Source organism: Vibrio ponticus, from assembly GCF_009938225.1.
GTDB lineage: Bacteria > Pseudomonadota > Gammaproteobacteria > Enterobacterales > Vibrionaceae > Vibrio > Vibrio ponticus.
In genome coordinates this window covers 1,211,104-1,326,446 of the sequence record NZ_AP019657.1, presented here as the reverse complement: position 1 = coordinate 1,326,446, position 115,343 = coordinate 1,211,104, and the positions used below count along the sequence as shown (strand labels likewise).

Annotated in this window: 94 protein-coding genes and 1 pseudogene (2 of these 95 only partly in view); 47 read left to right on the top strand and 48 right to left on the bottom strand. The window is 43.8% G+C overall.

What is annotated here, in order from left to right; translation table 11 throughout:
• Positions 1-580, bottom strand: partial view of an ABC transporter permease gene (locus GZN30_RS05810; protein WP_075647921.1) — the 5' portion only. The gene continues 119 nt to the left of window position 1, outside the view; 580 of the gene's 699 nt are visible here — the first part of the coding sequence; its start codon is at positions 578-580; its stop codon lies off the left edge, out of view.
• A gap of 6 nt (positions 581-586) precedes the next feature.
• On the bottom strand, positions 587-1,405 hold the full coding sequence (locus tag GZN30_RS05805; RefSeq protein WP_075647966.1) for a substrate-binding domain-containing protein: 819 nt from the start codon (positions 1,403-1,405) through the stop codon (positions 587-589).
• A 271-nt stretch (positions 1,406-1,676) separates the two neighbouring features.
• Between GZN30_RS05805 and GZN30_RS05800 the strand changes: the two genes are divergently transcribed.
• Together GZN30_RS05800 and GZN30_RS05795 are read left to right on the top strand one after the other, a co-directional pair.
• Entirely contained in the window at positions 1,677-3,128 is a 1,452-nt protein-coding gene (locus GZN30_RS05800; protein WP_075647922.1) for a sigma-54-dependent transcriptional regulator, read from the top strand.
• The gene (locus GZN30_RS05795; protein WP_075647923.1) at positions 3,118-5,163 is read left to right on the top strand and encodes a sensor histidine kinase; all 2,046 of its coding nucleotides are present in this window, start codon (positions 3,118-3,120) and stop codon (positions 5,161-5,163) included. The genes GZN30_RS05800 and GZN30_RS05795 overlap by 11 nt, the downstream gene beginning before the upstream one ends.
• A 95-nt stretch (positions 5,164-5,258) precedes the next feature.
• On the opposite strand, the gene GZN30_RS05790 is transcribed toward GZN30_RS05795, so the two are convergent.
• Positions 5,259-6,137, bottom strand: a complete 879-nt coding sequence (locus tag GZN30_RS05790; protein WP_075647924.1) for a mechanosensitive ion channel family protein — start codon at positions 6,135-6,137, stop codon at positions 5,259-5,261.
• A gap of 1 nt (position 6,138) precedes the next feature.
• A complete protein-coding gene (locus GZN30_RS05785) occupies positions 6,139-8,496 on the bottom strand; it encodes an ATP-binding protein (protein WP_075647925.1) in 2,358 nt (785 codons plus the stop codon).
• Between the two features lie 361 nt (positions 8,497-8,857).
• Here GZN30_RS05785 and GZN30_RS05780 point away from each other — a divergent pair, with 361 nt between their 5' ends.
• Positions 8,858-10,450, top strand: coding sequence for an ABC-F family ATPase (locus tag GZN30_RS05780; protein ID WP_075647926.1), 1,593 nt, complete (start codon positions 8,858-8,860; stop codon positions 10,448-10,450).
• A gap of 120 nt (positions 10,451-10,570) precedes the next feature.
• Here GZN30_RS05780 and GZN30_RS05775 read toward each other — a convergent pair whose 3' ends face one another.
• Positions 10,571-12,490, bottom strand: coding sequence for a methyl-accepting chemotaxis protein (locus GZN30_RS05775; protein ID WP_075647927.1), 1,920 nt, complete (start codon positions 12,488-12,490; stop codon positions 10,571-10,573).
• A gap of 140 nt (positions 12,491-12,630) precedes the next feature.
• On the bottom strand, positions 12,631-13,461 hold the full coding sequence (locus GZN30_RS05770) for a formate dehydrogenase accessory sulfurtransferase FdhD (protein ID WP_075647928.1): 831 nt from the start codon (positions 13,459-13,461) through the stop codon (positions 12,631-12,633).
• A gap of 210 nt (positions 13,462-13,671) precedes the next feature.
• On the opposite strand from GZN30_RS05770, the gene GZN30_RS05765 reads away from it, so the two are divergent.
• From GZN30_RS05765 to cobB, 11 genes are all read left to right on the top strand, one after another.
• Positions 13,672-14,121: a DUF3305 domain-containing protein gene (locus GZN30_RS05765; RefSeq protein WP_075647929.1), complete on the top strand. Its 450-nt coding sequence runs from the start codon at positions 13,672-13,674 to the stop codon at positions 14,119-14,121.
• Positions 14,111-14,758 carry a DUF3306 domain-containing protein gene (locus tag GZN30_RS05760; protein ID WP_139312174.1) on the top strand — a complete coding sequence of 216 codons (648 nt, stop codon included), beginning with the start codon at positions 14,111-14,113 and terminating at the stop codon, positions 14,756-14,758. Before GZN30_RS05765 ends, GZN30_RS05760 begins: the two co-directional genes overlap by 11 nt.
• A gap of 183 nt (positions 14,759-14,941) precedes the next feature.
• On the top strand, positions 14,942-16,603 hold the full coding sequence (locus GZN30_RS05755; protein WP_075647930.1) for a 4Fe-4S binding protein: 1,662 nt from the start codon (positions 14,942-14,944) through the stop codon (positions 16,601-16,603).
• A gap of 9 nt (positions 16,604-16,612) precedes the next feature.
• Complete coding sequence (locus GZN30_RS05750; RefSeq protein WP_075647931.1) at positions 16,613-17,239, top strand: TorD/DmsD family molecular chaperone; 627 nt, start codon at positions 16,613-16,615, stop codon at positions 17,237-17,239.
• A gap of 63 nt (positions 17,240-17,302) precedes the next feature.
• Positions 17,303-17,500, top strand: a complete 198-nt coding sequence (locus GZN30_RS05745; protein WP_075647932.1) for a twin-arginine translocation signal domain-containing protein — start codon at positions 17,303-17,305, stop codon at positions 17,498-17,500.
• Between the two features lie 15 nt (positions 17,501-17,515).
• Positions 17,516-20,371 carry a formate dehydrogenase subunit alpha gene (locus tag GZN30_RS05740; protein WP_075647933.1) on the top strand — a complete coding sequence of 952 codons (2,856 nt, stop codon included), beginning with the start codon at positions 17,516-17,518 and terminating at the stop codon, positions 20,369-20,371.
• Positions 20,372-20,382: 11 nt separating this feature from the next.
• Positions 20,383-20,991, top strand: coding sequence for a formate dehydrogenase FDH3 subunit beta (fdh3B, locus tag GZN30_RS05735; protein WP_075647934.1), 609 nt, complete (start codon positions 20,383-20,385; stop codon positions 20,989-20,991).
• A gap of 15 nt (positions 20,992-21,006) precedes the next feature.
• Entirely contained in the window at positions 21,007-22,056 is a 1,050-nt protein-coding gene (locus GZN30_RS05730) for a formate dehydrogenase subunit gamma (RefSeq protein ID WP_075647935.1), read from the top strand.
• On the top strand, positions 22,040-22,456 hold the full coding sequence (locus tag GZN30_RS05725; protein WP_075647936.1) for a hypothetical protein: 417 nt from the start codon (positions 22,040-22,042) through the stop codon (positions 22,454-22,456). The genes GZN30_RS05730 and GZN30_RS05725 overlap by 17 nt, the downstream gene beginning before the upstream one ends.
• 320 nt (positions 22,457-22,776) lie before the next feature.
• On the top strand, positions 22,777-23,997 hold the full coding sequence (locus tag GZN30_RS05720; RefSeq protein WP_075647937.1) for an ammonium transporter: 1,221 nt from the start codon (positions 22,777-22,779) through the stop codon (positions 23,995-23,997).
• Between the two features lie 147 nt (positions 23,998-24,144).
• Positions 24,145-24,876: a Sir2 family NAD+-dependent deacetylase gene (gene cobB / locus GZN30_RS05715; RefSeq protein WP_075647938.1), complete on the top strand. Its 732-nt coding sequence runs from the start codon at positions 24,145-24,147 to the stop codon at positions 24,874-24,876.
• A 73-nt stretch (positions 24,877-24,949) separates the two neighbouring features.
• Here the strand turns inward: cobB and GZN30_RS05710 are convergent, their stop codons facing one another.
• The 5 genes from GZN30_RS05710 to potA form a co-directional block, all read right to left on the bottom strand.
• A complete protein-coding gene (locus tag GZN30_RS05710) occupies positions 24,950-25,984 on the bottom strand; it encodes an extracellular solute-binding protein (RefSeq protein ID WP_075647939.1) in 1,035 nt (344 codons plus the stop codon).
• A gap of 184 nt (positions 25,985-26,168) precedes the next feature.
• Positions 26,169-27,203, bottom strand: coding sequence for an extracellular solute-binding protein (locus GZN30_RS05705; RefSeq protein ID WP_075647940.1), 1,035 nt, complete (start codon positions 27,201-27,203; stop codon positions 26,169-26,171).
• A gap of 105 nt (positions 27,204-27,308) precedes the next feature.
• Positions 27,309-28,079, bottom strand: a complete 771-nt coding sequence (gene potC / locus GZN30_RS05700) for a spermidine/putrescine ABC transporter permease PotC (RefSeq protein WP_075647941.1) — start codon at positions 28,077-28,079, stop codon at positions 27,309-27,311.
• Positions 28,079-28,936 carry a spermidine/putrescine ABC transporter permease PotB gene (gene potB, locus GZN30_RS05695; RefSeq protein WP_171972050.1) on the bottom strand — a complete coding sequence of 286 codons (858 nt, stop codon included), beginning with the start codon at positions 28,934-28,936 and terminating at the stop codon, positions 28,079-28,081. The genes potC and potB overlap by 1 nt, the downstream gene beginning before the upstream one ends.
• Positions 28,920-30,050: a spermidine/putrescine ABC transporter ATP-binding protein PotA gene (potA, locus tag GZN30_RS05690; RefSeq protein WP_075647967.1), complete on the bottom strand. Its 1,131-nt coding sequence runs from the start codon at positions 30,048-30,050 to the stop codon at positions 28,920-28,922. Before potA ends, potB begins: the two co-directional genes overlap by 17 nt.
• Before the next feature lie 458 nt (positions 30,051-30,508).
• Here potA and GZN30_RS05685 point away from each other — a divergent pair, with 458 nt between their 5' ends.
• The 3 genes from GZN30_RS05685 to GZN30_RS05675 are packed head-to-tail and all read left to right on the top strand — an operon-like array spanning position 30,509 to position 32,785.
• Positions 30,509-31,306 carry a hypothetical protein gene (locus GZN30_RS05685; protein ID WP_075647968.1) on the top strand — a complete coding sequence of 266 codons (798 nt, stop codon included), beginning with the start codon at positions 30,509-30,511 and terminating at the stop codon, positions 31,304-31,306.
• Positions 31,299-32,126, top strand: coding sequence for a glucosaminidase domain-containing protein (locus GZN30_RS05680; protein ID WP_075647943.1), 828 nt, complete (start codon positions 31,299-31,301; stop codon positions 32,124-32,126). Before GZN30_RS05685 ends, GZN30_RS05680 begins: the two co-directional genes overlap by 8 nt.
• A complete protein-coding gene (locus tag GZN30_RS05675) occupies positions 32,126-32,785 on the top strand; it encodes a DUF2987 domain-containing protein (protein ID WP_075647944.1) in 660 nt (219 codons plus the stop codon). The genes GZN30_RS05680 and GZN30_RS05675 overlap by 1 nt, the downstream gene beginning before the upstream one ends.
• A gap of 77 nt (positions 32,786-32,862) precedes the next feature.
• Here the strand turns inward: GZN30_RS05675 and ttcA are convergent, their stop codons facing one another.
• From ttcA to ccoN, 11 genes are all read right to left on the bottom strand, one after another.
• On the bottom strand, positions 32,863-33,795 hold the full coding sequence (gene ttcA, locus GZN30_RS05670) for a tRNA 2-thiocytidine(32) synthetase TtcA (RefSeq protein ID WP_075647945.1): 933 nt from the start codon (positions 33,793-33,795) through the stop codon (positions 32,863-32,865).
• 174 nt (positions 33,796-33,969) lie between these two features.
• Entirely contained in the window at positions 33,970-34,917 is a 948-nt protein-coding gene (gene uspE, locus GZN30_RS05665; protein ID WP_075647946.1) for a universal stress protein UspE, read from the bottom strand.
• Between the two features lie 185 nt (positions 34,918-35,102).
• Positions 35,103-35,849, bottom strand: a complete 747-nt coding sequence (locus GZN30_RS05660) for an FNR family transcription factor (protein ID WP_075647947.1) — start codon at positions 35,847-35,849, stop codon at positions 35,103-35,105.
• Positions 35,850-35,940: 91 nt separating this feature from the next.
• A complete protein-coding gene (locus GZN30_RS05655; RefSeq protein ID WP_075647948.1) occupies positions 35,941-36,612 on the bottom strand; it encodes a sulfite exporter TauE/SafE family protein in 672 nt (223 codons plus the stop codon).
• Positions 36,609-36,770: a cbb3-type cytochrome oxidase assembly protein CcoS gene (gene ccoS / locus GZN30_RS05650; protein WP_075647949.1), complete on the bottom strand. Its 162-nt coding sequence runs from the start codon at positions 36,768-36,770 to the stop codon at positions 36,609-36,611. Before ccoS ends, GZN30_RS05655 begins: the two co-directional genes overlap by 4 nt.
• Positions 36,771-36,772: 2 nt before the next feature.
• Positions 36,773-39,145, bottom strand: a complete 2,373-nt coding sequence (locus tag GZN30_RS05645; protein ID WP_075647950.1) for a heavy metal translocating P-type ATPase — start codon at positions 39,143-39,145, stop codon at positions 36,773-36,775.
• A gap of 7 nt (positions 39,146-39,152) precedes the next feature.
• Positions 39,153-39,632, bottom strand: coding sequence for a FixH family protein (locus GZN30_RS05640; protein ID WP_075647951.1), 480 nt, complete (start codon positions 39,630-39,632; stop codon positions 39,153-39,155).
• Between the two features lie 84 nt (positions 39,633-39,716).
• Positions 39,717-40,694, bottom strand: a complete 978-nt coding sequence (gene ccoP / locus GZN30_RS05635) for a cytochrome-c oxidase, cbb3-type subunit III (RefSeq protein WP_075647952.1) — start codon at positions 40,692-40,694, stop codon at positions 39,717-39,719.
• Positions 40,694-40,867: a cbb3-type cytochrome oxidase subunit 3 gene (locus GZN30_RS05630; RefSeq protein ID WP_075647953.1), complete on the bottom strand. Its 174-nt coding sequence runs from the start codon at positions 40,865-40,867 to the stop codon at positions 40,694-40,696. The genes ccoP and GZN30_RS05630 overlap by 1 nt, the downstream gene beginning before the upstream one ends.
• A gap of 10 nt (positions 40,868-40,877) precedes the next feature.
• Positions 40,878-41,498, bottom strand: a complete 621-nt coding sequence (gene ccoO, locus GZN30_RS05625) for a cytochrome-c oxidase, cbb3-type subunit II (protein WP_075647954.1) — start codon at positions 41,496-41,498, stop codon at positions 40,878-40,880.
• A 12-nt stretch (positions 41,499-41,510) separates the two neighbouring features.
• On the bottom strand, positions 41,511-42,938 hold the full coding sequence (ccoN, locus tag GZN30_RS05620; protein ID WP_075647955.1) for a cytochrome-c oxidase, cbb3-type subunit I: 1,428 nt from the start codon (positions 42,936-42,938) through the stop codon (positions 41,511-41,513).
• A gap of 259 nt (positions 42,939-43,197) precedes the next feature.
• On the opposite strand from ccoN, the gene GZN30_RS05615 reads away from it, so the two are divergent.
• Positions 43,198-43,548: a hypothetical protein gene (locus GZN30_RS05615; protein WP_075647956.1), complete on the top strand. Its 351-nt coding sequence runs from the start codon at positions 43,198-43,200 to the stop codon at positions 43,546-43,548.
• A gap of 82 nt (positions 43,549-43,630) precedes the next feature.
• Here GZN30_RS05615 and GZN30_RS05610 read toward each other — a convergent pair whose 3' ends face one another.
• Positions 43,631-46,720, bottom strand: coding sequence for a beta-galactosidase (locus tag GZN30_RS05610; RefSeq protein WP_075647957.1), 3,090 nt, complete (start codon positions 46,718-46,720; stop codon positions 43,631-43,633).
• Between the two features lie 655 nt (positions 46,721-47,375).
• Here GZN30_RS05610 and mglB point away from each other — a divergent pair.
• The 7 genes from mglB to galM all read left to right on the top strand — a co-directional run bounded on the left by mglB (position 47,376) and on the right by galM (position 55,606).
• Positions 47,376-48,350: a galactose/glucose ABC transporter substrate-binding protein MglB gene (gene mglB / locus GZN30_RS05605; protein WP_075647958.1), complete on the top strand. Its 975-nt coding sequence runs from the start codon at positions 47,376-47,378 to the stop codon at positions 48,348-48,350.
• A gap of 139 nt (positions 48,351-48,489) precedes the next feature.
• Positions 48,490-49,998 carry a galactose/methyl galactoside ABC transporter ATP-binding protein MglA gene (mglA, locus tag GZN30_RS05600; RefSeq protein WP_075647959.1) on the top strand — a complete coding sequence of 503 codons (1,509 nt, stop codon included), beginning with the start codon at positions 48,490-48,492 and terminating at the stop codon, positions 49,996-49,998.
• Between the two features lie 11 nt (positions 49,999-50,009).
• Positions 50,010-51,017 (top strand): galactose/methyl galactoside ABC transporter permease MglC, encoded by a 1,008-nt coding sequence (gene mglC / locus GZN30_RS05595; protein WP_075647960.1) that lies wholly within the window; start codon positions 50,010-50,012, stop codon positions 51,015-51,017.
• Between the two features lie 231 nt (positions 51,018-51,248).
• Positions 51,249-52,280: a UDP-glucose 4-epimerase GalE gene (galE, locus tag GZN30_RS05590; protein ID WP_075647961.1), complete on the top strand. Its 1,032-nt coding sequence runs from the start codon at positions 51,249-51,251 to the stop codon at positions 52,278-52,280.
• Complete coding sequence (locus tag GZN30_RS05585; protein WP_075647962.1) at positions 52,280-53,341, top strand: UDP-glucose--hexose-1-phosphate uridylyltransferase; 1,062 nt, start codon at positions 52,280-52,282, stop codon at positions 53,339-53,341. The genes galE and GZN30_RS05585 overlap by 1 nt, the downstream gene beginning before the upstream one ends.
• Before the next feature lie 32 nt (positions 53,342-53,373).
• Entirely contained in the window at positions 53,374-54,525 is a 1,152-nt protein-coding gene (gene galK / locus GZN30_RS05580; protein ID WP_075647963.1) for a galactokinase, read from the top strand.
• A 16-nt stretch (positions 54,526-54,541) separates the two neighbouring features.
• Positions 54,542-55,606, top strand: a complete 1,065-nt coding sequence (gene galM / locus GZN30_RS05575) for a galactose-1-epimerase (RefSeq protein ID WP_075647964.1) — start codon at positions 54,542-54,544, stop codon at positions 55,604-55,606.
• Positions 55,607-55,666: 60 nt separating this feature from the next.
• On the opposite strand, the gene GZN30_RS05570 is transcribed toward galM, so the two are convergent.
• From GZN30_RS05570 to matP, 3 genes are all read right to left on the bottom strand, one after another.
• The gene (locus GZN30_RS05570; protein WP_075647965.1) at positions 55,667-56,671 is read right to left on the bottom strand and encodes a substrate-binding domain-containing protein; all 1,005 of its coding nucleotides are present in this window, start codon (positions 56,669-56,671) and stop codon (positions 55,667-55,669) included.
• 1,780 nt (positions 56,672-58,451) lie between these two features.
• The gene (locus GZN30_RS05565; protein WP_075651939.1) at positions 58,452-58,763 is read right to left on the bottom strand and encodes a DUF3634 family protein; all 312 of its coding nucleotides are present in this window, start codon (positions 58,761-58,763) and stop codon (positions 58,452-58,454) included.
• 10 nt (positions 58,764-58,773) lie between these two features.
• Positions 58,774-59,223, bottom strand: a complete 450-nt coding sequence (gene matP / locus GZN30_RS05560; protein WP_075651972.1) for a macrodomain Ter protein MatP — start codon at positions 59,221-59,223, stop codon at positions 58,774-58,776.
• A gap of 192 nt (positions 59,224-59,415) precedes the next feature.
• Here matP and GZN30_RS05555 point away from each other — a divergent pair, with 192 nt between their 5' ends.
• Both GZN30_RS05555 and fabA read left to right on the top strand, forming a co-directional pair.
• Complete coding sequence (locus tag GZN30_RS05555; protein WP_075651941.1) at positions 59,416-61,059, top strand: S16 family serine protease; 1,644 nt, start codon at positions 59,416-59,418, stop codon at positions 61,057-61,059.
• A 70-nt stretch (positions 61,060-61,129) separates the two neighbouring features.
• On the top strand, positions 61,130-61,648 hold the full coding sequence (gene fabA / locus GZN30_RS05550; RefSeq protein WP_075651943.1) for a bifunctional 3-hydroxydecanoyl-ACP dehydratase/trans-2-decenoyl-ACP isomerase: 519 nt from the start codon (positions 61,130-61,132) through the stop codon (positions 61,646-61,648).
• 133 nt (positions 61,649-61,781) lie between these two features.
• Here fabA and rmf read toward each other — a convergent pair whose 3' ends face one another.
• From rmf to GZN30_RS05490, 12 genes are all read right to left on the bottom strand, one after another.
• Positions 61,782-61,955, bottom strand: a complete 174-nt coding sequence (gene rmf / locus GZN30_RS05545; protein ID WP_075651945.1) for a ribosome modulation factor — start codon at positions 61,953-61,955, stop codon at positions 61,782-61,784.
• 166 nt (positions 61,956-62,121) lie between these two features.
• Positions 62,122-63,741, bottom strand: coding sequence for a DUF3466 family protein (locus tag GZN30_RS05540; RefSeq protein ID WP_075651947.1), 1,620 nt, complete (start codon positions 63,739-63,741; stop codon positions 62,122-62,124).
• 7 nt (positions 63,742-63,748) lie between these two features.
• Positions 63,749-65,665, bottom strand: coding sequence for an ABC transporter ATP-binding protein (locus GZN30_RS05535; RefSeq protein ID WP_075651949.1), 1,917 nt, complete (start codon positions 65,663-65,665; stop codon positions 63,749-63,751).
• Positions 65,643-65,885 carry a glutaredoxin family protein gene (locus GZN30_RS05530; protein ID WP_075651951.1) on the bottom strand — a complete coding sequence of 81 codons (243 nt, stop codon included), beginning with the start codon at positions 65,883-65,885 and terminating at the stop codon, positions 65,643-65,645. Before GZN30_RS05530 ends, GZN30_RS05535 begins: the two co-directional genes overlap by 23 nt.
• Positions 65,886-65,896: 11 nt before the next feature.
• Positions 65,897-68,020: a bifunctional 23S rRNA (guanine(2069)-N(7))-methyltransferase RlmK/23S rRNA (guanine(2445)-N(2))-methyltransferase RlmL gene (rlmKL, locus tag GZN30_RS05525; RefSeq protein WP_075651954.1), complete on the bottom strand. Its 2,124-nt coding sequence runs from the start codon at positions 68,018-68,020 to the stop codon at positions 65,897-65,899.
• 458 nt (positions 68,021-68,478) lie between these two features.
• Entirely contained in the window at positions 68,479-69,024 is a 546-nt protein-coding gene (locus GZN30_RS05520; RefSeq protein WP_075651956.1) for a cell division protein ZapC, read from the bottom strand.
• Between the two features lie 184 nt (positions 69,025-69,208).
• Complete coding sequence (pyrD, locus tag GZN30_RS05515) at positions 69,209-70,219, bottom strand: quinone-dependent dihydroorotate dehydrogenase (protein WP_075651958.1); 1,011 nt, start codon at positions 70,217-70,219, stop codon at positions 69,209-69,211.
• 46 nt (positions 70,220-70,265) lie between these two features.
• Complete coding sequence (locus tag GZN30_RS05510; RefSeq protein ID WP_075651959.1) at positions 70,266-75,107, bottom strand: NAD-glutamate dehydrogenase; 4,842 nt, start codon at positions 75,105-75,107, stop codon at positions 70,266-70,268.
• A 204-nt stretch (positions 75,108-75,311) separates the two neighbouring features.
• Positions 75,312-75,530: a DUF2835 domain-containing protein gene (locus GZN30_RS05505; RefSeq protein WP_075651961.1), complete on the bottom strand. Its 219-nt coding sequence runs from the start codon at positions 75,528-75,530 to the stop codon at positions 75,312-75,314.
• Between the two features lie 236 nt (positions 75,531-75,766).
• The gene (locus GZN30_RS05500) at positions 75,767-77,047 is read right to left on the bottom strand and encodes a D-amino acid dehydrogenase (RefSeq protein ID WP_075651964.1); all 1,281 of its coding nucleotides are present in this window, start codon (positions 77,045-77,047) and stop codon (positions 75,767-75,769) included.
• 237 nt (positions 77,048-77,284) lie between these two features.
• Entirely contained in the window at positions 77,285-77,596 is a 312-nt protein-coding gene (locus tag GZN30_RS05495; protein ID WP_075651966.1) for an antibiotic biosynthesis monooxygenase family protein, read from the bottom strand.
• 315 nt (positions 77,597-77,911) lie between these two features.
• Positions 77,912-78,451 carry a GNAT family N-acetyltransferase gene (locus GZN30_RS05490; RefSeq protein WP_075648885.1) on the bottom strand — a complete coding sequence of 180 codons (540 nt, stop codon included), beginning with the start codon at positions 78,449-78,451 and terminating at the stop codon, positions 77,912-77,914.
• 365 nt (positions 78,452-78,816) lie between these two features.
• Between GZN30_RS05490 and GZN30_RS05485 the strand changes: the two genes are divergently transcribed.
• Both GZN30_RS05485 and GZN30_RS05480 read left to right on the top strand, forming a co-directional pair.
• Positions 78,817-79,065, top strand: coding sequence for a type II toxin-antitoxin system Phd/YefM family antitoxin (locus GZN30_RS05485; RefSeq protein ID WP_075648886.1), 249 nt, complete (start codon positions 78,817-78,819; stop codon positions 79,063-79,065).
• The gene (locus GZN30_RS05480) at positions 79,055-79,345 is read left to right on the top strand and encodes a type II toxin-antitoxin system RelE family toxin (RefSeq protein ID WP_075648887.1); all 291 of its coding nucleotides are present in this window, start codon (positions 79,055-79,057) and stop codon (positions 79,343-79,345) included. The genes GZN30_RS05485 and GZN30_RS05480 overlap by 11 nt, the downstream gene beginning before the upstream one ends.
• 673 nt (positions 79,346-80,018) lie before the next feature.
• On the opposite strand, the gene pepN is transcribed toward GZN30_RS05480, so the two are convergent.
• The 5 genes from pepN to GZN30_RS05455 all read right to left on the bottom strand — a co-directional run bounded on the left by pepN (position 80,019) and on the right by GZN30_RS05455 (position 86,916).
• Positions 80,019-82,625: an aminopeptidase N gene (pepN, locus tag GZN30_RS05475; RefSeq protein WP_075648888.1), complete on the bottom strand. Its 2,607-nt coding sequence runs from the start codon at positions 82,623-82,625 to the stop codon at positions 80,019-80,021.
• 268 nt (positions 82,626-82,893) lie between these two features.
• The gene (locus tag GZN30_RS05470) at positions 82,894-83,565 is read right to left on the bottom strand and encodes a hypothetical protein (RefSeq protein ID WP_075648889.1); all 672 of its coding nucleotides are present in this window, start codon (positions 83,563-83,565) and stop codon (positions 82,894-82,896) included.
• A 134-nt stretch (positions 83,566-83,699) separates the two neighbouring features.
• Positions 83,700-85,694: a carboxy terminal-processing peptidase gene (prc, locus tag GZN30_RS05465; protein WP_075648890.1), complete on the bottom strand. Its 1,995-nt coding sequence runs from the start codon at positions 85,692-85,694 to the stop codon at positions 83,700-83,702.
• Positions 85,695-85,711: 17 nt separating this feature from the next.
• Positions 85,712-86,344 (bottom strand): RNA chaperone ProQ, encoded by a 633-nt coding sequence (proQ, locus tag GZN30_RS05460; RefSeq protein WP_075648891.1) that lies wholly within the window; start codon positions 86,342-86,344, stop codon positions 85,712-85,714.
• A 98-nt stretch (positions 86,345-86,442) separates the two neighbouring features.
• Positions 86,443-86,916 carry a GAF domain-containing protein gene (locus GZN30_RS05455; protein WP_075648892.1) on the bottom strand — a complete coding sequence of 158 codons (474 nt, stop codon included), beginning with the start codon at positions 86,914-86,916 and terminating at the stop codon, positions 86,443-86,445.
• Between the two features lie 106 nt (positions 86,917-87,022).
• On the opposite strand from GZN30_RS05455, the pseudogene GZN30_RS05450 reads away from it, so the two are divergent.
• The 4 genes and pseudogenes from GZN30_RS05450 to rsmF all read left to right on the top strand — a co-directional run bounded on the left by GZN30_RS05450 (position 87,023) and on the right by rsmF (position 94,482).
• A pseudogene (locus tag GZN30_RS05450) lies at positions 87,023-88,819 on the top strand (ABC transporter ATP-binding protein).
• A gap of 45 nt (positions 88,820-88,864) precedes the next feature.
• Positions 88,865-90,133: a paraquat-inducible protein A gene (locus tag GZN30_RS05445; protein WP_075648934.1), complete on the top strand. Its 1,269-nt coding sequence runs from the start codon at positions 88,865-88,867 to the stop codon at positions 90,131-90,133.
• Positions 90,126-92,759 (top strand): MlaD family protein, encoded by a 2,634-nt coding sequence (locus GZN30_RS05440; protein WP_075648893.1) that lies wholly within the window; start codon positions 90,126-90,128, stop codon positions 92,757-92,759. The genes GZN30_RS05445 and GZN30_RS05440 overlap by 8 nt, the downstream gene beginning before the upstream one ends.
• A 289-nt stretch (positions 92,760-93,048) precedes the next feature.
• Positions 93,049-94,482 carry a 16S rRNA (cytosine(1407)-C(5))-methyltransferase RsmF gene (gene rsmF, locus GZN30_RS05435; RefSeq protein ID WP_075648895.1) on the top strand — a complete coding sequence of 478 codons (1,434 nt, stop codon included), beginning with the start codon at positions 93,049-93,051 and terminating at the stop codon, positions 94,480-94,482.
• A gap of 202 nt (positions 94,483-94,684) precedes the next feature.
• Here rsmF and GZN30_RS05430 read toward each other — a convergent pair whose 3' ends face one another.
• The gene (locus GZN30_RS05430) at positions 94,685-95,518 is read right to left on the bottom strand and encodes a CvfB family protein (protein ID WP_075648896.1); all 834 of its coding nucleotides are present in this window, start codon (positions 95,516-95,518) and stop codon (positions 94,685-94,687) included.
• A 101-nt stretch (positions 95,519-95,619) separates the two neighbouring features.
• Here GZN30_RS05430 and GZN30_RS05425 point away from each other — a divergent pair, with 101 nt between their 5' ends.
• Entirely contained in the window at positions 95,620-96,990 is a 1,371-nt protein-coding gene (locus tag GZN30_RS05425; protein ID WP_075648897.1) for a hypothetical protein, read from the top strand.
• 7 nt (positions 96,991-96,997) lie between these two features.
• On the opposite strand, the gene GZN30_RS05420 is transcribed toward GZN30_RS05425, so the two are convergent.
• Positions 96,998-97,480 (bottom strand): PaaI family thioesterase, encoded by a 483-nt coding sequence (locus GZN30_RS05420; protein WP_075648898.1) that lies wholly within the window; start codon positions 97,478-97,480, stop codon positions 96,998-97,000.
• 248 nt (positions 97,481-97,728) lie between these two features.
• Between GZN30_RS05420 and GZN30_RS05415 the strand changes: the two genes are divergently transcribed.
• Positions 97,729-98,781 carry a 3-deoxy-7-phosphoheptulonate synthase gene (locus GZN30_RS05415; RefSeq protein ID WP_075648899.1) on the top strand — a complete coding sequence of 351 codons (1,053 nt, stop codon included), beginning with the start codon at positions 97,729-97,731 and terminating at the stop codon, positions 98,779-98,781.
• 16 nt (positions 98,782-98,797) lie between these two features.
• The gene (locus GZN30_RS05410) at positions 98,798-99,283 is read left to right on the top strand and encodes a YajQ family cyclic di-GMP-binding protein (RefSeq protein ID WP_075648900.1); all 486 of its coding nucleotides are present in this window, start codon (positions 98,798-98,800) and stop codon (positions 99,281-99,283) included.
• Positions 99,284-99,351: 68 nt separating this feature from the next.
• On the opposite strand, the gene GZN30_RS05405 is transcribed toward GZN30_RS05410, so the two are convergent.
• Complete coding sequence (locus tag GZN30_RS05405; protein WP_075648901.1) at positions 99,352-100,287, bottom strand: precorrin-2 dehydrogenase/sirohydrochlorin ferrochelatase family protein; 936 nt, start codon at positions 100,285-100,287, stop codon at positions 99,352-99,354.
• A 404-nt stretch (positions 100,288-100,691) separates the two neighbouring features.
• On the opposite strand from GZN30_RS05405, the gene GZN30_RS05400 reads away from it, so the two are divergent.
• The 6 genes from GZN30_RS05400 (at position 100,692) to GZN30_RS05375 (ending at position 106,282) form a co-directional block, all read left to right on the top strand.
• Entirely contained in the window at positions 100,692-101,720 is a 1,029-nt protein-coding gene (locus GZN30_RS05400) for an amino acid ABC transporter substrate-binding protein (protein WP_075648902.1), read from the top strand.
• 84 nt (positions 101,721-101,804) lie between these two features.
• Positions 101,805-103,001, top strand: coding sequence for an amino acid ABC transporter permease (locus GZN30_RS05395; RefSeq protein ID WP_075648903.1), 1,197 nt, complete (start codon positions 101,805-101,807; stop codon positions 102,999-103,001).
• Between the two features lies 1 nt (position 103,002).
• Positions 103,003-104,100, top strand: a complete 1,098-nt coding sequence (locus GZN30_RS05390; RefSeq protein WP_075648904.1) for an amino acid ABC transporter permease — start codon at positions 103,003-103,005, stop codon at positions 104,098-104,100.
• Positions 104,101-104,122: 22 nt separating this feature from the next.
• Positions 104,123-104,872, top strand: coding sequence for an amino acid ABC transporter ATP-binding protein (locus tag GZN30_RS05385; protein ID WP_075648905.1), 750 nt, complete (start codon positions 104,123-104,125; stop codon positions 104,870-104,872).
• A 276-nt stretch (positions 104,873-105,148) separates the two neighbouring features.
• Positions 105,149-105,817, top strand: coding sequence for a Bax inhibitor-1/YccA family protein (locus tag GZN30_RS05380; protein WP_075648906.1), 669 nt, complete (start codon positions 105,149-105,151; stop codon positions 105,815-105,817).
• A 135-nt stretch (positions 105,818-105,952) separates the two neighbouring features.
• Entirely contained in the window at positions 105,953-106,282 is a 330-nt protein-coding gene (locus GZN30_RS05375; protein ID WP_075648907.1) for a TusE/DsrC/DsvC family sulfur relay protein, read from the top strand.
• A 28-nt stretch (positions 106,283-106,310) separates the two neighbouring features.
• Here GZN30_RS05375 and yccX read toward each other — a convergent pair whose 3' ends face one another.
• Positions 106,311-106,583: an acylphosphatase gene (gene yccX / locus GZN30_RS05370; protein ID WP_075648935.1), complete on the bottom strand. Its 273-nt coding sequence runs from the start codon at positions 106,581-106,583 to the stop codon at positions 106,311-106,313.
• A gap of 88 nt (positions 106,584-106,671) precedes the next feature.
• On the opposite strand from yccX, the gene GZN30_RS05365 reads away from it, so the two are divergent.
• Both GZN30_RS05365 and GZN30_RS05360 read left to right on the top strand, forming a co-directional pair.
• On the top strand, positions 106,672-108,075 hold the full coding sequence (locus GZN30_RS05365; protein WP_075648908.1) for a methyl-accepting chemotaxis protein: 1,404 nt from the start codon (positions 106,672-106,674) through the stop codon (positions 108,073-108,075).
• A gap of 133 nt (positions 108,076-108,208) precedes the next feature.
• On the top strand, positions 108,209-109,402 hold the full coding sequence (locus GZN30_RS05360) for a class I SAM-dependent methyltransferase (RefSeq protein WP_075648909.1): 1,194 nt from the start codon (positions 108,209-108,211) through the stop codon (positions 109,400-109,402).
• Positions 109,403-109,484: 82 nt separating this feature from the next.
• Here the strand turns inward: GZN30_RS05360 and GZN30_RS05355 are convergent, their stop codons facing one another.
• Complete coding sequence (locus GZN30_RS05355; RefSeq protein ID WP_139312225.1) at positions 109,485-112,688, bottom strand: Ig-like domain-containing protein; 3,204 nt, start codon at positions 112,686-112,688, stop codon at positions 109,485-109,487.
• Between the two features lie 406 nt (positions 112,689-113,094).
• On the opposite strand from GZN30_RS05355, the gene GZN30_RS05350 reads away from it, so the two are divergent.
• From GZN30_RS05350 to GZN30_RS05340, 3 genes are all read left to right on the top strand, one after another.
• Positions 113,095-114,399, top strand: a complete 1,305-nt coding sequence (locus GZN30_RS05350) for a TolC family outer membrane protein (protein ID WP_075648911.1) — start codon at positions 113,095-113,097, stop codon at positions 114,397-114,399.
• Position 114,400: 1 nt separating this feature from the next.
• Positions 114,401-115,012 (top strand): OmpA family protein, encoded by a 612-nt coding sequence (locus tag GZN30_RS05345; RefSeq protein WP_075648912.1) that lies wholly within the window; start codon positions 114,401-114,403, stop codon positions 115,010-115,012.
• A gap of 102 nt (positions 115,013-115,114) precedes the next feature.
• Positions 115,115-115,343 carry the 5' portion of a DUF2750 domain-containing protein gene (locus GZN30_RS05340; protein ID WP_075648913.1) on the top strand. The gene runs 122 nt beyond the window's last position, so the window shows 229 of its 351 coding nt (coding positions 1-229); its start codon is at positions 115,115-115,117; the stop codon falls past the right edge of the window.

Here is a 115,343-nt window from a genome sequence, read left to right as displayed (position 1 = left end):
CCATTGAAATTGCAGTTGGTATATTACGAGTTAAACCCATAATGTTTCCGCCGACCATCATTGAACAACCTACTTCTGTGACGATACGTGAAAAGGCAGTAATCGCGGCAGCAAGTAATGGAAAACGCGTCTCCCAAATCATGGTAGCGGCAAGGCGGGGCATCGAAGCGCCTAATGTAATTGCGGTTTCGACAGCACGTCGATCGCTTGATTGAAGTGCGCCATGCATCATTGCTACCAAAACAGGGAAGCAAATTAGCATTTGTCCTAATACCATTGCCTTTTGGGTGAACAGCATTTGCCAATCACCCAAAGGACCTGCACGAGACAGTAGCATGTAGAGCAACAAGCCGATAACCACAGTAGGTACGGCCTGGAGCGTATTAATAATGGATAAAAACATCCACTTGCCACGAAAATCTGTGTAGGCAAGTATGAACGAAAATAGAATCGCTGGCAGCAACACCAGAGAAATCGCGGTTAAAGAAACGCTAAACGACACACCGACAATAGCCAATAAGTCGGGGTCTAATGCTACTAATAATGCTAGTGCTTCTAATGTTGTCTGCCAGAGGCTCATGGGCGATTATTTCTCGTTCGCGTTGGCAACAAACAGTTGTTGACCATTTAGTTTAAAGCTGTTGATCAGTTCTTGCCCGCGAGGGTTTACTAGCCAGTCACTAAATACTTTTGCACCTTGGTAGTTGATTGTTGGGTAACGCTCAGGGTTAACCAAAATCACTTGGTACGGGTTAAATAGGTTTTTGTCGCCTTGTAGAAGAATCTTAAGATCAAGTTTGTTGTTGTACGCCAACCAAGTACCACGGTCAGTCAAGGTGTAACCTTGCATTTCAGACGCCATATTAAGCGTTGGACCCATGCCTTGACCTACAGAGCGGTAGCCAGTGAAGTTTGGCTCCATCTTAGTTTGAGCCCAGATACCCAATTCTTTTTTGTGCGTACCAGAATCATCACCGCGTGAGATAAATGTTGCGTTAACACCTGCGATATCCTTAAACGCTTCTGCGACAGTTTTGTCGTCTGAAACTGTTGCTGGGTCAGCTTGTGGACCAACAAGAACAAAGTCATTGTACATCAGTTTGCGTGGTAGAACGCCGTAACCTTTTTCAACGAAATTTGCTTCTGCTTTTGGTGCGTGAGTCATCACCAAATCAACGTCACCGTTTTCACCCATTTTAAGTGATTTGCCGGTACCTGCTGCAATAACGTCAACTTTGTAACCAGTGTCTTTTTCAAATTCTGGTAAAAGGTAATCAAGTAGGCCTGAGTGGTAAGTACTGGTTGTAGTAGCAAGACGAACGCGAGATTGATCTTCCGCGTGAGCTGAATAGCTGAACAGCGCAATAGACGCTGCTGCAATAGTGTAACTAACCGTTGCTTTCATAGTAAATGATGCTTTCATTGTTATAGTTTCCATAAAGTGGGCCAAAAGGCATTTTAATTCATTGCCTAGTAGGGAATGGCATGAACCAAAAAAATGGTCTGTTGCCATTAGCAAACTAAATGCCAACTTTTTAGTCTAAATATCAAGCAATTCAGTGCAAAATTGTGGACAAAAAGGGGCTTTGCGACAATTTGTCGCACTAGTGCTCGATCCCAATGAGCAAACCTTGGTACACTCTGACCCAATAACTGAAAATCGACTGAGAAATGATATGTCTTCATCTTTAGACGCCAGCAAATTACTTCAATACCAAGCATTTTCCGTCCTCGTGGTAGACGATGAGGCGGGGATGCAGGCAATTTTGCAAAAAGCGCTAAGCAAATGGTTCTCAAAAGTAGATACCGCAGGCAGCATTGAGCAAGCAGAAACACTGCGCCTCGCCAATCACTATGACCTTATAATTTTAGACATTAACTTGCCGGGGCGCTCAGGTATTGAGTGGGAAGAAGCATTCAATGATGAAGAACGCAAAGCGGATGTAATTTTTATGACCGGCTATGCGGATCTTGAAACAGCGATATCGGCACTTAAGCTTGGTGCGACGGACTTTATCCTTAAACCATTTAATCTCAGTCAAATGTTGCAGTCGGTGCAACGTTGTATGGACAAACGTCTCAATGAACGTCTGCAGTTTGCCCTGCGCCGCGATGTTAAGCGACATATTGTCACAGAAATAGCCGGCAGCTCAGACAAAACTCAGCAGTTACGTCATCTCATTAGCCAATTTGCGCCATCGCGTGCGTCAGTGCTTATTGAAGGCGAGTCAGGCACTGGTAAAGAGCTCGTTGCTCGCGGTGTACATGAAGCCAGCGGTCGTAGTGGCCCATTTATTCCGGTTAACTGTGGAGCTATTGCTCCTGAGCTTTTAGAGAGTGAATTATTCGGTCACACCTCTGGCGCATTTACTGGTGCGAAGAAAGGAAGAGAAGGTCTATTTCGCGTCGCTAACGGCGGCACACTGTTTCTTGATGAAATCGGTGAGATGCCTCTTTCGATGCAATCAGCTCTGCTGCGCGTACTAGAGCAGCGAGCGATTCGCCCGGTAGGCAGCGAAAAAGAGATCAGTGTTGATGTTCGTGTAGTTGCGGCGACTAACCGTAATCTGCAACAAGAAGTTGGCAAGGGCAATTTCCGTGAAGATTTGTTCTATCGTTTAAATGTACTCAAAATTGATGTTGCTCCACTACGTGAACGTAAGGCAGACCTCAATGAGTTGGTTCCATTTTTTACAAAAATGCTCTCTGCTGAGCTTGGCGTTGCCGATCCTAACTGGGCACATGAAGACATAGAAGCGCTGAATAACTATGACTGGCCGGGTAATATTCGCGAGCTGAAAAACTTGATTGAGCGTTGCATCCTATTAGGTAAACCACCAGCACATTACTGGCGTGAGCTGAACATCAATCAGCCGCAGCAGAATATTTCTATGACAGTCACGACAGGATCTCAATTGATCGATGTTGCTGAAGCTCCGCGTACGCCTGGGCAAGGTTATCCAAATTCATGGACACTCAAAGAAGTGGAAAAATCCCATATCCAGCAGTTAGTGGATTTTCATGACGGCAATAAGTCAGCTGCGTCACGTGATCTTGGTGTCGCGCGTAAAACATTAGAGCGTAAATACAAAGAGTGGGACGCAGAGGATTCAGATTATGCCGAATAATGGCAATCATGATCATCACAGCTTAATCGGTAAGTGGCGCTATCGTTTTAAGACGATGGTGCGTTATCGCTTGATGATTTTAACCTCGGCACCGATTTTCCTGACTCTGTTGGCTTTGATTGGTATCACCATCTATTGGTCGATTCACTATACCTGGCAAAGTACCCTGATTGATGTGTCAGAGCGCCTTGAGGTAGCCAACAACAGCATTGAACTGATCCAACAAAAGCAGGCGAACCATGTCGAAGCGTTCACCGAGTCATATGATTTTCGCGTACGTCTTGAAAGTAACCTGCCACAATCAGAGCTAAAACGCTGGGTAGCGGAACAAAAACAGCGCTACAACCTCGACTTTCTCTGTTTTCACCGGATTGGCGAGTTGGAGTCAGGTTTTGATTATCCGCGTTTGACGAAACAGGAATCATTTTTTGATCTTTTGAGTAATCAAGATCTCGCTGCGCTGGATAGTAACTTAGCCAGTCGCGCACAAGTCCCAATTCTTAACGGAGAAGAAGTAGAAAACCGAGGTTTGGTTAGTCGTACCGTTATTCCAGTTTATAACAATGAGAACATGCTTGTTGGCTATATGGATGGGGGATTACTTCTTAACAACAGTACGATCTTAGTCGATCAAATTCGCGATCTGATTTACCCAAGTCAACGCGATCATCTACGCCCGTTAGGCACACTAACTCTGTTCTTGGGCGATTTACGTGTCAGTACCAACGTACCACTGGATAGCGCGGAGCATGTTGGACGCGCGATTGGTACGCGCGTGTCTGACGAAGTGCGTCAAGCGGTGCTTAACGACGGTCAGCAATGGGTGGATAGAGCCTATGTATATGATGCTTGGTACATCAGTGCTTATCAGCCTATCCGTGATAAGAATGACCATGTAATCGGTATGCTGTATACCGGCTATTTGATGTGGCCATTCTTAAAAGCTTATGTAACCAATATTGCTGAAATCAGTATTACCACCATTGTACTGCTGATTATTTCTGGCGTGATGGTGTATCGCGGCTCAAGGGATTTGTTTAATCCGATTGAGCACATCTATCGCGTAGTGAAAATGATCCAATTGGGTAAGGAAACGCGCATTGGACCTTTAGGGCTCGATGATGAGCATGAGCTTGCTCAACTGGCGAAGCAATTTGATAACATGCTGGATTTGCTCAGACAACGGAAAAATGAGCTCAAGTACGCCGCGATTGAGTTAGAAGGTAAAGTTCAGCAACGTACCGCTAGCCTTGAAGAAAAAACCGCTGAATTAGAGCTGCATATTCAACTATTGAACCAGACGCGCGATAAGCTGGTGGTGCATGAAAAACTATCCGCGCTCGGAGAGCTAACAGCGGGGATTGCTCACGAGATCAATAACCCAAGTGCGGTTATTCTCGGTAACGTGGAGCTGATTCAGTTTGAATTAGGTGAAGATGCGCAGCGCGTGCAGGAAGAGCTGGACGCGATTCACGCTCAGATAGATCGGATACGCAATATCACTCGCAGCTTGCTGCAATATAGCCGTCAGGGTGGGGTTCAGGATGAAATTACCTGGCAACACGTTAACCCAATCGTAGAAGAGAGTATTACGCTAGTGAAAACCGGCAGTAAGAAGCGTGATATCGAGTTTGTGACCGATCTTAAAGCTCATAGCTCGGTGGAAATTAACCGTCACCAACTGCTGCAAATTCTGGTGAACTTACAGATGAATGGTATTCATGCGATGCAGGGCAAAGGTAAGTTAACCATTCGCAGTGAAGACTGGCTGGAAGATGGGCAGGAGCGCGGTGCATTGATTCACATTCAAGATGAAGGTACTGGTATTAAGCCGGAAAACATTAAACGTATTTTCTCGCCGTTCTATACCACGAAACGTGACGGTACAGGCTTAGGTCTGTCGGTTTCGCAAAGTATTTTGAGCCAGACAGGTGGTGAGTTAACCGTGGAGTCGGAATATGGACATGGCAGTTGTTTTACTATCCGGTTACCGAAAAAAGCCGAAATTGATTTGTTGTTTTCAACCAAAGCTTAACCAGTAAGTTTTTAATACTAGAACGACTCGCATAAAAAACGCCTTCCAAGTGAAGGCGTTTTGCTATCTAACGGTTAGAGATAAAGTTAAATCGCTTAACCTGCGTTCACCGCAATCTTAGGCGGTTTGATACCGTGTTTACGAAACTCTTTCATCACACGCAGAGTGATATCGGTTTCAAACAGTTTTTCATACGCGGTATCCACCACATAAGCTTTACAGGTTAACTGAATCGCTAAGTAGTTATCCGCCATAGTCTGTTTAACAAGGACCGTAACCGGCTTAGGCAGGTGAATGTAACGGCTCGACGACGCCGCTTCCTGGATTAGGTCGCGGGCGAGGGTGATATCCTCATCCATACTGACATAAAACGGAATCACCACCTGCATATCTAGCGCACCATAGTTGCCACTCACCACCACCTCATTCAAGAATTTGTTGTTTGGGATAGTAATGATGTCATCGTTCAACGTACGCATACGCACAGAACGCAAACCGATAGTAATGATATCGCCATAGTTTCCTTCAAACGTGACGCGGTCACCTACTTGGAACGGACGGTCAACCATCACTGTAATACCTGCGATAAACGAGGCAGCAAGGTCTTTCAGTGCAAAACCGACCGAAACTGCGAGCGTACCACCAATAAGCGCAAGGATTTGGTCATTGATACGAAAACTCATCATAAACACCACCACACCTGTGGTCATGTAGATGAAAAATTGCATAAATGATTGCAGCTTTTGTAGCAGCATGCGGTATTGAACAAACTGGCTACCAAAGCTTTCAACCATTGAGTTGATGAACTTAAGTAGAATCCATGTGCCGGCAATGACGAACAATGAGAAGAACACACCACTCCAGCGAACTAAACTGGCTATTTTTGAAATGTTCTCGACGTTGGCTATCTCTTCTGTCGCCATCGCTGGTAAGGCAAAAAGCGACAGGAATAGTAAGGTTATTATTGTTTTCATACTACTTCACCAATAAATGTTGACGATCAAGAACGTTTGTAATGTGTCGGAACCAATGGTCTGAAACGCGAGCTTGGTCTTCTGTCCATTCGATGTACCCACGGCTTTGGAAATAGCGCAGGATGCCAGTAATCTCAGCAAGACTTAATTGGGTGCAGTCAGAAAGAATCTCTGGCGAAGCGATCTCCAATTGAATAATAGAACGTAATACTGCCAACATTGGTTTAGGCATGTTTTCCAACTCTTGCGATTCCGGCACATGGAACAAACGAACCACCGCTTGATCGGTCTCTTTGTTGCGATTGATCGACAAGCGGAAGAAACGCAGCGCGACGGTAGGGTTACCATCCGAGTAGTGCCAAAGAATACGATAGAAGCCTAGCTTAGCGCGCTCTTCTTCACTTAAATCGTCTTGATCCCACTGCTTCGGAACCACCAAGCCTTCAAATGAGAGAGGCTTTTCCAACTCTTTGTTAATTCGACTATTAAGCAGTTCAGCGATCTGTTTTTCGTTCCAGCGCGGTAGGAAGCACACCAAATCAAACAACAGGCGTTCACCACGAGCACGATCGACAAAGCGCCAACTTGATTTCACAATCGAGAACACAATACGGTGGTTTTTCTTTGAACGACGTAGCAAGTTAGTGATGCGCATTAGATCGCTCAAGCCACCAACCATTGGTTTAACCAAGCGGTGCGCGTTATCAATCGCGATCAAATAAGCGGTTTCGCTTTTACGCAGGTGAGCAAGAATTTGAATCTCACTCGCTTCTTCATCTAACCCAATACTTAGCGCGAGTTGTGACAATAATTCACCGTAACCTGCGTATGGGCAGTTAAGGTAAATTGGCTCGGCATTAGATACCTTGTTAAGCATGGTATTTAATAGCGTTGTCGCGCCGATACCGCGCTCCCCAGATACCACACAGATAGCTGGGCTATCAGACATTAAGTAGCGTGACAGCTGTTTGAGCTCGTCACTGGCGTAACCAATCAGCGTACTGTCGATATTGCCTGGTAATACATAGTCAAAGACTTGCTCGCCTTTAATGCGTACTAGGTTGTGTTGGCATTTATCAATATCAGATTGTTTCGCCACTTCAATACGGAATAGGTAAGCCAACGCTTGACTAAACAAAGTCGAACGCGACAACAATCCCATCAATTGATGTTTCGCGCTGTCTAAGCTGAGCCAAACAATGCCCAGCGCGGTTGCTGGAATGTTTAATAGTAAGGTGTTTTGACGATTCACCGCCCAGTTTACCCATACAGGGCGTTCGGTATGGCTTGCGAGAGATTCAAATACCTTTTCTCGCCATAGGCGTAATACAGAGACAGTCACCAATACAAACCAGAAAAACAGCGCGCTGTAGATCCAACTGTAAATCGTGCCTTTACCCAGTGTACGGATTGAGATCTGTAAGATTACACCGGCAATAATGATGCTCCATACGTAACGACGAATGGTCGATAAACGCAGAGCAATGACAGCACGAGATGAACTGCGGCTATTGCGGTAAGCAAACTCGAGAATAAAGCTAATCGCAATCGAGCCACCCAATACCCACCAAGTAAAGATTTCAAGCAGGATCAAATGCTGCAAGCTTGGAATCTGCGAAAGCACGCGGAGCGATAGAGTAATCGCGATTAGCCACGCGATAGCACGGTGAGCACGGCTGATGTACCAAATTAATCTCACCCATAATGGTGGGTTAGATTTGCTTTCTAATTGGCTGACACGGAATAGGTCAATCAGACGTTTGCTGTTTGCCAACCACCATACTAAGCCAAAATAAATGAATAGCACTTTGGTCGCTGCCCAAATCACTGGAATCGGCGAAATAAAGATTTCAGCGACAAGCGATTTGAAGCTGCGGATTTGGAAGTAAACCAAATACTCGACGTTTAACTTAGTTAACTGCCATTCTTGCTTAAACTGAGTCACACCATAAGGACCAAAACCCGTCAAACGGTCGCGATTGGCTGGATTAGTTAGATCCAACAGCACTTGTTTGCTTTGGTTTAAGCTGGTTAAGGTGAAATAAGCACTCTGCACTTGATTCCATTCTTGATCGGCATTATTTGCCCGATAGGCATCAAGATGCTCCGAGAAGCTAGTGATTTGCTCACGTTGAATACGCAGTACACGCGCCAGCAAAAGATTCACTTGTCGCTTATCTTTTGGCGTCATAAATAAGGGTTCCGGTAATTCGGAAATTTGTTGGGCAATTTTAACCGCTTCAGGTGAGCTCTGAGGTTGCGATTGAAAGCCGTACTCGTTAGCCAAGCTTGGCGTTGCAATAAGCAAGCTAGCTAAGACCAATACGCGCAAGTAGAAGTCGCGTAAGTAATAACGCATAGAACACTCTTAAATTTTAGTTATTTGGATTTATTGTAGTTGTTTTGGCGGAAGTGGTTGCTCCGCGCCCAAGGATGGGCGTCGAATTCTAGAGGCTAGATGTTGCGCAATGTCAGGGTTGTGTTAAAAAAACACCATTCAATTGAGCGACTTTTCTGACATCTTTAGCTCGAGATATGTCGATTGGGGCAATTAAATCGCGATTTGAAGGGTATAGCGAGTGCCATAATAGGCAGCAAAATAGGTTCAAATCTTGTAGTTATCTGACCGGTAATGAAAACAACGCTTGCAGTAGAGACGCTTTATCAGTAACGTTGCGCGGTTTTTACCCCTTTAATTCATTTAAGCTAAGGTACAGGTTTTGATCTCTACTGCTAATATCACGCAACAATTTGGCGCTAAGCCACTATTTGAAAATATCTCAGTTAAATTCGGCGAAGGTAACCGTTACGGTCTTATCGGCGCGAATGGCTGTGGTAAATCAACGTTTATGAAAATCCTTAGTGGCGAGTTAGAGCCAAGCGGCGGTAACGTTAGCTACGATCCAAATGAACGTGTTGCTAAGCTAAACCAGGACCAGTTTGCGTACGAGCAGTACACAGTAATCGATACTGTAATCATGGGTTATAAAGAACTGTGGGAAGTGAAACAGGAACGTGACCGTATTTATTCTCTAGCTGAAATGAGCGAAGAAGACGGCATGAAGGTTGCGGACCTTGAAGTTGAGTTCGCTGAGATGGACGGCTACATGGCTGAATCTAAAGCTGGCGAACTGCTACTTGCGGTAGGTATCCCACTAGAGCAGCACTACGGTCTAATGAGCGAAGTGGCACCAGGCTGGAAACTGCGTGTGCTACTGGCACAGGTTCTATTCGCTGACCCGCACATCATGCTACTAGACGAACCAACCAACAACTTGGATATGGACACTATCCGTTGGTTGGAAGAGACGCTAAACCAACGTAACTGCACGATGATCATCATCTCGCACGACCGTCACTTCCTAAACTCAGTATGTACTCACATGGCTGACTTAGATTACGGTGAACTGCGCCTTTACCCGGGTAACTACGACGAGTACATGACTGCGGCGAGCCAAGCCCGTGAACGTCTACTTTCTGACAATGCGAAGAAGAAAGCGCAAATTGCTGAGCTACAAACATTCGTAGCGCGTTTCTCTGCAAACGCATCAAAAGCAAAACAAGCAACATCACGTGCGAAACAGATCGATAAGATCCAACTAGACGAAGTAAAAGCATCTAGCCGTCAAAACCCATTTATTCGTTTTGAACAATCTAAAGAGCTATTCCGTAACGCTCTAGAAGTTGAAAACCTAAGCCAAGGTTTTGAAGAAGACTTGTTTGCTAACTTCAATGCAATTTTCGAAGTTGGTGAGCGCGTTGCTATCATCGGTGAGAACGGTGTTGGTAAGACAACACTACTAAACACGCTGGCAGGTGTGCTAGAACCACGTACAGGCGCATATAAGTGGTCTGAAAACTCTAACATCGGTTACTACGCTCAAGATCACGCACATGATTTTGAAGAAGACTTGAAACTGATGGATTGGATGGGTCAATGGCGTCAAGAGGGCGATGACGAGCAAGTACTACGTAGCTTCCTGGGTCGTATGCTATTTGGTCAAGACGACATTAAGAAGTCAGTAAAAGTTCTGTCTGGTGGTGAGCAAGGTCGTATGCTGCTTGGTAAGCTAATGATGCAAAAACCAAACATGCTGCTAATGGACGAACCAACTAACCACATGGATATGGAATCTATTGAATCACTGAACACAGCGTTAGAGCAGTACAAAGGTACGCTATTCTTCGTATCGCATGACCGTGTATTCGTAGACTCACTAGCAACACGCATCCTAGAGATCCGTGATGGTAAGATCCACGATTTCCGTGGTACATACGCAGAGTTCCTGCAAGCGCGTGGTATTCAAGGTTAGTTATTCAAGGTTACTTAGTTAACGTTTAAATTAGTAACGCACAAATCGAAAGGGCTAGTTCAATAACTAGCCCTTTTTTGTACGTGTCTCTTAGATGCTCGAGACTTTGGCTGGTAAAGCCTAGTAACGGAACTGTCCAACCAGACTACCTAGTTTCTGGTTCACCTCTTGCACTTGGCTACTGTATTTCACCGAATCTTGCACTTCATTGTAGGTATCGCTAGCGAGCGAGGCGATGTGAGTAATATTACGGTCAATCTCACCGGACACCATCGACTGCTCTTCCGAAGCGGTTGCGATTTGCGTGTTCATATTGAACAACTCTTCTATCTGCTGATTAACGCTATCGATAGCATCCACCACTTGTTGTGTGTCTTGCATGGTTGCTTCAGCTTGCTCTTGGCTAGCCGCCATGATTGAAACCGTAGTATGGATTTGGCTAGAAAGGTTGGTGATGGTTGACTCTATCTGGCGAGTTGAATTATCCGTCTTCATTGAGAGATCGCGCACCTCATCGGCGACGACAGCAAATCCTCTGCCATGTTCGCCTGCCCGAGCGGCTTCTATCGCCGCGTTGAGCGCCAATAGGTTAGTTTGCTCTGCTATTCCTTGGATAGTTGATATTACCGAGTTGATTTGACGACTTTGCTCTTCAAGCTGTTCGATTAACTGTTGAGAGTTGGCAATATCACCGGATAGGGTCTGCATACTCGCACTGGCTTGCTGGGTAATGTCTCTAGCGAGCTGCGAGGCGTCTTTCATATTTGCCGCACTGACAGCAGCCTGTTCGATATTCGACGTAATTTCATTGCTGGTGTGCACCAATTCGTTAATCGCAGTCGCTACGGACTCTGACTCGATTTTTTGTTGCTCGGCATTATCCATACTTTTACTTGCCGCTTGAGTGCTCATAGAGGCACTGTAGTCGAGCACATCCTTTGCCGAAGCGACATCTTTAATCAAGTTATGCAGCTTACAAGTAAAGGTATCGAATGAATTCGCTAATTGTGCCAGTTCATCATTACCAGACGCGTTCATACGCGCGGTCAGGTCGCCATTGCCTTGGGCAATATCGTGCATCATAGATTGAATACTCTGGATGCGACCTAAAATATTGCGACCGATGAGCATCAATAGCCCAGACAAGATAAGTGCGAGTAAACCACCAAAAATGTGCAGTTGCATTTTTACCTTGTCAGCGGCAAGCAGAATTGAAGACTCGATATCACCTTGTAGAGATAGTATCTCTTGCTCTGTTGTATGCACGGTACTTCTTAAATCTCCACGAATGCCCAGGTTAGGCGTTAAACCCAGTTGGATATTGGCTTTAAATAAGTTGACCAGGTCAGTTTGATAGTTATTAAACGCACTTTGTACACGAGAGAGATAAGCGAACTCTTGATAAAAAGTCTGTAGGGATTGGGAGAGTTCTAATTCCGTTTGCTCTGAGGGATAGGCAAGGTAGTGGAAGTCTTTTTCCATCAATTCAGACAGCGCCACTTTGGCTTCTAAGTTACCTAGGTTAATCACACTTTGACGCAGTTCACTGCGAGAGGCTGTCAGCTTATTAATAAGAGACTCGCCGCTAGTCTTTGAATCAATTAGCTCAATTTGCGCGACGAGTTGTTGGAACTTAACACCGTATTGTTGGAGCGTATCACTGATAGTGCTCATACGACCATCGAGAGGAAGTCCGTGAGTGGTAATACGTTGATCGAGTTGTTTGAGTCGCTCAGTCAGTTGTAGAAAAGTTTGGTCAAAACGCTGCTGATACTTGATGTCGTGACGAGCGATAAAGTCTTTTTCATGACGCCTTAATGTGAGTAAGTCGATCTCTGATTCAGCGTTTTCTACCGACGCCAACTCCAACTCATGCATGTTATTGAGGCTGTATTGCTCGAAGAATCCGTAACAGATTACGCCGAACAGAAGAATGATGTTTATGGTGAGCAATTTGGTTTTAATACTAAAACGATCAAGCAGACTTTTCGGCTTAGTATCACTGGCAGGTACGGTTTGTGTTTGAGTGCCTTGGAACATAGCTTCTCCCTAGAGACTGACGTTTAAAGACCGCGTAGAGTCGTTTTTGTGATCGCGGATATTAAACTAATAGCATTAGAGAGGGGTTTTGCAACCATAGTGTGAAATGAAAAGCCCCTGATGATACAGGGGCTTTACGCTTATTCGGCTTGTTCGCCTTTGACATCAAAAGTGATTTTTTCAGCACCCGTAAAGACTTGGAAACGTAAGCCTTTCGCACGAGCAATGGTAGTAATACCAAACTTGCGGGCTAAATCGAGTCCCATTTGTGTCACGCCAGAGCGAGACAGCAGCACAGGGATACCCATTTGCGCCACTTTGATCACCATCTCAGAGGTTAAGCGACCTGTAGTGTAGAAAATCTTATCATCGCCGCTTTCTTCGTTAATCCACATTTCACCAGCTAGAGTGTCAACCGCGTTGTGACGACCAACATCTTCTACAAACGATAATACCTGATCGCCTTTACACACCGCACAGCCATGTACAGCGCCAGCTTTCTTGTAGGTATCATTGTAATGAGTTAATGCTTCAAGCGCGGTATAGATTTCTGATTGTTTAAGGGGAGTTTGTGGTACTTGGTAATTCTCAAGTTGCTTCATTACATTACCGTACATAGTGCCTTGACCACACCCAGACGTAACGGTTTTCTTTTTGAGCGCGCTTTCAACATGCTCGGTATTCTCTTTCGTAATGACTGCAGCGCTGCTGGTTTCCCAATCGATAATGACCGACTCAATCGCGTTTGGATCCGATAGGAAACTTTGGTTCTTCAAGTAACCTAAAACCAAAGACTCCGGGCGTGATCCCAAAGTCATTAACGTAACCACTTCTTTCCAGTTCAACATTACCGTAAGAGGGCGCTCACACGCGATCTGTTTGGTAAGCTTTTCGCCGTATTCGTCGTATACCTCAACTTCGATAGTTTGTAATGGATTCTCACTGGTTTTAATTATATTTGGTTTAACCACGTTTATTCCTATTGTTGTTCGTTCATCAGACAAGCGATGAGGGAATGAAGTTTCTGTCATCATAATACATCAAATAAGCAATAACTGTTCCTAAAGCAAAGATAAATGTCATAGACGCTTAAAGGTATTACAATTAAGGAATGAATATTGCTTAGTTGTCAGCAGAGTAATTATCAAACCAGAATCAAAATTCAAACAGCATGGTGAATTATGTCTACTATAACGCTTGAGAAAACAGAGCAACATTGGCCGATAGAATGTGAACTAACGGCAAAAGAAGTCTCTATGGGTAAATGGACGACGATTCAACAGCAACTAACCGGTTTCAATCTTAAACCTGAACAGCAAAGTGACCGTCTAGTGTTACTGCAACTGCATAAAGATGAGCGCACCGAGTACCGCTTTAATTTAAGCTCACAACAGCCTAAGCTTTTCTTAGTACTGGACACCTTTGAAGGTGAAGATAATCCAAAGATCGTGACATTAACGGCATCTCAGAGCGTTGCATCGCGTTATATGGATGGCGATTATCTCGTACTATCGAATGATATGCCTTTGGCAATTCATGCTTGGATGGAAGCCTTTATAGGGCGTCATGGTGAGCTATTAGAAGTAAGACGTAAAAAACGCGCAGGAGCGGGTCGATCAAATGGTAACTAGTTTTATTAGCCGCTGGTCTAAGCGTAAGCTAGACGAAAAAGCTAAAGAGTTATTGAGTACAGAAGAGACTCAAGTTGCTGAGAAAGTAAATGAACATAGCGATGAGATAAACGCTGAGCTTTCAACGCCTATTGATGAATCGCAACCAGCGATTGCTGCATCGGAAACAGAGACTGGCGCTACGGCAGCGAATGAGGCTGAAAAGCCGGAAGAGATGTCGATTGCGAATCTACTGGTTTCAGAAGCGGAACAAAGTGTTAAGAAAGCTGCACTGCGTAAACTGTTTCTATCAGAAGAGTTTAACGTGCGTGATGGTCTAGACGATTACGATGAAGACTACAGTAATCTTAAGACCCTTTCTCAAAGCGTGGCAGAAACGTTACGTGATTGGGTAAAAGAACAGCCAGAAGAAGAGGCAGAGAAAGAATCTACTATAGCGGCTGCATCTGAAAACGACGATGCTGAAGCTAAGGGTGAACTCACTGATCAAGACGTCTCGACAGAGGGGGATGCAGCAGTGACTACCAATGAAAGCCAAGCCCAAGATCTTGATATCGAAGCTGAGGGTACAGATGCTGGAACTGTGGATGCAAAAGGTACCGATGGAGAAGGTGAGACAAAATATACCACACAATAATTAGGTACATTTTGACTAAATGATTAAGATGCCGATTGCGACAATTTGTCTCAGTCGGCTTTTTTGTCTCGTTAGCTTGCTTTGTTCTTAGTTAAGTTGTTGAAAAATAAAAATATAAAAGTTGGTACGCCTTTTGCAATACGGCATCTAGATAAATTATCCGGTTGCAAACGGAATAGAGCAATGCTTAAACAACTACTACAAGAAGCAACATCAAACAATGGTAAAGCAAGACTTTACGCGTTTGAGAATACGGTTGAGCTGACTAACCTAATCCCACCAACAGTGAGCTATGAAAGTGGCGGTAACACGTTAATTGTTGGTCCTACTGCGATTATTGAAAGTGCGGCGCAACAACTAGAGCAGATGAACAGCCTAACTCTACTATCAACCGATGGTGAGAAGGGGACACACGCGAATCTTTACTTTGCTAATGCAGTTGAAGTATCAGGTTTTCTCGGTGCTTTCGAGGTTCAAACTGTGAATAACCTAATTCGCAGTAACCTAGCAGAAGTGGCAATTGGTCATGATTGTTTCGATGTCGTACTCGATCTATGTCTTAACAGCTGCATGACTGAAGAAGTGCCTGTACCGGGTTATTACCCAGTTGGTCGCGGTTACCCAAAATTGGCTGATGCTCTGGAAGAAATTCCGACTCTGATGGGCACATTTGATAAGCCAAAATTCTTCCGTCTAAATACCGATTTGTGTGCGCATAGCTCTCGCGGTGTTAAAGGCTGTGAGCGTTGTGTCGATGCTTGTCCTGCTGGTGCATTATCAAGTCAAGGCAGTGACAAAACCGGTCACCGTATCGAGATCAATCCATACCTATGTCAAGGTGTTGGTACTTGTGCGACAGCATGTCCAACAGAAGCGATTCATTACGCACTGCCTAATCCGCAAGATACTCAAAAATTCATTGAGCGTACGCTAGCTAACTATGAGAAAGCGGGCGGTCTAGATCCTATCGTTTTAATTTGTAGCTCTCGTCATGAAAGTTACAACGTGATGGCACTAAAAGCATTACCAGACAATGTTATTCCAGTTGTGGTGGAAGAGCTGCCATCGGTAGGTATTGATACTTGGTTTGCTGCACTGGTTAATGGCGCGACTCAAGTACTTTTTGCTGCTAGCCGTTTTATGCCAGCAACGATTATCCGCATTTTGAATAACGAAGTGGCGATTGCTCAAGAGCTATTAAGTCAACTTGGTATCCAAAAAGAGTGTATCGATATTCTTTACCTAGAGTCATTACGTGAAGGTCCTCCAACACTATGTACCGATTCATTTGATCTTGCGCTTGGTGATCTTGAAGGTAACAAACGTCAACGTCTGTTTACTGCTCTAGATGCGCTAGCCATTTCACGTATTCCGGTGGAGAACGCAGTAGAACTCGCAACTAGTGCGCCATACGGTAATGTGGAATGCCAATCGAGCGATTGTACGCTTTGTATGAGTTGTGTCGCGGTTTGTCCAACACGTGCACTGCATACCGATGGTGAATCACCTTCATTGAAGTTTGTTGAACAAGACTGTGTTCAATGTGGTTTATGTGTGAAAGCGTGTCCGGAAAAGGTTCTAACGCTGACTCCACGTATGAACTGGGATAAAGATTCTCGTCAAAATGCCCGCGTAATTCATGAAGAAAAAGCAGCGGAATGTATCCGTTGTCACAAACCTTTCGCACCACAGTCTATGATTGATATGTTGCAATCTAAGTTACGCGGTCACTCTCACTTCTCTGATGAAGCGGCGATTAACCGTATTGCAATGTGTGAAGATTGCCGTGTTATCGACATGTTCGAAGCAATGGCTGATGACCCAATGAAACAACTGAAATACTAGGAGTCAGGTGTGGAAAACAATAACGAACAAGCGACACTGCGCCAAGATATCTATTTACTTCTGGCTTCTCTGTTTCGCCAATTGCCTTCACAAGATCTCGTTGCTTTTCTTGCAGACTTGGAAATTGAATCTGCAGAAAGCGCAATGCAACAAGCTTGGCAAGCACTAAAAGTCGCGGCTCAAGAAAGTGAGCCAGAAGCGCTAGAAGATGAATTCCAAGACCTATTTATCGGTATTGGTCGTGGTGAAGTGGTTCCATTTGGCTCTTGGCATATGGCTGGAGCACTGATGGAAAAACCTCTAGCAGAGATCCGCAACGATCTAGAGATCCTCGGTTTCGAGCGTGAAGATAACGTTAAAGAGCCAGAAGATCATATTTCAGCGCTATGCGAAGTGATGGCGATGCTAACTAGCGAGCAAGAGTGCACCCAACAAGTGTTTTTCAATAAACACATTGCACCTTGGTACGAGTCACTAGCGAAGCAGATCGAACAAGCACAACACGCAAAGTTTTATTTGGCAGTTGCTCAGTTGTTACGTGCTTTTGGCACGGTAGAGCAGGTGCAATTTAGTCAAAACATTAAGAGTAAAACCCATTTAAAAATTGATGTGAAAAACGTAACTGAGTACGAGTAATAGCATCGATAAGAGGGGCGTTAAGCCTCCACAACACTACCTTAAGAGGGTAAGGAAGCAACCATGAAAGATAATAATGAAATAAACACAAGCCGCAGGGATCTCCTGAAAGGCTTAACAACTGCTGCCGTTGCTGGTGCAGTTGTCGCTGGGACAAGCAAAGTGGCAACCGCTGCAGAAACTGCAGAAATTAAACCTGACGTAAAGAAGACTGGCTATCGTGAAACTCAGCACATTCGCGATTACTACGACACACTGTAATTAGGAGCATTACGCATGAAATTAGTGAAACGCTCTGATTCAGTGAGCAAAGAGCAAAACCAACTTGGTGTTTCTCGTCGTACATTTATGAAAAACTCTTCACTAGCTGCTGGTGGCGCGGTTGTAGGTGCAAGCCTATTCGCTCCTGGCATGATGAAGAAAGCACAAGCTAAACCTGTTGATCCAGATGCAAAGACAGAAGTAAAACGTACTATCTGTTCACACTGTTCTGTAGGTTGTGGTATCTACGCTGAAGTGCAACAAGGTGTTTGGACTGGTCAAGAGCCAGCATTCGATCACCCGTTCAACGCTGGTGGTCACTGTGCAAAAGGTGCAGCACTGCGTGAACACGGTCACGGTGAGCGTCGTCTTAAGTACCCAATGAAGCTTGAAAACGGTAAGTGGAAGAAGCTTTCTTGGGATCAAGCGCTAGAAGAGATCAGTAAGAAAACACTAGAGATCCGTGAACAATCGGGTCCTGATGCGGTTTACTTCCTAGGTAGTGCGAAGCACAACAACGAGCAGGCATACCTGTATCGTAAAATGGCGTCGCTATGGGGTACCAACAACGTTGACCACCAAGCACGTATCTGTCACTCAACCACAGTAGCCGGTGTAGCAAACACTTGGGGTTACGGTGCGATGACAAACTCTTTCAACGATATGCACAACTGTAAATCGATGCTATTTATCGGCTCGAACCCAGCAGAAGCTCACCCTGTAGCAATGCAGCATATCCTTATCGCGAAAGAGAAGAGCAACTGTAAGATCGTAGTAGCAGACCCTCGTCGTACTCGTACAGCGGCTAAAGCGGATCATTACGTATCACTACGTCCAGGTTCAGACGTTGCGTTTATCTGGGGTGTACTATGGCACGTATTCGCGAATAACTGGGAAGACAAAGAGTTTATCCAACAACGCGTATTCGGTATGGATGAAATCCGTGCAGAAGTAGCGAAATGGAACCCAGCAGAAGTTGAACGTGTAACTGGCGTAAGCGAAGCAGACGTGTACCACACGGCTAAACTTCTTTCTGAACATCGCCCAGGCTGTGTTGTATGGTGTATGGGTGGTACTCAACATACTACTGGTAACAACAACACACGTGCTTACTGTGTACTTGAGCTAGCGCTAGGTAACATGGGTAAATCTGGCGGCGGTGCAAACATTTTCCGTGGTCACGATAACGTACAAGGTGCAACTGACCTTGGCGTACTATCTGATACGCTACCTGGTTACTACGGTCTTTCTGAAGGTGCATGGCGTCACTGGTCGAAAGTTTGGGACGTAGATTTTGATTGGGTTCAAAACCGTTTCGACAACAATGAATACGGCGGTCAAAAACCAATGCACAGTGCAGGTATTCCTGTATCTCGCTGGGTTGATGGTGTTCTTGAAGACAAAGACAAGATCCGTCAGCGTGAAAACATTCGTGCAATGTTCTACTGGGGTCACGCAGTAAACTCTCAGACTCGTGGTCCTGAGATGAAGAAAGCGATGCAAAAGCTGGATATGATGGTTATCGTTGACCCATACCCAACAGTTGCAGCGGTAATGAACGATCGTACAGACGGCGTTTACCTGCTTCCAGCAACCACTCAGTTTGAAACTCACGGTAGTGTAACCGCATCTAACCGCTCAATTCAGTGGCGTGATCAGGTTATCCAACCGCTATTTGATTCAAAACCTGACCATGAAATCATCTACCTACTGTCACAAAAACTAGGTATTGCTGATCAACTGTTCAAAAACATCAAAGTTGAAAACAACCAGCCTGTAATCGAAGACATTACACGCGAATTCAACAAAGGTATGTGGACAATCGGTTACACAGGTCAAAGCCCTGAGCGTCTAAAAGAGCACCAACAAAACTGGCACACATTCCACAAGACAACGCTTGAAGCGGAAGGTGGCCCTGCAAACGGTGAAACTTACGGTCTGCCTTGGCCATGTTGGGGTACGCCTGAGATGAAACACCCAGGTACTCACATCCTTTACGATACGTCTAAGACGGTTGCTGAGGGTGGCGGTAACTTCCGTACTCGTTTCGGTGTTGAATTTGAAGGTCAAAGCCTACTGGCTGAAGACAGCTACTCAAAAGGCTGTGAGATCCAAGATGGTTACCCAGAATTCACTGACAAGCTGCTAAAACAACTTGGTTGGTGGGATGACCTAACGGCTGAAGAAAAAGCAGCAGCTGAAGGCAAAAACTGGAAGACTGACCTTTCAGGTGGTATCCAACGTGTTGCGATTAAACACGGTTGTATCCCATTTGGTAACGGTAAAGCACGTGCGATCGTTTGGACTTTCCCAGACCGCGTACCACTACACCGTGAGCCACTGTACACACCACGTCGCGATCTTGTTGCTGATTACCCAACTTGGGATGACAAAGAAGCGATCTTCCGTGTACCAACCTTGTACAAGTCAATTCAGAAAGAAGATAAGTCAGGTGAATACCCAATTATCCTAACTTCTGGTCGTCTGGTTGAGTACGAAGGTGGCGGTGAAGAGACACGTTCAAACCCATGGCTTGCTGAACTACAACAAGAGATGTTTGTAGAAGTGAACCCTAAAGACGCTAACGATCTTGGCTTTAAAGATGGTGATGACGTTTGGGTTGAAGGTGCAGAGAAAGGTCGCATCAAGGTTAAAGCGATGGTTACTCGTCGTGTTAAACCTGGTCTTGCGTTCATTCCATTCCACTTTGGCGGTAAGTTCGAAGGTGAAGATCTTCGTCACAAGTACCCAGAAGGTACTGACCCATACGTGATTGGTGAAGCAGCGAACACTGCAACCACTTACGGTTACGACCCTGTTACTTTGATGCAGGAAACTAAAGTAACCCTATGTAACATTCGTAAAGCGTAAGGAGTCAAGAAATGGCACGAATGAAATTCCTATGTGACACCAAACGCTGTATCGAATGTAACGGCTGTGTGACTGCATGTAAAAACGAAAACGACGACGCGCTAGAGTGGGGTATTCAACGCCGCCGCGTAGTAACACTTAACGATGGCGAACCAGGTGAAAACTCAATCTCAGTCGCTTGTATGCACTGTACAGACGCGCCTTGTATGGCCGTTTGTCCTGCAGACTGTTTTGAGCACACTGAAGATGGCATTGTTCTACACAACAAAGATCTATGTATCGGTTGTGGTTACTGTCTATTTGCGTGTCCGTTCGGTGCGCCTCAGTTCCCTAAACAAGCTTCGTTTGGTGAGCGCGGTAAGATGGACAAATGTACATTCTGTGCAGGCGGTCCAAACACTGAACCTGGCTCAGTAGAAGAGCGTGAGAAGTACGGTGCTAACCGTATTGCTGAAGGTAAACTACCTATGTGTGCTTCTCTATGTTCAACTAAAGCACTACTAGCTGGTGATGCTGAGAAAGTATCAGACATCTTCCGTCAACGTGTGGTTCAGCGTGGTGCTGAAAACGCGGGTTGGACAAACGGTGAAGATCTGTCTTTCGACGCAACAAAAAGCTAAGGTTTGGAGAGAGATATGACACATCTGTTTAAACGTCTCTCTCTTGCAGTGCTGCCATTTTTGGCAGCACTGGCAATGGCTCTTTCACTGCCAGCGGCAGCGCAAGAGTCAGTGCCAACTGCGCAGAAAGAGATGGCACAGCTTGCTGGTACACAATTCTGGAAAGAAGTACGTGAAGGTGAGTCTGGCTATACAACGTCTAAGTTCCCAGAGCACGGTGTTCTTATCAGTACGCCAGGCGAGACTTGGTTTGTACTAAAAGAGAAATGGATGTCTCCGGCTGGTGCAGTAGCGATCTTCGGTAGTATCGCGATGGTTATCATGGCGTACGTATTTGTTGGCCCGCTAATGCTGAGCAAACCACGTACCGGTAAGAAGATGAAGCGTTGGTCTCGTTGGGACCGCGCACTACACTGGAGCATGGCGTTTACATTCTTGACGCTTGCGTTCAGTGGTCTGATGCTGGTTTATGGTAAGCACTTCTTAAAGCCTTATGTTCCAAGTGAGTTCTGGGGCTTTGTGATCATGCTAGCCAAGCAATACCACAACTACGTAGGTCCATTGTTCTTTGTTTTACTTACTTTTGTTCTGCTGAAGTGGTGGCGCAAGTCTATCCCTAACATGACTGACGTTCGTTGGTTTATGAAAATGGGTGGCATGGTTGGTAAGCACAAGGGTACGCATCCTTCTGCAGGTTTCTCTAACGGTGGTGAAAAAGCGATTTATTGGTTGCTAATCGGCTTTGGCGCTATCGCTGCGGTAAGTGGCTTGATCCTTGACTTCCCAATCTTTGGTCAAACACGTCGCGACATGGAAATCTCTAACTTAGTGCACATGTTCTCTGCACTGATCCTGATCTGTGGTTTCATTTTCCACATCTATATCGGTCTATTCGGTATGGAAGGTGCACTTGAAGGCATGGTAACTGGCGAAGTTGACGAGACTTGGGCGAAAGAACACCACGACTTGTGGTACGAAGAAGTTAAAGCAAAAGAAGCGATGGGCGAGGCTGAGCCGAGCGAAACTGTGCAAAAAGGAGTAAAAGCTGATGAACAAACCTCATAATGGTATTTGGGTTGCGTACATCCTAAGCTGCTTTACGCCTTTCACATTCCTTATTTCAGGTGTAATTGCAATTATATATGCGGGTTACCGTCTGGATAAGGGCGAAGATGATGATGTAGTTACCTCGCATTACTACGGAATAATCCGTACGTTTTTCTTGTACTTCACATTCTTCGTTGTGCTTATTGTAACGGTAGCGACAACCAATGGTGTATTAGAGGGTATCGAACGTTATTGGTTCCACAATACACTGCTGGATAAAATTGCTTACGCAATTCCAGTGATTGGTGGCGTGTTCGCGATCTTAGCGATCCTTGTGTGGTTTGTACGCATGTTCCAAGGCATGCAACAGCTTAAAGCAAATAAACCGCACCGACCTTCAACTGGTCCTAACCTATAATTCAAAAGGTCTCTTCGGAGACCTTTTTTGATCCCGTCATTTATCATCATGCACAAACCGGACTGCACGCTTAACATGCATCAGCACAGTGCAAATTCCCCACACTAGTGCAAGTAATAGTAGTTCCTGTGTTTCTACTAACTGCAAAGCTTACAGATATTTATCGAAAATTCAGTTGGTTATAATAAATCTGATAAAAGACTAAATTTTGGAACACTCTTTGCTCCGTCAGTCGCTTAATTATTGAATTCACCATCATGGTGAAATAGACGACCAGATGCACAGGATAAGTGCGCTACAACACACGGAGACAATGAATCATGAGTGTAACTGCTAGTCAGGTACATGGAGCTGTACAAACACTAACTCAAAGTTCCGATACGCTTTTCTTATTACTTGGTGCGATTATGGTTTTTTTGATGCATGCAGGCTTTGCGTTTCTTGAAGTAGGAACGGTGCGCCAAAAGAACCAAGTAAACGCGCTGGTTAAGATCCTAGCCGATTTCGGTATCTCAGCCCTCGCATATTTCTTTATTGGTTATTGGGTTGCTTATGGCGCCAACTTCTTTGCTGATGCAGAGACGCTATCGCAAGGCAATGGCTATGAATTAGTGAAGTTTTTCTTCTTACTCACCTTTGCTGCCGCGATACCTGCCATTGTCTCTGGCGGCATTGCCGAACGCGCGCGTTTCTACCCAATCTTGATCGCAACATTCTTTACTGTAGGTCTTGTTTATCCATTGTTTGAAGGCATGATCTGGAATGGTAATTTCGGTGTTCAAGCATGGTTTGAAGCGCAGTTTGGCGTGGGCTTTCATGACTTTGCCGGTTCAGTTGTGGTCCATGGTGTAGGGGGCTGGATAGCACTGGTTGCGGTGAATTTCTTAGGTATGCGTAAAGGACGTATTCGCGCGGGCAAACACACTAACTTTGTACCTTCAAACATCCCGTTTCTTGCACTTGGCGCATGGATTTTGTGTGTCGGCTGGTTTGGCTTCAATGTGATGTCAGCGCAAAGCCTTAATGGCATCAGTGGCTTAGTCGCGATGAACTCATTAATGGCGATGGTTGGAGGCATAGTCGCTTCTCTTATCGCAGGTAAAAATGACCCAGGATTTATCCACAACGGCCCATTGGCGGGGCTTGTGGCTATCTGTGCGGGTTCAGACTTAATGCACCCAATTGGCGCATTGGTTACTGGCGCAATTGCTGGCGTGCTGTTTGTATACCTATTTACCTACTTACAAAACAAAACCAAGATTGATGATGTACTAGGCGTTTGGCCATTGCATGGCGTTTGCGGAGCTTGGGGCGGTATTGCCGCAGGCATTTTTGGTCAATCAGCGTTAGGTGGACTCGGTGGCGTAAGTCTTACAGTGCAAGTTTTAGGAACTTTGCTAGGTATTTCTGTCGCGCTGATTGGTGCTTTGATTGTGTACGGGGCAATTAACGCTATGATGGGATTAAGACTTTCCGAAGAAGAAGAGTACAACGGTGCGGATTTAACCATTCACCGCATCTCTTCCACTAATGATGACTAGAGGATAGAAGCGGCGTAAGCCGCTTTTTTATTGTGACCTAAAGCTAAAAAGTGAATTAACTTCGACTATCGTCTAAAACCATATACCTACAGTTGATGTGGTTTCGGTGTTAAGCTTAATGAAACATAAAAATACAAGGATTGGTGTATGGATTTCCCTTATAGAAATGTAGTCATACTGACAGGCGCTGGTATCTCGGCTGAATCGGGGATTCAAACTTTTCGTACCCAAGATGGACTTTGGGAAAACCACCGCATAGAAGATGTGGCGACACCGGAAGGTTTTGCGCGTAATCCTGATTTAGTACAAGACTTCTACAATCAACGTCGTAGAAAGCTGCAAGATGAGTCTATCAAGCCTAACGCCGCGCATAACGCGTTAGGGCGCTTGGAGCAAGAGCTAAACGGTACCGTGACTATCATTACGCAAAACATCGACAATCTGCATGAGCGTGGTGGTAGCGAAAATGTCATTCACATGCACGGGGAGCTACTTAAAGCGCGTTGTAGCGAATCCAACCAAGTGATCGATCACAACGAAGATATCCAAACAGGCGAATTGTGTCATTGCTGTCAAATGCCTGCCCAGATGAGACCTCATATTGTTTGGTTTGGTGAAATGCCACTGCGCATGGGCGATATTTATGCGGCGATTGAAAAAGCGGACCTATTTGTCTCTATCGGTACATCAGGAGTGGTTTATCCAGCAGCAGGCTTTGTACATGATGCCCGTATGCACGGCGCACACACGATTGAAATCAACCTTGAGCCAAGCGCAGTAGAGAGCGAGTTTAAAGAGAAGCGCTATGGGAAAGCGAGCGTAGAAGTGGCGAAGTTAGTTGATGAGATTCTCGCGGTAAAAAAGGTTAAATCCGCTTAACCTTTGCGTTAAGTGTGCAAAACAAAAGCGGCTACCTAGGTAGCCGCTCTTCAATTCTAGTAAGTAAGATAAATTATCGTACTTTTAGCTTTTGGAAGTACTCGTCGTAAAGCACGCTTGCTTCACCCACTTCATCTTGCCATTCACCGCTATCCATAATCTCTTGTGGAGGGAAGATATTTGGATCGTTAGCAAATTCTTTTGGCAGTAGCTCTAGAGCCGTTTTCACTGGAGTAGGGTAACCAATCTCTAGTGCAATCTTCGCTGCGTTTTCTGGGCGTAGTAGGAAGTCGATCATCTCGTGAGCCGCTTCTACGTTTTTCGCGCCTGCTGGAATTGCTAAGCTGTCCATCCAGAAAATCGCACCTTTTTCAGGCCAGATGATATCGATCTGAGCACCTTCTTGGCGAGCCATGTAAGCAGAACCATTCCAAAGCATGCCTAGCGATACTTCACCAGCAAGGTATGGGTTAGCAGGGAAGTCTGAGTTGAATACCAATACGTTTGGCATTAGCTTTTTCAGCTCTTCATATGCTGCTTCAATTTCAGCTGGGTTAGTTGTATTAGGTGAGTAACCTAGTTTAGATAATGCGATATGGAATACTTCGCGAGAATCATCCATCAGCATTAGCTGACCAGCCCACTTGCTGTCCCAAAAATCAGACCAGTTCTTCACTGTGTCTTTAGGCAGCATTTCAGAGTTGATACCAATACCCGTCGCACCCCAGATGTAAGGGATAGAGAAGTTGTTGTTTGGATCAAAAGGCTTGTTTAGGTAGTTTGGATCCAGATCAGCAAAGTGTGACAATTTCGACTTATCAATCTTTTGGAGCATGCCTTCTTTGCGCATCTTAGATACAAAGTAAGTAGACGGTACTACCAAATCGTAACCGTCACCTTGAGTTTTCAACTTCGCGTACATGCTCTCGTTAGATTCGTACGTTGAGTAGATAACTTTGATGCCAGTTTCTTTTGTAAAGTCTTCAAGAACTTCGTTAGGGATGTATTCCGACCAGTTGTAGAAATACAGTTCTTGATCAGCAGCCATCGCAGGAGAAGCGAATAGGCCAGCTGCGCATAGTGCGCCTGCATAGAATTTACTTTTCATTATATTTCCGTTTTATCTCACCAATTCAGCACATTACCAATCCTGATAACATTCCCTGAGTCAGCATATAAAAGTATAAAAGTGATTATGACTAGATTGTGAATAATCTAGCAGCACGCGATTATATCAGTCCCCAAATAAAAAAGGCAGCGAATGCTGCCTTTTTTGATTGCTATCAAGCGGTTTATTGACCTGCTTTAAGCTTTAGGAAGTAATCTTCGTACTTAACAGTCAAATCACCAACAGAGTCTTGCCATTCAACGCGGTCAAGATCTTCTTGTGATGGGAACAGTGGCGCAACATCTTTGAACTTGTCGTTAGATGCTTTAACCGCTGTTAGGTAACCAGTGTCACCAGAAATTTGCTCTGCGATTTCAGGGCGTAGTAGGAAGTCGATCATCTTATGAGCCGCTTCTACGTTTTTCGCGCCAGAAGAGATTGCAAAGTTATCTACCCAACCGATACCGCCTTCTTTAGGGAATACAAGTTTAAGAGGTAGACCTTCTTTTTGCGCTGCAGCTGCAGAGCCGTTCCAAAGCATACCAACGCCAACTTCACCAGACATGTATGGAGCACCTGGGTTATCAGAGTTGAATACTAGAACGTTAGGCATTAGCTTTTGTAGTTCAGCGTATGCTTCGTCAATTTGTTTTGGATCCGTAGAGTTACCAGAGTAACCTAGTTTACGTAGTGCAATGTGGAACACTTCACGAGTGTCGTCCATTAGCATTACTTGACCTTCAAGCTCAGGTTTCCATAGGTCAGCCCAGCTTTGGAAGTCGTTTGGATCGTACATATCAGTGTTAACCGCTAGACCCGTGATCGCAACAACGTGTGGAATAGAGTAGTCGTTGTTTGGATCGAATGGTTTGTCTAGGTAGTTTACATCTAGGTTCTTGAAGTTAGTCAGTTTTGACTTATCAATCTTCTGTAGCATACCCTCATCACGCATCTTCGCTACGAAGTACGTAGAAGGTACAACTAGATCGTAACCTTGGTTATGAGTTTTTAGCTTTGCATACAAAGTTTCGTTCGACTCATAAGTTGAGTAGATTACTTTGATGCCTGTTTCTTCGGTAAATTGTTCTAGGATATTACTGTTAATGTAAGGACCCCAGTTCATAAATACCAATTCTTTGTTTTCGTCCGCTGCCACTGAACCAGAGAACAGAGAAAGCGCACATGCACTACCAGCTAATAGAGTAGCCCATTTTTTCATCGACGTTAGTCTCCAAACCAAACGTTGCTCAGAACACAAATAACTGAGCGTTTTAAAGTAAAACAGAATGGCTTTGCCATTCTGTTTCGTGAAAAGTCCGCGATTCTACTTCACTTTCTCCCTTGCAAGCAACTGTGAAGTTACTACAAGAGCTAAAGAAATAATCAACATGACTGTCGCTAGGGCATTCACCTCTGGAGAGATGCCCACTTTGACCATTGAGTAAATCTTCAATGGCAAAATTTCGTATGTTGGACCAGTTACAAATGAACTGATGATTACGTCATCCAGTGACAACGTAAAGCTTAGCAACCAACCTGCTGCAACTGCTGGCTTAGCCAGAGGAAGAATGATCTGCTTTAGAATCACCCATTCACTTGCACCTAGGTCTTTTGCCGCTTCCAACATTTTCACATCGAAACCATTTAAACGGCTATATACAGAAACCACTACAAACGGGAGACAGAAAGTAATATGTGCTACCAACAGAGTCAGGAATCCAAGCTGCGCACCCATCACAAGGAACAGTGCCAATAGCGAGATCGCCATTACGATATCTGGTGACATCATAACGACGAAAAGCATACCGTTTACTAGACCTTTACCCTTAAATGAGTAACGGAATAGGGCAACAGCCGTTAAGCTACCAATAAGTGTAGCAGCTGTTGCTGAAAACACTGCAACGTTCAATGAGTGCCATGCTGCTTGCATTAGGCTGTCATTATTGATTAGCGTTTCATACCATTTGGTGGTAAAGCCACCCCATTTCATACCAAAGCGGTTGTCGTTAAACGAGTTAACGATTAGAACGATGATAGGAAGGTATAGAAACGCATACACGAGCGTCATAAAGCTAAATCTAACTGTACGTCCCATTAGTCTAGCTCCACTTTCTTGTTCAATAGTTTACCTGCTCTGTAGTAGGCGTATAACATCACAGCCATCGCAAAGGTGAGGGCAATACTGGTTGCTGCACCAAATGGCCAGTCACGCGCGTTAAGCACTTGGCTCTTGATCACGTTACCGATTAGTAGGTTCTTCGCTCCACCTAGAAGGTCAGATATGTAGAACATACCGAGTGCTGGAAGTAGAACCAGCAGACAGCCACCGATGATACCTGGCATAGTTAACGGTAAAATCACACGAGTAAAAGTCTGGAACTTATTTGCGCCCAAGTCTTTTGCCGCTTCAATGTATGTACCGTCTAACTTCTCGATTGCGCTGTAAAGCGGCAGAATCATAAATGGTAGTAGGATGTATACAAGACCAATCATAACCGCTGTTTCGGTATACATAAGGCGAAGTGGCTTATCGATGATTTCCATCGCCATTAGCGATTTGTTCAAGATGCCTTGTGTACCCAATACGATTTTCAAACCGTAAGTACGAATCAGTGAGTTAGTCCAAAAAGGAACAATCACTAAAAACAACATGAACGGACGCCATTTCTCTGGCATTTTCGCTACGATGTAAGCAAATGGGTAACCGATAATCAAACACAGTACCGTCGCAACGATCGCCATGTAAAAAGAGTGCATCAGCACTTTTGCGTATAGCGGATCCATTAAGCGAAGGTAGTTATCGAAAGTAAACGTCATTTCGATAAGGTTTGCTTCGTCACGAGTCAGAAAGCTGGTACCGATGATCATTAGGTTTGGAACTAACACAAACAGTGTTAGCCAGCCAACAATCAGAGCGATGATAGCGTTCTGAAGACTAATCTTCTTGCTCATCATTTAGTACAACCTCCCAGCTTTCAACCCAAGTAATAGCAACCTTTTGGCCAAGAGAGTGATCCACATCTGGATCGTCTTCGTTGAAGAACTCACTTACCATTACGCGCATGCCTGATTCAAGTTCGATAACTGAATCAAGAGTCATGCCCTTGTAAGTACGTTCTACAACGTGACCTACAATTCCGCGTTGTTCAGACTCTTTGATCTCTTCGATACGCAAGTCTTCTGGGCGAAGTAGTACTTGAAGTTTATCGCCTGGGTTTGCTTCTTGATCGTAGTAAACTACTGACTCAACACCTTCGATTGATGCGCGGATACGCTTCTCATCTAGACGCTCAAGCATCGTTGTGTTGAATACGTTGATTTCACCGATAAAGCGAGCAACGAACAGGTTCTTTGGCTCTTCGTAGATTTCACGTGGTGAACCATCTTGCTCGATCACACCTTCACGCATAACGATAATGCGGTCAGACATAGACAGTGCTTCTTCTTGGTCGTGTGTTACGAAGATAAAGGTGATACCTAGTTGACGCTGTAGCTGTTTCAGCTCGATTTGCATCTGCTTGCGCAGTTTGTAATCAAGTGCAGACAGAGATTCGTCTAATAGTAGAACTTTAGGTTTGTTAACTACGGCACGCGCAATCGCGATACGTTGTTGTTGACCACCTGAAAGTTGGTGTGGCTTACGCTGAGCCATTTTCTCAAGGCGAACCATGCGCAATGCTTCCATTACACGAGGCTCGATTTCAGCTTCTGCCACTTTCTGCATGCGCAGACCAAATGCCACGTTTTCAAACACGGTCATATGAGGGAATAGGGCGTAACTTTGGAATACAGTATTTACATGGCGCTGCTCAGCAGGAACCTGAGTGACGTTTTGACCGTCAAGGATAATGCTACCATTATCAGCGGTTTCAAAACCTGCAATCATCCTAAGAACGGTGGTTTTACCACAACCTGATGGACCTAGAATTGTTAAAAATTCACCGTGGTTAACATCAAGGTTAAGATTACCGATGATTTCCTTGCCATCGAAACTCTTACTAATCCCAGTTAAACGGATAACTGGTTGCTCTGCTGTTTGTTTATTCAACGTCTGTTTTTCTCCCACATTGGTCATTCTAAGCTCAAAATCGTAAATGACCCGCAGTTACACAATTAGAGCCGCGCATGATAATCACCAATAGTGTGAATTCAAAGCATTTTCTTTCTTCAGAATAGAAAATTTTTCGCAGGTAAAAGTAAAGATTCTTTACCATACTGTTTTTACGGAAGTTGCGTGCTTCTATACTTGGAAGTTAAATGCATCAATTTCAACGTAAACCCTTGATGATTTATAACTATGCTGGTTAATTATCAACCAAACGAACAAGAAAGCAAGCGAGCAAAGTAGATTCCATGTGAGTCTTGAGAGGCTTTAAGTATAATGCGCGAAGTCGCAATTTTTACTTACAGCGTTAAGATTGCCTATAGAGGGACATTCACGGTATTTTTAATGCCATGTATCTGAGAGCGATGTTCTACTCAGGTACAATAATGCTAAATCGTAATTTTAAGCCGGATTTGATAATGAGTAATGATATAGAAAAAGACTTTAACCTAGGTGGAAGTATTGAACGTGCGGTCTCCGGTAACTATGAGCTGAAAGCAGGGGATGTTTTTAGAGAAGCATGGGCACAGACTGTGAAAAACTTCCTGTCATTTTCGCCAGCTATCATCATGCTTATGTTTGTTCAAGTCGGGGTTTTCTATATCGCGCTTAAACTACAACTTGGCGATCCATCGATGATTTTTGATGCGATTACGGATCCAGAAGCATTCAATCCGTCAATTGTACAAGCGATATATATAGCAAACTTCAGTTACGAAGTGATCAGTGCGCCGATTTACGCGGGTATCTGTCTGATGGCGATGAGCCATTCAGCCGGTCTTACGACCAAGCCGCGTCATATTATGAAAGGTTTGCAATATACAATCCCTGTCATTCTAGCGACGTTGTTTAGTTTGATGCTACAAGGCGTAGCGGGAATGTTATTACCGTTTTTGTCTATGTACTTGTCACTCGCATTCAGCAACTCCATTTTGTTGATTTGTGAAAAACAAGTGCCGCCAATGCAATCGCTGTTGTTGTCACTTCGTGCAGTCAACAAAAAAATCTTCGTCCTATCAGGTATCTACATCATGCTAATGATTATGTTTATTGCTGGGGCGATGTTCTACGGTATCGGATTAATCTTCGTTCTGCCGTTTTTCTTCCATGTAAAAGGCATTATTTACCGAAATATGTTCGGTATTAAGCTGAAAATTGTCGCGTCAGATAAACCTAAAGATGACGATGACCATAACCCGCAGGTGTTTAATGCGTAAAATTGATTTTTTCGCCCTAACAGCCACTCTTGCAGTGGCTGTTTTTGGTTGGTACAACTTTGAATTTCAACCTAAAGACGAAGAACAATCTTCAACCAATAATGTCGTATTTATCGGTCAAGCGGTTGGTGCGGCGCCGGACTTCGCTGGCTTTGAAGATGTAAATCTCAAAAAGAAAGCGTTTTTCGACTATTTGAGACCCGGTGTCGAGCTTGAGAACCAACGGGTACAAAAAGAGCGAGCGCGCCTAGTGCGCATTGCGAGCAACTATCACGCTAATAAATTAACTGGTGAAGATAAGAGTTATGCGCAACGCTTAGGTAAGCTATATGACGTTGAATTTACGATAGAAGGCGTTACTGAAGCTTGGTTAGATAAAATGCTGCATCGGGTTAACGTGTTGCCAGAGGCATTGGTGATGACTCAAGCCGCAAATGAGTCAGCCTGGGGAACATCTCGGTTTGCGACCAAAGGTAATAACTACTTTGGGCAGTGGTGTTACACCGAAGGCTGCGGTCTTGTCCCGTTACAGCGTAACGAGGGTTCTTTTCACGAAGTGGCAAAGTTTGATTCGGTACAAGAGTCGATTCACCGTTATTTTATGAACGTAAACCGCAATAAAGCTTATTTCGACCTTCGCGCAATACGTTTTGACCGTCAAAACGATGGTGAAAGCCTAATCGATACAAAAGCAGCGATTGCTTTAACCAACGGATTGCTCAAGTATTCTGAGCGAGGTGAGGCGTACGTCAAGGACTTACAGACGATGATCAGACATAATGACAAGTTCTGGACAAATTATAACGATCAAACGAATTGATGAAAAAAGTAACGCTCACACTTTTAACAACAGCGCTTTTGGGCGCTGTTGCTTTACCTAGCCAAGCCCAAGAATACATGTTCACTTATTCCAAGCTCTATTCACATATGAAAAAGAATGCCAATGAAGGGCACGATGATGTGAAAGTTGGCTTTTTCTTCGTTAACGCGGATACCAAGAAGCTTTGCAATATCGAAAAAGCTTGGATGGAAAAAGAAGAACATTACGAAGAGCTTAAGATATCGGATTATCAAGAGGTTATGGTACCACTTGATGACAACTTAAAATCGGCTAACCCTTTAGTGTTTGTCGACACTCCGCAGGATATGCGCTGCGATTTCTCAATGGTCGTGATGACCAAAGAGCCATTTTCAGATCAAGTTAACTACGACGAAGTGAAATCGTTACTGCCTCAAATGCAGGCAATTCTAGTTGAGCTTGGCGGCATGTTTGCGAGTTGGTTTACGCCGGATGTTGAAGGGGTGACGCTAGAGTTTGCCAACGAGCTAAATTCTAATATCACTTTCTCAAATGGCACCACTAAGCCAATTGTAAATGGCAAAGTTCAAATCGCGTTAAGTGAAATCGGTGAGGGTGGCTCAATGAAGTTACCCGAACCAACAGCGAGAGTCCTGCCTTATTTGCCTAAGGCAAAGTAATACTCACCAATTTACGTAAACGTAAAAAAGGTCGCATCAGCGACCTTTTTCTTTAATAACGTGTTGCGTAAGACAACTTATAAGTTTGTTACATCTAGCTTCAGGCTAGGGTCAAACTCTTGCACGATATCTTCATCAACGAAGTTTTGCGCTGGGATCTCTTCTTTATCAAAACCGATATCACCACCGTTGATCACGCCTGAATCACGGTTAATCGATTTGAAATCGAAAAGTTCAAAGTCAGCTAGGTGGCTAGGTACCACGTTTTGCATCGCGCGGAACATGCTCTCGATACGACCAGGGAAACGCTTGTCCCAATCGTTTAGCATCTGCTTAATGTTTTGACGTTGTAGATTTGGCTGAGAACCACATAGATTACAAGGGATGATAGGGTATTCACGCATATCAGCATACTTGATGATGTCTTTCTCACGACAGTACGCGAGTGGGCGAATTACCACGTGTTCACCGTTGTCTGAAACCAGCTTAGGTGGCATACCTTTCATCTTGCCGCCGTGGAACATGTTCAGGAACAATGTTTCTAGGATATCGTCACGGTGGTGACCTAAAGCAATCTTAGTTGCACCAAGCTCTTTTGCTGTGCGGTACAAAATACCACGGCGCAGACGTGAACATAGAGAACAAGTCGTTTTGCCCTCAGGGATCTTGTCTTGCACGATTGAGTACGTGTCTTCTTCTACAACCTTGTACTCAACACCGATTGATTCAAGGTATTCAGGTAAGATATGACCCGGGAAACCTGGTTGTTTCTGGTCTAGGTTTACCGCTACTAGAGAGAACGAAATTGGCGCGCTCTTTTGCAGGCTCATCAGTATATCCAACATAGTAAAGCTGTCTTTACCGCCAGATAGACAAACCATAATGCGGTCGCCATCTTCAATCATGTTGAAGTCTTGGATCGCTTGGCCAGTGTTGCGGCGGATGCGCTTTTGAAGTTTGTTGAAATTATATTGTTGAGCTTTAGTCAGCTCTTGAGTTTGCTCGGTCATTAGTTCGCAGTCTTATCTGTAATCTTAAAACACATCGATACTCAAATAAGGTCATAAATGCCTTAAGAAAAGTACGAAGGGCGTATGATACGGATAAATCAACGAGAAGCTAGTGGTTTTGGCCGTTGGACAGAAAAATCCCCTCGATAGCGAGGGGATTGTTACTAAACGTTATCAGATCGCGGTAGAAGGGTCTAATGGGCTGATATAGCCTTCAGGTTTTAATGCCATGATATCGCAGTTGATCTTATCGATAACGTGCTCTGCAGTGTTACCAATAAACACCGCTGACAAACCCGTACGACCAGTGGTACCGATAATGACCATTGCCGCATTCAGTTTTTCGGCCGCTTCCGGAATAATATCTTCCGGCAAACCTTGCTCAACGATGGTTTGATCTTCATCGTAACCATGCTTTTGACGCAACGCTTTCATCGCCGTTAAGTGATGACCACGTACTGCGTCAGTGTAAGTTGTAGGATCAAACTCAGGCAGCTCAATAGTGATATTAGCAGGCGTGACTGGATAAGCGTTGACCAGATATGGGCGAGCGCCTAGACGCTCTGACAAGCTATTCAGTTGGTCGACCATCGAATCATTTAAGGTTTGATGGGTTTCGTTTTCAGAACCAACATGAACTGAGGCAAGGATACTTGCATTCTCAGGCCAATCCGAGTTCTTAACCAATAAAACAGGAGCAGGGCATTTACGCAATAAGTGCCAATCAGTCGGGGTGAAAATGACTGACTCTAAGACATCATGCTTACGTGTGCCTTTAATCACGATATCGTGCTCGCCTGCAAACACCTGAGCAATCACGGCTTCGTATGGACGGTTATGCCAGACAACGACGACGTCGAAATCAACTGAATCATTAATGTAGGGCTCAGCTACGGTTCGCATCCACTGTTCACGTTGATGAATGACACCCTTACGCATGGCGTTACGCTCATCCACAGAGAGCATAGAGGTCATATCATATGAGAAATCATATATAGAGAGAAAAAACGTAATGTGACTGCGTGAGCGGCTTTTGGCAGCTAACTGCATAGCGCGTGCAAGGGCAGGTTGCTCGTCGCTATTAATATTGGCTACTACTAGGATGTTATTATAAATACTCATTGTTAACTCCTTAGTGAAGAGGTGACCTAAACCTAAGTCAACCGGCCGACAGCTACCCAATCAGTTTGAAAATACTTGGGTATGACTTCACTTTAGCGCAGTTCGATGAGTTTTTTTAGCAAAATATGCTGGAAAGGAGAGGAAAGTATGATGTAGCTCATTAAAGAGCTACATCATTGAAGTTATTAAGATTCTGTTGAAACGCCCGCTAACTGTTTCAAAGCATCATGGTCGATAATGGTGATGTACTTACCTTTAACGCTTAAAATTTCTGACTTTTGGAAACGACCCAATAGGCGGCTGATGGTTTCAACCGTTAGCCCCAAGTAGTTACCAATATCTCCACGCGTCATGGTTAGACGGAATTCACGTGGACTAAAGCCACGCTGAGAGAAGCGCGTAGAAAGGTTGTATAGAAATGCGGCTAGGCGTTCTTCAGCGTTCTTCTTAGAAAGTAACAAGATCATTTCTTGGTCGCCTTTGATTTCGTTACTCATCAAACGCATGATTTGTTGGCGAAGTTTAGGCATCTTGCCTGAAAGATCATCTAAGATTTCATATGGGATTTCACAAACCATAGATGTTTCAAGGGCTTGAGCAAAGCTAGGATGGCTATCATCAGTAATTGCATCAAAGCCCACTAAATCACCGGCTAAGTGGAACGCTGTAATCTGTTCGTCACCTTGTTCGGTAATAGTGTAGCTCTTGATGGTGCCTGAACGAATCGCGTACAGAGACTTCAACTCATCACCAGCCTTAAATAGTTCTTGGCCTTTTTGAATTGGTTTCTTACGTTCAATGATTTGGTCAAGTTGGTCCAGCTCAGACTCATTTAGCGTAAATGGAATGCAAAGCTGGCTAATGCTGCAATCTTGACAATGTATAGCACAACCACCCGACTGAATGCGTTTTGCAGGCTTTTCAGAAATCATAACAACCTTTCACTATTTGATATACATCAATATTTTACCACCGCTGAATTATAAAAGGTAGTGAAAAAAGGTGCTTAAAAACAGTAATCTATCAACCTAGCGTTAATATTTTCAGTGATCCATAGGCTGTATAAATGCCGTAAGCTAAGATTAGAACCGCTGCGATGTTTCTAAAAACCGTAGATTGTTGCAACTTATGTAAATACTGCGAACCATAGCCAACCGCCACCATCGCCGGTAAAGTCCCAAGTCCAAATGCCATCATGATTAAAGCGCCGTTGAGACTACTACCTGAAACCACCGCCCATGTAAGCGTTGAATAGACAAGACCACAGGGTAGCCAACCCCAAATAAAGCCAAAGGGAATTGCATGCAGTGGATTCTTAAGTGGCAGTAGTTTTTTTCCTGCTGGAGAAATGAATTTCCACAGTGATTGCCCCAACTTTTCTACCGCTAATAATCCTTGCCACCAACGCGCAATGTAACAGGCAAGTAACACCATAAACAGCGCGGCAATCAATCGCAGCCAGGCAAAACTATGATTCAAATTTGCGACGTCGGTAACAGTCGAAACGGCACCACCGACCACTCCGCCTATTAATGCGTAGCTGAGTATCCGCCCAACATTGTAATAAAGAGGGATTAAAGCGGATGGATTCGACTTGCCCATAGAGAGTAACGAGGCGACCCCACCGCACATACCTACACAGTGCCCAGCGCCAACCAACCCGATAAAAAATGCGGCCACAAAATCTGCGTTCATTTACGTTGGTTATCCTGCTCATCTTCATCAAACAAGATGTTGTGCCCCTGACGCTCGAGATCTTCAAACTGCTCGCTTTTTACTGCCCAAAGGAAGATGCCGACCGCGACACAAACTAGAACAATTGCAATGGGGATTAATATATAGAGGCTTTCCATGATTACTTACCTTGTTCCTTAAGCAATCTAAGTGAGTTTGATACCACTATGATTGAACTTGCTGACATGCCAACCACTGCAAAGTACGGTGCAACGAGGCCAGCAACAGCTAATGGAAGAATTAACAGGTTATAGCCTAACGACCAAGCGAGGTTTTCGGCAATAATTCTTCGTGTTTTAAGCGCTAGCTCACGAGCTTTTAAAATTCGGTCTAAATTATCACCAAGCAGTACCATGTCGGCAGAAGCTTTCGCGACGTCTGTGCCACCGCCCATTGCGACAGAAAGGTGCGCACCAGCAAGAGTTGGCGCATCGTTAATGCCGTCGCCAATCATCATGGTAATGTCGTTCTTGTCGCCAGATTTTAAGTATTGCAACTTATCTTGCGGCTTGGCTTCAGCAATCACATCATCAATACCGATTTGCTTAGCTACTAACTCAGCATTTTGCTTCGAATCACCAGTAAGCAAAGTGACACGTACACCGGCTTGTTGGAATTGCTGAATAAACGTCTTCGCTTCTTTGCGAATTGGATCTTGATAGATAAACGTAGCAATATGTTTGTTAGCTAAAGATAGGTAAATAGCGTTAGCCTGAGCCACGCTGGTATCGGACAGAACAAATCCCGCACTGCCAATTTTAATTTGCTGTCCTTGGTAACGCCCAGAGATTCCCGAACCAATGGCATTTTCAATCTCATCGACCACAACTTCGACGTCATGGTAGGGGCGAAATGCTCTTGCTAACGGATGGTTTGCATGCGCTTCCAAAGAAGCCGCCAGTTTAAGAGCAAGATCTCTATCAATATCGCTAAACAGCGATACATCGCTAATCACGATATCGCCATGAGTTAACGTACCCGTTTTATCAACAATGAGGTGATTGACCTTACACAAAGTTTCAAAAACATGGCTTTTGCGCAGTAGAATCCCAAAGTTGCCCATACGCGAAGTTGCGCAGGTCAACGCTGTTGGTGTGGCTAGAGATAGGGCACATGGACACGTCGCAACCAGTACCGCCAGCATAATCCAAAAAGCATCTTCAGGTTGATGTTGCTGCCAGTAGAACCAAGTTGCAGCGGCGATAATCAGGATTGCGGCAACGAAGTAGCGCGCAACAATATCGGCAATCTCGGCGATTTTAGGCTTTGAAAGCTGAGCTTCATCTTGCAGACGTACAATATTAGAGATCATTGAATCCGCTTTGGAAGAGCGTACTTCTAAAACAAACGATTCTTCACCATTAAGCGTGCCAGCGAAAACCGTATCGCCCAATTGCTTCACTACTGGTACGGACTCACCGGTTAACATTGATTCATCAATGTGAATGCGCCCTTCAACAATTACACCATCCGCTGGAATATGTTCACCCGGTAACACGCGAACTTGATCGCCAACGTTCAGAGATTTAACCGGCACTTGCTCACCTTCGAGGGTGGTTGCCATCGCGGGGATCAATTTAAGCAAATTGCCACTGGCTGCGGCCGCTTTGCGTCTCGCTCGCATTTCAAGAAAACGACCCACCAAAAGGAAAAAGGCGAACATCGAAATTGATTCGAAGAAAACTTCACCTTGTTCGGTAATCGTCGCCACCATACTGGCAACGTAAGCAAAGATCATCGCGATAGAGACAGGTACATCCATGCCTAATGTACGGCTTTTTAAACTACGCCAAGCATTGATATAGAAAGGCAGTGCAGAATAGAGCATGACAGGTGTAGCGAAGATTAGGCTCACCCAACGAAAGTAGTTTTTAAACTCCGTATCTAAGTCGCCGAACACTTCTAAATAGAGCGCTACCGCAAGCATCATCACTTGCATGGTTGCAAGACCTGCAATACCTAAACGATAGAGGTACTGTTTCATCGCTTGGTGATAAGCCGCCTCTTGCTGATCCGCTTCAAACGGGGCTGCCTTGTAACCTAGACGATGAATAATCGATAACAATTCACTGAGTTTGGTTTTGGTATTGTTCCAAGAGAGCAAAGCACGGTTGGTGGCGGTATTTACACGAATTCGGACTACGCCATCGGTATGGGAGAGTTGCTTCTCAATCAACCAAGCACAAGCGGCACAGGAAATACCATCTAGTGACAATGTCACCTCTGAGAGTTCATCACTGTTTCTGACAAACTCATTTTGTACTTCTTGGTTGTCGTAATGAATCAGAGCTTGTAGTTGCTCAGGCACAAGCTCCGCTTTTTCTGCTGGAGCCGTTCGGTATTGATAATACGATACCAAACCACTATCTACGATGGTTTGCGCCACGGTCTCACAACCAGGGCAACACATATCGCGGATATCTCCCAAGATTTCTACTTTAAAGTCCGTGTCGACTGGTACATCTTCACCACAGTGATAACACGCTTTACACATAATACGTTTAGTCCATTAATACAGTAGCTATCTCAGATGGGAAGTTCACTCGACCTTGGATTAACCACGCTTTATCGTGTGGAGTCAACTCAATAAACCATGGTCCTTCAATGGCGTTTTCTAGCTTAATACGGTAGTTGCCAGAAGCGTCTGAAGTGACCAACTGACTAAAATCTTTATCTGCCAAAGTGCGGTGAGCAAACATCGCGGAAAGAGCAGGGAAATGAGGCATATTGCCTTTATCAAACTGGATAATGATATCACTACCATCGGAAACAATATTAGCTTTGAGGTTCAGATCTTTAGCTGCATTGACCTTAGATATGTCGATGTTGATCCCTTTACCTTTTTTATAGTAATCCTCAGTGACTAAGGATGGGGAGTTTTTGATAGAAATAGACAAGGTTATGAACGCCGCCACAACAACCGTTAGAGGAAGTGCGATTAGAAACCACGGCCAAAACTGCTTATACCAAGGCTTTACCATAAAAAAGTTCTCGAATGAAAATGTAAGTAGGAATAATTTAGCGAAATGACAGCCCCTACGAAAGGGGCTGTTTTAGAAATGTTACTATTTATCTGAGTTACTTAGGCTCCACACGTACGCGGAAACCAACTGAACTTTATCTTCGCCCAGAATGTCTTTCCACGCAGGCATAACACCAGAACGACCATTCATAACTGTTTCAGTTACAGCCGCACGGCTACCACCGAACAACCAGTATTGGTCAGTCAGATCTGGAGCACCTACAGCAGGGTTACCTTTACCATCTGTACCATGACAAGCAGCACATACTGCAAATTTGGTCTTACCCGCTTCCGCTTCTTTAGCATTCACGGAACGACCAGATAAGCTTAGCGTGTAGCTAACCACTTCTCGTACGCCTTGCTCGCCAAGAGCAGCTTGCCAACCTGGCATCTGACCGATACGTCCCTGCATTACAGTAGTAACGATAGCTTGCGGTTCACCACCGTATAGCCAAGCACCATCTGTCAGGTTAGGGAAACCAGTTAAACCACGAGCATCAGAACCATGACACTGAGAACAGTTCTGTAGGAATAAACGTTGACCTACTTTAATTGCTTCAGGATCTTGGGCAATGTCTGGAATAGCTTTTAGCTCTTCCGTGCCTTCAACAAAAGCAAGACGACGGAACGCTTCGCCGAAGTATGCATCAGCGTCATCCAGCTCTTTCGCGTATTGGTTTAACAGTTTGTTTTCTTGTGCGTCTGCAATCGCCAACTTAGACTCTTCCAGCGAACGAACGGTTTGGTTCGAGCTTTGCCAGCCTAAAAAGCCCTTGAAGTTACCTAAGCCAGGGTAGAGCGCTAGGTAAATCGCAGCGAAAACGAACGTACCTACAAACAGGTAAGTCCACCATTTAGGTAATGGGTTGTTTAGTTCACGAATACCATCGTACTCGTGTCCCATGTCAGCACCTTCTTCAACGCCCATTTTATCTTTTAGGCACCAGTAGAGAAGGGCTGCACAGCCAAGCAAAGTGCCGACCGTGATAATGATTATCCAAAGACTCCAAAATGTCGTCATTACTTGGTCACTCCTTGATCTTTCGTGGGCGTTTGCTCTTCGTCAGCGAAAACAAGGTTTGCGGCTTCATCAAAGCGAGATTTACGACTTTTGCCGTAAGCCCACCAAACCACACCTAAAAAGCTAACAAACAGAACTATGGTCCAAATACTGTGAATAGTACCGATATCCATAATTGCCTCCTTACTTCATTGCATGGCCAAGAGACTGTAGGTAAGCGATGATTGCATCCATCTCTGTCTTACCTTCTACGTCTTTCGCCGCATTTGCGATTTGCTCGTCTGTGTAAGGAACGCCAAATTGATTGCGAAATACTTGGAGTTTCTTCTGGGTATCTTTGCCATCAAGAACGTTTTCTTCAAGCCACGGGAAACCAGGCATGTTTGATTCAGGCACTAGTTCACGTGGATCAATCAAGTGTACACGGTGCCATTCATCAGAATAACGACCACCTACACGAGCAAGATCAGGACCTGTACGCTTAGAACCCCATAGGAATGGGTGCTCCCAAACACTCTCGCCAGCCACTGAGTAGTGACCGTAACGCTCGGTTTCAGAACGGAAAGGACGAATCATTTGGCTATGACATACGTTACAACCTTCACGGATGTATACGTCACGGCCTTCCATTTCAAGTGCGGTGTACGGACGTAAGTTCTCTACAGGCTCAGTGGTTTGCTTTTGGAAAATTAGTGGAGTGATCTCTACTAATGCGCCCAAACTGATAGCAAACACGATTAGAATCGCGAGTAAACCGACATTACGTTCGACAATTTCATGGCGATTGTTAGAATTTGAACTCATTCTTAAATCTCCTTATGCCGGTTGCTCAATAGCTTTTAGGCTATATTTAGGTGCTGTGATTGTCTTGTACGCGTTGTACGCCATTAGGAACATACCGGCTAGGAAAATGAAGCCACCAATGAAACGTACTGTATAGAACGGGTAAGACGCCTGAACTGATTCTACGAAGCTGTATGTTAGTGTGCCGTCAGAGTTAACTGCACGCCACATCAGACCTTGCATTACACCAGAAATCCACATCGCAACGATGTACAAAACTGTACCGATTGTTGCTAGCCAGAAGTGCGCGTTAATCATACCCACAGAGTACATGCGCTCTTGACCAAATAGGCGAGGGATTAGGTGGTATACCGAACCAATAGAAACCATTGCAACCCAACCAAGTGCACCAGAGTGAACGTGACCGATCGTCCAGTCTGTGTAGTGCGACAGCGCGTTAACCGTCTTAATCGACATCATTGGACCTTCAAAAGTCGACATGCCGTAGAAAGATAGGGATACGATTAAGAAACGCAAGATAGGGTCATAGCGAAGCTTGTGCCACGCACCAGATAGCGTCATGATACCGTTGATCATGCCACCCCAAGATGGTGCAAATAGTACCAGCGACATTACCATACCAAGTGACTGAGTCCAGTCAGGTAGAGCGGTGTAATGTAGGTGGTGAGGACCAGCCCAAATGTATAATGAAACTAACGCCCAGAAGTGAACGATAGATAGACGGTAAGAATAAACAGGGCGCTCTGCTTGCTTAGGTACAAAGTAGTACATCATACCTAGGAAACCAGCAGTCAAAAGGAAACCTACCGCATTGTGCCCATACCACCATTGAACCATGGCATCGACGGCACCAGAATAAATCGAATAAGACTTACCGGCACTAACAGGAATCGCCATACTGTTTACAATATGCAAAACTGCAACGGTGATAATAAATGCACCGAAGAACCAGTTTGCTACGTAAATGTGGGAAGTATTACGCTTGATTAGGGTTCCAAAGAACACAATTGCGTAAGAGACCCAAACAACGGCGATTGCGATATCAATAGGCCATTCCAATTCTGCATACTCTTTGCCGGAGGTGTAACCCAAAGGCAGAGTAATGGCGGCGGCTAAAATAATTGCCTGCCAACCCCAGAAGGTAAATGGGACCAGAGGTCCACCAAATAAACGCGTCTGACAGGTACGCTGCGCAACATAATAAGATGTTGCGAACAGAGCACTGGTACCAAACGCAAAAATAACCGCATTAGTATGCAGTGGACGTAAACGACTGTACGTCAGCCACGGGGTATCAAAGTTTAACTGTGGCCATACTAATTGAGCGGCGATCAAAACACCAACTGCCATACCGACAATACCCCATAGAATAGTTACTAAGGTGAATTGACGAACGACGGTATAGTTATAGTTTTGTTCAAGCTGCTTTTCTTGGCTCATATTTGCATGCTTCCAATTCTAATTACTACACTTTACTTCCAACACGACACATGTCGTAATGCCACCCAAAATTGCTTTGAAATACTTGACCTCATTGCTAGGTTAAATAATCTTAGCGATCTTTAATAAAAGTGGCATTTTCAGTGCCAAATAATACTTCAATTAACAATTTAATGACAGGGAAGTAACCTTACTCCTGGTCTGGATTTTGTTATTTATTTTAAAACTTTGAAGTTTGTTACACGGAGAAGACACCGAAATGGCAGCTCAGAAGCTAACGAAAGGACGTTTTGTTCAAATAATCATCATGTTAACACTACTAATTGTGGCGTTTTTCTGGCGAACTTTTAATTATCAAAATGTAAAAAATGTGAACTGCGACCTTAATTCAATTTGTAAAGTAGAAGTTAACGATAGTGTGTTTGAGGTCAAGGTTGTGGGAGAAAAAATAGCGATTAGCTCGGAAAATGAACTGTGGGAAATTAAAGGCGAGGGGATTCGTTCACAAAGTCCAAATAAATGGGAAATCCCCTTCAATTCGAAACACTCACTTGAATTTATCAATAAAAGCTCAGATCAAGTTTACTTAACAGAATTAGTTTTCGAATAATTAAGCGTTCTTGCACTTGTTTGATGTAGGTTTTGGCTGGATGTCCACCTTAAGTAAAGGTGGACATCGTTAATCGGTGTGTTCAAACTACGCTTAACGTGACTTGATAGCCATAAAGTTTATCTGTCAAAAGATACTCTTTGTGGACGCTAGGACTCCAAGAATCATCCCCACCAACTCCCATATGCTTATGGTCTAGCCTCAAAAACACCTTATTTTGAGGATGTAACTCATTGGTATGGCGCGCATTGGCAAGTTGTCGGTTACTGTATCGACTGACAGAAAAATGAAAATCACCCTCGATACTTAATCCACTGACTTTTAGGTAATTTGCGTTACAGCGTAACCCATTTTCAGTAGGAAAAATATACGGCGTGTGCATTTCGTTCAAAGGCAGAGAATAGTCTCCATAGCGCGCTGCACACAAGCGGTCGGGATAATTTTCAAATGGTCCCAGACCTTGCCATCTGATCTGCTCATCGTCATGAGAAGACAAGGGCAACTCGACTTCGAAACCAATACGAGGAAGTGGAGGCAGCGCTTCTGACAGCTGCACCTTGACGGTTAGATGCACTTTTCCTGAATCAGTAAAAAGGTATGTCCAATCAGTGATTGCATGAACCTGGCAATCTGATTGGTAGGTAAACACAGAGTTGATGAGTATCGAGTCGGTGAGAAGAGTTGCGTGACATCGAATGCATTGCTGCTCCCATAGGCTCAAATTCACTTGTTCCCACGCACAAATCCAAGAATTTGGATCGATGAAGTCAGCTTCACTGGTGCCTATGTCGTTGTCCAAGGGGGCGCGATAAAAATTATCGATTGGAGGCGAGAGTAATTTTTCTTTTTGGTTGGTTTGCCAGGCAGTTAATAACCCGCTCAGTTTGTTGAACCGCCATTCCGTATTGGCATCACTTGTCACGACAACAAACTCTTCATCAGTTTCATGGAGTAAAGGAGGTCGCTCATACTCAGTTGTAACAAGTAGTCCTTTCGGATTAGAAATGACAAATTGCTCGCTAGTTACGGTGTAACCTGTTTCTGCCCAAATGGTCGAGTGGACTAAGCTGACATCGACCGATAAATGATACTTTTTACCTAGTTGCGCTTGATAATCGAATTCAAGCTCAATTTCTAAACTACCGCTTGGTTCAATGGCTAAGCCAAACTCGCCACTGAGAACCACTTGACCATTTTCCAACAGCGTCCATACCAGTATTTCGTTGTCAGTCGGTCGGAAAAGGTGTTCATTGGTAATGATTAAGCGGCAGCGGAAATCAGATTGATGGGGCATATCCACTCGGATCATACGTTGGCAAAATTTGGCTTCTTCTAAAGTGGGATGAGGAGTGCGATCAGGAAACACCAAGCCATTAATACAGAACTGTCGGTCATTAATCTCATCACCAAAATCGCCACCATATGCCCAATATGGCGTACCTTGGGCATCTTTTACACCCAAGCCTTGATCAACCCAATCCCAGATAAAGCCGCCTTGAAGTCGAGGGTAGTCTCGAAATGCCTGCCAATAATCCGCAAAACTTCCTAAGCTATTTCCCATCGCGTGAGCGTATTCGCAAAGGATAAGCGGGCGATGCTCATTGGGTAACGAAATCCATTTTTTGATTGCCCATTTAGGCACGGCTTCATCTGCGATAGTGGCGTCAACACGGGCATACATGGGGCAAATAATGTCGGTGGCACTGGTATTGGCACCGCCGCCTTCATATTGAACCGGTCGCGAAGGGTCAAACTGCTTCGACCAAGCATACATAGCATCGTGATTGCTTCCATGCCCAGACTCATTGCCCAGTGACCAAATGATTACGCAGGGGTGATTTTTATCTCGGAGAACCATTTGACTATAGCGACTCATATAAGCGTGAGCCCAACAAGGATCATCGGACAAACGGTTCATAGGCGTCATCCCATGGGTCTCTATATTGGCTTCGTCGCAAACGTATAAGCCATACTCATCACATAGTTCATACCAACGAGGATGATTTGGGTAATGGGCTGTTCTGACAGCATTAAAATTATGCTGCTTCATTAAGCAGATGTCACGAATCATCAATTCTTCCGTCATAACATGACCAAGAATGGGATCGTGTTCGTGTCGGTTGACTCCTCGAATCAAAAGAGGCTGACCATTTAAACGTAGTAATCCTTTATCGATCTCTATTTTACGAAAACCAATCGGGTAGATTTCTGTTTCGACATGTTGACCGTGCTCATCAAGTAATGACACGACTAAACGATACAGATAAGGGACTTCGGCTGACCACTTTTGCGGTTCTTTGACGTGTAGAGTCTGGAATATAACGTCATTGTAACCTCCTCGTTCATCAATACGGCGATTATTGGTCGCTGAGCGATGAGGGGCAGTAATCGCTTTATTTTGATCGAATAATTGCACCTGCACGGTGTGGTTTCCCGCCGCAGAGAGGGTCGTTTTGATGGTTATATCACCATCTCGATAACATGCATCTAAGTCAGGGGTAATGAAGACATCTTCAATACAGAGGTTTTTAGGTTTGGCTAGCAAGCTAACATCACGGAAAATGCCACTTAACCACCACATATCTTGGTCTTCAAGGTAGCTACCGTCACTCCAACGTAGCACCATAACCGCGAGATGATTATTTCCCTCGATAAGATATTCACTTAAATCAAACTCGCTTGGCAGTCGGCTATCTTGGCTGTAACCGACCCACACTCCATTACACCAGAGGTAAAACGCTGAATTAACTCCGTCGAAGATAATTCTTTGAGTCTCTGAAAGTTCTGCTGCGCTGATGTAAAAAGAAGTGCGATAGCACCCGGTTGGATTATCTTTGGGAACAAATGGGGGCTCTACGGGAAATGGGTATTTGATGTTGGTATAAATCGGCTTATCGAATCCATGCAGTTGCCAGTTTGAAGGGACAGGTAATTGATGCCATTGCGAGTCATTAAAATCTATGTCAATAAACGCAGAGTCGACATCTTCTGGACAAGAGAACAGTTGAAATTTCCACAATCCATTTAATGAGCGAACTTGCCGTTGCTCATCTTCGAGAGCGCTTCTTATCGAGCGATAGCTCTTTAGCGGGCTGTGCGCTCGCATACAATTAATACTAACAGATTGTTGATTTTCCCAATCTCGCCGTTGTAATACTGAGTGAAATTCCATGTTAATAGCCCCGATGATTGAACTAAGCGATCAATTGCTTTACAGGCAAAACAATAGCACTAAGTGTAAGCGTTTACATTGGTAAGGATCTGTTATTTGAACTACGAATAAGTGAAGTTTACAATTCGTGAGGGCAATCACCATGTTAATTATTGTTTTTAAACTAAAAAATCAACTGATAGATGGCGAATGAAATCACATGCGTAGCCAATTCATAAAAGAGCACTATGTCTCATCAAAAGTCTTCGTACCGCTTGTGTCTCCAGCAAAACCAACAACGTATAGACAGTACAATTTATCGTTAGCACGCTAACTATGTCCCTTAATCAAAGATGATAAAAAGGTCACAAAATTTCATCGATGAAACTTAATATTGATTGAAAATCAATATCTTAATAATGCATCTCGGAATCAATACCAGATACATTTTTGGATGTTGCTCGCAAGAAAGTGTTACTACATTCATATTATTGATACAAATAATTTCCTCAGCGACACATTCGAACAGAATTTCGTCTTCAATCACATTATTTATCTTCGACCATCCTATAATTCGCTTAGGTAAACGTTACCATCAAGCAGTACCATAGATAAGTTTTAATCCATATTTAGATATAACAATAAACTCTAACCTTACGCATATAGGACTTATTCGATGAAAAAACTCACTGTTTTAGCTACATTTATCGCAAGCATGACCTTTGGAACACAGGTTGTTGCCGATACTACAGTTGGTGTGACCGTATACAAATACGACGATAACTTTATGTCATTAGTTCGCCAAGCTATCGAAAAAGAAGCAGACAAGTATCCAGATACTCGCGTTTTAATGAATGATTCCCAAAACAGCCAATCGATGCAAAATGACCAAGTGGACGTAATGCTTGCTCGAGGTGTCAAAGCCTTAGCGATTAACCTTGTCGATCCTGCAGCAGCGCCAAGTATCATCAGTAAAGCTAAGATGGATGATGTGCCAGTCGTATTCTACAACAAGGAACCAAGTGCAGAAGCAATGGCAAGTTACGACAAAGCCTACTACGTGGGTACGGATTCTAAAGAATCAGGTGTCATTCAAGGTGAATTGATTGCGAAGCATTGGAAACAAAACAGTGCGTGGGATAAAAACGGTGATGGTGTATTACAGTATGTAATGCTTAAAGGTGAGCCTGGTCACCCTGACGCGGAAGCTCGTACTCAGTTCTCAGTCGAAACTATCAATAAGAACGGTATAAAAACGGAAGAACTGCACATGGATACCGGCATGTGGGATACCGCAATGGCGAAGGATAAGATGGATGCGTGGCTATCCGGTCCTAATGGCACCAAGATTGAAGTCGTTATTGCCAACAACGATGGCATGGCTATGGGTGCGGTTGAATCACTAAAAGGGGCAGGTAACAGTTTACCTGTATTTGGTGTTGATGCATTAAGCGAAGCGATTGCCATGGTTAAAAGCGGTGAAATGGCTGGTACGGTTCTAAATGATGCAAACTCGCAAGCACAGGCAACTTTTGAACTCATTCGCACTCTAGCAAACGGTGACGCGATTCCAATCGACGCGAGTTGGAAAATGAACAACAAAGTCGTGCGCGTTCCATATGTTGGTGTAGATAAAGATACCATTCAATAATTCACTCTAAAGTAATCACCAAATGGATAGCACTCAGGTGCTATCCATAAAAGACCTAACGAATAGTTAACGCTGCAAAACCGCCAGTGGCGAACTTTGCTATTCAAATTTTGTGCATTATTTATATAAAGTGACGTTTATGGATAACCAAAAATATGAATTCTTGTTAGAGATGACAGGAATAAGTAAAGAGTTTCCCGGAGTGAAAGCACTCGACGACGTTAACCTAAGGGTTCGCCCTCACTCCATACACGCGTTGATGGGTGAAAATGGCGCTGGGAAATCAACATTATTAAAATGCTTATTTGGCATCTATGAAAAAAACAAAGGTGATATTGTATTTTTGGGTGAACACGTAAACTTTAAGTCATCTAAAGAGGCTTTGGAGTCTGGTGTTTCAATGGTTCACCAAGAATTGAACCAAGTTCTACAATGCAGTGTTATGGATAACATCTGGCTTGGTCGATATCCGAAAAAAGGTCTGTTTGTTGACCACAATAAAATGTATTTAGATACCAAAGAAATCTTTGAAGAACTCAATATTGATATCGATCCTCGAGTAAAAGTTAAAACTCTCTCGGTTTCTCAAATGCAAATGCTTGAGATAGCCAAGGCATTCTCCTATAACGCAAAGATCGTTATTATGGATGAACCCACATCCTCATTAACAGAAAAAGAAGTTAACCATCTATTTAGCATTATTAAAAAGCTGAAAGATAAGGGTTGTGGTGTGGTTTATATTTCACACAAAATGGAAGAAATCTTTGCTATTTGTGATGAAATAACCGTTCTTCGAGATGGACAGTGGGTAGATACGCGACCACTAGAAGGACTCACAATGGATGCCATCATAGCCATGATGGTCGGTCGTGAGTTAACTCAGCGTTTCCCAGAAAAAACCAACCAGCCTAAAGATGTCATTCTTGAAGTAAATAATCTCACGGCTCTCAATCAGCCATCTATTCAAGATATCTCTTTCGAGTTAAAAGCAGGTGAAATCCTTGGTGTCGCGGGACTTGTTGGCTCTCGAAGAACCGATATTGTGGAAACCATTTTCGGTGTTCGTGAGCGAAGTGGTGGCACCATCAAGCTTCATGGTCGAGATATGAAAAACCGTGATGCACACGAAGCGATTAACAATGGCTTTGCCCTGGTAACGGAAGAGCGTCGCTCAACTGGAATTTACGGTAACCTCGATATTACCTTCAACTCTTTAGTGGCAAATGTCGATCAGTATAAAGCCGGTCTTGGTCTACTGAGTAACAAAAAGATGCGTAGTGATACTCAATGGGTGATTGATTCGATGCGGGTAAAAACGCCATCTCATGAGACACAAATAGGCTCTTTATCAGGTGGGAATCAGCAGAAAGTCATTATTGGTCGATGGTTACTTACTCAACCAGAAATATTAATGCTAGACGAACCAACACGCGGCATCGACGTCGGCGCTAAGTATGAAATTTATCAATTGATTTTAGAGTTAGCGAAGAAAAACAAAGGCATCATCATTATTTCTTCAGAAATGCCTGAGTTACTAGGTATTACCGATCGAATCATGGTTATGAGTAACGGTAGGTTAGCCGGCACCGTTAATACGAAAGAAACATCTCAAAACGAAATCTTAGAATTGGCATCGCGCTATCTGTAAAGGAATTAATTATGGATGTGGCAAAAAATTTCGCGTTAAAGTACCTAAAAGAAGGTGCAATCTATGCAGTATTATTAATATTGCTTGCTATTATCGTAATTCAAGAACCGTCGTTTCTTAGCTTAAGGAACTTGAGTAACATATTAACTCAATCATCTGTGCGCGTAATTATCGCTTTAGGTGTTGCCGGTTTGATTGTTACGCAAGGTACCGACCTGTCAGCAGGGCGCCAAGTAGGTTTGGCTGCTGTATTGTCTGCGACTTTGCTGCAAGCCGTTGATAATGTGAACAAAGTATTCCCTAGTATTGGTGAAATTCCAATTGTTGCTGTTATTCTAGTGGTGTGTTTTGTTGGCGCGATTATTGGTTTGTTGAACGGTGTGATTATCGCGTACCTTAAAGTGACGCCATTTATTGCGACGCTAGGTACCATGATCATTGTTTATGGTATTAACTCGCTTTACTACGACTCTGTTGGCGCATCACCAATCGCAGGTTTTGATTCCCGTTTCTCTGAGTTTACCCAAGGCTTTATTCGAATCGGCGACTTTAGGTTTTCGTACATAACCTTCTACGCCATTATCGCGATTGTTTTCATGTGGGTACTTTGGAATAAAACGGTCTTTGGTAAAAATATTTTTGCCGTCGGTGGCAACCCGGAAGCGGCGAAGGTATCTGGTGTCAACGTACCACTGACACTACTAAAAGTTTATGCGCTTTCCGGCGTCTTCTATGCCTTTGGCGGTATGCTCGAAGCAGGACGGATTGGTAGTGCAACCAACAACTTAGGCTTCTTATACGAGCTTGATGCGATTGCCGCCTGTGTGGTTGGGGGGGTCTCTTTTGCCGGTGGTGTTGGTAGTATTGCAGGTGTTGTAACGGGTGTTCTTATCTTCACTGTTATCAACTACGGTATGACCTACATTGGCGTCAGTCCGTATTGGCAATACATCATCAAAGGGTCGATCATTGTGTTTGCGGTTGCATTGGACTCAATGAAGTACGCCAATAAAAAATAGTCTCGACCGAACTTGGTTACCTCAAGGCAGAGTGGGTTATCCGCTTTGCCTTTTTTATTCCTCTACGCTTATTAATCACTGTTTTTCTGGTGCCATTTTGCAATTTAGTGGAAACGTTTACACTTTGAGTCAATCCTCACAGAATAAGCGTACAAGCAGCGATAAAATTTAAATCAGTTAAGAATTTACTTTCTCCATCTAAGTCGTGGACGACACGAAAGCGAGGTTAGTGTGCAAGTTCTTGTTACCGGTGGTTTAGGATATATCGGGTGTCATACATGTGTTCAAATGATCACCCAGGGTTTTATTCCGATTATCCTTGATAATTTGTGCAATTCGCACATCGAAGTACTCGATAGAATTGAACTACTTACAGGCACCAAACCGCATTTCTATCAAGTTAATTCAATTTTCGACAGCCATACAATAGATGCGGTGATTCATTTCGCAGGTTTAAAGGCTGTTGGAGAATCGGTGATTAAACCCCTTGAGTATTACGACAACAACGTCAATGGTTCATTGGTTCTTGCGAGGGCGATGCAACGTGCTAACGTGCGTAATCTGGTTTTTAGCTCTTCCGCAACTGTGTACGGGTCACCACAAACGATTCCAATTACGGAAGATACACCAGTAGGTGCAACCACAAACCCGTACGGACGCAGTAAATTTATTGTGGAGCAATGCCTGTCTGATTTGATTGACGCGCAAAATCACGCGGGGCAAGCGTCTAACTGGAGTATCACGTTATTACGGTACTTCAATCCTATCGGCGCGCACCCATCAGGTCTAATAGGCGAAGACCCGCAAGGGATTCCAAACAATCTAGTGCCATATATTGCACAAGTTGCCATTGGTCGCCGTGAGGCGTTATCGGTGTTTGGTCACGATTACGATACCATCGATGGCACCGGCGTTCGCGACTACATCCATGTCATGGATCTCGCTGATGGTCATATTGCTGCCATCAATCAAATGACCTCAAAAGCAGGGCTGCACATATTTAACTTAGGGACAGGCACGGGCACCAGTGTATTGCAAATGGTCCATGCCTTTGAACTCGCGAGTCAACAACCTATTCCATTTAATCTCGCTCCTCGTCGTCTTGGCGATATCGCTGAATGTTGGGCAAGTACCGATAAAGCAGAACGCGAACTCTGTTGGAAAGCCACACGTACCATTGAAGAAATGACACGAGACACATGGCATTGGCAAAGTAACAACCCTAATGGCTACTTAACCTCTGAGAACGGGTGTGAACAATGATGAAATCAGATACCTTTAACCCTTTGAATGATCCCCATCGCCGCTACAATCCATTGAAAGGCGAGTGGGTGTTAGTTTCTCCTCATCGAGCCAAGCGCCCTTGGAATGGACATGACGAGAAAGTATCGCATCAAACTTTACCGAGTTATGATCCTCACTGCTATTTGTGTCCGGGAAATCAACGCATATCGGGTGAATCTAACCCTAAGTATCTTGGTACCTATGTCTTTAACAATGACTTTGCTGCGCTGATGCCAAACACCCCAGCGGCACCACTCAATAACAGTGCATTATTCAAACTGGAAAGCGTACGTGGATTGAGTCGAGTCATTTGCTTTTCCCCCGATCACAGCAAAACTTTACCCGAGTTATCAACGACAGAGCTCCGAGGCGTTATAGAAACTTGGGATCAGCAGATTGAGGAGCTTGGTAAAGAGTATATTTGGGTTCAAGCCTTTGAGAATAAGGGGGAAGCGATGGGGTGCTCTCAGCCTCATCCGCATGGACAAATTTGGGCGAACAGCTTCTTACCTAATGAAATCGAAATAAAGAACAAACATCTGAAGCAGTATTTTGAGCAGCACAATAGCAATTTACTGGTCGATTATGTTAACGCTGAACTAAAGGACAACACGCGTATTGTTGTTGAGACACAGCATTGGGTAGCTCTTGTCCCTTATTGGGCGGCATGGCCATTTGAAACGATGCTTCTACCGAAAGCACACGTACGCCGCTTAAATGATTTAAGTGACGCTCAGCGAGATGACCTTGCGATGGCAATCAAACAACTGACGACACGTTATGACAATTTGTTCCAGTGTTCATTCCCATACTCCATGGGGTGGCACTATGCGCCTTTCTTTGAGCAAGGCACAAACCTTGATCACTGGCAGCTACATGCCTTGTTTTATCCGCCATTACTTCGGTCCGCTACAGTGAAGAAGTTCATGGTTGGGTATGAAATGCTCGCCGAGAGTCAACGTGACTTAACGCCTGAACAAGCCGCGCAGCGCTTACGTGACACGAGCGGTATCCACTACAAAGAATCCATCAAGTCGTGACAACCTATTTCGACAGAACTGAGAGAAAGATTATGCAAGAGCTAATCAATAATGTGAAAAATACCTTTGAAGCCGTATTTTGTTATCTTCCAACCCACATCGTTCAAGCGCCTGGAAGAGTCAATTTGATCGGCGAGCACACCGATTACAACGATGGCTTCGTTTTACCTTGTGCTATTAATTATCAAACTGTTGTCGCAGCCGCAAAACGCGACGATTCAATCGTACGAGTAATAGCTTGTGATTACGACAACGATACCGACCAATTCGACATCACGCAGCCAATCGAATTTGAGCAAGAAAAAATGTGGGCCAACTATATTCGTGGGGTCATACATTTCCTGATACAACGCGGCTATAAACTCAATGGTGCAGACATCTCAGTTAGCGGCAATGTTCCTCAAGGGGCAGGATTAAGCTCTTCGGCGTCACTCGAAGTCGTTATCGGTCAAACGTTTAAAGCGCTCTATAATTTGGAAATTAGCCAAGCAGAAATAGCCCTTAATGGACAACAGGCAGAGAATCAATTTGTCGGCTGCAATTGCGGAATCATGGATCAGATGATATCCGCGGAAGGTCGTGCTAAACACGCGATGTTACTTGATTGTCGAACGTTGGATACTCTGGCGGTACCCATGCCGGAAGATGCGGCAGTGATGATTATCAACTCAAACAAACAGCGTGGATTAGTTGATAGCGAATACAACACACGCCGTCAACAATGTGAACAAGCAGCGCACTCTTTGGGGGTAAAAGCACTTAGGGATGCCACAATTGAGCAGTTCGAACAGCAACAAGCAAAGCTCGAACTAGTTGTCGCCAAAAGAGCGCGTCACATCATCACCGAAAATGCACGTACCTTAGCCGCATCTGTCGCGCTAAAAGATGGCGATCTACAACGGATAGGCGAATTGATGGCAGAGTCACACGCATCCATGCGCGATGACTTTCAGATCACGGTGCCAGAAATCGATTATTTAGTTGAGATAGTAAAAGAAGTCATCGGTGATCGAGGTGGTGTGCGTATGACCGGGGGTGGGTTTGGCGGGTGTGTGGTCGCGCTTGTTCCGCCGGAATTGGTCGAAGTCGTAAAACAAAATGTCTCCGACAAATACTATGAAAAAACGGGGTTGAAAGAAACAATCTATGTGTGCCAAGCCAGTGATGGCGCTGGTCTGGTATAGCAAGGGTTGGTAAATAATGAATAAACTCTTGTTAGAGTCAATGACTAGACATAATGCAACTGATGGACAATTAGCCCAACTGATTCGTTTAGAAAACAGTTTAGGGATGTCGATTATATTGATGGACATCGGTGCAACGTGGCTGTCATGTGAGCTGATGATAAACGATGAGCCTCGGGAAGTTTTGCTTGGCACTAAAACGCTCGAACAGTTTTATCAACAGTCATGTTATATGGGGGCGACCATCGGTCGCTTTGCCAATCGAATCCGCAAAGGCGAGTTCGAATTAGATGGTATAAGATACAAAACTACGACCAATCAAGCAGGCAATACTCTCCATGGCGGCGAAACTGGATTTGATCTCTATCGCTGGTACGTCAGAGAAAACAGCGCGAGTCATGTCATCTTTGATTTGGTTTCAGAAGATGGGGATCAAGGCTTTCCTGGCAGACTGTCGGTTTCCGTTAAGTATCAACTGACTGATACAAATCAGGTTATCATTTCTTATGAAGCTAAGACGACTAAGCCAACGCCCGTTAATTTAACCAATCATGCGTATTTTAATTTACTGGGTGCAGAGTCAGGAAACGATTGTAAAGGGCACTTGGTTCAAATTGATTCAGATAACTTCCTTCCGGTCGATTCAGTTGGCATCCCATTGGACAAACCATGCAGTGTTGAAGGGACAGGGTTTGATTTTCGAACAACGAAACGAATTGAAGCGGATTTATTACGAGATCAGCAACAAAAACCATCTAAAGGATATGATCATAGTTATTTACTAAACCCTAGTGTAACCAACTTACAGAACATCGCAGCAAAAGTTGTTTCACCAGATGAACGCCTCAGCTTAAAGCTCTATACAAACAAACCGGCACTGCAACTCTATACAGGTAATTGGTTATCGGTGACGCCAAATAGAAGTGGAACTTGTTATGATGATTATGCAGGTTTGGCTTTAGAAACGCAGTTCTTACCGGACTCGCCCAACCATCCTGAGTGGCAACAACCCGATTGTATATTGCGACCAGGTGACACATATCAATACACGACTGTGTATGAATTTGATGTCCACCATTAAAGGAAAAATCCCCCCAATAGTTGGACGCCAATTATTGGGGGGATTTTTCTTAGGTAGAGGTTATGACAAAACACGTTCGACAGACATTCTGCGAACCAAAGTAGGAGAGAACTGCAGCGGTTCACTTTCTACAGGTTTGTCTTGCGCGAGTTGTAAAGCGAGCCTTGTCGCTTTCTCTGCCATCATTTGGATAGGATAACGAATAGTGGTGAGGCGAGGGTGAACATAACGAGCAATTAAGCCATCATCAAACCCAATAATTGATATTTTGCTCGGCACATCAATGCAGTTTTCTTCTAGGATCACTAAAGCGCCCGCTGCCATATTATCGTTGTATGCGACGATAGCGGTAATTGGCAACGACTTGGTCAATAAACTGGTCATGGCGTCTTCGCCACCATCGCCATCGGGGGTTCCGTATTCGATATAAGTCTTGGGTAGTGTGATGTTATGATCTTCAAGCGCTTGTTGGTAACCACGGATACGTTGCTCAGTATCTTCAATGCTGTGTGCCGACGCAATACAAGCAATATTTCGATGCCCATGCCGGATTAAATACTCAGTGGCAAGGTACGCGCCTTTAACGTTATCTAGGGAAATACAACGATCAGCAATCTCAGGAATATGACGGTTGATAATCACCAATCCTTTAACTTCATTGGCGTAACCAATAAGCTCTTGATTGCTCAAACCTTTAGAGTGAATCACTAAAGCATCGCAACGACTGTTAATCAACAGTTCGATTGCTTTACGTTCCTCATTGGCACTGTGGTAACCATTGCCAATTAAAGTGTGCTTACCATTTTCGTGAGCGACATGATCAACCGCTTTAACTAACGTACCAAAGAATGGATCGGACACATCGCTAACTAAAACGCCCACGGTGTTAGTGCTTTGGCTAACGAGAGCACGAGCCGCGGCGTTTGGTCGATAACCCAGTTTACGCATGGCGTTGTTCACAGCTTCGATAGAAGCAGCACTAGCTTTGGGAGATTTATTTATTACTCGAGAGACCGTAGCGACAGAAACACCAGATTCTCGCGCGACATCTTTGATCGTAGCCATTTGACTGATCACCTTAGAATTGCTCACATATCAGCATTAGACACGCTTTGTGAAAACAGCGCAATAGAGCGCTATCATTAGAGTGACCTCTGTAGTTATTTATCTGATAGATATGAATATTTTTAGTGAAAACGTATAGCATCAAAGCTTAGATCATCATGTCCACACATAATGGGTTATCTCAGATTAACATCAATAAAAGTTCAAGCTAGCAAATTGACACATGGCTTAGCTTAGCAGAACGAACCAAGCGCATTACCGATGATAGCAAAGACAAAACTGGTGACTCATTAAAGCTCATCAACAAGCACGAACCAAATAAGCAGTTGTAAAGCATCATAGATAAATCTAAGTTAGATGATTAACTCAGAGCGATCTTAATAATCAATTTGGAATCTTTAGATATCCATATGATTATTAAGTATTTTATGGTAAATCAATTATGTTAAGTCTCAATAGTGAATCAGAGAATAGAAGGGAGCGAATTGCACTGCAACCTCAGCGAGATAAATACCATATTTAACATAATATACATAATGCGCACTAAGGTATCTCGAAATACTATCATGGCTTTGGCGCCAAATCGTCGCTTTCTACGCTATAAATGTGGCTAAGTTTTGCTTTCGTGCGTCGTTCTTCATGTGTCTACTAATTGCGACATTCTGTGTTTTTGAACATAGTTTGTTTGCGACTGCGTCAACCGTGATTGTTTTTCGCTAATCAGCATCACTTTCTTTTGATAGATGCTTTCTCGATAGCGCTCCAAAAAAACTGCACGTTTAGATTGTTATCGGCTTCAATTCCTCACGTTCTTCATCTTAAACTTATCCAACATAGATATTGGCTAGTTACTAAAACTCTTCATCGGTCGTACCTATAACTGCGATGTTGATTTTCAAATCGGTTTCTATGCTCTCAACTTGTCGCTCTGTATCTATCAGGATTGTTTTTCGATGACCGCCTTTATCTTAGCGCGGTCTGCTTATAAGCCTTTGGATTTAAAATTTAAGTCGTTATCTATGTGATTTCTCGATGCTAAACGCTGGCTAGAGTCTTCAGCTCCTTACGCAATCAAGATAGATTTTCGTGAGCTCAATGACAACAATACCTTTGGCTGTTTGCTCTTACACTAACTGCTTTTTATTCCATTGAATCACGACGAAATGTCAGACTTGCTTGATTTGCCAATAATGAATGCAAAAGAGTTTGTTTTAAATTGTATAACACGTGGCGTTTCTTAATTTAAAGAAAGTGTTACGTCGTCACGCAATGGTGTTCAAGGAGATAAAATCTCATACCCGACTATCTCAGCGGATTTATCTATAACGTCTAGCGGTATCAATGCTGTGCATTCCATGACTCTAAGACCTACACAAAATCCTTTCGCTATTTCGCTAAGACTACCGGGTTGTTTACGGAACAGTCATTTAACAGTATCAACGTACAAACGATTCTGCGCATTGTATTGATTGCAATGACATTAGCCGTTGTTACACTGTCACCCTGACTATTCTTATACAGCCAATGCTGGAACTCGCCTATTGTTGTATCGTGTGAGATTAAAAGCATAATAGCAGATACAAAAAATCGCGCCCTTATTTAACATAACTATGTCATGTATAAGCTGCGCGATGATGCTTGATTATACCCGTCCTACTTGAAGTTGCAGCGGTGTTGACTGGCACTAACAAACCTCATCACATAGACCATCTATGCTCAGAGGCTTTGTTCCTTTGTCGCCTACCTGCATCTCCAAGTTGTTTGGGTATAGGATGTTTGTTTAGCCTGCTTTCTTACCCGATTTGGAGGTAAAACCTTGATGTGGAAACACATTTCTAATGCGTTGCTGCACTTTTTTCGGTACTTGTTTTGAGAATACTAACTTAGGACCAGTGCGCTGTTGATACACTTTCAACTCGCCATCAAAAGGATTCCTTTCACCAATTTCTTGTACGTTATGGTGAAACTTATTGGGAAAATGTCCTTTTACTTTCTCGATATGCCCTTGCTTAAACGTCACCTTTAAGACTGGTCTATCAACCGCTACCAACCAAAAGATCACCAATGCCGCGATAATAATGACATATAGCATTTGTTCTTCCTTAATCCGCTAATAACTTGCTTAAATCTTCCTTCAAACTAGATACGGTTTGGGATGCTTTTTCACTACGAGAGGCTTCAGAAAGCAAATATTCAATCGCATCTGATAAGGTACAACCTAACTCACCTGCGCGGTACGAAAGCTTTTCCCATACACGGTAATCAAGGTCGATAGACTTCTTCTTTGTATGAATTTGTTCGGCGTTAAAGTGACGCTTACGCTTAGCACGAATAGCTTGCTTTAGTTTGTTATCTAACTCCTGCGCCATGTTATCTTCAATCCACTCGAGTACACGTGTCGGTTCGTGTTCAAGTTTAAGTAGTCCCTCGACTGCAACTTTGTCCTCGCTGCTATCAATATGGCGAGTGATCTTTTCTCCCTCTTTCCATTTCTTGATAAGGTACTTCCACTTCCAACCACATTCTAAGTTTTCAAGTTGTTGATATTTCATTTTATATGACCCGTTAGCATTCTGGTGACAGCGTAACCCAAAGTCAGTTTTTTCACAATCCACAGTCATTTAAATATCGACTCAGATCGCCTATAAAGTGTGCAACTTCACTCTAGTATGGCGATAGATGCTATATGACGAGTCAGTTTTCCTATATAATTTGTCACCTTTTTGCATAAATGAATGTCTCAAATGATCCAAGAACAATGGCAAGCTGTCACGCCGCAATATAATGAATACGATAGCTTTATAAATACTATCCATACACTTCCCTGCGTTGACTTTGCCTCAGCTCAGCCAAGACTAAGCAAAACGATCGATACATTCACAACATTAAAGGGATTTAACCATCTCTTAGTGCTAAATAGCCCTGACAACGCATTTTATCGCAAGCAAATTGTTGACGTCGTAAAAGGCAAAACGGCGCAGCCTGTATTAACCACTGAGTCTATCGATATGAAGGCGCTGTTTGGTTCATACAGCTGTGATAAAGACGGCAACATTCTGCAACGCAATCAGGGGTTATTGGAGCAATGCGAGCAAGGTTTCATCGTCTTACCCATCACCACTCTATTAGCAAACCCGGCTAGCTGGGTCTTGTTGAAAGCAGCGTTGCTGACAGGTACCAGCTCTCCTATCAACGTTAATCCAACTCGCTTTGCCGCTAACGACATCCACTATTCGGTATCAAGCAAATTACTGCTGGTTGGTGACCGTGAGCAAATTGCTGAACTTGAGTATTTAGAGCCTGACCTGTACAACGGTTTTGCTTTGTATAGTGAAGTTGAACTCGAGCTCGCTTTGTCGCAAAACACGATTGAGCTTTTCTTGGGACACTTAAACTGGATTCTCCAATCCAACCAGCTACCTAAACTGACACCAAGCGCAATTCATCGTCTTATGGTTGCTGGCGCGCGCCTCACTGAAGATCAGCGCTACATGCCATTAGACATCATGTGGTATCTAGCGATTTTCTTTGAGTCTGCCTCAACCTGTGATGGTGAGCAGATTACCGAAAAAGATATCGATTCAGCAATCGATGCAAAATATTATCGTGAAGCGTATTTACCTGAGCGTGCCCGTTCGGACATTCTTGATGGTCAAGTTATCATTGAAACTCAAGGTGAATGTGTGGGTCAGGTTAATGGTCTTACTGTGATTGATGTCTCTGGTCATCCGCAATCTTATGGTGAGCCGGCACGTATTTCATGTGTCATTCATTTCGGTGATGGTGATATCTCTGACGTAGAACGTAAAGCAGAGCTCGGCGGTAACCTACACGCCAAAGGTATGATGATCATGCAAGCATTTGTGGCAAGTGCGCTGAAATTGGATGAGCCATTACCCTACTCAGCTTCGGTTGTTTTTGAACAGTCTTACTGTGAAGTTGATGGCGATAGCGCAACATTAGCTGAGCTGTGCTCTTTCGTCAGTGCTTTGTCGGAATACCCAATCAATCAGCAAATTGCGGTCACCGGTGCCGTCGATCAGTTTGGTCGTGTGCAAGCGGTTGGCGGCTTGAATGAAAAGATTGAAGGTTTCTACCATGTATGTAAACACCAAGGTTTTACTGGCGAACAAGGTGTGATCTTACCGAAAACCAACTTAAAACACCTGGCACTTCACAAAGATGTGGTAGAAAGCATTAAAAACAATGAATTTCATATATGGTCTGTTGAAACGGTCGACCAAGCAATCCCGATCATCATGGGTAAACCTTTCCGTGGTGATGACGAAGAAAGTGTGATCAGCAAAATCGCTCAACGTATTGAAAACTTTGAGAGAGATGAGCAGTCAGAATCTTTGATTGAACGCGTCAGGAACTGGTTTAACTAGCACTGATCGGAGTTGTTTAGCGTACACGTGTTCTCTAATATGCAGCTATCAAAAATTGGAGTAATTGATAATGCAAAATAAACGTGAATCATATAATCGCGAAGATCTACTAGCGTCTAGCCAAGGTGAACTATTTGGTGAAGGCTACCCTCAACTTCCAGCACCAAATATGTTGATGATGGATCGCATCACTAAGATGTCTGAAACTGAGGGTGATTTCGGTAAAGGTTTAATCCTTGCTGAATTGGATATTACTCCGGACCTATGGTTTTTCGATTGCCACTTCCCTGGTGATCCAGTAATGCCTGGTTGTCTAGGTTTGGACGCAATGTGGCAATTGGTTGGTTTCTACCTTGGCTGGGTTGGCGGCAAAGGTAAAGGTCGTGCTCTTGGTGTTGGTGAAGTGAAGTTCACTGGTCAAATTCTACCAACTGCGAAAAAAGTGACTTACGAAATCCATATGAAGCGTGTTGTAAATCGCAAACTAGTAATGGGTTTAGCCGATGGTCGCGTGCTAGTAGATGGCAAAGAAATCTATGTAGCGAAAGACCTGAAAGTGGGTCTTTTCCAAGATACGTCTGCTTTTTAACTTCGAATTCAATGATAAGCGACTCTAGCGAGTCGGTTATTTTTTAATTATTAATTTAGTTATAGTGCATTAGGGTATCACTATAAAGCCCCTTGCGGGGCTCATTTCCTTATGTTGTATGTGAAGAGAGTAACTACTTAAATAAGCCAGCTGTTTTATCTTCTCTGGCATCACGCCAACCACCGAGCCAATACGAACGAGCGTCCATCTGTTGATATGGGCAAGCTTCGGTTGATCGACCATTTAAGCCTGCTTTGTAACCTTGAGATTGTGCACGTTCTAGGCGGTCACGCTTTTGTCTCTTCATAGTGTCGTCCTCATACAATACGGGTGTGTCTAAGTACTACTATTAAAATTGTGTGGCGCTTTTATTACTCCACCATTAAAGAATCGAACAAAACTGCCCCTTTCACAAGCAATAAAAAAAGCCTGACCTCAAAAGTGTGAGATCAGGCTCTAGTTTACAATTTTGTTTATTGCTTACGTCTGAAACCTAACAGAGTTAACAGACCTAGAGCTAACCACCCTAGAGAAGCACCTTGGCGCTCGATAGTTGTCTCGGTAACAGGTCGAGGCTGAATATCCGCAGCAGTGGCACCTTGAATCGGGACCAATTTAACCGCAACGAGTGTTGGAGAGCCTGCATTACAAGTTGCGCCAATGTCTTCTGTCGCATAACCGCCACTACAATACAAAGCCGTACCTGAAATAACACCCGCATCGTTAATGTCGGTTGCATCAACAATGCGATATTGGTTGTTTGATGAAACACCAGAAGTTAAGTCATCTAAATAATAAGAACCGTTCTTAAATGGAGCATTAGATTTAGACTTATCACCTACTACAGTCACGAAAGCACGCTTAGCACGCTCGGTACCATCGATTTCAGCACGACGTTCGTAGTCGATTTGCCCTACAACTTCGTTGTGGTTATTGATTGCACCAGCTTTACCGTTAGCACCAGTAAAGAATATCGAACCGCTGAAAGTACTATAGCCACTGTTCGGGCTTTCTAGGTTTGTGGTATAAAACAGTGCGTTTGGATAAGCTCGTTCCAGCGCATTATCATACTTAACTTCACCGATAGCGATACCATTCTCATTTACACTAGTCAGAATGGAACTTAGGTAAGCGTCGTCTGAGAAACGCCCTACTGTTTTCGGCTCACTACCATCCAGTTTATACACCGCAGCAACAGGTCGAGGCTCAGAGTCACTGCTATAACCGACAATATATTTAGTACCGTTAGTCGTTCCATTTAAACCATTTGCAGTTACAATGTCACGCAAGCTAGCTTGTGCAATCAACCGACCATCTGCTGTCGTTGTATGCGTGAACACTTTCTCAATCGCTCCTGTTGAATTCCATACAGCAGCGTAAGATATATAGTCGTTTACATCATCGGTAGATTGCTTGCTTACGCTACCAATATATTTTTCGCCATCAAACGCCCAAACTTTGCTTTGATCATAAGTAACACTGCCATTAGTACGAGAAAGTTCTGTTGTGCCATTTATGTAAGCATAAGAACGATTTTTTAAACTCCCACCGTAGAAGTTCCCCATCGCACTCGCTGCATCAGTTGCAAAACTATTCACAACTACATCGTCTTCACCAGCATTTACCGTGTTGGATGTCGCTTCAATATAAGCTTTCGAGTTATTTAACGAACCTTGCTTAGCATATCCACGCGTATACTGTTCATCGGCCCAACGATCACATGCCTCGTTGGTATAGCCGAGATAATTATCGCAATAACTTTCAAAGCCATCAAAACCTTCTTCTAGATAATCAAAACCAAACGATAATCTAAATGGAGACTCATCACGGTAACTGAAACCTTGATTATAGACTTGTTCTTCGAAGGCAATTTTCTGTTTATCCTCGTGAAACTGAGGATCAGTGCTCAAATTACAATTATTGGTTGACCAACAACTTATACTGTCAGCCGAAGGCTGAATCGCAACACCGAACGTCTTCGCGTCAGAAGCTTCTGGTAAATATGAATAAACATTATAAAGCGCTGCTTGTGCACCAAATGAGGCACAAACGGTTACTGCAATCGCCGATAATTTAAATACGTTACTTCTCATCAAAATCTTAACTTTCCTGTTGCATTGCTTCGAGCTCTTCCCAACGCTCGAAAGCAACTTCTAGTTCCTGCTCTACCGCAGCAAGCTTATCTAATACGGGTTGAGTTTTATCAACTGGTTGAGTGAAGAAGTCGGCACTGTTTACCAACTCTTGCAGCGATTCAATTTCGCCTTCAAGTGCTTCAAGTTTCGCTGGGAGCTCTTCAAGCTCGCGCTGTAGTTTATAGGATAACTTCTTAGGCTTTCCTTTTACAGGCGCGGATTTGAGACTTACCTCAACTACCTCTTTCTCTTTTGCTGGTTTTTCAACCGCACGCGATTGCTTAACTTGAGCACGTTGCTGCTGCGCATCATGGTAACCACCGACAAACTCTTCGATTACGCCATTACCTTCGAAAATCCAACTCGTCGCCACCGTGTTATCGACAAACTGACGATCGTGGCTCACAAGTAATAACGTACCTTGATAGTTGGCAAGCAAATCTTCTAAAAGTTCCAAAGTTTCGATATCTAAATCGTTAGTTGGTTCATCTAGCACCAATAAGTTGTTTGGACGCAGGAAGATACGCGCAAGGAGTAAACGGTTTTTCTCACCACCTGATAGCGCTTTCACGGGTGTACGAGAGCGATGTGGTGGGAACAAGAAGTCTTGGAGATAGCTTAATGCGTGGCGTTGACGACCATTTACCGTCACCTCTTGCTTACCATCAGCTAGGTTATCAATCACCGATTTCTCAGGATCAAGGATTTCACGGTATTGGTCAAAGTAGGCAACTTCCAACTTGGTACCACAGTGCAAACGACCTTCGCTCGCTTCTAAATCGCCCAGCAGTAACTTAAGCAGCGTACTCTTACCGCAGCCATTCGGACCAATAAGTGCAATACGGTCACCACGCATCACATTGAAAGTGAAATCTGAAACGATTTTCTGACCATCAATCGAGTAGCTAAGATTTTGCGCTTCAAAAATGATCTTGCCTGAACGATTAGCATCATCGATTTGAATATTGGCTTTACCCTGCACTTCGCGTCGGTCAGAACGCTCTTCACGCAATTTTTTCAGTGCTCGAACACGGCCTTCGTTACGAGTACGGCGCGCTTTAATACCTTGGCGAATCCATACTTCTTCTTGAGCAAGCTTTTTGTCAAATTCTGCATTTTGCATCTCTTCAACACGCAATGACTCTTCTTTATCAACTAAATACTGATCGTAGTTGCCAGGGAAAGAGGCCAATTTACCGCGATCAAGATCGACAATGCGGGTTGCCATTGATTTGATGAAAGCGCGGTCGTGGGAAATAAAGATGATTGAACCACGGAAATCTTTAAGGAAGTTTTCTAACCACTCAATCGTGGTGACATCCAAGTGGTTGGTTGGTTCGTCTAGTAGTAATACATCTGGATCACGCACAAGCGCGCGAGCAAGTGCAGCTTTACGCTGCCAACCACCTGACAGGTCAGTTAGCTTAGTGTGTCCATCTAGTTTTAGGGCGGTCAATACATTCTGAATACGGTCTTCAAAACGCCATGCGCCGGAGTGTTCCAGTTGCTCTTGAATACGAGCTAACTTATTAATGTTCTTTTCGCTCGGGTCTTTCGCAATTAGATCGAGTTGATCTTGATAGATCTTAAGCTGCTCACCAATCTCTGCAAGACCAGCCGATACGTAATCAAATACCGTACCTTCTTGGTTGCGTGGTGGATCTTGTTCTAAACGCGAGATAACCACATCTTGGGTTACGGTTAACTTACCGTCATCCATGATTACCTCACCAGCCAACACTTTCATCAATGTCGACTTACCCGCGCCATTACGCCCCACTAAACAGACACGTTCATTTTCTTGTAGCGCAAAATCAACATTGTCTAATAGTGGGCGATCGCCAAAACCTAAAAGGCCGTTATTTATGGTAAGTAATGCCATTGTTTTCTAACCAAACCTGTAATTGTTCTAATTCAAATGGCCAATTGAGCTCATTTTCACCATAAGACAAGACGGGAATAGTTACCCCGTAACGTGAAAATAGTTCATCATCGAATGCGATATCGACCACTTCAATAGGGAGTGAAATGTCTAATTGTTGTGTCAAAGCCAGTGCCATCTCGCAGAGATGGCACCCTTCCGTGCTATATAAGGTAATCAATGGTTGTCCTATTAACCTTTGTGAGTCACTAACCAGCAGTTATGGATATGTTTGTTGCGAGAGAAATCCAAAGGCAAGGTTTGAGCAGAGATGTTCTTCGCCTCTAAACCAAGTTCTGCTAGTGCTTCTAAATCCATCTTAAAATGACGTTTGTTGTTTGAAAATACAATCGTACCTTCTGATTTCAACAGACGCTTAAGATTACGCATCAATTGGATGTGATCGCGTTGCACGTCGAACGTCTGCTCCATACGTTTTGAGTTAGAAAACGTTGGTGGATCAATGAAGATAAGATCGTAGCTACCCGTCGCTTTCTCAAGCCATTGCAGACAGTCAGCTTGAACATATTGATGCTGACGACCCACTTGACCGTTTAGCTGCATGTTCTCTTTTGCCCACTCAAGGTAAGTGTTCGACATATCAACCGTTGTTGTTGAACGCGCACCACCACAAGCAGCATGTACCGTTGCTGAACCCGTGTAAGCAAATAGGTTCAAGAAATCTTTACCCTGTGCCATTTGACCTAAACGACGACGCGTTAGTTTGTGGTCCAAGAACAAACCGGTATCAAGGTAGTCATGTAAGTTGACGATAAGGTCTACACCGTATTCGTTTACCTGCATAGTCTCAGACTGTTGAGACAGCTTTTGATATTGAGAACGACCTTTCTGCTTTTCACGAGTTTTTAGCACCACTTTGTTTGCTTCAATGCCCGTTACTTGGATAGCCGCACGAATAATATCGGTTAGACGGCGTTTTGCGGTCTCTTCTGGAATGCTCTTAGGCGCTGCGTATTCTTGAATAACAAGGTGATCAAGGTAAACATCGATTGCAACATTGTAGTCTGGCAGATCAGCATCATAAATACGGTAGCAATCTAGCTCTTCTTTACGTGCCCACTTACCAATCTTACCAATGTTCTTTTTCAAACGGTTGGCAAAATCAGGCGCAATCACTGTTTCAGTGACATTGTCACTCACCACCTCACCTGAACGTTCAGAGATTTGGTAGTTCTTTTGGTGACACGGTAACGCACCGTTGTTCAACTTAAATTGCTTGTCTGCACGCATGCGCAAACAGCTTAGTAGCTCGTCTGAACTAGAGAAGATAGAAGCTTGGCAACCGCCGAACTGTGATTTTAACTGTGCACCAAATGCCGTGTATAACGCGATCAAACCAGGATGTGTGCCTAAACGCTCACCGTATGGCGGGTTACACACAATTGCACCATTACCGAAGCCTTCTGGGCGCTTAACCAACGCTGCATCGCCAATTTCAAACGATACGAACTCTTCTACACCTGCACGACGGGCATTATCGCGAGCTGTTTTGATTACTCGCTCATCGTTATCAAAGCCGTAGAATTTGATGTCAATTTTATTGACACCACGACGCGCCTGTACGGTAGCTTCCGCTTTAATCTCAGCCCAAAGCTCTGCATCAAAGTCTTGCAGTACTTCAAAACCCCATGCTTTACGCTTAACACCTGGTGCCATGTTCGCAGCCATCATTGCCGCTTCGATAACCAAAGTGCCTGAACCACACATTGGATCTAGGAAGTTCTTAGTTGCATCCCAACCACTGCGCAGAATGATTGCTGCGGCAAGCGTTTCACGTAGCGGTGCCTTACCTGCTTGTTCACGGTAACCACGTTGGTGTAAACCGCCGCCAACCATATCGATACCAAGAATCGCTTTGTCTTTATGCAGGCGAACGTGAATGCGAAGATCGGCTTGATCTTTACTGATCGACGGACGTGGAAGATTCTTCTTCGTGAAGCAATCAACAATCGCATCTTTCACTTTCATCGCACCGTATTGGCTATTGCGGATTTCGCGGTTAGTACCGTTAAAGTCCACCACAAGCTTTTTCGAGCTATGGAAATGGTTTACCCAGTTAACCGAAGACGCTGCTAGGTAAAGATCCATGTCATCTTGGCAAGTAAATTCAGACAAGATACGGACAAAACGTGAAGCCAAACGGCTCCATAAACAGCAGCGATAGATTTGTTCGTTGGTCGCTTTAAACCTTACCCCAGCCTGCACTGGCTTAGCGTCGGCAATGCCTAGTTTTGTTAGTTCTTCTACTAACAGGTTCTCTAACCCGTTTGAAGTTACCGCAAGATATTGATGCATAGTCTTCTAATGTTCGTAATTAATGACCCCGCATTATACCCGACCAAAGGGCATTTTCGTTAATTGAATCTCACTTTTCTCACCAACTTACCGCCGTTCGCTTAGCAATTCATCAATCGTCGATTTGGTTTTATTACAAAAGTCACTGTTTCAAACAATCGCCTATTTATCAAGCTAGGAGCGATAGTGAATACTTATTCCCGCTAAATCTGGTCTATACCAGCGCACATTTAGAGCTGTAATTTAGCTACACTTTAGCGCTAATAGAGGAATAAAGTTGCCACTAATGGTTTTTACCCGGAAATTTTCTGCACAAAAATCAGCTAATCAGATATTTTTTTGTAGGAGAAATCACACTGTTGCGGTCAATTTTTGCACGCGCTTACTTTATCGCGGACAAAAAAAAGCCGGCTATAAAGCCGGCAGGAAATGAATATTAAAGGAACGAAACGATAAAATTAGCCTACTAATCGCATAGGCTGAGTAAGGAAACTGTGGTTGGTGATTTGCATACGGTCATGCATCACCTTAATGGCTTGACCAAACAGCAGGGATTTATTGCCATTTAGATTGAACTCGTCCAAATTAATTGACGCACACAAGCTGGCACTATCACCAACTTCGAGGACGATAAACACCCCTGCTCCGTGACCGTTTTCTAAACGAACGAAGTCACCTTCTTCCGGTAGTATCGATCCATCAGATAGGCAATCAAAGAACCAACTCTTTGGCTGAACAGGCTTGTGAAAACGTTTTGCAGCCACACAATACAAAGCTAATTCAGCTTGGCGTGGCTCACTTAATCCAAGGTGGGAAATCTGTTCTTTATAAGTTTGAAAAGCGGATGCGTCATCCACAGTGAATTCATTCACTCCAATAGCGCATTCAACGATCAACTTTCGGCATAGATTAGTCTTGAAAACCATATCGTTGCCCAGATCCAGCATCAAATGCTGGCTAGCATCGTCATAGTACCAAGTCCATTTGTCGCTGGGTTTAAGCATCGATCCAATCTCAAGTTATAGTGAATAGAGGTATACCGCTTAAATTACCTTCCCCTCTGTATGCGAAAGTTTATGCACTGAGATGCAAAAAAAAAGAGGAAATGAATTCTCATTTCCTCTTCAAAATCATATTAGTTTTCCATTACTTACTTTGTGACGGCGTCACACTACCAGTAACGGATAACTAAATGTTCTTCACGATCTCTTTCACTAAGCCAGGACCGTGGTAGATGAAGCCTGTGTAAACTTGAACAAGTTTCGCACCTGCCATCATTTTCTCTTTTGCTGCAACAAATGAGTCAATACCACCAACACCAATAATTGGCAGTTGCTCGCCGAGCTCTTTATGCAGAAGACGAACCACTTCAGTACTACGTGACTGAACTGGGCGACCACTTAGACCACCAGCTTCTGTCGAGTGCTTCATGCCCTCCACTACCGTACGGTCTAGAGTTGTGTTGGTTGCAATGACACCATCGATATTAAACTTAATCAATGATTGGCAAATCTGGCTGATTTCATCATCAGTAAGATCCGGGGCAATTTTCAGTGCAACCGGTACATACTTACCATGCTTTTCATGTAGCTCTGCTTGCTTTTCTTTCAATGCGCCAAGCAGTTCATCCAACGCTTCACCATATTGCAGCGTGCGAAGTCCCGGCGTATTTGGCGAAGAAATGTTTACCGCGATGTAACCTGCGTACTCATATACTTTCTCCATACAGATCAAGTAATCTTCGGTACCCTTTTCGATTGGCGTATCTTTGTTCTTACCAATATTGATACCGAGAACGCAGTCGTATTTTGCTTTCTTAATATTATCAATCAGATTATCAACACCTAGGTTATTGAAACCCATACGGTTGATAATGCCCTCTGCTTCGATCAAACGGAAAAGACGTGGCTTATCATTTCCAGATTGTGGGCGTGGCGTTACTGTACCTACTTCGACGAAACCGAATCCCATTGCGTCAAACGCTTCAATACACTCACCGTTTTTATCCAAGCCAGCCGCAAGACCAACTGGGTTACGGAATGTAATACCCATACATTCAACTGGACGATGAGGAAGTTGTTGACGGTAGAAAAGATCAATAGGAGTGCCGGTAAAGCGCTTGAAGTTTTGAATTGCTAAATCATGTGCCTTTTCGGCATCAAGTTGAAAAAAGCCAGTCCTGGCTAGACGGTAAAGCATTCTGCCTCCGATAGAAAAAAGCCCCGTATAAACGGGGCGTTATTATTTACTCATTTGCAGAACAATTCAAATTTAAAAGCATCAATTCGCGTAAAGCGACGGAGAATTTTGCAAATTCATGCACAGATCCCACTTTGAACTCATTTAAGATGCTTTCCCAACGATTTAGCGATAGCTGATTATTGGCAATCCAATCATCAAGTGACTGAATCACATCCAAATCCGCTGACTGGCATCCACAACTTAACACTTGTGCGGTAAGCAATCGTTGTTGCCAATCGAGATCTTCTCTAAACGCGGCTCTCGCAAGCGCTTGCCAATGGTTATCCACCGCTTGATTGTTAATTTGGTTTAAGAACCAGTGGATAGACAGTCTGTCACCCAAGTTGAAGTAAAGTTGAGCTACTTTCTCAACGGCAATGCCTTTTTCAGTAGACACTGTGGATACATCCAGTACCGAATAAAGGCTAGACAAACGTGCGACATAATTCGCCAAATCAGCTGTCATACCCTGATCAACCCAAGCTTGCGCTTCTTGATTATGATCTTCTACTTCCAGAGGAACCAATAATGTATCAAGATCCTGTCTCACTTTATCTACATCTGCGCGATATAGATCTATCAATGCCGTTACTGATTGGCGTCCCTTACGATTGCGCAGAATCCAGCGACTCACTCGACGTAATGTTCGTCTTACCGCAAACATCATGTCATATTGAACCGTCGTTGTTGCCGTATTATCTAGCGCACGAATTTGTTCAAGTACATTGCCTAAGCCAAAGATCTCACGTGACGCCACATAAGCATTTGCAATATCAACCACTGACGCGCCCGTCTCTTCTTGCAAACGAGTAACGAAGTTACAACCCATTTCATTAACCATTTGATTAGCTAGGGCTGTGGCTATGATTTCTCGACGTAGTGGATGGTTTTCCATTTGCGACAAATAGTTACGGCGTAACTCAGATGGGAAGTATTGAGGCAGTAATTTGGCATGAAACTCATCATTGGCAATATCCTCATGAACCAACTCTTCTTTCAACACCATTTTGCCATACGCCACCAGCACAGCGAGCTCAGGACGAGTTAAACCAAGTCCTTGTTTTTCACGCTCAAGCAAAGTTTCATCATCTGGAATATATTCCAGTGCACGATCAAGATGCCCTGCTTTTTCCATCGCATGAATAAAGCGGATTTGTTCTTTAACTAAAGAAACACCTTGATAGTCAGTCACAGAAATTGATTCAGATTGGCAATACGCGTCATCCAGTACAATCTCACCAACTTCATCTTCCATCGATTCAAGAATAACGTTGCGTTGCTTAACGGTTAGATCGCCATTGGCGACCAGGCTATTAAGGAAGATCTTGATATTAACTTCGTTATCCGAACAATCTACCCCACCAACATTATCTACAAAGTCGGTATTGACTCGACCACCAGCTAAAGCATATTCGATACGTCCCAACTGAGTCATCCCAAGGTTACCGCCTTCACCGACAACTTTAGCGTTGAGATCTTTACCATTAATTCGCAATACGTCGTTAGCTCGATCGCCTACGTCCATATGGGTTTCGCTTGATGCTTTAACGTAAGTACCGATCCCGCCGTTCCAAAGCAGATCAACTTGCATCGATAAGATCATTTTAATCAGATCGTTTGGCGCAAGAGAGCTCTTCTTCGTTCCGAGTAACTTCTGTATTTCCGGCGTTAGCGTTATTGACTTCGCCCGGCGAGAGAACACGCCACCGCCTTTAGAAATCAGGTCAGCATTATAATCTTCCCAACTTGAACGCGGCAGATTAAACAGACGCTCTCGTTCTTGCCAACTGCTTGCGGAGTCTGGATTTGGATCAATAAAGATATGTAGGTGGTTAAACGCCGCAACAAGACAAGTATGCTTAGACAGTAACATACCATTACCAAACACGTCGCCCGCCATATCACCAATACCCACTGCGGTAAAATCTGTTGTTTGACAGTCGATGCCCATTTCACGGAAATGACGTTTAACTGATTCCCAGCCGCCTTTAGCGGTAATACCCATCGCTTTGTGGTCATAACCATTCGAGCCACCAGAAGCAAACGCATCCCCTAGCCAGAAGTTATACTCCTCTGAAACCGAGTTTGCCAAATCAGAGAATGTCGCCGTGCCTTTATCCGCAGCAACAACCAAATATGGGTCATCTTCATCATGACGAATCACATTTTTCGGTGGCACCACTTCGCCATCAATAATGTTATCTGAAACATCCAATAATGCGCGGATAAAACGCTTATAACAGCGTTGCCCTTCAGCAAAAATTTCATCTCGCGAATTGAGCGTAGCCTGACGTTTGCAAACAAATCCGCCTTTTGCCCCAACGGGAACAATCACAGTATTTTTCACTTGTTGCGCTTTTACCAGACCGAGTATTTCTGTGCGGAAATCTTCTTGGCGATCTGACCAGCGTAAGCCGCCACGTGCTACCTTACCACCACGTAAATGCACACCTTCAATATCTGGCGCGTAAACGAAGATTTCAAAAGCCGGCACCGGCTGGGGAATTTCTGGAATATCACTTGGTTTCAGTTTGAGCGCAAGCCAAGGTTTAGGCTGCTTATCTTGATCCAATTGATAGTAGTTCGTGCGCAGTGTCGCGGTAATCATCTCCATATAACGACGAATAATACGGTCGTCATCAAGACTTTCTACTTGCTCTAATTGCGCGGTGATCTTATTGATTAGCGTTGTCTGTCCTTTCTCGCCACCTTTCGATTTTGGATCAAAACGCTTCTTAAATAATTGAACAAGATCCCCGGCTAACTCTGGATGATGATTGAGCGTATCTTCAATATATTGTTGACTAAATGGGAAGCCAACTTGGCGCATATAGCGAGCATAAGCGCGAAGAATCGAAATCTCTCGTCCGGTTAAAGATGCACCAAGCACCAAACGGTTAAAGCCATCGCTCTCTAACTCGCCTTGCCAAATCGCCGCAAATGCTTGTTGGAAACGATCGCGTGCTTCTCTTAAATCAACGCTATTGTCACTCTTATGCAGCATTGAGAAATCTAAGATCCAATACACCTGACCATTGGCTTTGTGGATCTCATATGGCGATTCACCAATGACTCGCAAACCCAAGTTTTCCAGCATTGGCATCACATCAGAAAGATGGATTGGTTCATCACGATGATAGAGTTTAAAGCGCACCGCTTTTGAATCGCTAGCAAGCTCTTGCGGGCGGTAAAACAGCATACCCAGCTTATTATCATCATTGAGAGATTCTAAACGCTCAATATCTGCCACAGCAGAGGCAGGCAATACATCCTCTTTATATGAACGAGGGAAAGAGCGCATGTACTCTTTCGATAGTGGCAGACCTTTGCTTTCACCGAAGTTGGCAACGATCGCATCCGATAGACGATCATCCCAACTTGACGAGGCTTCGACAAGGTTGCGCTCAATGGTCTTCACATCAACATCCATATTATTGTTATCGACACGTACGATATAGTGAGTTCTGGCAAGTGGGCTCTCAGAGAAGTAAGTGGTAAATTCCACTTCTTGATCGCAACCAAAATACTGTTTAAAGATCCGTTGCGTTTGACGACGTAGCTCGGTGTTATAACGATCTTTAGTGACATACACCATACAACTAAAGAAGCGACCAAATGGGTCTTTGCGAACAAACAAACGCAACATATCACGGTCTTGCATCTGCACCACGCCCATACCCACTTCAAGCAATTCTTCTTCTCTTGCTTGCAGCAGTTCATCACGCGGATAGTTCTCTAATATATTATGCAGTGCTTTGTAGGAGTATGAGCCTTCTCTGTAACTGCTCGCCTTTAGGATACGCTGAACTTTTTCACGGATCAGAGGAATACCCGCGACGCTTTGGTTATATACCGCAGAGGTATAAAGCCCGGTAAAGCGATGCTCGCCGACAACTTTGCCATTTTTATCAAACTTCTTAATCCCGATGTAATCGGTATAGGCGGGTCTATGAATTCGTGAAGGCGTATTACCTTTCGTCACAATCAGTAAAAACGGCTTTTCCGCTTCTAAACGCGCCGAATCGGGGAATTCAGAAAGCTTTACGCTGCGCACGCGCTTTTCACAGGAGAACAGACCTAAGCCTTTCTCTTCAGTCGGCTTTAGCTCCATCTCGCCGTTATCGTTGATCAGGTCATATTCTTTATAACCCATAAAGGTAAAGTTATGATCGCCCAACCAACGTAAAAACTGGATTGTTTCATCATAATGATCACGTTCGATCTCCACTTTACCTTGTAACTTCTCGACCTGATCTGTGACAAACTGCAGTCTATCAACCATCTGTCTCCAGTCGGTCACCACAAGTTGAGTATCAGATAGAATATCAAGCAACTCTTCTTTCAGTGACGCCATCGCTTGCTTGTCACTTAAACTATCTACCTCAATATGGAAAATAGAAAGTAAGTCACCTTCCCTTTGTTCGATACTCACAATCTGGTCTTTTTTATCGCGTTTTATTTGTGTAGGACCATGTAGCATCAAATGGGAAGCGAGATCTAGGCGTGTTAATGCCATCTTAATCGAGTCGACAAGGAAAGGACTGTCTGGCACAACAATCTCAACGATAGTATGGGTCGATTGCCAACCCTGTTTACTGACCGTTGGATTAAAGACTCGGACAGAAATGTCTTGCGGTTTTTTGTCGTTGAGATGATGCCATAAACTGACCACGGCACCATATAAGTCGGATTCGTTACGCTCCAATAAATCATCTTGAGCAATGTTGCTAAATAGATGTTGAGCAAGTTGGTTAACTAAAGGTTGTTGAGCAAGTTCGAGTTTGTCTTGAATCAGCTGGTATACCTTTTCAAGAAGAACCGGCATTAGAGGTTCACGCACGGTCATAATCACACTCCACTATTAGAATTCTAAATTGTTGGGATGTCGTCTAAGCACTATAGGTTGTTGTAAGCATAGTGCTTAATCTTGGTAATGCCGTACCATTGTATCGATTATGTTACTTGGCGGTTAACTCTTTTTATAAAGCTTGAGACGAAATGTTTGATAATGTGATTAAGGTTCTATTTAAAGTCCTGCAAATTACAACACTCACAGAACTTCTAACTTTAGAAACTTGTTATTCTGGTCAGTTGTTAACCTAAATCGTCCTTTTAAACCAATTTGGCTTAAGAACGGACGAAAGCGCGTCGCGGGCAGTTGAATACGCAAGCCATTATCGGTCGTCACCATGACACTACTCGCGGCGCCATTGTAGTGAACAAGAAAGGTTTGATAAGGAATATTGAGGGAAAAGTAGTATTGATTCATGAGCGATTGAGTTAAGTCCTAATAATCACAAATATATTGGTCGCGAAACTATTCTATACCGCAAACCAACCAAGTTGCACTAACGACCTATTAGAGAGAACTACAAACCTCTATCAATAGCCAAGAAAACCGATAAAACGAGTGATACAGAGTAAAAATCGGCGACAAAACAACCGCTTCACTGGCTCAAAGTATCGATTTTCCTGTCACCGCAAAATAACTGTATATTTATACAGTTATTCGTAAAATTTACCAATTCCGTGGTCAGTTGGTCTCATCCCGTGATTATCGAACGGAGGTTGTTGCTGTTCAATCTGTGAGGTTAATAGCGACGCTGAACCCAATGCCAATGTCCAACCCAACATGCCATGCCCGATGTTAACAAACAAGTTTTCGGCGCCCGCTTTGCCAATTATCGGCACACTGCTTGGCGTGACCGGACGCATGCCAGCCCAAGTATGCAGGATCTCGCTATAACGTCCCGCTTTAGGAAAATTTTGCTGTGCAACACTTAATAGGTGTTCTATCCGAGTTTGGTCTTTATCTCGACTGTGACCAACAATATCCGCACAACCTGCAATCCGAAGTTTGTCACCGACGCGACTGACCACCACTTTATTATCCACATCAGTTACACAAACTCCTGGCGCATACTCAGTAGCTGGCACAGTAATGCTATAACCTTTGATTGGATAAATGGGCAGTTTAATCCCAACCTGCTTTAGAAGATTTAGACTCTCTGATCCGGTCGCCCAAACATAAGCATCAGCCTCTATTTTTCCTTGAGTGGTTTCAAGCGAAGTAATTGAATGTTGATGTTTGATGATTCGAGTCACCCGACAATTGAACTGTGCAGTAAAGCCTTGGTCGCTTTCCATACGCTTGAGTAACTGATGAGAAAACTGAAATGGATCACCAACGGCATCAATGGCTGAATAAATTCCGCCAATAATAGGTTTAGATAGATGCCGTAGCGACGGTTCTAACTCGATACATTGTTGCTGATTAAGAAGCTCTTGTTTGCAACCCCATTGCTGTTTTTGCTCTACTCTTGTAATGGCTTTGTCTAAGTCAGCTTGATTGGTGTAGATAAGCAGCTTGCCAGAAACGCGGTGATCAAATGAAAAATCGGACTGAGACAAAAGTGTATCAAGCACCTGTTTAGAATGAAGTGCCAATCGCAACAGAGCGCGCGTATTCAACTGCTCTTGTTGTGCCTGTCCATTTAACAAGAATTTACTACCCCAAGAGATGAAGCTTAAGTCAGGTGAGAGCTTGATACGAAACGCCGGATCTTTTCCCAAGAGTATCTTTGGTACTTTCTTAATCAAACTTGGTGAGGACATCGCATCAATATAGGAATAACTCAGTTGGCAGCCATTGGCGTAACTACTCTTTAATGCGGGACCATCTTCAGCATCAATTAATATAATCCGATAACCTGCTCTTCTCAGCAAATACGCCGACGTTATCCCAATAATACCAGCGCCTACAATCGCAACTGTCTTTTCCGCCATAACCCATCCTTGTCTATCCTGTAGCAATGTCTGATATAACGCTCCTAGCCAGTAACGCATTTAGCGAAATCGAGAAATGCATCTATCACCATCACCTAGATAAACTGTGTAGCATACTGTTACGAAGATCAAACAAGGCGGGAAAAACTGGGACACAGAAAACTGTCGCTGATAGTTCTGCTAATAGAATTGTGAGCGCTGTGGCAATGCTCGATACAGACAATACTCTATAACCGGCTATAACCACATATTCTCACGCACTTCATAGTGATTTACATGTCGATCTGGGTTTAGATGGTATTTGTCATCTTCCGGGTACAACTTAGCAACGCCAATATCTTCCCCCGCAAACGCTTTGATGCATTCAAGATCTTGCCAATAACTTAGTAAAGTGATTTCTACCTCATCACCTAAATCTCGATTGAGAATTTGCGCGCCAACGAAACCTGCCGTTGATGAGGTATCCTTAATTCCTGTCTCATAAAGATAAGCAATAAAGCCTTCTGCATACTGTTTTGGGCAAGTGGCTTTCCATTCTCTGGCTATCATGAATTTTCCTTTTCATTTTATATTTTATGTCTGTGGCTAGGCACTCCGTAGCCCAAACCGAAATTGATTTTTGTTCCGCTTAATAGTGCTGGAACTATTTGAGATGAGAGCAAGCGGACCAGTTACTCTTTGTCTTGCCAAAGAGTAACCAGAAAATCGCTTTTCTATCTTTGATGTTGTCCGGTCGGTTTTAGGTGTTCCCGACACCGAAAACCTAAAAATTCGTCCTGAATTTTTACCTAGTATATAGATGGATAAATAGCCCCTGACTTTTGATAGGCTAATACAACGAAAAGTCTATTTTTCCTCCACGACTTAGCTTTTCGTACATAACGTCATTATCGTTTCTGACACAGACTCACCTTCTATGCGGTAGCAGTCTGGCATTTCACCTAAGATTTCAAAACCACATTTCAAGTACAGATTCTTAGCAGGCAGATTATTCGAAAGAACATTGAGATCTAACCAATCGATACTCGGTTCGTGATGACAAAACTGAATAACACATTCAATCAGTTTTACGCCCAGCCCCTGATTTCTACAACTTGAATCAACACCCATACCCAACAGCACGCGGTGAAATTTGTGTCCTTCTGCATAATGGCGTAAATCAATATGACCAACCACTTGTTCATTCGAGTCTTTGACCACCCAGAGCTTTCGCCACCCATGCTCACCAAGACTGTGCTCGAAACCATCTCTAAACTTAGTCTTTAACAGATCGGACACTAAACAGTTTTGTTTAGCTATTGGCTGAAACAATGGTGAATCATCAGCCGCATTTTCGACAAGATGCGCCGCTAAATAACTAAAGAAAGAGTCTAAATCTGACCGATTCGCTTGGACAATTCTCATATGTCCTCCTCCTTATCAATAGCAAATGAAGTGGACTAAGAATATTCACACGTCACTTTAATTTACTGAATAACATAACAAACATATCAGCATTACGAATAGAGGTTGATGCGAGGGATGGTTCGCATAATTTGAGAGAAATATCACGCCATAGTGAGTTACGTTAATCGTATGATTAAAAAAAACACTATTGCTAAGGCGATAACTTTATTGCTCAATAAATTTGGATTTCTGACCTTAAAAACATAACGCAGACAGCGTTTCGTAAAAAGACTACGCCTAACCATTCATTCTTGGGCAACTTGTTATAGCGCTTAAGTGAAGCTAATATGACCAGTATAAAGACCGCTTAAGAGACCGAATATATGACCACTAGAATTTTGGCTGACGTTGCAGCAAGCATTACTGAACTAAAAGCTAACCCAATGAGAGTCGCGACTAGTGCTGAGGGGAAACCAGTTGCCGTACTGAACCGAAACGAGCCGGCATTTTATTGCGTGCCTGCAGAAACATACGAAATGATGGTGGATAGACTCGAAGATCTCGAACTACTAGCCATAGCTAAAGAACGAGAATCGGAAGAAAGCATATCTGTAAATATTGATGACTTATAAACTCAACTTTAAAAAGACCGCACTTAAAGAGTGGAAGAAGCTTGGCTCTACACTTCAACAACAATTTAAGAAAAAGCTAATCGAACGCTTAGAAAACCCACATGTTTTGGCATCAAAACTCTCAGGTTCTGACAACATGTATAAAATTAAGCTGCGTCAATCTGGCTATCGCCTAGTCTATAAAGTTGAAGATAATGTCATCATTGTAACAGTCCTGGCTATCGGCAAACGAGAACGCAATGATGTTTACCGTAAAGCTGTAAAAAGGCTAGATGACTAAGTAGGTAAACATCGTATTAGCGACCAACATCAACTACAAAAGTTACTTCCTGATTTAACTACACTAAAACTATAAGCCCGAACGAAGAAATGTTGATACCCGACACCAGAAACCTCATCGATATCGATTGAAACTCCAACGATTAACTCATGATCGCATTCAAATGCGAAACATATTATCAGAAGAACTTATGCACTATTGCGATGAATATTTGTACCTGATCACTCTAAAAACACGCACATTTACTTCATCTACATCTGCTTAAAAGTAACCAAAACAATAGGCAAAAATACAGGACGTATTTTTAAGTTTTCGGCGTCGGGAACGCCTAAAACTGGTCGGAAAACACCAAAGATAACAAAGCGCCTTTCTGATTACTCCATACTCGAAACATAAGGCATTGCAAAGAGCAATTGGACCACTGACACTAAGATAAAATGGGCAGTCATACTTGTAAGCGGGACACACATCAAAACCAGAAATCTCATTAATAGCTAATAATCAATAACTTAAACAAAGCCCTCTCTTCTAGTAGTCTCAAATTTACGGCATATCAATTTTAACTGTATATTTATACAGTTATTACTGCTTTTTGAAAAAAGCTCCCTTGTCCGCACACAAAAAAAGCGGCTACTAGAGCCGCTATTTAATACTAACCTAAGCAAAACAATGATTAAGACTCTAACGCCTTAGTCACTTTTTCGAATAGATCTTTCGCTAGATTATCCATCGCTTTAAGCTGTTCAAGTTCAGCTTTAATCAACGCTTGGCGCGTTTCATCGTACTTACCCAATTTTAGCAGTGGGTCAATCAAACGCGATGCGACTTGCGGGTTTGAGCTATTAAGCTCACGTAAGATCTCTCCAGCAAATTGATAGCCAGAGCCATCGACTGCGTGGAAGTGAACCGGGTTCATATTAAGGAATGAACCAATTAAACTACGAGTACGGTTTGGGTTTTTCAAACTAAACGCTTCGTGCTGCATGGTTTGTTTGATCACTTCAAGTACGTTATCTGCAGGGTTGCTGCCTTGCAGTGCAAACCATTTATCCATAACCAAACCATCGTGTTTCCATTTATTGCTGTAATCAGCCATCAAAGATTCACGACATTCAAGTTGTGCTTGGTTTGCAGCTGACATTGCAGCAATTGTATCGGTCATATTATTGGCTTGCTGATATTGTTGCTCAGCCAAAACATTACCGTGTTCGGTATGAGCAAGGTAAGCCAAAGCGGTATTACGTAGAGCACGCTTACCAATTGCAGCATGATCAATGGTGTACTCTGCTTGATTCAAGCTGTGGTAAATAGCAGAAAGCTCATCTTGTAGTTCAAATGCTAATTGAACTTTGATCGCTTTTAGCACGGCAGCGACAGCATCGACATCAACAGTCTTATACCAACCTGATACTTCATTGTGACTTGGCAACGAAAGCACTTCAGCAATAAACGCTGGTTCTAGCTCTTCACTTAACAATACGCCACGGAATGCATCGACAACTTCACTTGGAAGTAATACGTCACCACCTGCTTGCAAGTTAGCAACGTTGCGACGAATATATTTCGCCAGCAGCATTTGTCCCGCATCCCAACGAGCAAATTCATTGCGAGCATGAACCATTAAGAACGTTAGCTCTTCGTCACTGTAATCGTATTCAAGTTTTACGGGTGCAGAGAATTCTCTTAACAATGATGGTACGGGTTTTTCTGTCACGCCTTCAAACACAAAGCTTTGTTTAGCTTGAGTTAGATTCAGAATATTTGAAACTTTTTCACAGTTACAGCGTAACTCAACAACATCACCCATTGCATCATACAGCTCGATATCGAACGGAATATGTAAAGGCAGCTTCTCTTTTTGATCAAGAGTTGGCTCAGTTGATTGTTCTAGCGTCAATGTGTACGTTTTAGCATCAGCATTGTATTCGCTGCTTGCTTTTACGGTCGGTGTGCCCGATTGGCTGTACCATAAACGGAACTGAGTTAAGTCAACACCGTTAGCATCTTCCATCGCTTTGACGAAATCTTCGCATGTCGCGGCTGTGCCATCGTGTCTTTCCATGTATAGCTTGATGCCTTTTTGGAATCCTTGCTCACCTAATAAGGTGTGGTACATACGAATGACTTCACTACCCTTTTCATACACGGTCAACGTGTAGAAGTTATTCATCTCAATCACTTTATCTGGACGAATTGGATGAGACATTGGGCTAGCATCTTCGGCAAACTGCGGACCACGAATAATACGAACATTGTTAATTCGGTTTACCGCGCGTGAGCCAAGATCAGATGAAAACTCTTGATCGCGGAAAACAGTCAAACCTTCTTTTAAGCTAAGTTGGAACCAGTCACGACAAGTCACGCGGTTACCAGTCCAGTTATGGAAGTACTCGTGACCGATTACCGCTTCGATACCTAAGTAATCTGTATCGGTCGCGGTTTGATCGTTGGCTAGAACAAACTTCGAGTTAAAGACATTTAAGCCTTTGTTTTCCATTGCGCCCATATTGAAGAAATCAACCGCGACAATCATGTAGATGTCCAAGTCGTACTCTAAGTCGAAACGCTCTTCGTCCCACTTCATCGAATTAATCAGTGAAACCATCGCATGATTAGCGCGATCTAAGTTGCCTTTATCGACAAAAATTTCTAGTTCTACGGCACGACCAGACTTAGTAGTGTAGTTATCACGCAGAACATCAAAGTCACCCGCAACTAATGCAAACAGGTAAGATGGTTTTGGATGTGGGTCAAACCACTTCACCCAATGACGACCATTTTCTGTTTCACCTTGATCAACTCGGTTACCATTACTTAGTAAGAATGGGTATTGCGCTTTGTCGGCAATAACCGTTGTGGTGTATTTCGCTAATACATCTGGGCGATCAAGGTAGTAAGTAATGCGACGGAAACCTTCCGCTTCACATTGAGTGCAGTAAGCACCATCAGATTTGTATAAACCCTCTAATGCGGTATTCGCCTCTGGGTTAATTTCAGTCACGATGGTTAAAGTAAACTCTTCTGGCAGTTGGTTGATCTTGATGCCATCTTCAACCAACTCATAATCTGTCCATGATTCTTGGTTTACGAGTAGACTCTTTAGCACCAACCCATCACCATCTAACTCTAGCGTCGAGCTTTGTTTTAATTGCTTAACTTGAGAGACAGCCGTAACCAATGTTGCGGTATCGTGCAGTTCAAATGTCAGATCGATATCAGTAATAGTATGAGATGGTGACTGATAATCTTTGCGATATTTGGCTTGAGGAGCTTGAGCCATTTCTAAATCCTTCTACAAATATTGTCGAAAATAGTTAAGTAACCAATAAATTGAACGGGCTTTCTGGTTCAAATCAATACCCGCAATATAGCGGTGAAACCATTGAGTTATCTTGAACCTACGTCACGCTTCTTTGGGTTACTTGAAGCTAAAGCTTACAACTCTGACAACAAAAAAACGAGGCATTGTCACAAATTACCTCGCTTTTTTCCTAATTTACACGCTGTGTCTAAATTATCTGTCTAACTTTAAGACAATTTAGCGTGAGTTATCGTATTCGGTTAAGCACGGCAAACATGCCACCTTCTTCAGAAGTAATCGTTAAAGTATCTCGGTTAAGTTTATAGCGTGTATTGTGTTCACCATTTTCGTATAGAAGTACCAAATGTTCTCCTTCAGTGAAGTACACGCCTCTGCGAATTGCTTCATCCCCATCGGGGTTGCTCACTTTAAACAGGAAGACAAAATCAGGTTGTAAGATCAAATCCATCTGATTGACATCACTCGCCATCAAGTCATCGCCATCGAGGTGCTTGCTCGACCACATTCCTGCTAACGAATTTGATAAGGCTTTAGTAAATACCACGCCGTTGAGATTGAGTAAGTTGTGGTTACTGGCGTAAGAATACACTTGTGGGTGATCCGTGTTTAAACCGAGAATAATCGTATCTTCATTGGCGGTGTACATTCCTTCCCAACGATCTACGGTGTAATCTTTTTTCTGGATATCAATGACGAAATTGAACTTGGAGTCTAAGGTCAATTTTATCGCGATGTAGTCTTCTTTTGAGTTTTCGGGTTCTGGATTGATGAGGTACCAATCACCAAGTAAGAATGGGTGGTCAAAAAAACTAAGTGCATCCGTTTCTCGTGCATTGGATGGCGTTGCACCCCAAGTTGTGAAGCTAAAACAGGCTAATAGAATCCCAATCCATCTCATATCGCGTCCCCTCACTTTTTCTTTAAGCGTAGGCACAAGTTGGCGATAATGCTAAAAATTTGACCTAGGTCACATTAGTTTTTAATACAAAAAAAGCGAGCTACTCGAGCTCGCTTAGATTTATGTTGCTTAGCTTAACGTATCATATCAACCATGATAGCAACCGATTCATCAAGATATGCATCCGGTGCTTCATAATCTTTAGGCAAATCATCCAACGATTTAAATGGCTTTTGACCTGCCGCTTGCTGACGCTCATTAATACGTTCCAGACGACGCTGATCCGCTTCATCACTGATGCGTTTACGCTCTTTCTCGTTTAATGACAAAGAGTTATCTTCTTTTTCAGCTTTGTATCTTGCGATATCTTCCGCGATAAAGCCAAACTCCAGATCATTAGCAATACGAGTTTGATGCTGTTTATCCAGCTGTGCAATCAACTTATCGTTACGTTGTAACTGCTTGTAATCCGCTTTATCGATGCTATCCCAAGGCAATGCGTTATCTTCTACACTTTCACCGGTTTCAGCCGGATCAATTGGTGTTGGATAAGCAATATCTGGTACGACACCTTTATTTTGCGTACTACCGCCATCGATGCGATAAAACTTTTGGATTGTGTACTGGACGTAACCCAATTCTTTATCGAACAAATCATAGATATGATTGAGCGAACGATGTTGTTGCACCGTGCCTTTACCGAACGAGTTCTCACCTACAACGATTGCACGACCATAATCTTGCATTGCCGCAGCAAAAATCTCAGACGCAGAAGCACTGTAACGGTTAACCAATACCATCATTGGACCGTCATAGCTGATTTCGTTATCAGTATCTGCATTAACATTAATGCGACCGTAACTATCGCGAACCTGAACAACTGGACCGCTAGTGATAAACAGACCAGACAATGAGGTTGCTTCCGTTAAAGCGCCACCACCGTTATTGCGCAGATCAACAATAATACCGTCAACTTTTTTCTGTTTAAGCTCAGAAATCAGTTTATCCGTATCTTTTGATAGACCTACATAGAAACTCGGCACTTCGAGCACGCCAATCTTCTTACCATCTTTCTCAATGATTTCCGATTTTACTGCGCGATCTTCTAAACGTACTTTGTCACGAACAATTGAGATAACTTCACTCTTGGCATCATTACCTTCAGGCAGGATCTCAAGTTTGACCGTAGTGCCCTTTGGACCTTTGATTAGTTGAACAACATCATCCAGTCGCCAACCAATCACATCAACCATCTCTTCGCCTTCTTGACCGACACTGATGATGCGGTCACCTTCACCGAGTTTCTTACTCTTCGCCGCTGGACCACCAGCAACAAGAGAACGAATGACAGTATAATCATCGGTCATTTGCAGCACGGCACCAATACCTTCAAGGGACAAATTCATCTCTTGTTGGAATTGATCAGCGTTACGCGGAGAAAGGTAACTGGTATGAGGATCCACTTCGCGTGAAAACGCATTCATGTACAATTGGAAAGCATCTTCATTGTTGGTCTGAGTCAAACGTTTCAATGCGTTATTGTAACGTTTGCCTAGGATGTCTTTGATTTCATCCCAGCTCTTGCCAGTCAATTTCAGATTTAAGGCATCGTACTTAACACGTTTACGCCACAGTTCATCTAGCTCTTGTTCGTTCTTCGGCCAAGCCGCTTCACTGCGATCGAGCTCAATGCTCTCGTCAGTATCGAACGTCATCTCTTTATCGAGCAGAGACAGTGCGTAATCAAACCTTTCATAACGACGTTTAATTGATTGATTATAAATATCAAAAGCGATTTGGTTATCGCCTGACTTTAATTGATCATCAATGGAGTTCGCCCACTTAGAAAAGGAATCAATGTCAGCTTGAGTGAAGATATTCTTATTGAAATCAAGCATTTCTAGGTAACGATTAAAGATCGCTTGCGAAAATTGATCGTCTAACGAGAAATGTTTGTAATGAGAACGGGTAAATCGGGAAGTGACTCGCTTACTTGCGGTTTTGTGTTGAGCTTCTTGCTCAAGCGCAGGTAAGTCAGTTAATTCGATTTTAGCTTCGAGTGCTTTTACTGGAGTTGCTGCTAGCATAACGCTAGCAGCAATCAGCGAAAAGTTTAAACGGCATTTCATGCGTAGGAGATTCTCCTTTATGCGCGTAGGTGCTCCGCTTTAACAACCATTTGTAGGCCGTTAGACAGTTGAACTCGCACATCTTCCTTATTGATTTCAACGATAGTTGCAGCCATGTTTCCTTTGCCCATGTTCACGTTTACTGCGTTACCAACTTTAACTTCTTCAGCAGTTAGTAGACGTGTTTCAACTGGCTTAGCTGCTTTCGGCGCAGATTTTGCAGGACGACGAGCTTGTTGAGGCTTCTTAGCCGCAGGCTTAGCAGATTTCGCTTTACCTTCTTCACGAGTCTTCTTGCTTTGTTCTTTGCGACGAGCTTGCACTTTCGCTTTGCTTTCAGCTAGCGCTGTTTTAGCGTGTTCAACGTGTTCTTCATCTAGCTCACCTGCTGGGTTGCCATCTAAATCTACACGAACTGCACCAGGCTTAACACCGTGAAGGTAACGCCATGATGAAGTGTACTGTCTTAACGCTGCACGTAGCTGAGTCTTACTTACTTTTGGGTCATCTGAAAGACGATCCGCAAGATCTTGAAAAATACCAATTTTAAGTGGCTTTGCTTCACCTTCTAAAGTAAAGCACTTAGGGAAACATTCAGCAATATATGCAATTACTTCTTTGCTGTTTTTTAACTTTTCAGTGTTTTCCATGGGGGTTCCTGGTTAAAGCGGACTGTCCGCGAGCGTTAAGATAAATATTTCAGCCATTATAGTGACCTGTATAGGAAAAACCACACTCTAACGCGAATTTATGCCTTGATAGCGTGTGAATTAAGCAGCTTTTCTACTTCTGCCATTAAAATAAGCAATCCTTTTTCATCTTCTTCATCAAATCGACCAATATTTGGACTATCGATATCGAGCACGCCGACGATTTTTCCATCAATTGAAAATGGAATAACAATTTCAGAGTTACTTGCTGCATCACAAGCAATATGCCCTTCAAATTCATGCACATCATAAACACGTTGAACTTGATTGGTCGCCACTGCTGTACCACATACGCCTTTACCTACCGGAATGCGAACACAAGCAGGTTTACCTTGAAACGGACCTAACACTAATTGGTCACCATCCATCAAGTAAAAACCAACCCAGTTAATCTCTTCCAACGACATATTGAGTAATGCGCTGATATTAGACAAGTTGGCTATAAGATTGGTTTCTGACTCAATCAAAGCTTGAGCTTGCTTGGTGAGAGATTGATAAAATTCTTGCTTCATGACTACTTCCGTTTAGAGACCTTATCGCGACTTCACATCAAAACATGAGACATATTTGGTGATTCTACGTACAATTGGAGTATAAATTATTCGTATTATCAGTAGAATGACCGAAAACAACAACACTATTAGCCGTTCTTGGCTGATATCACAAGTAAAAATACACAAATCCAAGCTGATTGTAGCCAACGTCATTGCAATTATTGCTACCTTGGTGAGTGTCCCTATCCCTCTACTATTACCGTTAATGGTTGATGAGGTGCTGCTCAATAAACCCGGTACAGGTTTAGACTTAATGAATAGCGTCTTACCTGCTTCGATACAAACACCAACCGGTTACATCTTTTTTGCGCTCTTCCTGGTTGTTTTGATGCGCACTGTGGGTCAGATACTCAATATTTTACAAAGTCGTCAGTTTACGTTGGTGTCAAAAACCATTACTTATCAAATGCGCAGTAAAATGATTGATAAGTTAGGTCGCATCAGCATTCGACAATATGAGACACGTGGTAGTGGCGGTATTAATGCCCACTTGATCACGGATATTGAAACGATCGACCAATTCATCGGCTCAACATTGAGTAAGTTCATTATCAGTTTTCTAACTGTTATTGGTACCGCCGGCGTATTGCTGTGGATTGATTGGCGTTTGGGCTTATTTATCTTATTGGTTAACCCAATTGTTATTTACTTCTCGCGCCTGCTGGGCAGTAAAGTTAAGCATCTTAAAAAGCGTGAGAACCAATCATTTGAACGCTTTCAAAATCGCTTGGTGGAAACCTTAGATGGTATCTATCAGTTACGCGCGGCTAACCGAGAGCGTGAGTTTTTAAATGAACTCAAGCTCAATGCTAATCAAGTTCGTCTCGATGCTGATAAGTATGCTTGGCAATCTGAAGCCGCTGGGCGTGTTTCATTTCTGTTGTTCTTACTTGGGTTTGAATTATTCCGCGCAGTTGCAATGCTAATGGTGATGTTCAGCGATCTGACCATCGGGCAAATTTTCGCTGTATTTGGCTAACTGTGGTTTATGCTTTCTCCAGTACAAGAGCTTCTCGGTATTCAATTTTCATGGTACAGCGCAAAAGCCGCACTTACTCGCATCAACACCCTGCTAGAGTTAGAAGAAGAGTATCGTCCTAAGAGCAAGGTGAATCCATTTACCGATGATAAGGAAGTCGACGTCAGTATCGAGAATGTGACCTTTTCTTATAACGATGAAAGCCAAGTTCTGCGAAACCTCAATTTGCATATCCCTGCCGGAAAAAAAGTCGCGTTAGTCGGTGCCAGTGGCGGTGGCAAATCCACTTTAATTCAACTACTGATTGGGGTGTATCGCCCCGACAGTGGCGTCATAAAATTCAATCATCGCACCACTGACAATATCAGCTTTGATGTAATCCGCGAACAAATTGCCGTGGTTTTACAGCAACCTATACTATTTAACGACAGCTTGAGGCATAATCTCACCCTTGGCAGTCATTACAGCGATGAGCAACTATGGCAAGCACTTGAGATCGCGCAGATGCAAGATGTCATTAGCCAACTTAGCCAAGGTTTAGAGACGCAAATCGGTCGTAACGGGATTCGCTTATCCGGCGGTCAAAGACAACGGTTAGCGATTGCTCGAATGGTTTTGAGTGATCCGAAATTCGTTATTTTAGATGAAGCGACCTCAGCTCTTGATACCGCGACCGAAGCCGCTTTACACAAAGCGTTGACTGAATTTTTGAATGGTCGAACAACACTGATTGTCGCACACCGCTTATCTGCGGTAAGACAAGCAGACATCATCTATGTGTTAGAAGATGGTCAAGTTACCCAAACAGGGACTCATGGAGAATTAGTTGAACAACAAGGTCTATATCAAACCCTCTATGGCGCAGTGCAATCTCACGGCTAGTTGGGCTACTCTCTCTTTCTCGACCCTCGACATTTTGGGGGCACTTTGAGTTTAGCTCCGCATAATGCGCAGCCTAGTAAAGTCCGACTTTGCCAAGGCTGCGAACTACCTGTCGATATTATTGATGTCGAATTAGGCAAGAGTGCCTTTTGCCCTCGCTGTGGTACTCAGCTCTATCGTGGCGGCAGACCTTCGTTATCAGGCAACTTAGCCATCGCGCTAACTTGCCTGCTACTGTTTATTCCTTCGCACTTTTTTAATTTCCTTAGTATCCGCCTATTTGGTCAAATGATCCCTGCAACTCTACCATCAGGCATCATTACTTTGTTCGAAGAAGGCTTCGTCTTTCTCGCATTGTTGGTCGCTTTTTGTAGCTCAATTGCCCCTCTGCTCGTATGCAGCTCGGTCGTCGCAGCCCATATCGCTCTGAAAATTCGCGCCTTTAAGTTATTAAAGCCAGCTCTGTGGATTATACAGCACCTTAAACACTGGGTGATGATTGACGTGTTTTTAATTAGTGTGGCGATTTCTTGCTTTAAGCTGCAAGACTATTCTGATCTGTTTGTTGGCGTGGGGCTCTATGGTTTGATCTTATTGCAGCTCTTTACCGTGCTGCTGGTTAGCCGTGTGAGTGTGCGCCGCTATTGGGAAGCGTACCAAGCTGAAAGTGAGTACCCTTTTGAACATAAAGACGTGCATTGTACCGTCTGTCATTTATCTCAACCTAACAGTGACAAATGTGTGCGCTGCCATCACAGTTTGGCGCATCGAACACCGAATTCAATGCAAAAAACCGCAGCGTATTTACTGGCAGCTTCAATTGCGATATTTCCCGCGAACTTAATTCCGATTTCTATTTTGCTTACCAATGGTAAGCGTTTAGAAGATACCATTTTCTCTGGCGTGGCTGCGTTGGTAAAAAATGGCATGTCGGGTATCGCACTGATTATCTTCGTTGCCAGTATTGTTGTACCGGTGGCTAAGATTATTGGTCTTGCCTATATCTTGCTCGCAGTGAAATTCAAGCGACGTATTTTCCATCGCCAACGCATGATAATTTATTTTGTCGTGAAGTGGATTGGTAAATGGTCAATGATGGATCTGTTTGTTATTTCAATAATGATGACCTTAGTTGACCGTGGTCAAATCCTTGATTTTACACCGGGATACGGCGCTGTTGCTTTTGGTATCGTTGTGGTATTAACCATGTTGGCAGCAGATAGCTTCGACCCTCGATTTATCTGGGATAATTACGATGAAAGTCGTAATCGCCCAAGCAAAAAACTAAAACAACAAGAGTCTTTCAATGAGTAATTCAACGTCTTCGCAAAATTCTTACTCACCTGACGTGAAGCGGAATAAAGGTATTTCGCCACTGTGGATACTCCCTATCCTCACTATGGTGTTGGCAGGTTGGTTAGTCTTTAAAGCCGTTCACGACGCTGGGCAAAGAGTCAAAATTCAATTTTCTGATGCTCAGGGCTTAATTGCGGGACGCACAACTATCCGCTATCAAGGCTTAGAAGTGGGTATGGTGCGCGATATTATTCTTTCTGATAACTTGGAAAGTATCTATGTTGAAGCGGATATCTATCCAGAAGCCACCAAACTACTGAGTGAAACGACTCGCTTTTGGATGGTCAAACCGACTGCCTCACTCTCAGGCATTTCAGGTCTTGATGCGCTGGTTTCCGGTAATTACATTGCGATTCAACCGGGCGTGGAAGGCGGCGAATTAGAAACTAAGTTCGTAGCGCTAGATCGTGCACCCGCGGACTTACTCGCCAATCAAGGCTTGAGTATTACGCTAAAATCTCGTGACCTTGGTGGCATTTCAATTGGTTCACAAATTCTTTATCGTAAGATCCCTATCGGTGAAGTTTATAACTATCAACTCGATAAAGAGAGCAAAAACGTCATCATCCAAGCCTCTATCCAGGACGAATATCGCGATATCATTACCGACGAAAGCCGTTTTTGGAACGTGAGTGGCATTGGTGCGAATGTCGGTTTCTCTGGTGTTGATATCCGTCTTGAAAGCTTAACGGCGTTAATCGGTGGCTCTATCGCAGTCGATTCTCCGGGACGCGGCGCACCAGTAGAGCAAAATGCACAGTTTAAACTCTACCCTGATCTAAAAACGGCTGGTCGCGGTATCTCAATTAAAATCAATTTACCCGATGATAACAACATCAGCCCATCAGGCGCGCCTATTATGTATCGCGGCATCGAAGTTGGTCAGATCACCGATTTAGAGCTTAACAAACAACGTGAGCACATCATTGCGTCTGCTGCCATTGAGCCAGCCTTCAGTGATATGTTGAACTCGGGCAGCCGTTTTGTTCTCGAAGAAGCCGAAGTATCACTGTCGGGTGTTGAGAACCTCACCAATCTTATCAAAGGCAACTTCCTAACTCTCGTGCCAGGTGAAGGTGACAAAGCGCGTCAATTTACTGCAATTCGCAAGAATGAGTTTAAAATGCAGCAAGCGCAATCTATTGCGGTTGAGCTCTATGCCGATAACTCGTTTGGTCTAGATGCTGGCGCGAAGGTACTTTATCGCGGCGTTGGCGTCGGTGAAATCACCAAAACAACACTTGAACAAGACAAAGTACGCTTTGATCTATTAATCGATAAGCGTTACCAAAACCTTATTCGCTCGAACAACCGTTTCTTTGTAACCGGCAGCGCCAGTGCAGAGCTCACGGAAGCAGGTTTAAATGTCACCGTGCCACCAGCTAAACAGCTACTGACCGGTTCGATTAGTTTTGTCAGTCTGGGAGACAAGGTCGCCCAACCTCAATATCAACTGTATAAAAGCCAGTCATTAGCCGAACTGGCTCAGCACGCTCTAAGCGGTTCACAGACAATCACGTTAGTCACTGACGAGCTGCCTCCAGTTTCCAAAGGCAGCCCTCTACTCTACCGCAACTTGCAAGTGGGCAGCGTCGCTGACTATAAACTGGTGAATGGGCTGATCTTGGTCACCATCACGATTGAAAACCAATACAAACATCTGCTTAACCAAGAGACGGTATTCTGGAATCGTTCCGGGGTTGAGATTGATGCATCGCTTGCTGGTGTCAGTGTTAAAGCCGCACCACTTAAAACTCTGATTAAAGGTGGGATTGCCTTTGATACGATGCCGGGCATTGCCAACAAAGAAGGCAACAACTGGAAACTCTACGACACGTTGAAACAGGCTCAAAAAGCAGGATTTGAGATCACCCTCATCGCTCACGGCGACAGCAAAGTGTCAGTGGGTACACCTATTCAATACAACAGCATCAAAGTGGGTGAGATCAGTAAAGTGGTGCCTGATTTCTCGCGTAATGACGTGGAATTAAAAGCACGAATTTTGCCAGAGTTTGCCGCCCAGATTGCTCGTAAAGGTTCTTATTTCTGGTTGCCACAAGCCGAAGTGGGTTTAAGTGGTGTGAAGAACATTGAAAATCTGCTTAGCCAATCTATCAGTGTCTCGGTTGGTGAAGGCGCACAAGCCAATAGCTTTGAACTGCATAATCAACCATTCCAAGCCGAAGGAGTCTCCTTCACACTACAAAGTGAGACTCGTGGTTCTGTCGTTGTAGGTACGCCCGTTCTTTATCGTGAAATTGAAGTTGGTGAAGTGGTCAGCGTAGAACTTGGCGAATTTGCCGATCGTGTTATTACTAAGATCGCGGTTGATGCCGACTACGCATACCTAGTGCGTCAAAACAGCGTATTCTGGAACAGCTCAGGTGTCGATGTCTCTATTGGCTTAACAGGTGCAGATATTCGTTCAGGCACGGTAGACAGCCTATTGCGCGGCGGTATCACCTTTGCCACGCCTGAAGGCTCACAACTCCAACCTGTCGCAAAGCAAGATCAATCTTTCTTGTTGCATAAAGCGCCCGAAGCCGATTGGAAAAGCTGGCGTACCGCCATTCCAAGACCATAAGCAATACTTATAAGTTAGATACTTTATAAGATTTGCTTATCCAATACCAAGCGTAGCTCAGGCTACGCTTTTTTTTGCCATATCCCGTAAGCAACGCAAACGTTGCATTCCCGCATCCGTATTCCGTAGCAAAGCGTTCCTGATTCCGTAAGCAGCGAAAACGCTGCGTTCCCCCATCCGTATTCCGTAGCGAAGCGTTCCCGTCTCCCACATCCATTCCCCGTTCTCCTTCCATCTTCAACTCTCTCGGGTATAATCGCGCTAAGTTTTATTTGCTCGAGTTTTCATTTTGCACGCTAACGTATTTATCCCTGATGCATTCCTAGCCGAGATGGCGAAGATCCTTCCTAGTTCACGGAATATGGAAGATTTTGTCGCTGCTTGCCAACGTCCACTGCGTAAAAGTATTCGTGTTAACACACTGAAAATCTCGATTGACGAGTTTTTGATCCGAGCGGCTGAAAAAGGCTGGCAACTTGAGCCTGTGCCTTGGTGTGAAGAAGGCTTCTGGATTGAAGCCGATGAATCTATCGTCCCTCTTGGTAATACCGCTGAACACATGAGTGGTCTTTTCTATATTCAAGAAGCCAGTTCAATGATGCCGGTTGCTGCGTTATTCCAAACCGGAGACCTGTACGACAGCGTGTTAGATATGGCGGCGGCACCAGGTTCAAAGACCACTCAAATTGCGGCACGCATGAATAACCAAGGTGTGCTGGTGGCAAATGAGTTTTCATCAAGCCGAGTTAAAGTGCTGCACGCAAATATCGAACGTTGTGGTGTTCGCAATGCCGCGTTAAGTAACTACGACGGTCGTGTGTTTGGCGGTTGGTTGCCAGAACAGTTTGAAGCGGTGCTTATCGATGCGCCATGCTCAGGCGAAGGCACTGTGCGCAAAGATGCCGACGCGATGAAAAACTGGAGTAAAGAATCGGTTATTTCTATCGCTGAGACACAGAAAGACCTGATAGAAAGTGCCTTCCATGCTCTTAAGCCTGGTGGCGTGATGGTTTACTCAACCTGTACATTGAGTCGTGAAGAAAACCAAGAAGTTTGTCTGCATCTTAAAGAGACATTTGGTGATTTGGTTGAGTTCGATAATTTAACCCACTTATTCCCAGAAGCGGAAAAAGCGATCACTGAAGAAGGCTTCCTCCATATCTTCCCTCAAGTTTACGATTGTGAAGGTTTCTTTGTTGCTCGTCTGCGTAAATTAGGTTCAGTTGCAGCACCTGAAGTGAAAAAGCGCCTCGGCAAGTTCCCGTTTGAGAAAGCGAGTAGCAAAGTGCAGCAAGATATCGCGAAACAGTTAAAGGAAGCACTCGATGTTACTTTACCTACTGATTCGGCAGTTTGGCTACGTGACAACGATGTGTGGTTATTCCCCACTGCCCTTGAGCCGATGCTGAGTGAATTTAAATTCTCACGCATGGGGATAAAAATTGCTGAAGCACACAAAAAAGGCTACCGCTGGCAGCACCAAGTTGCGACAGCACTATCGGATGGGACAGAAAAGAACTGCGTAGTACTTTCGATTGAAGATGCTCGTGAATGGTTTATGGGACGCGATGTCCGCCCAGAAGGTCAATCAGGCAAAGGCGAAGTACTAGTTAAAATCGGCAGTGATGTGGGTAACTACGTGATTGGTTTAGGTAAATGGGTGGGTAACCGAGTGAAAAACGGATTGCCTCGTGAACTAGTACGTGACAAGAACCTATTCTAAGGCGTACTAAATTAGTTCTAAAACCCGAAACAAGCTCGCGCAAACCAAATTTTGTACTAATATTAATCTTATATACAAACAATAATATCAATAAAGTTAGCGCGGGCTCATTAATAGAGCCATTCCCCTAGGCCCGGATCAGGATGAGATCTGGGCCTTTTTTATTATAGTTCAATAGTATGAGACCATAATAATGGGGGCGTTAGTTTAGACGGATGCCGTCTTTCTCAATCGTGATTTTACCTTGCTTGTAAAGACCACCAATGGTCTTTTTAAACGTACCTTTACTGGTGCGAAACGCGGCAAAAATCTCTTCTGGTGTTGATTTGTCGTTTAACGGCAAAAATCCGCATTTTTTCTCGAGCAATTCAATCACTTTACAGCTCAAGTCATCCATCTTAGCCACGCCAACTTTCTGCAAAGACAAATCAATCTTGCCATCTTCACGAATCGCTTTGATGTAACCCTTCATTTTTTTACCAATGAACAGTTTGCCAAATACGTCCGAGTTAAAGATCACACCCCAGTGCTCGCCATTCACAATCGCTTTGTAGCCTAGGTCACTGCGTTCAGCAATCAGTAAGTCCACTTGTTGGTTACGAGTGTAGTTTGCTGGCGTTTTGTCTAGCAGCTTGTTGAACTTAGTTGTACCAACCACACGACCAGATGCACGGTCGGTGTAGACGTAAACTAGAATCATCTGACCGGCAGCTAAACGACCGCGTTGCTCACTGAATGGCACCAAAAGATCTTTCTCTTTGATACCCCAGTTAACAAATGCGCCGGTGCTGCTGATACCTTCAATCTTCATTAAACCCCATTCGCCTACTTGCGCGATCGGTGTTTCAGTAGTCGCTACTAGCTGGTTGTCTGAATCAAAATACAGGAATGCATCAATAAACTGACCTACTTCCACACCTTCCGGAACGTGACGTTTAGGTAAAAGAGCGGTGCCAAACTCGCCTGCATCAAGAAATACTCCAAAATCAGCTTGTTTCACTACTTCGAGGTGGTTTACTTGACCAACATTAATCATTGTATTTTTATCTCTGTAACACTTAATTTGGGGCGATTATAGCGAAAGTCTGTTATGCTTGCGCCAGATTATTCGAACTTTTTTCCTTTCGGAGCTCTCTCTTGATTACCGTTGATAAGCAGGACGGCATCACGCTCAAGATTTCCCATTCAATGGCATCCAGCAAAAAGGCCAATCTTGATCTCTATTTCTTTGTTCCTGGTGAGTTAGGACTTAGCCCTGACGTACTTAAAGAAACTGAATTTTATTACGAATCTATCGTGCAAAAGCGCGCTTACTACAGTGACAAGATACTCTTGCCACTGATCCACAGCCGTTTAGCTAAACGAGGACGTTTATCTTCCACGCAATATCGCGTGAGTTTGAGTTTGTTTGCGTATCAGTACGTCATTGCGCTTGATAAAGCCGTCAATCAACTTAACCGCTACGATACAGAAGTGGTTACCGACGAAGAAATCGATGCAGTGATTGAGTTGGCAATCGACATTCTTAAAAAGTTACGTCGTGGTATACCGTACGAAGAAAGTCTTAAGCGTTACTATGCCAATATCGACAACTATTTGTCTTGGTATACGGAACAAAAGTTTCTTTCTCTGATCGCGCATATGCCGCGTGATGGCGATTATAAAACGCTAAAAGAGCGTTTGATTCTAATTGTCGAGAAAGAGAAAGCGCACCGTAAGCTCAACAACTATAACTCACCCGCGACACGTGACGACGTAACGCGAATGAGTAATAAGATGCGCTTACTCCGTCGCTTGATTGAGCACCCTATCGTGCTCAAAGAAAAAACCACTTCGCTCGGTAAGAATATGAAGCGAATCGTTAAGGGGTTAGCAACGGGGTTTGTGATGGTATTTGTAACCATAACCGCCGTGCTTGCCCGTGATTACTGGGGTGAAATTACCGCGTCGTTTATCGTTGCGATGTCGTTTGTTTACGCACTACGTGAAATATTCAAAGATGACCTTCGCGATGTATTGTGGCGCTGGTTCCGTAAAGGAAAACCTCGCTGGCGTAAACGTTATACTGACCCAACAACCAACAAAGTGGTTGGTCAAAAAACCGAATGGCTCGATTACCAAGCGCTAAACAAATTACCTGACCGCATCATGTTTATTCGCAAAAAACGTACCGCACAACGTGAAGAGCAGATACTTCATTATCGCTCAGAGATCGAAATGGCGACGTCGCGCTTTATGAGTGGTTATGAAGAAACCCGCGAAACCATGTTCGTGAGTATGAGGTCGCTTACGCGCTTAATGGATAAAGGCTCAAACCGCGTATATTTGCTCAATAACGGTCAAGTGAGTAAAGAATCGGTAGAGAAACGCCATCTCATCAACTTAATTGCGAAAGAGGACCGCTTTGACGGTAAACAGAGATACTTCCGCTGGAAGATCATCTTAAACCGTACCAAAATCGTTGCCATCGAACAGGTTGACGTCGATCCAAATATTCCTCTGCCTTAAACAATCCTTACTGGCGCTTAGATAACTTTATCGAAAGCGTCAGTTCAAACACCGCCATCGGTTCCTCTCCGTGTAGATCTGGGCAAGTGGCGGTGATCACCACCGCTTTATTGACCCGCTCACCTGTCTCAATCGCGTCATCCAGCATCTGATCAATCAGCAAACCATCACTGCACGTAAACAATACATCCGCTTCCGGTCTTTTCAAAAACTCGCCTTTAACCGCCTTAAATGCCAACGATATTTTTTCGCCTCGCTGCTGAGCTTTGCTCATTGCCATAAAGCCACCAGCGACATCTGCACCGACTGCCAAAACGCCAAAATACATACTATTGAGATGGTTTTTGGTTCTTCGACGCAGTGGGATCATCACTTCGACTTTCTCTTCGTCCAATTGCAATATCTTGGGACGACATAGCCAGATCAACGGGACTTTAAAGAAGCCGAAAGAGTTTAAGTAGAAATTCGCTTGGCGTAGAGGAGTGAGCATAGTGACGTCCGTTATCAACTGGTCTGATCTGTTATTAATAACTAAGTTGTATATTGTTTTGCAGCAAAGTCAACATTGCATTAACATAATTGAGAATTAACCGCGCTTAAACAGTTACATTGTCACACCACTGAGGTTACTTGATTTACTTGGTTATAAGTTAAATCTTAAGAATTTGTATATTTAGTTTATTCCTTAGTGGGTTTCCGTTATCTTTAGCGCTTCGTAATTAAAGAATAGGCTGCAGTATGCCACTTAAAACCGACGAACTAAGAACCCAACCGATGGGTCCTATGCCAACTCCTTCTGAGTTGAGCCACACTTACCCAATTACTGACGATGTAGCGGCACGTATCGCCCAATCTCGCCGTCAGATTGAAAGCATTTTGGTAGGTGAAGACCAACGTCTTCTTGTTATCGTTGGTCCATGCTCTGTACACGATACAGAAGCAGCACTCGATTACGCGAGTCGTCTCGCTACCATTCAAGAACAATACAAAGATGAACTTTTCATCGTGATGCGTACCTACTTTGAGAAGCCTCGCACTGTTGTAGGTTGGAAAGGTCTCATTACTGACCCTAATCTCGATGGTTCTTACGCGCTTGAAACTGGTCTTAACAAAGCACGCGAGCTATTGCTTGATATCAATAAACTTGGCCTGGCAACGGCTACCGAGTTTCTTGATATGATCACTGGCCAATACATTGCCGATCTCATCACTTGGGGCGCAATTGGCGCTCGAACAACAGAATCGCAAATCCACCGTGAAATGGCTTCTGCATTGTCATGCCCAGTCGGATTCAAAAACGGTACTAACGGCAACATTAAAATCGCTATCGACGCGATCCGTGCAGCGAAAGCACAGCACTACTTCTATTCGCCAGACAAAAATGGTCGTATGACCGTTTACCGTACATTTGGTAACCCTTACGGTCACGTGATTCTACGTGGCGGCGATCAAGGTCCAAACTTTGATGCACAATCAGTCGAAGTCGCATGTAAACAGCTTGCAGAGTTCGACCTACCACAACGACTTGTGGTAGATTTCAGTCACGCGAACTGCCAAAAACAACATAGAAAACAAATCGATGTTGCTAAAGACATTTGTGAACAAATTAAATCTGGCAGTACTTACATCGCAGGTATTATGGCTGAGAGCTTTATTATTGAAGGCAATCAACCAATGGACGACATCACTTCCCTAACCTACGGTCAGTCAATCACTGACCCATGCTTGAGCTGGGAAGACACGGCGTACATGTTGGAACTTTTGGCGAACGCTGTTAAAGCACGCCCATAATTTAGAGGAAATTTACATGCCATCTTTTGATATTGTTTCTGAAATCGATAGCGTTGAACTTCGTAACGCAATTGAGAACGCTCAGCGTGAGCTTTCTACTCGTTTCGACTTTAGAAATGTAGCAGCAGAGATTGAGCTACAAAAAGATGAATCTGTAAAACTCAGCGCGGAAGGTGACTTCCAGCTAAAGCAAATGCGTGACATTTTACGCAGCCACCTAGCTAAGCGTGGTGTTGACGCAAACTCAATGGAAGCCAAAGAGCCTGAAGCGACAGGTAAAAATTGGCATCAAGTACTTGTTTTCAAACAAGGCATTGATACTCCAATGGCGAAGAAAGTTGTAAAAGCTTTGAAAGACGCGAAAATGAAAGTTCAAGCTTCTATTCAAGGTGAGAAAGTTCGTGTAACTGGTAAGAAACGCGACGATCTACAAGCAGCTATCGCGCTGATTCGTGAAGCGGAACTGGGTCAACCATTCCAATACGAAAACTTCCGTGACTAAGAGTGACAGTTAAGATTAAAAACCCGCCGATTTGGCGGGTTTTCTTTTAACAACGGAATAAGCGTAGTTTACATTCTCGCCGGCTTTAATCGTAAACTGTTGCCAATCAGTAAATTGTACTTCGCCGATGCTTCACTGATAAACACAATCACGCGTAAATGTTGCTGCTGGGCTTGAGCGATCAATTTACTCAACTCGCCTTCATCATGAAACATTAATCGCTCTGCATCTCTTCTTACGCTATCGACAAACACAAATGGGCAATCGGCAGGATACAGCACTAATTCCGCTTGCTGCATCAACCGCAAGGCTTTAAGAGACAATAGTTCAATATCCTGACCGAACTCAACCCAAGTTAACTGCCCAGACATAGTGACATTGTCACTAAGCAAGCTGTGATAACATACTTCCAACTCTTGTCTTGATGTCGCGAGTTCTACTTGTGCATGATCGAAAAATCGCTCCCAAAACTTACGTCTTAAATCAACACTCGGCAGTTTTTGCTTAATATCGTTGCGCTTAGAAGCAGCGAATTCTCCTTGTAGAGCCAGGTTTTGTGGCAGTATATACTCCAACTTTTGTCGAATGTTTCGCACCAGTACTGGCGATGCTCCACCACTCGAAATCGCTATCTGAAAGCGACCACGATTGACAATGGAAGGCGTTATAAAATCGCAATAAGGTTGGTCATCAACAACGTTGACTAAAATGCCGAGTTTTTTGGCATCATGATGCACCTGATGATTCAAGCTTGGATTATCTGTGGTAGCCCAAACTTGTACAAATCTGTTATCCATCATCTCGCGCGAGTAGAAGTTCTGTACCCATTGGCACTCTTCACTTACAACTAAAGTCTGTAAATAATCCTCAATCGCCGGAGACACAATTGTAACAATTGCCCCTGCTCTAACTAGCGTTTCCACTTTACGGCAAGCAACTTCACCGCCACCTACCACCAGAACCTCTTTACCTTTGAGGTCTAAAAACATTGGAAAGTACTGCATTTCGCTCCTTGCTTATTTAATCTTCAACATTTAGCGTCGAATTTAACTTAAACCTTGAAATTATATTTCGAGTTAAAAGCATTAACCAAGACTATCAAACTAGTAATCCGTCACTCTAACTGTATCAAAAGCTGCTTTACTAGAATTGAGATCAACGTGCTATTTACAATTAATTAACACTTCGTCATTCTATTTGTGTCGAGGATTGTGATTCTAATCAAAATTCATTTTAAATTATACATTTGAGAATATGCAGATCCTTTCCTAGGCTTATAACTAGTTGATTTAGAGACTGACACATCAGAGCAGTTTATAAAGTCGACAATAGCAATAAACACAACATTTTTCGATTCGTTGTATCAGGTGTCACCTGGTCTAACATGGATTCCACAGGAAGGATACACATGAAAACAAAACTATCGCTCCTTGCTTCAGTCGTAGTTGCATCAACCGCATTTATGTCTACCGCCGCAAACGCAGCGGACGGCACTCTGGATAAAGTACTTAAGAAAGGCGTACTTACTTGTGGTGTTAGTACTGGTCTACCGGGTTTTTCTAACCCAAACTCAAAGGGTGAATGGGAAGGGATTGACGTGGAATACTGTCAAGCTCTTGCGGCTGCAGTACTAGGCGACAAAACGAAAGTGAAATACGTTCCGCTAACAGCAAAAGAGCGTTTCACGGCACTACAATCTGGTGAAATCGACGTACTATCACGTAACACAACATGGACGCTACACCGTGATACTGCACTCGGTCTGAACTTCGTCGGTGTAAACTACTACGACGGTCAAGGCTTCATGATCAAGAAAGATCTTGGCATTTCAAGCGCTAAAGAGCTTGACGGTGCATCTGTTTGTGTACAATCAGGAACAACAACCGAGCTAAACCTTGCTGACTACTTCCGCAACAATAAGATGACCTACAAACCTGTGGTATTTGATACTGCTGCGCAAACCTCAAGTGGTTTCGATGCTGGTCGCTGTGACGTACTGACAACTGACCAATCAGGTCTTTACGCACTGCGTCTAAACCTTGCTGACCCAAGTTCAGCAGTTGTACTACCAGAAATCATTTCTAAAGAACCACTAGGTCCTGTGGTACGCCAAGGTGATGATAAATGGTTCAACATCGCTAAGTGGACGCTTAATACGATGATCAATGCCGAAGAGTACGGTGTGGACTCGCAAAACGTCGATAAAATGCTGAAATCATCTGATCCAAACATCAAGCGTATCCTTGGTGTCGACGGTCCTAAAGGTAAGAGCTTAGGTCTAAATGATGATTGGGGTTACCAAGTGATTAAGCAAGTAGGTAACTACGGTGAAAGCTTCGAGCGTACTGTTGGTGAAGGTTCACCGCTTGAGATCTCTCGTGGCGTCAACGCACTGTGGAACGAAGGCGGCTTCATGTACGCGCCACCTATCCGCTAAGCAAAATTAGATACCTATAAATAAACAAATGGGCGGAGTTTTCCGCCCATTTACTAATATCGACGGATTAGAGGTTACTGCAGTATGAAACCTACTATTAGCGAGGTTAGCCAGGCACCATCGTCTAAAGCTAGCCTACTCTATAATCCCACTTTTCGATCAGTCGCTTTTCAGATCATTGCTGTAAGTGCACTGGCCTTTTTTATCTACACTATTGTTAACAATGCACTTACCAATCTAGATTCACGTGGCATCGCCACTGGATTTGGTTTCCTCGACCAAGAAGCAGGCTTTGGGATTGGCCTTTCGCTGATTGAGTATGATGAAACCTTCTCGTACGGACGTACTTTCTGGGTAGGTCTACTGAATACCGCTTTGGTATCGTTCTTAGGTATTATCGTCGCAACCGTGCTCGGTTTTGCCATCGGTATTGCACGTCTATCATCAAACTGGTTAGTCAGCCGTTTAGCTGCTGTCTACATCGAAGTATTTCGTAATATACCCCTATTGTTGCAAATCTTTTTCTGGTATTTCGCGGTACTTCAAGCACTACCTTCACCAAGACAAAGTATTAGCTTGGGAGAGGCGATTTTCGTCAACGTACGTGGGTTGTTCTTCCCTGCACCTGTTCTAGAGCAAGGCGCAATGGTTGTCATCGGTGTGCTTGTCGTTGGTATTATCGCGACGTTCGTGATTAATATATGGGCAAACAACCGTCAGAAACTTACCGGGCAACAAACTCCAATGTTCCGCATCGCTCTGGGCTTAATTGTTATCTTGCCAGTAGTTGTTTACTTCATTATGGGTTCGCCAATTTCTGCCGAGTACCCTGAATTGAAAGGCTTTAACTTCCGCGGTGGTATTAGCATTATTCCTGAACTTGCTGCGTTACTATTGGCACTAAGTATCTACACAGCTTCATTTATTGCCGAAATTGTACGCTCTGGTATTAATGCAGTTAGCCATGGACAAACAGAGGCAGCGATGTCGCTTGGTTTGCCACGCTCGAAAACGCTTAAGCTGGTGGTTATTCCGCAAGCGCTTAGAATCATCATTCCTCCACTTACCAGCCAGTACTTAAACCTCACTAAGAACTCATCGCTTGCCATGGCGATCGGTTACCCTGATTTGGTTTCTGTTTTTGCCGGTACCACACTCAACCAGACTGGACAAGCGATTGAAATCATCGCAATGACCATGGGTGTTTATCTGACCCTAAGTCTACTCACCTCTGCTCTGATGAACTTGTATAACCGTAAAGTGGCGTTAGTGGAGAGATAATATGAAGATACATCAATTTCAGCCCGATTTACCGCCACCATCAAACACCATTGGTGTGGTTGGCTGGTTACGTCGTAACTTATTCAATGGCCCCGTTAACTCTATAGTTAGCTTAATTCTTGGTTACTTTATGGTGGTAGGCTTATGGTCTGTTGCTGAGTGGGCATTAATCAACGCCGACTGGGTTGGCTCGACTCGTAACGACTGTACTCGCGAAGGGGCATGTTGGGTATTTATCAGTGTGCGTTGGGAGCAATTTATGTATGGCTTCTACCCAGAAGCCGAGCTGTGGCGCCCTCGCCTGTTTTACGCAACACTCGCCCTATTTACGATCTTACTCGCCTACGAAGGTACACCGAAGCGCACTTGGATTTGGTTATTCTTTGTAAACGTCTATCCGTTTATCGCCGCAGGTTTACTGTATGGTGGCGTGTTCGGTCTTGAGGTCGTAGAAACCCACAAATGGGGTGGCTTGCTGGTTACGCTAATTATCGCTCTTGTCGGTATTGTGGTTTCTCTGCCGATTGGTGTGGCGCTTGCGCTCGGTCGACGTTCAGAGATGCCAATTATTCGCAGCATCTGTACGGTCTATATCGAGGTTTGGCGTGGTGTGCCGCTGATTACGGTGCTATTTATGGCATCCGTCATGCTACCACTGTTCCTTTCCGAAGGTTCTGAAACCAACAAGCTTATTCGTGCGCTTATCGGTGTAGTTATGTTTGCCTCAGCGTATATGGCAGAAGTGGTTCGCGGTGGTTTGCAAGCAATACCAAAAGGTCAGTATGAAGCAGCCGACGCTTTAGGCTTAACTTACTGGAAAAAAATGGGTCTGATCATTTTGCCGCAAGCTTTAAAGATCACCATCCCTTCCATCGTAAATACCTTCATTGGCTTATTTAAAGACACCAGTCTGGTACTCATCATCGGCATGTTCGATGTGTTAGGCATAGGGCAAGCCGCTAACACTGACCCTGAGTGGTTAGGCTTTGCCACCGAAAGTTATGTATTTGTCGCGTTAGTGTTCTGGGTATTTTGTTTTGGCATGTCGCGTTATTCGATATGGCTAGAGAACAAACTCCATACCGGCCACAAACGATAATTCTAGTATTCAAGGACGTATTATGACGCAACAACAAGATTACATGATCGAAATTAACGACATGAACAAGTGGTACGGTGAGTTTCACGTACTAAAAAACATTAATCTGAAAGTTCAAAAAGGCGAAAAAATCGTTATTTGTGGTCCTTCGGGCTCAGGTAAATCGACCATGATTCGCTGTATCAACCGTTTGGAAGAACACCAAAAAGGTCATATCTTCGTTTCAGGTAATGAACTTACGGAAGATCTGAAAAACATTGAAGCAGTGCGCCGTGAAGTAGGCATGTGTTTTCAGCACTTTAATCTTTTCCCTCACCTGACAGTATTAGAAAACTGCACCCTAGCGCCAATTTGGGTCAAAAAAATGCCGAAAGAAGAAGCGGAAAAGATTGCAATGCAATACCTAGAGCGCGTAAAAATCCCTGACCAAGCTGATAAATACCCAGGTCAACTTTCTGGTGGTCAGCAACAACGTGTGGCTATCGCGCGTTCACTATGCATGAACCCTCAAGTGATGCTATTTGATGAGCCGACTTCTGCTCTCGACCCTGAGATGGTGCGCGAGGTGCTAGATGTAATGGTTGAGCTAGCAGAAGAAGGCATGACTATGCTGTGTGTAACACACGAGATGGGTTTTGCCAAAGAGGTTGCCGATCGCGTTATCTTTATGGATGCTGGCGAAATCATCGAAGAGAATAATCCAGTCGATTTCTTCGAAAACCCGCAGTCAGATCGAACACAAAACTTCCTTGCACAAATCCTCCACCATTAATAGTAAGTATGAGTTAACCCAGAGGGCACGTAACGTGCCCTTTTGTTTTTATTGGAATTTTTCAGCCATGCAAGTAAACAGTTTTGTAGCACATCACAATATGGTCACTGATAAACAGCGTCAACATGCGGATTTGGTTAAATTGTGTTACATCTTCACGATTACTTAAGCATCTATTTCTATTATTATTTGGTTAACTACTCAATGGGGCTTGATCTTTTACTCAATCAACCTCATAAATGTAAGTAAAAGCATGACACTCTAATGAGGAAGACTATGAACAGTCCTATGTTTACTCGTTCTACAAGTGCAACTAACACACTTGAGATCAACAAAACCCTAAAGAATACTTACTTCTTGCTATCGATGACATTAGTAACCAGTGCAATTGCCGCTATGTTTACTATGGCTATCGGTATTTCTCCAATCATGGCATTAGTGATGCAAATCGCCGCTATCGGTATTCTTTTCTTCGCTCTGCCAAGAAGCATTAACTCATCAATGGGTATTGTATGGACATTTGTCTTCACTACTCTAATGGGTGGTGCACTTGGTCCAATGCTGACTTACTACGCTTCAATTGCAAACGGTCCATCTATCATCGCGCAAGCTCTAGGCTTAACAGGCATGGTATTCTTGGGTCTATCTGCTTACACCATTAGCAGCAAAAAAGATTTCTCTTTCATGCGTAATTTCCTAATGGCAGGTCTGATCATTGTTATCGTGGCAGCACTGATTAATATCTTTGTTGGTTCAACAATGGGCCAACTAGCGATCAGCAGCATGTCAGCACTTGTGTTCTCAGGCTTTATCCTTTACGACACAAGCCGCATTGTACGTGGCGAAGAAACTAATTACGTAAGCGCGACAATCTCTATGTACCTAAATATTCTTAACCTATTTACTAGCTTGTTAAGCATTCTAGGTATCATGAACGACGATTAATGACTTGTCTTGACTGGCATGCTAGCCGGAAGTGATTAAAAAAAGCCCGATGGAGCCTCTCCTTCGGGCTTTTTTATTGAGAGTAATTCAGAGCTAGGCTACCCTAATCGTAATCTAATCGGTTGGACAATTAAGATGTTTGAATATAACGGCAAGCAAATCGAAACGGACGCACAAGGTTACCTTCTCGACCATACTCAGTGGGAAGAAGGCATGATTGAGGTACTTGCGGAGCAAGAAGGCATTGAACTTACAGATGCACACCTAGAAGTGGTGCACTTTGTTCGTGAGTTCTATCAAGAATTTAATACATCACCGGCAGTACGAATGCTGGTGAAAGCGATGGAAAAATCGCACGGTCCAGAAAAAGGCAACAGCAAATACCTGTTTAAGCTTTTTAAAGAAGGTCCGGCTAAACAAGCAACGAAACTTGCTGGGCTGCCAAAACCAGCCAAGTGCTTATAAGCTAGCTACCCGATATCCTGTGGTTATTTCACAGGATATCAAAACCTTTGAAGTGCTTAAAATCGACGCTTTCTCGACTCAAATTATCCACTCGTGCACTTGGTGGACCATCTTGTAAATATTCATCCATTCTTTCTAGCTGTGCGTCATTACCACACACCATCACCTCAACATCACCATCCCATAAATTCTTGGCATACCCGGTTACCCCCACTTTTAAAGCAAAGTAAGCGGTTTGATAACGAAAGCCAACTCCCTGAACTCTGCCCTCTACCACAAATTTCACACATCGTTGTGCCATATCGGTACCTCTTGCTGTAGCGCGGTGATATAGTGCCGCGGCTTTACCCACTAGTGGAATCAGTGGGGTATATTTAAGGAACTACATTATGAAAGAAATCCCATTTCGTTGGATTGATAAGTATCTCATTCATTTAACAATTCAAGAGAAGTTTTACCTACTCTTCTTACTGCCATTTTCCGCTTTAGTCATTTTAACTGTGATTCTAAACAGTGCGTCGGGCGCAATGACTGAAAGCCTATATCAAGAAGAATTACTATTAGTAAAAAGCTTAATTGAAGCGGGAAATCTCTCTCAAAGTGACGTAGCGACACTATTAAGTACGTCAAGTACCATCAGCATTGGCTTTGGTCCTGACGCTATCGCAGTGAACGGCGGTCAATACAGCCTCGTTGCCAATCATAAGCAAAATTTGTGGACGGCACTTTCGACTTTCCAAGTCAGTATTATTATTGCCACTTTATCTCTGATTGCACTTGGCGTTTATTACATCATGACCTTTATCGGCGGTGCGATGTTCACCATGAATAAAGCTCTTAATACTTTAGCAGATGGTGACTTAACTGCTCGTATGAACTTCTTTAAAGTGCGTGACGAGTTTAGTGAAATCGCTATCACTATCGATAAGGTTGCCGATCGTGAACAAAACCTAGTGATGTCGATCCAAGAGTCGATTGCACTGATGCAACAAATCAGTTCAGAGCTTAACCTAGCGACGCAAGAAAGTTCGCAAGTATCAGCGACGCAGCAAGAGCACCTAAGCTCACTTGCGAGCGCGACTGAACAAATGGCGTGTACCATTCGCGAAGTCGCTACCCTTGCCCACGACTCTAGCACTCAGACTAACGAAGCGCGCAACATCGCTCAGCAAGGTCAAAGCAAAGTGGGTCATACGCTAACTTCAATTTCACACTTATCTACTGAAGTGCAATCAGCATCTCAGGCAGTTGCAGAACTGGATGCAAACGCGGCACAAATCGACCAAGTAGTCACCGCGATCAACGGCATTTCAGAACAAACCAATTTACTTGCACTTAACGCAGCAATCGAAGCCGCCCGCGCCGGTGAGCAAGGTCGCGGGTTCGCCGTGGTCGCCGATGAAGTTCGCGCTCTGGCAGGTAGAACACAACAAGCCACTGTTGAAATTCAATCGATGATTGAAGCGCTACAACGCAACAGCCAGTCACTCACACAGTTGATGGAAACTACCGTCTCCAGCGCCAACGAAGGTCAAACTTTAATGTCAGAAGTAGACAGTGAAATTGGCGAACTTGCTACTCGCAACCAAAGTATCTCAGACAGTTCAACTCAAATTGCCACCGCGGCTGAACAACAAGGGGTAGTCGCAGATAATATTGCCGCTAGCGTGGATGAAATTCGCAATCAATCGAATACGGTGTGCAATATGCTTGAAGAGACTCGCAGCCATGTGGAGCAACTTCGAGCACAAAGTACCACCATGGAGAATATGCTAACGGGGCTTAAAGCCTAACAGCATAATGTATTGAGCCAGTTACAATACAGATAGTCACCTAAAGAGCCGCTGATGCGGCTCTTTTATTTGCTTTTCCCTAGCGCTTCACTGACAATACCCACCCTTTCCAGACAATCATTTGAGTATCACAATGACACCAGCAATTTACCTAGTAAAAGGTCGAGACAAATCACTACGACGCAAACACCCATGGATTTTCTCTCGCGGTATCCAACGCGTAGAGGGTGAGCCTCAATTAGGTGAAACTGTTGATGTGTATAGCAATGATGGTCAATGGCTAGCAAAAGCAGCTTACTCACCAAACTCCCAGATTCGTGCACGAGTTTGGAGTTTCGAGAAACAAAACATCGACAAGGCATTCTTCGTAAAACGTATTCAAGATGCTCAACTGCTCCGTGAAGATGTTATCGAGCGCGATGGACTAACTGGTTACCGCCTAATCGCAGCTGAGTCTGATGGTCTGCCAGGAATTACTATTGATAAATATCAAGATTTCCTGGTGTGCCAATTACTAAGTGCGGGTGCGGAATACCAAAAACAAAACTTAGTCGATGCACTGATCGAAGTATTCCCAAATGCCAACGTATACGAACGTTCAGATGTTGCGGTGCGCAAAAAAGAAGGTTTAGAAGAGACAACTGGTGTACTGCACGGTGAAATGCCACCTAAATCTGTTGTGATTGAAGAGAACGGCGTAAAAATCAGTGTCGATATCGTAGGTGGTCACAAAACTGGTTTCTATCTTGACCAGCGCGATAGCCGTCAACAGTCAATGAAGTATGTCAAAGATAAAGAAGTACTAAACTGCTTCTCTTACACCGGTGGCTTTGGTCTTTACGCACTAAAAGGCGGCGCGAAGCGTGTTATCAATGCTGATGTTTCTCAACCAGCTCTAGATACAGCGAAGTTCAACGCAGAGATCAACGAATTTGATATCTCAAAGAAACGTGCGGTGTTCCTAAATGCTGACGTATTCAAACTGCTACGCGAGTACCGCGATCAAGGCACTCAGTTCGATGTTGTAGTAATGGATCCACCAAAGTTTGCAGATAGCAAAGCACAACTCAATGGTGCATGCCGTGGTTACAAAGATATCAACATGCTAGCTATGCAGATTTTAAAACCAGGCGGTACGCTATTAACGTACTCATGCTCGGGTTTAATGGACCAAGTACTGTTCCAAAAAATCATTGCTGATGCGGCAGTAGATGCAGGTCGTCAGGTGAAATTTGTTGAACGCTTCGAGCAAGCAGCAGACCACCCAACCGACACCGCATACCCAGAAGGTTTCTACCTGAAAGGCTTTGCGTGTAAAGTACTGTAACTCTATTGTGTAAAAAAGCCTGCTCCACATTGACTGTGAGGCAGGCTTAACAAACTTTCTTCAGACTATCGGAGCGTCGAGATTAATCAGGTAAATTGAAAAGTACACTCTTCAACAATGTCTCTCCCGAAAGCGCGTCAAAACTCGTCATTGGATCACTCTCAATATCTATTGCAATCGTATCAGCACTTTTCGTAGCAACCTCAAGATTCACAGATTCATTATCGGCACTTTTGACGAGATTAATTGCCGCTAACGCCTCATCCAATGACAGATTGTCTTCCAAGATATCTGACAAATCGAGCTTATCGGTACCCACTTCAAACTTAGACACACTAAAACGATTCGTGGTCTCCCAAGGTTGATCGACCCATTGAAACAGATCTGCTCCGTCATCTCCCTGCAATATGTCATTCAGCAGTGTCGCTGTATGCAGTGTGTCAAAAATATCAACGCTTGATTGCTTACCCGCAATTGACAAAGATACCGCACGAACTCCATCTGACCCAGTACTGATATCAGAAGGCAAGAAAACCTCAAACTCTCCCACACTCTCTGGAACATGAATCTGTCCCGCCGCTGACGCTGTTACGCCATGACTAAAGCGCGCATCAGCAAGCCTTGCAACGATGTCTGTTTCACCTGTGCCATCACTGGTATTTTGCTTAAGTACGACATCGAACACTGCCTGATCAAGTGTCACCTTATCCAAATTGACCTTAAAATGCACTTCATCACCTTCACCCAGCACATCTTGTACAGCAATAATGGTCTCTACTGACGAGTTCGCCACCCGCTCGACCACCGATATTTCCAGATATCCGTGTCGAACCACACCATCAGGTTGCAAGACCGCAAATTCAACGTTTGTTTCACCAATAAAACCATGCTCAGCCTCAAATACAATATTGCCATTTGCATCAATTGAAACCAAACCGGCTGGCAGATGAGTCAAACTTGCCGAAACAATCTGATAACCTGCATCAGAGGAACCGCCAATGCGGCTAAATAGATGTGAGGCGGGAATAGTAAGATAAGATGGTTGAGTCCCAGAGAGCGTTTCTTGTATGGCAAACTGATGAGTCGCACTCACTTTTAACCCTTCAAGATAATAATCTGACGAGTCATTATCTACCGCACCATTAATCCCGCCACTGTATTCAGTCGCTGAGAAAATCACTTGATCAAAAGCCAGCCCTTGAGTGTCGATAGTAAACAAAGTACGCCCCCCACCGGGGTTCACTCCTCCATCAAATTGCCCGCTGGCGACTGATTCACCATTTAGCTTTGCAACCCAAGTACCGGCTTCATGATTCGCGTCACCATTACCTTCCGCATCAAACAATTTACTGATCAGAAAACTGCCAGAAGTTGCTGGTGTATCAAATTGAATCGCGAGCTTCTCTGATTCTCCTGATTCACGATCAAACTGAATTTGCTTACGAGGTCCCCCTTCTGGGGCGCCATTTAAAATACCTAATCGACCTGTCACTGAGTTCATCGCTAAACGTGCAGGAACACCAGCAAAACTGACTTCAATATTTGCGCTATTCCAGCTTCTAGCATCTGTAGCATCCAGGGTGATGTCTCCCTGAATCAATTCATGCGACACGTCGATAAGTGGCTCAACTCTATCAAGAATGGTTCCCTCCGCAGTTTGTAAATCACCACCTGGTGGACTTGCAATGTTTAGTGCCACTATCTCACCACTATCTGCAACCGTGTCCAAACGTGTAGGCAGTACAATATCAAACCTATCAACGCCCAGTGGTACCAATAGAACACCGGTTGTATCAATGGTGACCCCATTGGTAAAAGAGACTTGATCTAAGTTAATATCCTCATTATCAGTCCCATTTAGCAGCTCAAACGAATAATGATATCTACTTTCAGCGATGGTCGGCTTATCCAGTTGAACCGCATAAATCAACGGTTCCCCCTCATAAACAGAATCCGCTTGCAATTCTAGTGAAGCCATCCGCGCGGGTTCCACCGTTGCATTCACTAAGATAGCGATATTAGCGCTAGCAACTTCACCATCACCATCCACAACCTGATACGCAATCTCTCCAGCTCCCACCATCCCTGATGATGGGGTAAATTCAATGTAATCACCGACAATTTGCGCGCGACCAACGCTTGGATCTACCTCGACTCGACTAACGGCTAGAGCCGTCCCTTTCGGGTCAGAATCGTTACTCAAGATCTCTGTAATAGGAATTCGCAAAACTTGATTAGCATTCGTGGCATAATAGCCCTCTGACGAGACTTCGATACCGGCGACAAAATAGTCAGACGAATCGTTATCTATTGAGCTATGCCCACCGGAACTGTATTCACTGGCATAAAAAACCACTTCATCAAATGCATTACCATTAGTATCAAGAACGACAATCTGTTTATCACTAACACCCGCCTCAAACGCCCCACTTCCAGCGACCGTGCCGTTGAGGTATGCAACCCAAACGCCAACTTCATTATTCGGCTTATCGTCATCGGAGACTCGCCTCTCATCAGCGAACAAATTAGTTATCGCAACCTGTCCTTGTGTAGCCGCTTTGCCAAATTTTATGCTTAATGTTTCGGATTGCTGCGACTCTCTATCATATTGAACCTGCTTGTATGGTCCTCCGGGAATATCCGTTCCATGTACTCCTAAGCGATCAAGGTAATCTTCGACAACCTTGACTGCTTGTCCATCGAACTCAGCAAACAAAGTAACGTCATCCCAACCGACGCTACCACTGTTTGTTAATGTCATATTGCCACGGATAAGCGCAAAGGGCTGAGGATCATCAACGGCCGTTGGCGGTAGTGTTGGGACGGTGGGTAAAGGTGCCGCAGGTAAAGATAGAACGGATAATAAACCTAAGCTTTGCGTGGTTGATAAATTCAGCGTTCCCGATGCTTCTGTGAGAAATAGGGTCTGCGGCTGCGTTTCTGCACCATCACGAGAGACGGTACCAGAAAGACCGATACTTGAACCTTGCGCACCTCCTGCTGCTGGCGCTATGTCAGGGTCAAGCGCCGTTGGGTCCTCACCCTGTTCGATTGCCGTTAAAATGTCATTTACGTCTTGTGTAATATCCAAAACTTGATCTTGGGCTTGCTGAAATATCTCTACAGAACCAGCATTGATACCACTATTAGGGCTATTGGTGATAATCAATTCGCCAGGTAAAGGGACTTCTCCTTCATTCAATAACCGCAGCTCTCCATTTATTCCGATGACAATCGATTGCCCTCCGACCAAATTGGCAGTTGTTGTTAAATGAGTTACTTTCATATTTAGCCCCGCTGACAATTACCTGAATGTATAATTTTGAAGTACATCGCAAATATCTTTTATTTGCTCAAACTAACATTTATAAAATTCAACATAAACGACACGAAAGCTTTTTTGACAACAAATACCAAATCTGAGATTATTACATTTCTATCAGTTATTTATTACAACTTAGTCAAATCAAAAATAATTCAAACAGATTCATAACAAAATGCATTATGTCAAGGCGAATTAAAATAAGTTTTAACTTCATCTCATTTGATAACTCTTAGTTATTATCTCTAAGTTATAGCCACTTAGATATGTCTTACATTACAGAATAAAAAATAGGATTAGACGCCAAATTCTCGAATTTAAGAAAACGTTTTAATTAGAATAGGCGCAGGGCACCCTGAGGAGAATTAAAGTGAAAGCAATAAAGCTTAGCTCGCTAGCTTTGTTGGTTGGGATTAGTTTCAATGCATCCAGCCAAACTTTAGAACAAGCGGTTTCATTAACCATTACCAATAATCCCGAAATCAAAGCGTCTTACAATGAGTTTGTAAGCAAATACTATGAAGCCGAAGCTGCAGAAGGCGCCTATCTTCCTAAATTGGATTTAGATGCAGGTATCGGACATGAATCTGTCGATCTGGCCTCCGGGATTGAGAATGACCTAACTCGTAAAGAAGCAACGTTAAGCCTTTCCCAATTAATTTGGGACGGAAATTCAACCATCAACGATATGTCACGTACTGCAGCAGATGCTGAATCCGTACGCTATCAATTACTAGCAGATGCTTCTGATATGGCGCTTGAGGTAACGAGAATATACCTTGATGCGACCAAAGCACTTGAAGTATTGCAGCTATCAGAAGCTAATCTGGCTGTTCACAAAGAAATTCATCGCGACATTAAACGCCGCGTCGAATCAGGAATTGGCTCAACAGCCGATCTGTCACAAGTGGAAGCACGGATTGCAAAAGCACATGGCAACCTCATCGCTGCACAAAATAATCTTTTCGATGTCCACACTCAATTTAAGCGCTTGGTTGGTCAGGCCCCGCAGGGTTTGATTTTCCCAAGAGCTGATGAAAATGCCCTGCCTCACACTCTCGACGAAGGTCTCGAGCTCGCGAACCAGAATCATCCGGTGATTAAAATCGCTCAAGTTGATGTTGATTCCGCTCGTTATCAATTTCAACAACGTAAAGGGACCTACTACCCCACTATTTCAATAGAAGCGAATCAAACCTGGCGAGATGACGCAGGTGGTATTGAGGGACAAAGTGACGAATTCGCAGCCATGCTTCGCCTACGCTACAACCTTTTCAACGGCGGTAGCGATAAAGATTTAGCGGATAGCGCAGCATACCAGTTAAACAAAGCCAAAGATTTTCGCGATCGCACTTTCCGTTCCGTAGAAGAAGGCCTGCGCCTTTCTTGGAGTGCACTTGATCTGACAGTACAACAAAAAGACTTTCTCGCAGATCATGTCGACTCAGCATCCGAAACGGTTATTGCGTATCAAAAACAATACAAGATAGGTAAACGTACCCTACTTGACGTTCTCAATACCGAAAACGAATTGTTTGAAGCGCGTAAAGGGTATTTAGATGCAAAATACGCCGAGCAGTTTGCTAAATATCGGGTATTTAATGCGACCGGTTCTCTTCTAGATGCCTTACGCGTCGATACCCCAAAAGAATGGCACAAAGCGGTGGAGTACTAAAATGTTGAAGAAGTTTATTAGCCTATCTTTGATAACGCTCGCTGTAAGCGGATGTGTTGCCGGTGATAATCACTACGACTATATTGCCACCCCAACGCCAAATCAGGTTGCCGACTTAATGGATGAAGACAGCGATGGCGTAATAAACGCACGTGATCTATGTACTGAAACACCTCGAGGTTCAGAGATCACCAATGAAGGATGTGGGCGAATACTCAAATCTTCCGAATCACTTGGCTTACATATTTTATTTGAAAATGATTCGAGTGAAATCCTGCCGATCTTTAAAGATCAGATATTCAAGATGTCCAAGTTCCTTAAAGAATACCCGGAAACCGCGATTGAAATTCAAGGTTATGCGAGTAAAGTCGGTACAGATGAGTATAATTTAGCCCTATCAAAACGTCGTGCACTTGCGGTTGAGTCTGAATTAGAATCCTACTCTATCAACCCTAATCGTGTAACGATAGTTGGCTATGGTGAAACACAATTAGAAGACAGTGGCGATGAAGAGATTAGCCATGCGAAAAACCGTAAAGTCGTCGCCAGCGTGGTGGGATATAAAGGTGATGTCGTTAAAGAGTGGACAATTTTCACCCGACTGCCAAAATAATTGAGTGGTTTTACAACAAAAGGAGCGAAAGCTCCTTTTTTGTTTGGTATCTAACTGGTGTGGTGCTAACCTTACTTCAAATTTATCCGTGAGAGAATATTCATGAGCAAACTAACAGCAGACATTGAAGCAAATTTGGCGCTTTTTGTTGAAGAAACCAAAACGAATCAATTGGTTTGGGGTCTTCGCAACGAAGAAGGCTGGCTGTCTTGCGACTCTACTGAGTTTGAAGAAAGCGAAGTGATGCCTTTCTGGTCTTCTAAAGAAGATGCTCAGGCACACAACGTTGAAGAGTGGGCTGATTTCGAAGTATTAGAAATTCCTCTTGATA

Excerpts from the sequence above, each read along its gene's own strand:
- GZN30_RS05805 (WP_075647966.1), bottom strand. The coding sequence starts at position 1,405 with ATGAAAGCAACGGTTAGTTACACTATTGCAGCAGCGTCTATTGCGCTG.
- GZN30_RS05800 (WP_075647922.1), top strand. The coding sequence starts at position 1,677 with ATGTCTTCATCTTTAGACGCCAGCAAATTACTTCAATACCAAGCATTT.
- GZN30_RS05795 (WP_075647923.1), top strand. The coding sequence starts at position 3,118 with ATGCCGAATAATGGCAATCATGATCATCACAGCTTAATCGGTAAGTGG.
- GZN30_RS05790 (WP_075647924.1), bottom strand. The coding sequence starts at position 6,137 with ATGAAAACAATAATAACCTTACTATTCCTGTCGCTTTTTGCCTTACCA.
- GZN30_RS05785 (WP_075647925.1), bottom strand. The coding sequence starts at position 8,496 with ATGCGTTATTACTTACGCGACTTCTACTTGCGCGTATTGGTCTTAGCT.
- GZN30_RS05775 (WP_075647927.1), bottom strand. The coding sequence starts at position 12,490 with ATGTTCCAAGGCACTCAAACACAAACCGTACCTGCCAGTGATACTAAG.
- GZN30_RS05765 (WP_075647929.1), top strand. The coding sequence starts at position 13,672 with ATGTCTACTATAACGCTTGAGAAAACAGAGCAACATTGGCCGATAGAA.
- GZN30_RS05760 (WP_139312174.1), top strand. The coding sequence starts at position 14,111 with ATGGTAACTAGTTTTATTAGCCGCTGGTCTAAGCGTAAGCTAGACGAA.
- GZN30_RS05755 (WP_075647930.1), top strand. The coding sequence starts at position 14,942 with ATGCTTAAACAACTACTACAAGAAGCAACATCAAACAATGGTAAAGCA.
- GZN30_RS05745 (WP_075647932.1), top strand. The coding sequence starts at position 17,303 with ATGAAAGATAATAATGAAATAAACACAAGCCGCAGGGATCTCCTGAAA.
- GZN30_RS05740 (WP_075647933.1), top strand. The coding sequence starts at position 17,516 with ATGAAATTAGTGAAACGCTCTGATTCAGTGAGCAAAGAGCAAAACCAA.
- fdh3B (WP_075647934.1), top strand. The coding sequence starts at position 20,383 with ATGGCACGAATGAAATTCCTATGTGACACCAAACGCTGTATCGAATGT.
- GZN30_RS05730 (WP_075647935.1), top strand. The coding sequence starts at position 21,007 with ATGACACATCTGTTTAAACGTCTCTCTCTTGCAGTGCTGCCATTTTTG.
- GZN30_RS05725 (WP_075647936.1), top strand. The coding sequence starts at position 22,040 with ATGAACAAACCTCATAATGGTATTTGGGTTGCGTACATCCTAAGCTGC.
- GZN30_RS05720 (WP_075647937.1), top strand. The coding sequence starts at position 22,777 with ATGAGTGTAACTGCTAGTCAGGTACATGGAGCTGTACAAACACTAACT.
- cobB (WP_075647938.1), top strand. The coding sequence starts at position 24,145 with ATGGATTTCCCTTATAGAAATGTAGTCATACTGACAGGCGCTGGTATC.
- GZN30_RS05710 (WP_075647939.1), bottom strand. The coding sequence starts at position 25,984 with ATGAAAAGTAAATTCTATGCAGGCGCACTATGCGCAGCTGGCCTATTC.
- GZN30_RS05705 (WP_075647940.1), bottom strand. The coding sequence starts at position 27,203 with ATGAAAAAATGGGCTACTCTATTAGCTGGTAGTGCATGTGCGCTTTCT.
- potC (WP_075647941.1), bottom strand. The coding sequence starts at position 28,079 with ATGGGACGTACAGTTAGATTTAGCTTTATGACGCTCGTGTATGCGTTT.
- potB (WP_171972050.1), bottom strand. The coding sequence starts at position 28,936 with ATGAGCAAGAAGATTAGTCTTCAGAACGCTATCATCGCTCTGATTGTT.
- GZN30_RS05685 (WP_075647968.1), top strand. The coding sequence starts at position 30,509 with ATGAGTAATGATATAGAAAAAGACTTTAACCTAGGTGGAAGTATTGAA.
- GZN30_RS05680 (WP_075647943.1), top strand. The coding sequence starts at position 31,299 with ATGCGTAAAATTGATTTTTTCGCCCTAACAGCCACTCTTGCAGTGGCT.
- GZN30_RS05675 (WP_075647944.1), top strand. The coding sequence starts at position 32,126 with ATGAAAAAAGTAACGCTCACACTTTTAACAACAGCGCTTTTGGGCGCT.
- ttcA (WP_075647945.1), bottom strand. The coding sequence starts at position 33,795 with ATGACCGAGCAAACTCAAGAGCTGACTAAAGCTCAACAATATAATTTC.
- uspE (WP_075647946.1), bottom strand. The coding sequence starts at position 34,917 with ATGAGTATTTATAATAACATCCTAGTAGTAGCCAATATTAATAGCGAC.
- GZN30_RS05660 (WP_075647947.1), bottom strand. The coding sequence starts at position 35,849 with ATGATTTCTGAAAAGCCTGCAAAACGCATTCAGTCGGGTGGTTGTGCT.
- GZN30_RS05655 (WP_075647948.1), bottom strand. The coding sequence starts at position 36,612 with ATGAACGCAGATTTTGTGGCCGCATTTTTTATCGGGTTGGTTGGCGCT.
- ccoS (WP_075647949.1), bottom strand. The coding sequence starts at position 36,770 with ATGGAAAGCCTCTATATATTAATCCCCATTGCAATTGTTCTAGTTTGT.
- GZN30_RS05645 (WP_075647950.1), bottom strand. The coding sequence starts at position 39,145 with ATGTGTAAAGCGTGTTATCACTGTGGTGAAGATGTACCAGTCGACACG.
- GZN30_RS05640 (WP_075647951.1), bottom strand. The coding sequence starts at position 39,632 with ATGGTAAAGCCTTGGTATAAGCAGTTTTGGCCGTGGTTTCTAATCGCA.
- ccoP (WP_075647952.1), bottom strand. The coding sequence starts at position 40,694 with ATGACGACATTTTGGAGTCTTTGGATAATCATTATCACGGTCGGCACT.
- GZN30_RS05630 (WP_075647953.1), bottom strand. The coding sequence starts at position 40,867 with ATGGATATCGGTACTATTCACAGTATTTGGACCATAGTTCTGTTTGTT.
- ccoO (WP_075647954.1), bottom strand. The coding sequence starts at position 41,498 with ATGAGTTCAAATTCTAACAATCGCCATGAAATTGTCGAACGTAATGTC.
- ccoN (WP_075647955.1), bottom strand. The coding sequence starts at position 42,938 with ATGAGCCAAGAAAAGCAGCTTGAACAAAACTATAACTATACCGTCGTT.
- GZN30_RS05615 (WP_075647956.1), top strand. The coding sequence starts at position 43,198 with ATGGCAGCTCAGAAGCTAACGAAAGGACGTTTTGTTCAAATAATCATC.
- GZN30_RS05610 (WP_075647957.1), bottom strand. The coding sequence starts at position 46,720 with ATGGAATTTCACTCAGTATTACAACGGCGAGATTGGGAAAATCAACAA.
- mglB (WP_075647958.1), top strand. The coding sequence starts at position 47,376 with ATGAAAAAACTCACTGTTTTAGCTACATTTATCGCAAGCATGACCTTT.
- mglA (WP_075647959.1), top strand. The coding sequence starts at position 48,490 with ATGGATAACCAAAAATATGAATTCTTGTTAGAGATGACAGGAATAAGT.
- mglC (WP_075647960.1), top strand. The coding sequence starts at position 50,010 with ATGGATGTGGCAAAAAATTTCGCGTTAAAGTACCTAAAAGAAGGTGCA.
- GZN30_RS05585 (WP_075647962.1), top strand. The coding sequence starts at position 52,280 with ATGAAATCAGATACCTTTAACCCTTTGAATGATCCCCATCGCCGCTAC.
- galK (WP_075647963.1), top strand. The coding sequence starts at position 53,374 with ATGCAAGAGCTAATCAATAATGTGAAAAATACCTTTGAAGCCGTATTT.
- galM (WP_075647964.1), top strand. The coding sequence starts at position 54,542 with ATGAATAAACTCTTGTTAGAGTCAATGACTAGACATAATGCAACTGAT.
- GZN30_RS05570 (WP_075647965.1), bottom strand. The coding sequence starts at position 56,671 with ATGGCTACGATCAAAGATGTCGCGCGAGAATCTGGTGTTTCTGTCGCT.
- GZN30_RS05565 (WP_075651939.1), bottom strand. The coding sequence starts at position 58,763 with ATGCTATATGTCATTATTATCGCGGCATTGGTGATCTTTTGGTTGGTA.
- matP (WP_075651972.1), bottom strand. The coding sequence starts at position 59,223 with ATGAAATATCAACAACTTGAAAACTTAGAATGTGGTTGGAAGTGGAAG.
- GZN30_RS05555 (WP_075651941.1), top strand. The coding sequence starts at position 59,416 with ATGATCCAAGAACAATGGCAAGCTGTCACGCCGCAATATAATGAATAC.
- fabA (WP_075651943.1), top strand. The coding sequence starts at position 61,130 with ATGCAAAATAAACGTGAATCATATAATCGCGAAGATCTACTAGCGTCT.
- rmf (WP_075651945.1), bottom strand. The coding sequence starts at position 61,955 with ATGAAGAGACAAAAGCGTGACCGCCTAGAACGTGCACAATCTCAAGGT.
- GZN30_RS05540 (WP_075651947.1), bottom strand. The coding sequence starts at position 63,741 with ATGAGAAGTAACGTATTTAAATTATCGGCGATTGCAGTAACCGTTTGT.
- GZN30_RS05535 (WP_075651949.1), bottom strand. The coding sequence starts at position 65,665 with ATGGCATTACTTACCATAAATAACGGCCTTTTAGGTTTTGGCGATCGC.
- rlmKL (WP_075651954.1), bottom strand. The coding sequence starts at position 68,020 with ATGCATCAATATCTTGCGGTAACTTCAAACGGGTTAGAGAACCTGTTA.
- GZN30_RS05520 (WP_075651956.1), bottom strand. The coding sequence starts at position 69,024 with ATGCTTAAACCCAGCGACAAATGGACTTGGTACTATGACGATGCTAGC.
- pyrD (WP_075651958.1), bottom strand. The coding sequence starts at position 70,219 with ATGCTTTACCGTCTAGCCAGGACTGGCTTTTTTCAACTTGATGCCGAA.
- GZN30_RS05510 (WP_075651959.1), bottom strand. The coding sequence starts at position 75,107 with ATGACCGTGCGTGAACCTCTAATGCCGGTTCTTCTTGAAAAGGTATAC.
- GZN30_RS05505 (WP_075651961.1), bottom strand. The coding sequence starts at position 75,530 with ATGAATCAATACTACTTTTCCCTCAATATTCCTTATCAAACCTTTCTT.
- GZN30_RS05500 (WP_075651964.1), bottom strand. The coding sequence starts at position 77,047 with ATGGCGGAAAAGACAGTTGCGATTGTAGGCGCTGGTATTATTGGGATA.
- GZN30_RS05495 (WP_075651966.1), bottom strand. The coding sequence starts at position 77,596 with ATGATAGCCAGAGAATGGAAAGCCACTTGCCCAAAACAGTATGCAGAA.
- GZN30_RS05490 (WP_075648885.1), bottom strand. The coding sequence starts at position 78,451 with ATGAGAATTGTCCAAGCGAATCGGTCAGATTTAGACTCTTTCTTTAGT.
- GZN30_RS05485 (WP_075648886.1), top strand. The coding sequence starts at position 78,817 with ATGACCACTAGAATTTTGGCTGACGTTGCAGCAAGCATTACTGAACTA.
- GZN30_RS05480 (WP_075648887.1), top strand. The coding sequence starts at position 79,055 with ATGACTTATAAACTCAACTTTAAAAAGACCGCACTTAAAGAGTGGAAG.
- pepN (WP_075648888.1), bottom strand. The coding sequence starts at position 82,625 with ATGGCTCAAGCTCCTCAAGCCAAATATCGCAAAGATTATCAGTCACCA.
- GZN30_RS05470 (WP_075648889.1), bottom strand. The coding sequence starts at position 83,565 with ATGAGATGGATTGGGATTCTATTAGCCTGTTTTAGCTTCACAACTTGG.
- prc (WP_075648890.1), bottom strand. The coding sequence starts at position 85,694 with ATGAAATGCCGTTTAAACTTTTCGCTGATTGCTGCTAGCGTTATGCTA.
- proQ (WP_075648891.1), bottom strand. The coding sequence starts at position 86,344 with ATGGAAAACACTGAAAAGTTAAAAAACAGCAAAGAAGTAATTGCATAT.
- GZN30_RS05455 (WP_075648892.1), bottom strand. The coding sequence starts at position 86,916 with ATGAAGCAAGAATTTTATCAATCTCTCACCAAGCAAGCTCAAGCTTTG.
- GZN30_RS05440 (WP_075648893.1), top strand. The coding sequence starts at position 90,126 with ATGAGTAATTCAACGTCTTCGCAAAATTCTTACTCACCTGACGTGAAG.
- GZN30_RS05430 (WP_075648896.1), bottom strand. The coding sequence starts at position 95,518 with ATGATTAATGTTGGTCAAGTAAACCACCTCGAAGTAGTGAAACAAGCT.
- GZN30_RS05420 (WP_075648898.1), bottom strand. The coding sequence starts at position 97,480 with ATGCTCACTCCTCTACGCCAAGCGAATTTCTACTTAAACTCTTTCGGC.
- GZN30_RS05415 (WP_075648899.1), top strand. The coding sequence starts at position 97,729 with ATGCCACTTAAAACCGACGAACTAAGAACCCAACCGATGGGTCCTATG.
- GZN30_RS05410 (WP_075648900.1), top strand. The coding sequence starts at position 98,798 with ATGCCATCTTTTGATATTGTTTCTGAAATCGATAGCGTTGAACTTCGT.
- GZN30_RS05405 (WP_075648901.1), bottom strand. The coding sequence starts at position 100,287 with ATGCAGTACTTTCCAATGTTTTTAGACCTCAAAGGTAAAGAGGTTCTG.
- GZN30_RS05400 (WP_075648902.1), top strand. The coding sequence starts at position 100,692 with ATGAAAACAAAACTATCGCTCCTTGCTTCAGTCGTAGTTGCATCAACC.
- GZN30_RS05395 (WP_075648903.1), top strand. The coding sequence starts at position 101,805 with ATGAAACCTACTATTAGCGAGGTTAGCCAGGCACCATCGTCTAAAGCT.
- GZN30_RS05390 (WP_075648904.1), top strand. The coding sequence starts at position 103,003 with ATGAAGATACATCAATTTCAGCCCGATTTACCGCCACCATCAAACACC.
- GZN30_RS05385 (WP_075648905.1), top strand. The coding sequence starts at position 104,123 with ATGACGCAACAACAAGATTACATGATCGAAATTAACGACATGAACAAG.
- GZN30_RS05380 (WP_075648906.1), top strand. The coding sequence starts at position 105,149 with ATGAACAGTCCTATGTTTACTCGTTCTACAAGTGCAACTAACACACTT.
- GZN30_RS05375 (WP_075648907.1), top strand. The coding sequence starts at position 105,953 with ATGTTTGAATATAACGGCAAGCAAATCGAAACGGACGCACAAGGTTAC.
- yccX (WP_075648935.1), bottom strand. The coding sequence starts at position 106,583 with ATGGCACAACGATGTGTGAAATTTGTGGTAGAGGGCAGAGTTCAGGGA.
- GZN30_RS05365 (WP_075648908.1), top strand. The coding sequence starts at position 106,672 with ATGAAAGAAATCCCATTTCGTTGGATTGATAAGTATCTCATTCATTTA.
- GZN30_RS05360 (WP_075648909.1), top strand. The coding sequence starts at position 108,209 with ATGACACCAGCAATTTACCTAGTAAAAGGTCGAGACAAATCACTACGA.
- GZN30_RS05355 (WP_139312225.1), bottom strand. The coding sequence starts at position 112,688 with ATGAAAGTAACTCATTTAACAACAACTGCCAATTTGGTCGGAGGGCAA.
- GZN30_RS05345 (WP_075648912.1), top strand. The coding sequence starts at position 114,401 with ATGTTGAAGAAGTTTATTAGCCTATCTTTGATAACGCTCGCTGTAAGC.